Raw genomic sequence first — 115343 nt, 5'->3', positions numbered from 1 at the left:
CGCATTGATTTCATCAATAAAACGACTCGGCTCACAGTTGGTTAGCGTTCCCCATCTGTATCTGGACGTCGCGTAAGTCAGGGTCAGTTTCTTTTCTGCACGTGTTACCGCCACATAAAAGAGCCTGCGTTCCTCTTCCAGATCTGTTCTGGAGTTTAAAGACATTTGAGAAGGGAAGAGGTTTTCCTCTAAGCCTACTACAAATACATTCTTAAATTCCAGACCTTTTGAAGAGTGGATCGTCATTAAAGAGACCGTATCTTTGTTTTTATCGTCTCCCTTATCATCATTCGTCAATAAGGCAATGTCCTGCATAAATACAGCCAGACTACGGTCTTCAATGTCCTCACGCTCACCGAATTCTTTAATACCGTTTAATAATTCCTGGATATTTTCATGTCTGCCACGACCTTCGTCAGTGGTATCAGAATGGAGTTCTTTTAATATTCCCGAATGCTGGGCAATGTATAAAGCGGTCTCGTAAGCATCCAGTTTCTTCGCTTCCGCAGCGAAGCTCTGAATCATTACCGCAAAGTCATTCAGCTGATTGGCAATTCTTCCTGCGATATATTGCTGAGGATCACAGATCACCTGCCACATCGTGATGTCGTGCTGATCTGCTGCAACCAGAATTTTTTCTACTGTCGTATCTCCAAGTCCTCTTTTAGGATAATTGATGACCCTTTTTATCGCTTCCTCATCCGCAGGATTGAAGGTTAAACGGAAATAGGCGATTAGATCCTTGATTTCCTTGCGTTGGTAGAAGGAGAGTCCTCCGTAGATTTTATAAGGTACATTCAGCTTTCTTAAAGCCTCCTCCATTGCTCTGGATTGTGCATTGGTACGGTATAAGATCGCAAAATCATTGTGGTTGTAACCTTTGGAACTGCGTTCCTGTACGATGGCTTCGGCTACAATTTTACCTTCTTCATTGTCGGTAAAAGCACGTTGCACCTTGATGCGGTCGCCGGACTCATTATCGGAAAAAACATTCTTTTCCAATTGATTCTTATTGTTGGCGATAATGCTATTGGCAACTTCTACAATATTTTGGGTAGAGCGGTAATTCTGCTCTAATTTATAGACTTTTAAATCCGGGTAATCGCGTTCAAAATTAAGGATGTTCTGAATGTTTGCTCCCCTGAAGGCATAGATACTTTGTGCGTCATCACCTACTACACATATGTTTTGGTAGGCTGCTGCGAGTTTCTTTACAATTGTATACTGGGAAAAGTTAGTATCCTGGTACTCATCAACCATCAGGTATTTAAATTTCTGCTGGTATTTGTTCAGTACATCGGGATGGTTCTTTAACAAGACATTTGTTTTGAACAACAAATCGTCAAAATCCATTGCTCCGGCTTTAAAACAACGTTTGGTATAGGTTTCATAAATCACGCCGATTAAAGGACGTTTATTGCTGATGTCTTCCGCCTGAATCTCTGCGTTCTCCATATATTCTGTATGGGAAACCAGGTTGTTTTTTGCGGAAGAGATCCTGTTGTATACAAAATTCGCGTTGTACAACTTGTCGTCCAGCTGTAATTCCCTTAATATCGCCCTGATCAGACTTTTGCTATCGTCCGTATCATAAATGGTGAAGTTGGAAGGGTATCCGATCTTTTCTGCTTCCACTCTTAATATCTTGGCAAATACCGAGTGAAAGGTACCCATCCATATATTTTTGGCTTCTGAACCAATTACTTTCGAGATACGCTCACGCATATCCTTTGAGGCCTTATTGGTAAAGGTAAGTACCAGAATGTTAAAGGCATCGACCCCTTTTTCAATCAGGTGAGCTACCCGGTAAGTAATTACACGTGTTTTTCCGGAGCCGGCACCTGCGACAATCATTACGGGTCCCTGGGTATTTTCTACTGCTGCGCGTTGTTGGGGGTTTAATCCTGCTAAATAATCCAAAATACTATCCTGTTCTGCTTTTTAAAGGTATTGTTTAAACCATGTAGCTGATATCGATGTACAAGGGGCACATGAAACTACATTCGCACAAAAATAAGAAAACTATGGCTTTTATTGGAGTTACATCCAATCTTTTTTCCCTGATTCTATATAATACAACCAATAGTTCGCCATACGGTGAATATCGGCATAGTTCCCATATTTAAAATGAATCGTTCCGGCCGCGGTATGCAGGACCAAATGCCCAATGTTGGCCTTTTTATGCCAGAAGTATTGTTTGGTCGTGATCCCCTGAATTTTATGCGGCTCCATTAGCTGATGTTCTACATCCCATATTCCGCTTTTCTTAATGATAAAATCTTCAGACAGGTATAACCGATGATGTGCAAATTCAAAATACAACATTATGACCACCAGGATAGCGTAGGGGATGATCCACCAGAAATAGGGACGCAGATGAGGGAGTACCCATCCGATGAGGAGAAAGAAAGCTATCGGAATGACCACCTTAAGCATTATTGTTAAAAAGAGGAAGCGGTAGTTTGGAATAAAGGTGCTTTCTTTTTGGGGGATACATTCAAAGATCATTTTTAAGAGCTCGTCTCTTTCGTTTTCATCACATCCGGGAATCTCAATGTCATGCTTTTTATTGTCTTTGTCGTCCTCATCAGCAGCATCAAAAGAAGCCTGCTTGAACTTCATGTTCATCAGGTCCAGTTTTTTCTGAAAATAATTCTGACTATAGCTGCTGATCTGTACCCTTGCCGGTTTCAATAAGGTATGTTTCTTTTCAAAAAGCCCTGATGTGATGGCCAGTACCGCCTTCTTTTTGATCACCTCAAAGTCGAAATATTTAATGAAGTTGCGCAGGATATTTGTTCCAAGAACGATGAGCAGGGCAAAGAAAAGAAGTACGCCGATGGAAATCATGTTTAAACCTTCGGTAGAAAGCGCTTTTATTGGGTTTTCTTCCAGTTGAAAAGCTTCTGTATAGTTTTTTAACATCTCCATAATGGCGAAGATAAAACCCATAAGAAGGGCTACGCTTGCGCCATAGTTGGACGTTAAACCCACTTTAAAGAGGGTAGAGGTGCTCAGTTTTAGAAGCGGTTCAGACTTCAGCCTTTGCTCATCTGTTGATTTTTCTGCTGTCGGATCGGGAGTGTCTCTATTTAAGAGCCTTTCCCTTAATATCGTGGCTGTATGGTGGTCAATTGCCTTGATGCTCGCTTCTTTTTTATCGCTCCCCGCAGTGTCAATGTCGAGACTATAGACCCCTATGATCCTTTGAATGAGCGACTGGTTGATGTTTACCTGCTGGATCTTATCCAGCCTGATGCTGATGTGTTCCTTGCTCAATACGCCTTTTTGGATTACAAATTCCTGTTTTTCTTCATCGAGAAAAAAACTGAACCTGAGGTAACTGAGGTAAGAATAGATGATCAGAATGAAAAGGAAGACGAGGAATCCGGCAATCAGGTACCAATGATTCATGCCTTTGGCGCGGACCAGGAGCAGGATAATGGGAAAAACCAATACCCGAATGCTGCGTTGCAGGTGATCGGCAAACATCACGGCTACACCGGCGGCCGACTGTCTTTTGGGTTCAGAAAAATCAGTTCCCATTTTAATCGACTTTAGCCAGTTGTCTGTTCAGCTCTTCTTTGATTGCCTTTGCCATATTAATGTCCAATCCGGGAATAGTGATGCTTCCCGAAATACCTCCGGCAGTAAATACATGAAGGGAGCCCAATTGAAACATTCTGGAGAAAATCCCCTCATTTAAGGTGATGTGTTGTATTCTGGTAAAGGGAATAATGGAAGTGGAGATCGAGATGATTCCGCTCTTATAAATCAGGTCTTTTTCTCTAATCGCATAGCCGATCCTTTTAATACTGGTCCGATAAAGGGCAATTAAAAGTATGCTGAAAAGAAGGTAAATCCCGGTAGTTACATATAAGTAAGGTCTGAATCCTTCTACAAAAAACAAGACCATGCCTATTGCCGCAGCAAGGATGAGCAGGAAAATGGCGATATTTAATAAAGCCACCCTCCAGTATTTCCTGCTTATTGCATTTAATACTACCTCTTCGTACTTCGGCAGCGCGTCTATATCTAATGTTTCATTTGTAAAATCCTGCATTTCATTTTGCTATAATGGCGTTCGAAACGAAGTTAGGGAATTATTTTTTATACGGAATCACTGATTGATGTATGCTCCCTCGTTTCTTCTATCAATAAATCTACAGCGCGCGTTAATTTAATGGGAGGGTCTTGCTGAAAATCGCAACCCTCCGCTAATCATTCATTGAATAAGAGACGGTTGATGTATTAGTGTTGATTAGTAATGTGTAACTTTAATGAGGTTTTGATTTGGGCTGTGGTTAAATGATCCGTTATTTCAAATTAGGTGTTCCTTTTAAATAGATTTCTAAATCTCCAACACTGGCATTGGCAGTTGACCTAAATTTATCAAAATCATAAACCATCAACACACCAAAATCTTCGTATTGTGCAATGAATGATGACAGATCGATCTTTTCATTTAATGCAGTAAACATTGTTACCACATGTTCATAGATCGGCTTAGGTGTGATCAACAGGTTGGTTAGTTTATTATTTGTAACAGCTGATGTTTTACCGATCAGGTGTTCGTAATCCCCAACTAATTGTTGAGCTTCGTTATACGTCATGGTCGTAAATTTAAAATTAATCGTTTAGTTATCCATCTAAATTTTATCAACATGGTTTTTACCACTATAATATTTGGGGAAGAGCATTTATGGAAGCTAAACTGGAAGCATTCGCTAGAAAGGCTAAAGATTATTATCGCCAAAAAAATATTAAGCATAGCTAGAACTGGTATACGGTTTAATTAATCCGTAATTAAACTGTTATTACCATGAAATACGATAATTTACCTAGTTTTGCAGTACAAACTAAAGCTTCTTTTTATAGCAGATATTAATGAAAACAGTCTCTAAGTGTATTTAAATGATGGCTGTTGTTTCTTCATAATATGCTAAAAGTGGATTTGGACTAACTTAAATTATATTTGTAAATAATCATTTGTTATGCAAGAGATCAAAAAATATGTAGAAGAAAACAAACAACGTTTTTTAGACGAGTTGTTTGAGTTATTACGCTTCCCATCGGTAAGTGCAGACCCTAAATATAAAGGTGATGTGCTTAAAACAGCCGATTTCGTTGCCCAGAAACTGAAAGACGCAGGTGCCGATAAAGTAGAGATTTGTGAAACTGCGGGTTATCCGATAGTGTATGGTGAAAAGATCATTGATGAAAAATTACCTACCGTTTTAATCTACGGACATTACGATGTACAACCTGCTGATCCTTTGGAGCTTTGGAAAACACCTCCGTTTGAACCTACGGTGCGTGACGGCAAGATTTATGCACGTGGCGCCTGTGATGATAAGGGGCAGTTTTACATGCATGTAAAAGCTTTTGAGCTGATGATGAAAACCAATACCCTGGCCTGTAACGTTAAGTTTATGATTGAGGGAGAGGAAGAAGTGGGTTCCGCAAACCTTGGGGTTTTTGTGAAAGCAAATACCGGGCGTTTGAAAGCAGATGTGGTCCTGATCTCTGATACTTCAATGATCAGCATGGAAAATCCTTCTATAGAAACAGGTCTACGTGGTCTGGCTTATATGGAAGTGGAAGTTGTTGGTCCAAACCGCGATTTGCACTCCGGAGTTTACGGTGGTGCTGTAGCAAACCCGGCTACCATTTTGTGTAAGATGATTGCTTCATTACACGATGAAAACAACCACATCACGATTCCTGCCTTTTACGATAAGGTGCTGGAATTGTCTGAGGAAGAAAGAACTGCATTAAATTCAGCCCCTTTCGACCTGAATGAATATAAAGAAGACCTGGACATCAGCGCAGAATGGGGAGAGAAAGGTTTTTCTACTTTAGAGCGTACCGGAACCAGACCTACTTTGGAGGTTAATGGAATCTGGAGTGGTTATATCGGCGAAGGAGCCAAAACCGTATTGCCTTCAAAAGCAAATGCAAAGATCTCTATGCGTTTGGTTCCTAACCAGACTTCTGAAGAAATCTCTGCCATTTTTACAAAGCATTTTGAAAGCATCGCTCCTGATTTTGTGAAGGTAAAAGTTACCGCTCATCATGGTGGTGAACCAGTAGTTACGCCTACAGACAGCATTGCTTATCGTGCTGCAGAACAGGCAATCCTGGATTCATTTGGTAAGAAACCAATTCCGACAAGGGGTGGTGGCAGTATTCCTATCGTTGCCTTATTCGAAAGCGCACTGGGTATTAAATCGGTATTGTTCGGATTTGGCTTAGATAGCGATGCTTTGCACTCTCCAAATGAGAAATATGATATCTTTAACTATTATAAAGGAATTGAAACCTTGCCTTTATTCCACAAATATTTTGCGGAGTTGAGTAAATAAGTTCTTGATTTTAAAAGGAATATACAGTTATTGAAAAAAGGGCAGCCAAATCGGTTGCCCTTTTGTATTTTTACGGCATGCCGCCATTAGTTCCACCGAAGCCTCCTGCACCCAGAAAAACAACCAGAACTGCAAAACCAGCGATTCCAGGAAAAAGACCTGTTGCAAAAAGAAAGGTGACGAAGAAGAAAAAGCCCTTGGCGATGGAATGGAAAATAGCTATTGCCGGACTTTTACTCGTTCTGCTTTCTCCATTTTATTATGGATATGTGATTAAAGGCTTTACCTCAACCTGGCGCTGGATCAAAGATTGGGGCCAGGATCCCAATTACAGGACCTATTCCAGCTTTGATATTCGAATTCCCAAGAAATACAGCATTCACGGCATTGACGTTTCTTATTATCAGGGAAAGATCGACTGGAAGAAGGTAAAGGCGATGAAAGAGGATGAGGTGCAGGTGAAATTTGCTTTTATCAAAGCAACCGAGGGGATATTAAGCGTTGATCCCTATTTCCAGCGCAACTGGAGAGAAGCGGCAAAAGCGGGAGTTATTTGCGGTGCCTATCATTTCTTCAGGCCTCAGAAATCGGGCGAATGGCAGGCTAAATTCTTCCTTCAAACGGTGAAGTTCGAAGAGGGGGATTTACCTCCGGTAGTAGATGTTGAGCAGTTGAATGGAGTTGCACCTGCCAATATGCGCAAGGAGCTTCAGGAATTTATCAGCTATGTGGAAAAGAGGACAAAGGTAAAACCAATGATTTATTCCGGCCTAACCTTTTATAAAGACTACCTGAAAGGCCATTTTGATGAATATCCCCTATGGATTGCACATTATCATCAGGCGAAACTGAAAGTGAGCAGTGATACCAATTGGTCATTCTGGCAACATTCTGATAAAGCCCGTATTACCGGAATCAACCATGTGGTCGATTTTAATGCTTTTAATGGAGATAGTACGGCGTTTGAACGCTTAAGGATTCCCAGAATCCTCAGCTATTAGCCTTGCGTTCCTCCCAGGTTATGGCAATGGTTTAATTTTTCATGGAAATGGATCATTTTCTCCATTGTCTCTGTCATCATTTCCAGTTGTTTCTTTCCAATCAGTTTTACATACTTTCTCGCCAGTAAGGCTGATTGTTCGGTTACCTGAAGATAGAAGGCTCTGCCTGCTTCCGTAAGTTCCAGTAGGTTTGCGCGGGCATCTGTTGCACTCTTTTCTACTTTAATCAATCCGGTTTGTTCTAATTCCTTCATGATTTTTCCGGCTGCCTGTCTGCTGACTTTCAGGTTTGCTGCAATGGCACTGCTTGATTTCCCATTCAGGCCGACAGCCATGAAAAAAGGCATAAATGCCATATTGAAATGTGGTTGGTGGAGATTGCAAATGTTTTTGTCGCCCCAATCGTCCGTGAGCTTTTTGAGAACGTATAGCTGTTTGAAGATAACAGCGTGTTTTTGGTGGTCTTCCATCGGGGTTTTTAGGGATGATTAGTTCAATATTGGATCTATAGTAAACTTAGTTTACTAAATTAATGAGTTTGTTTTGGAATAACAAGGGCTGTGGAAAATGTTTGGGTTGATTTTGTTAATATTGTAGAAAGGAGGTAGTATGAATGAGAAAATTATGATCCAGGTCAACATGCTTGACAAGCTGACTGCAGAAGAATATCATTCTTTAGGGGAGACGTTTTATACGATCCACTGCTCGCAGGTTTTCAGGAAAGCCGGATCTGCATCTGCACCGATTCCGGAATTTTCAGGAACATCGAGAAAGAAGCCGTCGTAGGTTAATCCACCAATTACCGGGTCAACTAAATGTCCCAGTAAACAAGTGTCCAGATCAAAGAAGACTACATTCGGACTGGATAAAGCAAAATGAAGGTTTGCAGTCAGGGCAATCCTGCTTTCCAGCATACTTCCAATCATACATTTTGTACCCGTTTGCAAAGCAATCTCATGGATTTTTTGCGCCTCAAGGATGCCACCGGATTTTGAAAACTTGATATTCAGGTACTCGCAGGACTGACTATTGATCAGTTTACGGGCATCATGGTGGTTGTAGCAACTCTCGTCGGCCATGAGTTTGATGGGGGAATTTGCTTTGAGCTCTGGTAACCTATCGTCGAACCAGGTCCGCATGGGCTGCTCACAGAATTCAATATTAAAAGGAGCTAAAGCGCCTAATGCATATAAGGCATCGTCAAAATTCCATCCCTGATTGGCATCCAGACGTATACTCATCTCCGGGCCTACTGCTTTTCGGATCTGTGCAACTCTTTCTATATCTTCATGGACCTTTTTTCCGAGTTTAATCTTCAGGATACGACAGCCTTGCTGTCGGTATTTTAAGGCCGAAAGGGCCATGTTCTCAGGACTGTCAATGCCAATGGTCATGTCTGTTTCTACACTTCTTTTCTGGCCTCCCAGAAAGCGGTACAAAGGAAGGTCGGCGTGTTTGGCTGCAATGTCAAATAAAGCCATATCAAAAGCACTCTTTATGGTCCCATTATGGGCTGCATACCCCAGAAGGTCATTCATTCTTTCAGGAATGTCCAGCGGATCTTTACCAATCAGAATCTTTGCGAAATCTTTAGCCATGGCCAGACAGGTTTCCTGTGTCTCGCCGACAATCATCGGGAAAGCAGAACACTCACCAACACCATGAATGCCGGAATCCGTATAAATACGGATGAGTACATTTTGTGCAAAATGCATGGTACCTGTCGCAATGACAAAAGGCTCCATGGGGATGCTAAAGCGGTAAATTTCGGTATGAGTGATTTTCATGAGCTGATGGCTTTATGTTCCGGGGACTGGTAGAATGCATTGATCTTGTGTAACAATTGATCAGGTGCTTTGTTCTGGTTAAATGTATTGAAAAGTTCATTGTTGGCAGACTGGTCCAGCACTTCTCCGTTGACCACCTTCAGGAGGTAAGGGAAGCCGGTTCGATCGTTAATGCCATAAAGCATTTGGGAAATAAATCTCCGGCTGAAATCTGATTCCGGTGTCTTTCCATTTAGAAAAATGACGTTGACCTCAGGGCTTAAAACCGGCAAAACAATGGCCTCAATAAAAAGCTGACTTCTTGTGTTATTGTTATAGCAAAAAAAGGATTTTCCTTCAATGGATAGCAGGAATTCCTGGTATTCTTGCCTGAAAAGACGGTTTTCCTGGGCGTCAGGGAAAATTCGCCATAACATACAGACGAAAAGGATCATCATTCCCAGAATGACCACTGGCAAATAGATCAGAAAGTAAATCACATACAGGATACCTCTTGCATATCTCATTTTTTCATCGCTTACTTTTTAACTGTAATTGTTCTCCCGGTAACCAGATGAAAGCTGTAAATCTTATATAGCCCATCGTCAGAAGTTTCTATCTCTTCCACAAGACCAGTTTTACTGAAGGTATCCGTCACTAAATCGCCTTTCTTTACTTCTTGTAATACCTCTGATGGCGTGTCTTTATTTAATCTGATCATGTTGTTGGGAATAAATTATCTTTAAAGATATCACCCTCAATCGTGTTTTCTGTCATTTTGTGGAATAAAAAATAATGGAGATTCTTATCTTTTTACCTTTATAGGATGAATATGGAACCTAACAGTCTGATTAAAGCTTCTTCGCCTTATTTATTACAACATGCCCATAATCCGGTGAACTGGTATGAATGGGGAAGGGAAGCTCTGGAGAAAGCAAAGAAGGAAAATAAACTGATTCTGGTGAGTATTGGTTATTCCGCTTGCCATTGGTGTCATGTGATGGAGCGGGAGAGTTTTGAAAACCAAGAGGTTGCTAAAGTAATGAACCGTCATTTTATCTGTATTAAAGTAGACCGGGAAGAACGTCCGGATATCGATCAGATTTATATGCTGGCCATTCAACTGATGACCGGCAGCGGAGGCTGGCCATTGAACTGTTTATGTTTGCCAGATCAAAGACCGATTTATGGAGGAACCTATTTCAAAAAGGACGACTGGATAAATATTTTGGAAAATGTAGCCGATCTTTGGCAACATGAACCAGATAAAGCAATACAATATGCCGATCGCCTGACGGACGGGATCAGGAATGCGGAGAAAATCATTCCAAACCTAAAAAGAGAAAGCTATACACAGGAACACCTTACCGAGGTGGTGGCACCCTGGAAACAATATTTTGATCTGTCTGAAGGTGGATATAACCGTGCTCCTAAATTCCCGATGCCCAATAACTGGCAATTTATGCTTCGTTACAGTTTTCTTGCTGAGGATCAGGACACCTATGCGGCTACACTTTTAACGCTGGAAAAAATGGCCCTGGGAGGGATTTATGATCAGATTGCTGGTGGTTTTGCACGGTATTCCGTAGACGGAAACTGGCATGTTCCTCATTTTGAGAAAATGTTGTATGACAATGCTCAACTGATTAGTCTATATGCGGAAGCCTATCAATATAACCGCCTGCCTTTGTTTAAGGAGGTGGCAGAGGAAACAATAGCCTGGTTGGCGAGGGAGATGACTTCGGCCGAAGGTTTGTTCTATTCGGCACTGGATGCAGATAGTGAAGGTATAGAAGGAAAGTTTTATGTCTGGGATAAGGCAGAACTCGAAACCATGAGTTTGGAGGATCAGGCTTTGCTGATTGCTTATTATCACATTTCTGAAGAAGGAAACTGGGAAGAGGAGCAGACCAATATCCTGCTAAGAAAACAGACCGATGAAGAATTTGCTGTCGATAGGGGAATTGATCCTGAAGAACTGAAACAGAAGATCAGTGAGCTCAAACTGAAACTCCTGATGCAAAGGGGGAAAAGGGTACGACCTGGGTTGGATGATAAATGTCTGACCGCCTGGAATGCGATGGCGATTAAAGCGCTGGCAGAAAGTTCAGAGATCTTTGATCAAAAGGAATACTATCAGATGGCCAAAAGAGCAGCTGATTTTATCCTCGATAAGTTAAAAACTCCTGAAGGGACGCTATTCCGGAATTTCAAAAGTGGAAAAGCAACGATTTCAGGTTTCCTCGATGACTATGCGTTTTTTATCGAAGCCCTGATCGCTTTATATCAGACTGATTTTGATGAAAAATGGTTAAATGAAGCCAAACAGCTGACTGATCAGGTCATCGCAAATTTTGCAGATCCTGAAAGCCCGATGTTTTTTTATACGTCCTCCGGTGGGGAGGCGCTAATTGCCAGGAAACATGAGATTATGGACAATGTAATCCCTGCCTCGAATTCCGTTATGGCGCAAAATTTACATACTTTGGGCCTGCTTTTTGACGAGGAACGTTATGTAAATCAGGCGGCTGCAATGCTGGCTGCAGTTCAGCCACAGATTAAAACTTATGGTTCTGCCTACTCGAATTGGGCCATTCAGTTGTTAAACGAAGTGTTCGGTGTAAATGAGATCGCCATTACAGGGGAAAGTGCAGGAATGCTGAAAAAAGAAATTAATAGTCGTTATATTCCCAATAAAATTATACTGTCAGGAACAAATTCAACACTTCCTTTGTTAAAAGATAAGGGAAGCATTGAAACAAAAATCTATATTTGCCGAAATAAAGTATGCCAGTTGCCAGTAGCTACTGTTGATGAAGCATTAAAATTGATAACTAAATAACATCATAATGAGTATTAAACCCAATACAGTAGTATCATTAACGTACGAATTGCATACGACTAATGAAGAAGGACAACAAGTTTTTGTAGAGAAAGCAGATGAGCAAAATGCACTTGTATTTCTATATGGTACAGGAATGATGTTGCCAAAATTTGAAGAGCATTTGGCAGGATTGAATGTTGGTGATGAGTATGGCTTTGAGCTTACTGCAGCTGATGGTTACGGTGAATTAGATCCGGGAGCTTTTGCTGACTTGCCAATCGACATGTTTAAAGAAGCTGGATTGCCTGCTGTAGGTGATGTTATTCCTTTGCAGGATAACCAAGGCAATCATTTCAGAGCAGGTGTTACTGCGATTCATGAGACTGCCGTTTCTGTAGATTTAAATCACCCTATGGCTGGTAAAAACCTGATTTTTGCAGGTAAAATCCTTACTGTACGTGAGGCGACTCAAGAAGAATTAAGTCATGGCCATGCACACGGTGCTGATGGTCACGAAGGTCACTAGTAGATCTTAGTTTATATTAAAATAGCCTGTATCGTAAACGATACAGGCTATTTTTTTGAGGTTAATCGCCAGATTACCGCTTGACTTATTTAACCTTGAAGTGTAATTCTGGCTTCGTTAAAGGCCGTCAGGCATGACCTCTTTTTTTTTAAATCAATTGATTTCTGTTTGCATATTTTTTGCAAATTTGACGCGTTACTCCTAAATGTTTTTCTTTTTCCAGAATTTTGGACTTTAAATTTGAGGTTCTTCTGCAGAATTGTCTGCAAAATTCCAGCAGTTGAATCCTGCTTTTCTTTTCTTTTTCCTGCTCTAATGTGGTTTTAAGGTGTTTATGTTTTATTTGCAAAATTTTATTGCAAAAAATATGCAATATGAAATAAACAATTCTATATTTGAAGCTAATAAACTGAACCAACCACCTAACCAAAACCAAACATGATTCGAAAACTACATTTATGCTTAATGTTGCTGATACCGTTAATGGTGTTCTCAGGACGGGTTTTTGCAAAAGAGGCCTTCTCAGCATTTAACAATAAAAACTTAAGGGAGATCAAAGGCCGGGTAACTGCTTCCGACGACCAACTTTCTATTCCCGGAGTATCTGTTGTGCTAAAATCAGATCCGAAAATCGGAACGAAGACTGATGAAAACGGAAACTTTGCGTTAAGAATTCCTGATGGCCCTCAGATTCTGATCTTTACCTATGTTGGGTACAAAAGAAAAGAAGTGCCTGTAAACAATGAAACGACGATCGATGTGGTGCTGTCTGTCGCCGAGGAGAATACTTTAAACCAGGTAGTGGTAACAGCTATGGGGATCAAGAAAGACCGGAAGGCTTTGGCTTACGCGCTGACCGAGGTGAAAGGCACGGAATTTACCCAGGCGAGGGAAACAAACCTTGCCAATGCGCTGGTAGGAAAGGTTGCTGGTGTAAATGCAACAAGTACGGCTACAGGACCGAGTGGCTCCAGCAGGGTCATTATTCGTGGTAACGGTTCCCTGAATGGAAATAACCAACCTTTATACGTAGTGAATGATATGCCGATAGACAATACCTTATTGGGGCTTCCACAAACTGAGGGTTATACTTCTGACGGCATTGCCAATGGGTTAAACATCGACAGGGGAGATGGGATTTCAGGAATCAATCCCGACGACATCCAAAGCATTACCGTATTAAAAGGAGGAACGGCTGCGGCCTTGTATGGCTCATTGGCCTCCAATGGAGTAATCCTTATCAAAACTAAGCGAGGTGCTGCACAGAAAGGTGTGGGCATCGATTTTAACTCCGCATTTACAATGGAATCACCCTTAGTGATCCCGGAATGGCAATATGAATATGGATCAGGTAAAAACGGTGTTAAGCCCCTTACTCAGGCAGAAGCAATTGCTGCAGGACGATCTTCCTGGGGTGCCAAAATGGATGGTTCAGATGTGATTCAGTTTGATGGGGTCAAAAGACCTTACAGTCCACAAAAAAACAACATTCAGAATTTCTATCAGACAGGAACTACGACGACCAATACGCTGGCACTTACCGGAGGAAATGAATCCGCCAATGGACGGTTTTCTGCATCTGATATGAACAACAGAGGGATTGTTCCCAATACCAATTTCAATAGAAAGACCTTTAACTTTGCCGGCGAACTGGTGTTAAGCAAATGGTTAAGAATTGATGCGGTAGCACAATACAACCTTGAAAATGCTAAAAACAGAACCGTGGTAAACGATGCTTACGGTAATCCTAACTGGGGAACTTATCTGATTGGAAATACGGTAGACATCCGCAACCTCTCTCCGGGATATGACGCCAATGGAGATGAAGTGGCCTGGAACCCTGTTCCTATTGCCAGTAATCCTTATTTTGTAGTCAACAAGTTTGAAAAGAACGATACCCGGAATCGTTTTTTATCTATGGTAAATGTAAAATTGAATGTATTGCCTGAATTGTTTTTCAATGCGAGAATTGGTCAGGATTATAACAACTTTAAATACTTTGGCGTGGTTCCAAGCAAGTCTTTATATACCCCTTTGGGCGGAGCAAAAGAGGAGCGATCTAACCTGACCACCATCAATACCGAGGCGACGATCAATTATAACAAGCAAAACCTGTTTAAAGATTTCTCTTTGAATGCCTTATTCGGTGTCAATAACAGGTCTTCTACCCGGGACGAAGTGATCATCCAGGGAAAAGATTTCATCACTCCTGGCTTTTATTCTGTATCTAATCTTGGAACAGTAAATCAGACTTATCCTTATGGGAAGACCAGGACTTCTTCCTTATTTGGTTCAGCAGATTTCGACTACAAAAACCTGGTATTTTTAACCGTAACTGGTCGCCAGGATTGGTTTTCAACACTTGCTCCGAAAAACAACACCATTTTCTATCCTTCCATTGGAACGAGTGTGATCCTTTCCCAGATCGTTAAAATGCCTTCATGGGTTCAATTTGCCAAGTTAAGGTCCTCATGGGCACAGGTTGGAGGTGCTACACCAGAACCTTACGCGTTAAATCCTTCCTATACGATGATTCAGAACGGGCACCTGGGGCAGCAATTGCAGCAGGTAACGAGCACCAGAATTCCTAATCCTAATTTAAGCCCTTTAACCTCTACCACCTTTGAAGCAGGATTTGAAGCTTCTTTATTTGATAATAGATTAGGGATAGATTTTGCCTGGTACGACAGGAGCACGACCAAAGATATTGTAGAAACGACTGTTTCCACAAGTTCGGGTTACCGTACAGCCTTATTAAATGTGGGGGAGATCAGCAATAAAGGAGTAGAGCTCTTAATCACTGGAAAAATTATAGACAAACCTGATTTCTCCTGGAGCACAAGTGTAAACACTGCTTACAACAAAAATAAAGTATTAAAGCTTGCTGAAAACCTGAATTCTATTGTCATGGCCAGCGCAGTAAATGGATATGCTTATATCTATAGTCAGGTAGGAAGTCCATATAGTATCATTATGGGACGAAGAGAATTAAAGGATGCCAATGGGAAAACTGTATATAATGTTTCCGGTGGTGTGGCTACACCGGTTCCAGGGCCTCTTGAAGAGCTAGGACAAGGTGTTCATCCATGGTCTGTTGGTTTTTCCAATGATTTTAAATACAAAAGATTTAGCCTGAATGTACTGATTGACGGTAAGTTTGGTGGAAGTCTTTATTCAGGAACCGATCTATATGGTACAAGGATGGGCTTAACGAAAATGACACTTGCAGGCAGAGACACCGGAGTGCCAATTAGTGGAGTAGATGTATCCGGAAAACCGGTGAACATGGTAATCGACCCTTCGTTGCTGGAAAAATACTATGGTGATGGTTTCAGAAATATCTCTTCTTTATTTGTGTATGATGCCAGTTTTATCAAGCTTCGTCAGGTTGTACTGAGTTATCAGTTGCCGGTTAGTAAGGTGAAAATGTTGTCGAAATTGAGCTCAGCAACCCTTTCCCTGGTAGGCCGTAATCTTTTTATTCTGTACAAGAAAACACCAAATGTGGATCCTGAATCTGTATTTAGTGCAGGAAATGCACAGGGGATTGAACAGTTTGGCGTGCCCCGTACCAGAAGCTATGGATTAAACTTAAGTGTTAAATTTTAAAAATTACTCCAATGAAAAGATATATATACTATATAAGTGCAGTATTGATCCTGGCCATATCAGGATGTAAAAAAGATTTTGGTGACCTGAATAAAAACCCAAATTCCCTGTCTACACCGACACCTGCGTTTTTGTTTTCCAAATCGCTCCTCAGCACGATGAGCAACAGTTATTACCTTACCGGTGTTTTAAACCTGGGTGGTTTCATTCAGCATTATGCTACCTATAAAGAAGTTTCCGGAATAGGAGATAAATATTTTGCCAATGATTTCTATCAGGCACCTTACTTCACGGATGGTTATCCTACTGCCGTAAATGAAATTGAGGAAGTGATCAGGGCTGTTAAAGCAACTCCGGCCGAGGTGAATAAATTAAATGTGGCACGCATCTGGCGGGTATACATTTACCACAGGATGACGGACCTTTATGGTGATGTGCCTTACAGTGAAGCCGGAAAAGGGCTGACTGGCCTTAACTTTACCCCTAAATACGATGCTCAAGAGACCATATATAAAGACATGCTGAAAGAGTTGGATGAAGCTGCAGCTGGACTTGATGCCGCAAAAGCCTCGTATGGAGGTAATGATTTTATTTACGGTGGCGATGCCGGGAAATGGAAGAAATTCGCCTATTCGCTGATGCTTCGTTTGGGCTTAAGGTTAACTAAAAAAGATGCTGCACTCTCTGAGACCTGGGTGAAAAAGGCAATCGCCGGTGGTGTTATTCTGAATAAGGAAGATAATGCGATCATGAGATATAGCGATGGTCCGCAGGACCTGAACCGTAATCCTACCGCGAGGGAATCGAGAAGCAGGGATTTTTCTGCGAACTCTTTTGGTAAAAATAACATTGAAGGCGGAAAGCTAAGTACGACCTTTATTAATTATTTGAAAAATAACAATGACCCTAGGTTGAGTGTTTATTCCGGAGTGTGGGTGGGGACCACACAGGATCCTAATCCTGCCATTCAAAAAGGTTTTCCAAATGGAACCGGAACGGCACCTTCGGCCAATGACCTTGGTACCTATTCCGAGCCTAATCAGAATACTGTACTCAGACTTGATGCACCATTACTTGTTCTTGGAAATGCAGAAACGAACCTTTACCTCGCTGAAGCCGCAGCCCGCGGATGGAATAATGTGGGGAGTGCCGGTCAGTTTTATGTTAAAGGAGTGACTGGATCATTTGACAATGCAGCTATGTATGGCAGTGCTTACGCAATTTCCTCAGATAAAATCAATCAGTATCTGACTGCCCATCCATTCGATGTTGCCGGAACGTTTGATAAACAAATGGAACAGATCCATACTCAGATCTGGGCGGCTTTATATATCGATGAATATGAGGTGTTTGCCAATTGGAGAAGAACCGGATATCCGGTGTTGATTCCGGTCAATTATCCTGGCAACGTAACAGGTGGGACCATTCCAAGAAGGTTGATTTACCCGAATGCCGAGGGTGCCAGTAATGCAAAAAATATCCAGGATGCCATTTCGCGTCAGGGCGCAAATACCTTAACCACCCGTGTATGGTGGGACAAACAGTAAACAATTTAATACTCAATTTTTATAACAAATACCATGAATTTATCAGCCCAAGAAGCATTTTTAAAATTAGATTTAGTGTTACCTCCGGCCCCGCAGCCATTAGGGATTTATAAGCCGTTTTTAGTAGACGGTAAATATTTATATTTATCAGGACACGGACCGGTACAAACGGACAAGTCGTTGATCATTGGCCGGATCGGGGAGGATATGGACCTGGAAGCAGGAAAACTGGCAGCCCGTCAGGTTGGACTCACCATGTTGTCTACCATTGTGACTAATTTTGGTAGCCTTGATGTGGTAAAGCGCGTGATCAAAGTGCTGGGGATGGTGAATTGTTCGGCAGACTTTGAAAGACATCCTTACATTATCAATGGATGCAGCGAATTGTTTGCTTCGGTTTGGGGCCATGAGAATGGAATAGGTGTACGTAGTGCGGTAGGGATGGGCTCTTTGCCGGATAATATTCCGGTAGAAGTAGAAGCTGTTTTTGAATTACATCAATAATGTGTTAGACCTATGTTTATAATAGATGCCCACCTGGATCTCAGTATGAATGCCATGGAATGGAACAGGGATTTAAGGTTACCTGTGCAAGCGATTCGTGCCCTGGAAAAGGGAATGACAGATAAGCCTGACCGGGAAAGGTCTACGGTTTCCTTTCCTGAGCTCAGGAAAGGAAATATCGGTATTGTTGTCGCCACTCAGATTGCCCGTTATGTAAAACCCGGAAGTGTGATTCCGGGTTGGAATTCTCCGGAGCAGGCATGGGCCCAGACACAGGCACAGCTTTCCTGGTACCAAACAATGGAAGAAGCCGGGGAAATGGTCCAGATTCGTAATGCCGCCCAACTGAAAGCGCATTATGAATACTGGAATGATGGAACCGCTAATGACAATAAAACGATTGGTTATATCCTGAGCCTTGAAGGTGCAGATTCTATTGTAGACCTCAGCTACCTGGAAAGGGCTCATCAATACGGGTTAAGGGCGATTGGTCCGGCACATTATGGTCCGGGAAGGTATGCCAATGGAACGGATGCAATTGGAGAAATGGGCGCGCAGGGCTTAGCTTTACTTAAAGAGATGGAGCGTTTGAACATTATTCTGGATGCCACACACCTTTGTGATGATGCATTCTGGCAGGCCTTAGCTAATTTCTCAGGGCCTGTCTGGGCAAGCCATAACAATTGCAGGGCTTTTGTAAACCATAACCGTCAATATAGCGATGAGCAGGTCCTTGCATTGATTGAACGCGGAGCTGTGATTGGAGGTGCTTTAGATGCCTGGATGCTCGTGCCGAACTGGGAAAGGGGAGTGTCTACACCACAAAGTATGAACTGTGACCTGGAAAAGGTGGTGGCCAATATGGATCATATTTGTCAGCTTGCAGGAAATGCGCGTCATATCGGAATAGGTTCTGACCTTGATGGGGCTTTCGGAACGGAGCAATCTCCATTAGATCTGGATACCATTTCAGACTTGCAAAAGATGGTTGCCATGCTTTCCGCAAAAGGTTATTCTGCGGAAGATCTGGACCATATCTTTCATCAAAACTGGCTAAATTTCCTTTATAAAGCCTGGGCTTAAAACTAAATTAAGCCGGGGTTTCTAAAAGGGCATTACATTTTTCGCAAGTACCGTAAGCAGTAGTGTTTACGGTTTTTGCCGTAAAGCCCTTTGGCATTTTTATCTTAGGGACCACGACTTCAAGGCAGTAAATCTTTGAACAGGTGGTACAGTTAAAGTGCACATGTTCGTCATGATGGTGATCTTCGGAGCAGGAGGAAGAGCAGATGGCATAGTTTGCCGTTCCGTTCATATCCATGATGCGGTGAAGAATCCCCTTATCTTCATAAGTGTTCAGGATTCTGTATAAAGTTACCCTGTCGATCTCTTTACCCAGCTTTTTCTCGAGTTCCGGCTGAGAGATGGCTACGGTGTCCAAAGCAATTTCTTCCAGTACACGCACCCTTTGTCTGGTGTGTTTAAGGTCGTGCTCTTTTAAAATATTTACGGGATCTAGTCTCATGATTATATCGATTTTGCATTTACCAGGGAAATAGGAGGGTTATCCATCGCATTGCCCGGGTTTAATTTTAGCGTACCTTTTACTACAATGGTCTTATAGGTAAATTTGATCGGCTCCGCCATTTCTACCAATACCATAATGGGAACGCCATTCTTTCCGCAATAGAAACATTGGTTAATAGGTAACGTTGAAAGCATGAATTTGGTCTGTTTCATGCCATCCTTGATGGGAACAATATATCCTTCCAGTTCAAAAGCCTTGTTCGCATGTTTCTTGATCTCAGGAGTATAAACGGCATACATTTCTGAATCCTTTACAATCTTAAAATCAACACCGCCTACCACATCCCAGTTGTCCGACAAGATCTGATCATCAGGATTGTGTTGTGCTTTAACCGCAAATCCGGTAAACAAGAGCACTACAAGAATTATTCGTTTCATCATCATCTATTTATTTATGTTCCCTAAGTTTAACTTATTGATCTTCCTATATTTCTTTTAATTTTTTGACAGTATTCTCGAAATATTTGACCGGTAAGCCTGCACTGCAGGAATGATAGCTGCAAATATACCAATAGCTAGGCCAGCAACAAACAAATAAATTTCATCCTTCAGGAAAACCAGGCCGGTTAATTTCGCCTGACTACTTTCCTGGTAGTTTCCTATAAACTGAAGGGCGAGATGGCCTAATGCAATCCCGATTAACGTACCTGCAAGTGTAAGGATAATCCCCTCTGCAATGACAATCAGGAAGAGTTTTCCCCGGGAGGCACCAAGTGTACGCATGATGGCCAAATCGTATTTACGCTCCTTAAGCGAATTGTACAGGTTTACAAAGACACTGATCGCTGCAATCAGCATGATCAATACGGCAAACCATTGCAAGGTTTCTACACCAACGCCGATTAAAGAAAATAACCGGGTGCTTTCCTGCGCTGGTGAAGCTGCCTGCATATTGGTCGTTTCATTTACCATTCTGGGAAAGATGGCTACAGACATTGGCGAACGATACTGAATCAGCAAAGAGGTCAGTTCTTTTCCTTCATCACCATGTTCCTCTTTATGATGACTTTCGCCGTCTTTATGTTCATGGGCTTCGCCTTCTTCATGGTCGTCGTGCATCTTCCAGACACTGGCAATATTTGTTAGAATCAGGTTATCCGTTACATTACCCTGAGGTGCCAGGATTCCCGATACTGTGTATTGATGACTTTTATGAACATCACTGTTGCTCGTCAGGCCATGCGCGCCATAAAAGGTGTCACCTACTTTTAACTGCTGGCTTTCCGCAACGCTTGCACCGATGGTAGTTTCAAAATCCTTAGTCCATAATTTTCCGGTCTGTACCTTCAGTTTATAAATGGCTACAAAATTACTGTCGGTCCCCACAATTCGGGTTCCGTTATAGTTATCCCCTAAAGCAAGAGGAACAGCCCTTTTTACAAATGGGCTGCGCGACAATTCCTTTGCTTCTTTCAAAGGAATATTTCCTGTCGGAAAATCGATGTAATAAATGCTGCTCAGGATTAACTGCAATGGGCTTCCTTTTGCACCTACTACGAGGTCAATGTCTTTAGAGTTGTTGTCCAGCTTTTGGGCGATCTGATTGGACGCTAATAGTAAAATGGTTAGAATTCCGGTGCCAAAAGCAATTAGCATCATATTTAGTGCGGAAGATAATGGCTTAGACCATAAGCTCTTCCAGCTGATCTTTAATGGGCTCATGATAGTTCGTAAGTATTGATAAATGCATCCTTCACTCTTTTATCGTGCGTAGCGACTACAAGAGTAGCCTGGTTGGCACCAGATTGCTGCATCAGCAATTCCAGTACGATTGCCGCATTTTTGTCGTCCAGACTGGAGGTCGGCTCATCTGCAATCAATAATGCCGGTTTATTAATCACTGCCCTTGCGATAGATACCCGCTGCAATTGCCCCTGACTTAACTCATCGGGGTAGGCACTTTTCTTGCCTTCAATTCCCAGGGAATCCAATACTTCGTTTACGCGTTTCAAATCTGTAGGGAGTTTAGCAAAACTTTGGGCTAAAACAAGGTTTTCTGAAATGCTAAGGCTCTTAATCAGGTGTGGCTGCTGGAAAATGATGCCGATGTTCCTCCCTCTGAACTGATCAAGGTCTTTAGCTGATAGTTCGTAAATTGAGGTATTGTTGATCTGAACTTCTCCCTGTTTCGGTTTTAAAATACCGGTAAGGATATGAAGAAGGGTTGTTTTTCCGCTTCCTGATTCACCGAGAAGGAGCCATTGTTCCCCGTCATTGATTTGCCAGTCGCTAAAGCCGATGTCCTTTTGGCCGGCATAACTATGTGATACAGATTTTAAAGAGATCATAAATGTTTGCTGTTTATCATGCGGCTTTTTACATATTTCAGGTATAGCTGTTTGCTATCCATTTGTGTATGGTTACAACCGGGGTTGATCATGCTTACAAAAAGCAAAAATACGCCAAATAAAAGTTTCTTGTTCATGTGAGGTGTGTAAAGTATTTGCTACTGCATTGATTAAATTATTGATGTGTACAACTGCGGGTATAGCGCCAGTTGATGAGGTGTGCTGCGGCAATGGTAAATCCACCCAGGGGAATTAGTACTGCTTCCAGATCAGTGATGAGGTAATGACCGCAGCCTATTAAAACAAATCCAATGATGAGCACCAAGACAGGAACTGTTTTTTTATGTTTAGGATAGGAACGGGCCAATGACCAGGTACCTATGAACAGTGAGAGGCAGATCATGCTGACTTCCACCCAGCTGTGGGCAAGGAAGCTTAAACCCCATAGGGGCAAGGTGGTGATGAGAAATGGGAGGGCTGCACAGTGGATGGCACAAGCAATGGAGGCGGTCATGCCTACCTGATCTAAACGGCTGGATCTTAATAAAGGTTTCATCTTCGAATTTTTAAACATAAAGCGTGTGAACTATTGAGTTACAAATATAAAAGCAATATTGTTGCATTTGAAATATTGCAATGTATATTTGCAACTTAATTGCAATGATATGAGAAAACTATTACCTGTTACCGTGCTCAGTGGATTTCTGGGGAGCGGTAAAACCACTTTATTGAATCATATTCTCCATAATAAGGAGAATTTGAAAGTCGCATTGATTGTAAACGACATGAGTGAGCTTAACATTGATGCCCGCACGGTTCAAAACACGCATACGTTATCAAGAACGGAAGAGAAGCTGGTAGAAATGAGTAATGGTTGTATTTGTTGCACGCTGAGGGAAGATCTGATTGCGGAAGTAGAGAAACTGGCAAAAGAAGACCGGTTCGATTACCTGATCATTGAAAGCACAGGAATTTCAGAACCCATTCCGGTAGCACAAACTTTTAGTTATGTTGATGAAGCGATGGGAATCGATTTGAGCAGGTTCAGCAGGTTGGATACGATGGTTACGGTGGTCGATTGTTTTAACTTCAAGAAGGACTTTGGAACTAATGAATTGCTGCTCGACCGGGATTGGGTAGATGACCGTGCAGACAGGCGTACGATCGTGAATTTACTTACCGATCAGATCGAGTTTGCCAATGTCATCCTTCTGAATAAAACAGACCTGATTACGGAGGCAGATCTTAAGCTCATCAGGGCGGTGATCAGGAAACTGAACCCTTCGGCAAAACAGGTCGAAACCTCCTTCAGCAAGGTGGCGCTTCCTGAAATATTGAATACCGGCTTATTTGACTTTGAAGAATCATCGCAGGGAGCCGGATGGATCAGGGAGTTGAATAGTGAGCATGAACCCGAGACAGAAGAATATGGAATCAGTAGTACGGTATTCCGCTCTCCCCGGCCTTTCCACCCGGAACGCCTTTGGGATTACCTGAATGTCAATTTTCCAAACAATGTGTTGCGCACCAAAGGTTTGTTCTGGCTGGCACCAATGCCTGATCGTGCCCTGAATTTCTCTCAGGCAGGAGGTTCTTTGAAAGTGGAAAATGCAGGTACATGGTGGGCAAGTATGCCCTTACAGGAAAGGCTTAATTACGTAGATTATGCGGATAACCGGAATGATATTGAGCGAAAATGGGACCGTTATTTTGGTGATCGTCTGAACGAGCTCGTGTTCATCGGTCAGGACCTGGATAAGGTACAGCTTAACCGGGAATTAAATTCCTGTTTACTGAACGATGATGAGCTGATCAGGTATGCACAGCAGGAAGAGTTTAAAAATCCCTTTGAGCGTATGCTTTGATGATTATGGCGTCTTTATTCTGACTGTTAGGTATGGTTCAACCCTAAACAGTCAGAAATAAAAACAACGATTGGCAACAAAGGGTAAATGTAGGATAGTAATAAAGGGCCGCCTGGAAGACAAAGGTTTTCCCGGCGACCAATTATTTGCCTGACTCCAGAAGTATAATTCCAATAATAGATATCAATGTGAAAAAGATGTTTACATAAAAATGTCTTGTCCATCCAAGTTTGCCGAACAGTCCTCCGCATGCACAAGGGCGACGCTGATAGAGGTTAGCAACGGCTCCTCCGACATATAAAGTAAATAATAGCATCAATGTAAACGAAGCATACATTCCAACTAACTGAGTTTTTTGGAAGAGCATAAGGCCTACAATTCCGAGTTCCGAGATGGGTAATACCCAAACCAGAATTTTCCCTATCCATGCCGGAAACACTTGAGTGGCTAACGCCTCTTTGAATTCCGCCAAACTTAGTAATTTTGAAATGGCAGCGTAGGCCCACATGATAACAAGAAGGATGATAATGATGATGATAGATGGATAAATATTCATACGGTTAATTTGATTAGTAAATAATTATAGACTAAAGTTAAGTGGATAGGTTGGGTTCTTGTAGGGCCAAATGTCCCAAAATGAGGTTGTTACTTCTTTGCCCGAATGCGGTTCAAGGTTTTTCTGGAAACGCCAAGGTAAGCGGAGATGAGCTCCACAGGAGCTTTTCTAATGATAAATGGTGATTCTTTTAGCAATAGTGCATAACGTTCTCCAGGATCGATAGAGGTGAGGTGAAAGACCCTCCTTTCGGATGAATATTGGAGGTTTAGCAATAAGCTACACATGAATTGGTTGAACTCTGGAAAGGCTTCTATTAGTTTTTGGATGTTGCTAAAGGAAATGGCCAATAACGTGCTTTTCTCCAGGAGCTGTACGCAGCCATCGGCGGGGAGTTGTTTGAAAAAGCTATTCACCGGTACCATAATTTGATTTTCATTCCAGAACTGATAAGGGATTTTTCTATCTTCTTTTTCAATATAAGCCATAGCAAACCCTTTTATAATGAACCAAATATGATTGCAAATTTGCCCGGAACTTAAGATGGTTGTATGTCTTGGATGGATTTCCTTCTCCACCATTTTATAGAATTGAGCTCTAAGTTCATAACTTGTTTTGTTTGTGCCTGCCAGAGAATTGAAAAAATCTTCATTTTCCATTTAAAAAGGTTATTCGGTTCATTAAAATACTTAGAAATTCCCTTGGATTTCTGCTATCTAAAATAACAAATCCATCTCTCGGAATCGGTTCTCTGGAACAGATTGCACGCTGTTTACAGGTCGATTGTAAATTGGTTTACAATTAGTTGTATAATTCTTTACAGTGCGATTTTTTTTATAAAAAACTTAATCTATTTATATAGCTTAGCGCTCAAAATAGGGGAAGTTTTCTCTGTATAGGGACAGAGATTTTTAATTTTATTGTATGAGGGATCATAAGGTTTACATCGTCTTCTATGGAGATTATGAGCATGTTCATGACATAGAGGCTGTGTTTGACTCAAAGGAAAAAGTAGAAGCTTTTAGGAAAAGGTTTTCAAGAAATGAAAAATTAAAGGTGATGGAAGTTGCGTTTAATCCGGACTTTATTTGTGATAAGGAGCGGGTTCCTTATTTGGTAAACTTTGATGAGGAGAGTAGAAAGCCTGTAGAGGTGATCAGCTTATCCAGCATTGAGGATACGGAGCTTGCTTTTGAGGAGGTGGTGAAAAAAGAAGAGGGGACCATTTCCGTTTATCTGTTTGCCCGCAATAAAAAAGCTGCAATAAATGCAGCTTTAGTAAAAAGGGATGCATTAATTCACTAGTGGATCGTCAGGTAATAGACGGTCCTGGTTTCTTACATAAGTGTTTGTATTAAAGCCTTCTATATAATCATGGGCAATAATTTTTAGCCCTGGTTGTTGTTGGAAATCCTCATTTTCTCCTGTTTTAAGCGCTTTAAACGGATTGTTTTCCCAAATGGATTTCCAATAGACCATCGTTCCGCCGTATAACCATGAGCTTTTTTCTGTCGTCACGGATTTTTGATGAGGCATGGAATAGGTTTGAACGAAGTTCAATCCGGACATGTCTGCACCAGAGGTTGCCAGCGCCGTCACCTGGTGTTTAATCCAATCATGGGCATACCAGTCCTGATCATCCCAATGTAGAATGATGCTTCCATTGGCCAGACTACAAGCCATATTTTTCTTCGCTCCTTCAGTTTCCCTGCCCTCAATGAAAAAATACCTGGTATTGGGACAGTGCAAAATTAACTCCGGGGCAGCCAGAATGCTGTCGTCCATAATGATGAGCTCTACATTTGGATAATCCTGGCAAAGGAAACAATGTAGCATAAATGGAACCAGCATTGTCGAATTTCTGGTGGTCATAATACAAGATACTAAAGGCAATAAAACGTGTTTGCCTGGAATTGGAATGAGATCCGCCTTACCACGATATCCTTTTGAATAGTGATGAGCATATACTTTTCCTCCTGAATTGAAGACGAAGTCTTTGTTTTCATCGTTTTGAGAGGTGTTGAATGGATAAGCTACCCATAGTTTTTTCCGGTAACATAAGGTCGAACCAGCTATCCAGCTAATCGTTTCATCTGGGTTTTCTACTTGTCTTTCCAGTAATTCAGACCATGAATCCAGCTCTGTTGTTTTATTTAGTCCGCAGATGTCTGCTCCGGAAGTGTTAAGGGCATTGACCTGGCAACGTATCCAGTCTTCAGCGTAATAGCTCGCTTCGTTCCAATGAATAATAATCTCTCCGGTTGCTTTTTCACAAGCTCTATTTCGTGATTCGCCTGAAGTTGTTGGATCGGATTGATAGATAAAACGGATCGTCGGACAATACGGAATTAGTAATTCTACGGACTCTCCTCCAGATTGTATCACAATCAATTCCAAATTTGAATAATCCTGGTTCAGAAAATGAGTAATTCCAGCGACAAGGAGTTCAAATTTGCCACCAGTAATCATGACGCAGGAAACAAGAGGTTTAGCTTTAGTATTCATGCATCAGTTCCCTAACTGCCGAACATTCTATAGTTTGTTTTCCTCCACGTAATAAAAACATTCTGCCGTCCCATATAAAATCTCCCTGAATGGTTTCCGGAATGTCTATTTCAGCGTGGATGCCTGTTTTTCCGATCCTTCGGTATTTTACAATGATTGGTCCTTCAGGGTGAGACATCATTCCTTCTATATCCAGTAAAGGACCTAATGCAGGCTGGATTTGAACACGTTCAAAAGCAGGTGCAACGGAGGTGATGCCACAAATGGTAGTCAGAAAGTCATGGCAAGGTTGAGCACTCCATTCATTACGTTCGGAGTATTCGGGTTCGATACGTTCAGTAACGGTTTTAAGTTCCGGGTCTAATGTCCGTTCCCATGGTTTGAGCTGGGAATAATACTGATCCTGAAGTCCGGTTTTCTTTAATGCCTGAGTTAAATAGGATTTATAAAAGAAGGTTGCCTGTGCGAGCGACTTATCATATAAGGTATGGATCATCACCTTTTTCGCTTTTTTGTCTTCAACAGCACCACTCAGAATGGCCCAGATGTTTGCATGCTGGCTATAAGATATTTTTTCCGGCGTATCTGCCATCAGTGCCTTTTCCTCATTAAAGCAGAATCTCATAGCATCATCATTGATTTTTTCTGCCAGATTAGTGTATCTTTTGGCCCGATCCGGATTTCCAAAGGCGCTGAATAGTTTTGCTGCCTGTTTAAGTGTATAGGCAAATTGAAGTGAGACAATCGCAGAGCTTGCACTTTCAGGGGCAGGAGTTACTCCCCAGCTATTGAACCTGTAAAAATCGATTATGTTCCACCATTTTATGGCGCCGATCATGTCCTGATCGCCCTTCATTTGCCGCTCATACCAATCCAGGATTCCCTGTATAGACGGAAGGAACTGAATGATGAAATCATCATCTTTTCTATGCATCCAATAGTCGTAAACCAATGAGATCCAAAAAAGGGAAAAGGTAGGGATGACTTTTAACGGACTACCCAGATTGTAGCCATTTGTGACTTGCCGGGCAGATCTGGAGTTATAGAAATCCAGAATCGCTTTTTTCATCAGTCGGTCTTCTCCCGATAGATATACCGCTGTAATGGCCTGAATACGGGTGTCACCGGTATAATGTAATTGGTCCTGATATGGTGTGTTGTGGCAGATTTGTGCTGCTGCATACTGTATCCGCCGACATCCCAGAGTCCACATTCTTTTTAAGGCCTGGTCATTACACTTAAATGTTGCCGATATTTTTAGGGGATAACCTATTGTCATTCCATTCATATGTTTCAGAATTAAAGGTTCATTTTTGCCGGTTACGTTATATAAGGCCCATGCTGCGGTGAACTTTAATTGAATGAAGAAATTGACTTCTATACACTGGACCTGCAGACCCAAGCGGGCTTGCACATGAATCCGAAAACTCATAGACAATATATTGATTCATTGGATCCAGATTGGTTCTGCTTATGGCGAGAAATGCCTGATTGCCGAACCATGCATAGGTAGAAGTAGGGGGAATTTCGACATGCCGATTAAATAGTCCACCGCATGCTGGACCAATGACTTGTATACGCCCATACTTATACCTGTATATATGTTTAATGATGGTATTTTTCATAATCAGATGATTAAAACCATGGGGGCAGTTGGCATCTGCAAACCCCATGGTTGTTGAGAGCGTATTTAAGTGTTATTTTCTATTTATAAAAATTATAGGCTACCCGAAGACCGGCAAAAGAGTAGGTCCTGGAGGTGCCAACATTTATTCCTTCGTATTTAGCCAAAAGACTGATGCGTTTCGAAGCCATAAAACCAATGCCTTGTGCATAGGTGAAGTAAGTATCCTTTTCACTGCCCTTATTGATATACCATGCTGCTCCTACTTGTCCGGAAAGAAAGACCTTGGGTGTAATGTAAAAATTAACTCCTCCCATAACAGGAAGCATGGATAAGCCATCTTCACCGTCTTTACCAAGGTAATAGACATAGTTAGCACTTAAAGTAATGCCAAGCTCCTTTAATGGGAGATATTCTCCCTGAACTGACGCTCCCATAACAAAAGAGGAATATTTTGAGATATGTCCAACCGGAATACCTTCATCAAGACCAATTGAGATTTTGAATTTGCTTATCATTTTATTTGAAGTGGAATCAGAGAATGACTTGTTATTCTTATTCTGTGCCATTACAGTCATGGAGGCGGCTGTAAACAAGGCTATTGCTAGTAATATTTTTTTCATTTTTTTATTTGGTATAGGATTTAAAATAGTTTTGTAGTGCCTTATTTCCAACCTTGTGGCTTGTTCCAGTTCTTGCGGGCAAATTCTTCCGGAGAATCCGGGATTGGTACTTCAATGATTTTTCTGATGCAATTGCCATCTTGTTCTGAAACAATAAGGTTTCCATCTTTATCAAATGTGACGCCTGTTGGTCTTGCAAATAGTGCAGTCTTGGCCGGACCATCCAGGTGTGGTGCAGGAAATGGCGTTCCAACATTAGGATATTGTTTTCCCGCATAGGTACTTACAAATCCATCGGGAGTGATCTTGCGAATTAGATGGTTATCTGTATCTGCGGCGTAGATGTTTCCTTTCTTGTCAATAGTAAGTGAATAGATGTAAAAAAACTTGGCTATAAGACCGGGGCCATCAATATATCCAAAACCAAGTTGCGGACTGGTATTTCCAGCTAATACACTAACAATTCCATCTGGGGTGATTTTTCTTATAAAACAGTCCTGTGCAACATAAATATTTCCTGATGTCGGATCAATGACTGTCGAAGCTGCATTGTACATTGTCGCTGTTGCAATTGGTCCATTGACAATATTGCTCCCACCGGTTCCTGCAAAGGTGGTCACTACTCCTTCTGGAGTAACTTTCCTGAGCCTATTGTTTGCTAAATCTGAAACCAATAGATTATTGGATGCATCTAATGTAATATCAAACGGATAGTTAAATTTCGCTGCACTTCCAGTACCATCAGCAAAACCTCCACCAGCCCCGCCGGCTAGTGTGCTAACCATTCCGGAAGCTGTGATTTTTCTAATGCTATTGTTACCTGCATCCGCGACATATAAATTACCACTTCCATCTATAGTTATTCCAATGGGTTGCTTAAATTGTGCTGCAGTTCCCTGACCATTTGTATTTCCCTGATTACCATCTCCGGCAATAGTTGTCACGACACCTTCAGGAGTGATTTTTCTGATCCGATTGTTCTTTTGATCAGCGACATAGATATTCCCAGCAGCATCGGTGACTACTTTTTGGGGGTAATTAAACGACGTGTTTCTGGACGTTCCATCCTTAAAGCCTGGATTACCAGCTCCGGCAATAGTTGTTACTATGATTTCTTTGGGTTGTTCCACTTCAACTTTTTCCGTTTTTTTACAGCTGGTTGCGGTTACGAATAGTAATCCCAGTAGGGCTATTTGTACTTTTTTCATAATTTGTTTTAATTTATGGTTTGTTTTATAGTTTGTTTTTCTTCTTTTAACAAGCCTCCATCTATTTCTGTAAATACAAATTTGTCAACAAGGCGTTGTTCTTCTTTTAAGTCAAGGTCATAGGCTTGTAGCGCTTTTTTTATAGAGCTAATGTTAGTCCAGGAGTCAATATCAAGGTCCATATCAACTTTTCCGGTGTAAGCGCTTTCATCGAAAATGTATGGATTTTGTGTTTGTTGATTAAGTTGATATATCAAGGTTGATAGCGGAACAGCGCGAAAATGCCTGATAGTGCCTTTTATCGTCAGCTGATCCTTGTTGTCGGTTAATGTAGTTTTGCTTTCTAATTTGTCCTTGTTGCTAGTACGTATCAGAATAAATACTTTTTCTTTTCTTTTCTCCCAGCGTACATTCAGTCCTAAAAGTGAGTTCAGTCCATCTATGATAGATTTTGAAATGTCTGAAATGGTTTGTCCAGTATCCGGACTGAGAGATTCAAAACAAATTCCATTCGCTCGGACCCATTCTGCCTGATAACTCATCTTGGAATCATATTTATATCTGGAAGGATCCTTCACTTCCCATAAGATCTGATTGGGGGTTATGGATTTGCTCGGCCTGATTAACGTGGAAGGATCGATCAGATTCCTCCAGTTTATATCATAGGAACTAAAAATAGATTGGTTTAGAAAGAATGTTCGGATCGTATTTCCTGTTTTATCTCGCACAGTTCCAGAGCCTCCGGTTAAGCCTTCTGAATTGACATGCTCTTTATAGCCACTTATCGCGGTATACCGGATAACTGAAGAAGGAGATGCCTGAGCTTGATCCAATTTGAAAAGTGGTTCTTTACTTCCGTCAAAGGAATAAAAATCATTTTTTTCCGGCCAGTTTATAGATTCCCCATTTAATACTTTTTGAATATTTGTCTGATTGACATATTGATCTGTAGTAACCGCAATTACCTTTCCTTTATACACCCAAACTTCGTGTGGAATAGTGAGATGTCTGAAATAGGAAACAAAGATTTTATCCTCTACAACAGTAGGCAAGCTTAAATTTTTCGTGTTTCTATTTTTTTTCCAAAAATTGGAAACGAGAGTTTCTGACTCATACGTTACCGGTAGAATTTTAATTTTATTGCCAAATTCTTTTTGGAGTAAATCCATTTTTGGTAAACCAGCCACACAACCACTACAGTAGATAGACCAGAAGTCTATGATTAAAAGCTGATTCTTGAATTCTGAGCTTTTGGTGCTACGTTTAGTTCCATGAATAATTATTGGAATTTCAAAATCAGGCAATTGATTTCCAATCGTTAAAGCAGGAAGATTTGGAATCAATTTCGCTTTTCCTGATACATTTAGGGTCTTATTTTCCTGTGCACACAAATGGCCGGTTAAAAAAAAGATAATTAGGTATATGATGTGAATTTTTCTCATTATTTCTTGTTTTCAGTGATGACGAACATTGATTTTTCTCGGATTTCTTCTTTTACATCCAGATCATATTTTTGCAATGCCTTACGCAGTATTGTAACATCCGTTACTGTACTGATATCAATACCCAGATCGATATTTGCCGCCTTTTTGTAGCCTGTTTCATCCAAAAATGGAACAGGGCTATTAACTCCAATTATGCCTATATTTACATTGCGATAGGTACCTTTTACTTGATCTATAAAAGGATCTCCCCCCGAAGATTTGAATTTTTCAGTCGAAGAAGTCCGCACCAAAATCCAGGTTTTAACCTTACGTTTTTCCCAGCCGGAAGTAACATTAAAAATTTTTCGAATTTCATTATCGAGCGTGTGCATGCCTTTTAATACACCGAGAGGTAAAAGCAGTTCGTAGCAATAGCCATTTTTGCGTAGCCATTCCGTCTCTGTTCCCTGTTTGGGGTCATATCTGTACTTCGAAGGATCCTTTACCTCGAGAAATACCTGATTGGGTTTGACTAATCCATGAGTAAGCATGTCTTGAATAGATAGATTATACATGTAAATTCTGCGAGTTTCTGTCTTTTCATCATTATATCCTTTGAAATTCACATTGAATTGTCCTCTAACCGGAGCTACGCCTTCACGGTATCCGGTGAGTGCTGCATATCGTAATAGTTTGTTTGGATTTGCCAGTTGCTCATCCTGAAATTTGAATAGCGGTTTTTCATCATCGAATGTGACACTATCTTGTGCCTGAATACCGTTCGTTATTAGAATGAGTAACAGGATGGTGGAGAAAAAAAGTATTTTCATGAGTTTTATACAAAAAGTTCTAAATACCTCTCCTGTATCCTGTCAGAGATCAGGAGAGGTAAGTCGTATCTTGATTTTGAGTTTTTATCTTGGATTTTGTACGATGTTACTGTTGTCGATTACATTTTGTGGTATAAGAAGTACATATCTTAGATCATTGGCCGGTAATGAATAAGTAGATGTTACACCGTTTATAGTAAGAGTTCTGCTGAGGTCTTTTTTACGGGAATTGTCTTTATTTAGTCTTCTCAGATCTGACCAGCGTAAACCACGCATGAGCAATTCCTTCCTTCTCTCTTCCAATATTTTCGTGAGTGCTTCATCTGATGTTGTTGCACTTTGGTAAGTATAGGTTCCGGTTGTCCACCGATTTTCCAGTAGCTTATTCAGATCCAACATCGCTTTGTCTTTGTCACCTGTTCTTGCGTAACACTCTGCACGGGTGAGGTACATTTCATCAACTGCAAGTCCGGTAAACAGAACAGCAGTTGCTGCCTGCTCATAGTTCCCGGTGAAACGATATGATCCCGCATGTGCATCTGAATTGGCTTTTACAAAAATTTTACTTCTGATGTCATTTGGAGCATACGATGCAACAAGTGCCGGATCTATTTTAGCCGTATTTGTAGAAGCAACTCCTGGGTTTAAGATTGATGCTCTGAAAGTGACACAGTGAAATATGACCTCTTTATTGTAACGTACAAATGGCGTATTTGTGATTTTATTTACTACACTGCTATTGTAATCCAGGAGTTCGCCTTTAATTTGTATAGCTGCATTGGAATTAACTAATGCGTTTGGATAATCTTCCATCGAAAGATATGTCCTGGCCAGCATGGCATAGGCTGCCGCTTTATTCGGCCTTGTAGCAATACTTGAAGTCGCCGGTAACAGATTTGCCGCTTCTGATAAATCAGAGACAATCCTGTTATAGGTATCCTGAACTGTGCCGCGTGATGATTTTTCATTTATATCCGACGTTAAGCGTATCGGAATACCTGCATCTTGAGCAGCAGTAGCGGCAGTATAGGGCTTGGCATACATTTGTGCTACGGACCATAAGGCGTAAGCACGGTAAAATAAAGCTGCCCCTTTAACTGTATTGATTTTTACAGGATCCTCTGTCCCTGATTTGATCTTTTCAACAGTTTCTAATACAAGGTTCGCATTGTAGACTATAGAATAAGGACCTTGCCAGTTTGCATCTGCTTTAGCACGGATGGCATTTGATTGCCAGGTATGAAGGGCCAATTCTTCAGAAGTAATTACCGGTAGGACATCTTGTTTATAGCTTTCACCAATGGTATAGTAATTATCTGATGATATTTCTGCATCAACAGGGTAACCTGTATTCATCACAGAATAATTGTCCAATAACAATTGGCAATCTTCAGCAGTAGTCATAAAAGCTTGATCACTTGATTTTTTGATATCGACAAACTTTTGACAGGATGTGAGTAACATGCTAAGCATGAATACCAGTATTAATATTTTAATAATTCTCATTTTCTTTCGATTAGAAATTAGCGCTTAAACCAAGGCCATAAGTACGGGGCATTGGATAGTCATTTATATCCGGATCAATTCCTGCTTTGTTCGCTCTCCATACAATTCCAAGATTGTTGACATTGGCATAAATCCTGGGATTCTTGATGAAAAAATTAGTTTTTCTGAAAGCATAGGACAAGTTGATTTCCTGAAAGCGAATATGATCTCCTTTTAATACATTGATTTCAGAAAGGCGGTAGAATTCATCTCTTTCAAGACTTGCGGGGAAAGTTAAAGAAGGCACGTTTGTTCTGGTTTCATCTCCTGGATTTTTCCACCTGTCGGCATATTCTGCAGCTCCTAGAGTATTGTCCGAGAATAGTGTACTATAACGTATCGCATCAGAAGTAGTCTTTCTAAAATAATAACCCAGTTTATATTGGAATGCAGCAGTCAGCGAGAAGTTTCCGTAACTAAAGGTATTACGAAAAGCTCCGTAATATACTGGAACTCCAGAACCAAAATAGCGGAGTGTGCTTATAGGGGCCGACTGTATTTTTGCTATATTAAAGTAATTAGGAGAGCTCGGTGCTTCAGTTTCGGTAACTCTTAATATATTTCCGTCAGCATCATAACCTCTTGGATCCCCTGTTTGAGGGTCCAGTCCTGCCCAGCGATAGGCTGCTATCCGATTAAGTTCATAACCTTCAACGTTATCAAAACCTAGAAGTTGGAGAACTGTTCCTTTCACATTTCCAGAAAGTAGTTTTAATATTTTAACACGGTTGTAGCTGAAATTCAGATGACTGGTCCAGCTAAATTTTCCTCTTTGGAGATTGATTGAATTTAAGATGACATCAGTTCCCCAGGAACGTAAATTAGCCGAATTGTAATTGGCTGAGCTGAAGCCTGTAGTTGGATCGAGTACACCTTCCTTAATTAAATCTTTAGTATTTCTAACAAAATACTCCACACTTCCGGAAAGCCTGTTGTTTTTTAATCCAAAGTTCAATCCTGTATTGAACATCCTTGATTTTTCCGGACGTAATTCTGAATTGGATACAAAAGATGTTGTTGCATAAGGCAATAGGTTACCACCAAAAGTAGGAGCTGCTATTCTCGTGATGATCGGTCTGTAGGTATTTAGAGCGTTGATGTTACCGTTAGAGCCAAAGGTGGCCCGGAATTGTAATAATGGTAACCATGTTAATCCATAAAATTTTTCATTATTAATACTCCAGAGTACCCCATATGAGGTATACGGTTTAGCCCCCTTATTCGTTGATGGTCCTGAGGTACTATTTAAGTCTTTTCGAATACTCGCTGAAATGGTATATCGTCGGTCGTAGGTATAAGCTGCATTTGAAGAAAAACTCAGTGCACGGGTTTTAAAGTCACTAATACCCGCTGGTGTAAAAGGGAGAAATCCGCTGGAAAGTCCAGTGATCTGATCGTTGATTAAGCGTCTAAACTCTATGCCAAATGGTAAACTGTTATTGACCTTTAGTGTTTTTTCATCATATCCATAGAATTGTTGTAAGTAGCTGTTTTCATAATATTGATTGATATCTATAGCTGCGAAGGCATTTAACTGATGTTTCTCATTCCATGTTTTATTTGCATCCAGTTGCCCTCTCAAACTTTGAATGTTATATCTCGTTCTTGCAGGAGTATAAATACCACCTAATGGAATTAATTTTTTCAAGGGAGTCACGGCAGTTGTAAAGGGGTCTCTATAGTCTTCTCTAGTCGTGAAAATGTTGATTATTTCACGTGTATAATAAGAATTGACACCCCTTAACTCTATTTGTTCATTTTGTCCGTAACTATATCCATAAGTGAGTCTTGCCGTAAAAATTGAATTTATATTGTAATTCGCGTTTAGATTAATGTTAATGTTCTTACTTGTGTTTTTGGAATAGCCATAATTCATATCTTCCAAAGGTTTAAAACTCATATCAAGGATTTTATCGCCATAACGATTCGCCAAAAGTTGAAGATATTTCGGTCTGTAGGTACGTGGAACCACCAGAGGATTTCCCTGAGCATCTGCCAGCTCTGCATAGGGGTTAAATCCTGTATTAAGGCTACTGCCAACCAGTCTGTTTCCTCCGGCCTGATCCATGGTTTTAGAATCATTATAGGCTAAAATTGCCTCAATTGACAATTTTTTAAGGGGTTTAACAGATGTACTGTAATTCAAATTATATCTTTCACCACTGCTGGGAACAGTATTGTTTCTGGTGTTGGTAAATCCGCCGGACAAACGATAAGCATATTTTTCTGATCCGCCATCAATTGACAGAGAATAGTTTTGAACAACGGTTTTGCGAAGGAAATATTTATCAAGATCGTTTCGAACATCTTTATCACGTAAATAGTCCAACTTTGCTTTTGCTTGGTCATCTGTTAGCTTGCCTAGGCGTTGATCATTGATAATCTCTTCCACCGGAGAAAGAAAGGGTTGTGGTTGAAAAAGATCTGTAGGATCATCTACAGGTCTACTATATTTATTATTGTACTTTTGGATTTGTGCGTCTACAAAATCAGAAGTAGTCATAAACTTTTTATAGAATAAGTCGATTTTATCCGTCAGGTTTATATTGGTGTTGAAGGAAATATTAGCTGGTTTGTTATAGCTACCCTTTTTTGTTTTGATCACAATTACTCCGTTTGATGCTCTTGAGCCCCAAATAGAAGCGGCAGCGGCATCCTTTAAAATATTGATGCTTTCTACGTCATCGGGATTGATTTCATCGATTGTGTAGGGCGAGGGTATTCCATCAACAACAACGAGAATCTGCCCACTGTTTGAGCTTCTGTCAACTCCAACACCTGGTGCTACGAGCGTATTTTTACCCCTGATGGTTAAAGTGATAAGTGGTGATCTCTTAACGTTATTACTGGAAAGATTGGCATTGCCACTTAGTGGATTGCCAAAATCCATACTTGCAGTAATACCTTCCAGTCGTTTAACCAGGTTTGGACTATTACTATGTTGCAGTTGTTCTTTGCTTATGATTTCAAAGGAGCCTGTAGCTCTTTCCTTAGGAATATCCTGGTAGCCTGTACTCACTACGTTTACTTCCCCAAGCTGGTTCTGACCTGGTTGTAATGCGACTGAAATACTGTTTCCAGCATTCAAGCCAATAAGGCTGATTTCTTTTGTAACATAACCAATAAATGAAATCTCAATGGCTCCTTTTTTGTAAGCCATGATAGAAAAATTACCATCGTTTCCTGTTTTTGTAACCTTTTTGCTGCCTTTTACCCTCACAGTCGCACCAAGCATTGGAACGCCATTTTCATCTATTACCTTCCCTTTGAAAACCAGAGAGTCCTGAGGTAAAAAGCGGGTGTCTTTTGAAACGGCTTTTTTTTCTTTGAAGACGACTATTTTATCATTAATGGTATAGGTTAAGTTCTGATCAGCGAAGCAAATGGCTAAAACATCCTCTATTCTTGCGTCTCTGATATTTATGGTTACGGTTTTGGCTTTTTGGAGCAGTTCCAGATCTCCAAAAAAATCATAACTGCTTTGTATCTTGATATCTTTAAATATCTTGACCAAAGAGGCATTTTTTTCTGATAGAGTAATTTTTTGTGCCTCAGCAGCAAAACCGATCTGGAGGAACGCTGTTGTCATTAAAACAATAATCAGTTTCATAACGCACAGAAATTTAACCATACAGGCATTTGGCCTGTATGAAGATTCAGTGAAAAATTTCATACATTTGTTTAGTTTGGATTTTTAGCAGGGTCCATCTTTGTCTATGAGCTTTTCGTACCCTGCAATGGTTGTTAAGTTTTTTACTTGATAATTCGATCCTTATTTTTGCCGAAGGTGTTCCTGCACTTTCGGCTTTTTTTGGACATTGTATGATGTATAAGTTAATTCATAGCTATAATCCTCCTTCCTTCTATGTGAAATTTAATTTTCCCTGTAGATTCCAACATCCTTAATACGGCCGAGATATTTTTCGAACGGGAAACTGTTCCCCAGTATTTGGTGTCATCTGAGTAATTCTTATAAATAATATCAACGTCGTACCATCTTGCTATCGATCGCATAATGCTTCTCAGGTTTTCACCGTTAAATATGAACTCATTGTTTTTCCAGGCCATGTTTTTTTCTATGTCAGCCTGGGTAATTAAAATATCGTTGTCACCTTCTGTGATGAGAGCCCCTTGTCCGGGATTTAGGGTTTTGTTGATATTATGTTTACGGATTTTAATTTTCCCCTCTAATAATGTTGTTAGTGTTTGACGTTCTTCCGGATACGCTGATATGTTAAAATGAGTTCCCAATACTTCCACCACCTGATCTTTACTCTGCACTTTAAAAGGCCTGTTAGAATCCTTCGATACCTCAAAAAACGCTTCACCAATTAATTTAACTAGTCGCTCTTTACTTGTAAAAGCAGTAGGGTAAGTCAATGTACTGGAAGCGTTCAGCCATACTTTAGTCCCATCTGGTAAGATTAGTTGATATTGGCCGCCACGTGGAGTTTCCAGGCTGTTTAGAAGTTGAGTTCCTTTAGATTCTTCGCTTTGGTAGACAATTTTCTGCCCTGATTCTATGCGGATATTCACATTTTTTTCCCGGATGATTCCTTCGTTGATCTTGCTGTTGAGTCTGACTTTATTTCCATTATAAAGTGTTAGAATAGCTTTATAACCACCCGGTAGAATGTCATGAAGTGTTGATTTTCTTTGGACACTTACCGAAGTGGATTCCGGGTTCCCTGTATATAAGAAAGCAACGGAGGAAACAATCAAAAGGATAGAAGCTGTAAGTGCAACACGTTGCCATAGTCTGATTGTCTGTTGCGTTTTATTCCCAGCTTGCACATAAGTGGTAAGTTTATGTGCCATTCTGGTACTTACAATAGCTATGTTTTCTTTTGAGGGAAGATAAGTGCTTTTCGATAGGTCATGGATATGCCAGCTCTCTACTATAGCAAGCTCCTCCTCGGAACAGGATTCTTGTAGATATTTATGAATGAGCTCTTCAGGAAGGTCTTTCTTGGTCATCTTTTAGTTTAAAACTTCAATACAAATACATGTAAGTTGTAAAGTGTTTTAGGCCCAGATGAAAATGAAAAAATTATTTATTAATTAGTAGCAACAGGAAAGGAAAGAAGCCCAGCTTTCCCCTAAGTATCTTTAAAGCATTGTTGATTTGGTTTTTAACGGTCTTTTCAGAAACGTTTAACTTTTCAGAGATCTCTTTTCGAGACAAATTTTGTTTCCTGCTCAATTCAAATATCTCTCGCATTTTATCCGGCAATGCTGCGATTTCTTTTTCTATGAGCTGGCTAAACTCTTTTTCTCTGATGTAATTGTCCGTGATGTATTCTCCCTGATCAAGAAAGTTTTGAAAAGACAGCCTGTAATCTTTTCTTACTTTTTGGTGATCAAGCAGGTTAAAGAACTTATATCTAACTGCACTGTATAAGTAAGAAGATAGGCTTGATCTTAAAATTACGGTTGTTCTTTTGTCCCATAAGTAAATAAAAACTTCCTGGACAATATCCTCCGCTTCTTCTTTATCCATCGTTATTTTACATGCATATACATACATTAGCGCTTGAAAACGATTATAGATTTCGATGAATGCATCACTGTCTCCTGAGATTAGCAATTTAGTCAATTCAAAATCAGTCAATGAATGATAAGCAAACCTGTCTGAATACATGGTAGTATTATATTTATATGTTTGATGAAGTTACGTATTATCATCATTATTGTGGTTGTTTTTTCAAAAGATGGTATGCCAAAACATATTACTAAAGGATTATATTTTGGGAATGAATTGAAATTAGCGCTATAATAATTGAATAAAGAAACCCAACTCCTTTGTTATTGTGGTTATGATGAGTTGGGTTGCTTTACTGTGAATGTTAAACACTTGTTGTGTTCTACTAAATAAGTCCCTTTAAATAAACAAAGCGTATCACCCTCCCCTGGAAGGTTGGGGTGTTTGGGGAACAAGTGTATTCACCATGTAAGATTGTTATCCCATCAAACTGGGAAGGGGGGAACAACTGCGAAAACTTTCATTTACACTTACTTTATTCATGATTTTCGATGTTTCCTTTACTCCTTATTTGTACTGTTGTTTATTTAAAATTTTGTTACTTTTTTTTGTTCAAAATCTGCCAGGTTTAAATGTCGATAGAGTGAGCGTAATTTTTTTTGCTATTTCCCTGTAAAGTTTGTCGATCGGAAACTTCAAATTAAATCTGTTTAGGAAACAGGATCTCTTAAGTAAACAAAACGTTTCACACCAACACCAGTTGGTTGAGGTATTTGTGTTGCAAGAGCATGGGCAATATAAGTAACCATATTATCTGTTCCATTAAATTGGGGTGGAATGACATCATTTGAATTAAGATAGATACAACAAATTTCTGAACCTGAAGTACAAGTAGGCTTTATCAGAATCAATCTGTAATTCGGCGAGAGAAACGGATCTCCCCAACCCGAGTATACGTACCAATTTGCCATAAGGTAAGGTGCTTTTATGAATCAAAAAACAACAAAAACTTTCATTTATGCTTACTCTGTTCAGGGTTTTCAGCTTTCCCCTCAATCTCGGTTTTTAAAAGCACCAACTTTAAGCGCAGATACAATTTTTTTATGCAATTTCCCAGTAGAATTCGTCGATCAGAACGCACAATAAATCTGTTTAGGAAACAGGACCTCTCAAATAAACAAATCGTTTCACACCAACACCAGTTGGTTGAGGTACCTGTGTTAAAAGTGCATTGGCAATATAAGTAACCATATTATCAGTTCCATTAAATTGGGGTGGAATGACATCATTTGAATTAAGATAGATACAGCAAATTTGTGAACCTACAGTACAAGCAGGTTTTGTCGTAACTAATCTGTAATTCGGTGAGAGAAATGGATCTCCCCAACCCGAATATACGTACCAATTGGCCATAGTGCAGGGTGTTTTTATAAATCAAAAAACAACAAAAACTTTCATTTATGCTTACTCTGTTTAAGGTTTTCAGCTATCCCCTCAATCTCTTTTTTTAAGAATCATCAACTTTAAATGCTGAGACAGTCAATGTTATTTTTATAAAACTCCAGGGCGATATGAATTGCCCTGGAGTTTCATATTGAACTTATTTAAGAAATAGGAGCTCTTAAATAAACAAAGCGTCTCACACCCACGCCTGTTGGTTGAGGGACTAGTGTTACAAGTGCATTCGCAATGTAGGTGGTCATTCCATCAAACTGAGATGGGATTTCATCATTGTCTGCAAGATAGATTGCACAGATTTCTTCACCTGTAGTACAAACAGGTTTTACTGTAGTCGCTCTGTAGTTCGGGGAGAGAAATGGATCTCCGTTGCCTGAATAGGCATACCATTTAGCCATAATATAGGATGCTTTTATGAATCAAAAAACAACAAAAACTTTCATTTATGCTTACTCTGTTCAGGGTTTTCAGCTTTCCCCTCAATCTCTTTTTTTAAGAATCATCAACTTTAAATGCTGAGACAGTCAATGTGATTTTTTATAAAACTCCAGGGCGATATGAATTGCCCTGGAGTTTCATATTGAACTTATTTAAGAAATAGGAGCTCTTAAATAAACAAAGCGTCTCACACCCACGCCTGTTGGTTGAGGGACTAGTGTTACAAGTGCATTCGCAATGTAGGTAGTCATCCCATCAAACTGAGCTGGGATTTCATCATTGTCAGAAAGATAGATCGCACAGATTTCCTCACCGGTAGTACAAACAGGCTTTACTGTAGTCGCTCTGTAGTTTGGTGAGAGAAATGGATCTCCGTTGCCTGAATAGGCATACCATTTAGCCATAATATAGGATGCTTTTATGAATCAAAAAACAACAAAAACTTTCATTTGTGCTTACTCTGTTCAGGGTTTTCAGCTTGCCCCTCAATTTCTGTTTCAAAAGCTACCAACTTTAAATGCTGAGACAGTCAGTGTGATTTTTATAGAACGCCAGGGCGATATGAATTGCCCCGGAATTTTATATTGAACTTATTTAAGAAATAGGAGCTCTTAAATAAACAAAGCGTCTCACACCCACGCCTGTTGGTTGAGGGACTAGTGTTACAAGTGCATTCGCAATGTAGGTGGTCATTCCATCAAACTGAGCTGGGATTTCATCATTGTCAGAAAGATAGATTGCACAGATTTCCTCACCTGTAGTACAAATAGGTTTTACTGTGGTCGCTCTGTAGTTCGGTGAGAGAAATGGATCTCCGTTGCCTGAATAGGCATACCATTTAGCCATAATATAAGATGCTTTTATGAATCAAAAAACAACAAAAACTTTCATTTATGCTTACTCTGTTCAGGGTTTTCAGCTTGCCCCTTGGTACCTGTATTGAGCAGGTTGTACTATAAACTCAACCTTAATTTGCTTTATTCAGGTTTTTATTTTATCTATTACGTTTATAATTACTAGTACTAAATTACTAATGAATTTCTTTTTTTTTTTTATAGGGTCATATGGCTCAATTTCAATTGATTATATGAATGGTGAATTAAGATTTCCTAATTTCAACAATTGCATTTTAGATAGACCAGGCGCTGTACACCTAGTCCCGTAGGCTGTGGTATTAGGGTCATTAGTCCGTTGGAAATATGAGGAAGTAGTGGATCAAGATTGACTTGAGCTGGAACAGTCGTACTGGTGTCATCTAAAAGAACTGCACATACTTTTACACCTGTTGTACAAACAGGCTTTGCTACTGAGTAAAAATAACTACCTGCTTTTTGTGGATCGCCATAAACATATGTATACCAATTTGCCATAATATCTCATGCTTTTATAAATCAAAAAGCAATAAAAACTTTTATTTATGCTTACTCTTTTTAGGGTTTTCAGCACTCCCCGGAAGAATTGTTTCCAATAATCTATATTCCTAAATTACGGATAAGTCTTTATGTTTTTGAGGGTCAAATGTCTCATATTGAGATTTATATATCTTGTGGGCGAATGAAAATGAAAACCGAAAAAAACTAATTTAAATACTCCAGTAGCCCAAGGATATGTTCACTGTCTGCTCCTGTAATCAATTCGCTCTTTGAGAGAAAGGCTTCGAAATGTTTATAGTTCCAGGTGTTATTCCCATGGTAGATGTATACATAAAGGAAAGGAACATGCTCAATTTTAAATAATAGGTTTCTGGAGGAAAGAAAACGAACCACGTGCGAATCTTCGGCAATGTTGCTGTTTTTATATTGGTTCTGCAATAAAATCACCTTTCTGCAAAGGATGGTTCCTTCCCATGGATATGGGAAGGAGAGGTATACTTGTTTTGTCGTGGTATCATAGAGTAAGATACGGGTTAATATACTTGCCTGGTAGCCCTGACCTTTTTCTTGCGTACTGTTAAATTGAAAAGATAGTCGGCTTGAGTGGTACCAGTCATCGTCATCCCAAGTACATACGTATTCGCCTTTGCATTTTACAATAGCTTGATTTCTGGCGTTTCCAAGAGATTCTGTATCTTCTCTTTCTATCGGTAAAATTCTCAAATTAGAATTTTGATGACTTTCGATTACTTTTTTTGTTAAAGTGTCTTTTTTCGGATAAGAAATCACCAGTTCTTTATTCGGGTAATTTTGAGATTCAAAACAATCTATCGCATTTTGCAATAGCTGAGGCCTATTGTTAGTTACACAAATACAAGAGATCAAAGGATAATTAATTGTCATAATTACGATTTTAAAAGTGTAATTCTTCAGCTGTCTGGAATACCTGCTTTATAAATTCATCCAGTTGATTTATTATCTGAGGTATACATATTTCTTTGAGCCAAAGGGTCTTTCAGGTTGAATCCTACCAGTAGCTAAAGCTTTTTTAATGTACTGCTGCATATTTTCTGAGAATGGTTCTGTTGGTCTGAAACCTTCTCCTGCGGCATATATAGCGCATATTTTTTCACCACAGATGCAATTGTGTTTAACGGTAACTTTTACATAACCTGAGCATAATAGAGGGTCTCCTAACCCCATATATGCATACCATGATCTACTCATAATGTTTTTATTTTAAAATTTAAGAAACAAATCCTCTGATTTTATTCTGTAGCTAAACCGACTGGTTAGCCGAATAATCTTCTATGCTTCCTGATGCGGGGGATGTAGACATCCTTACCTCCAGGGGGACAGGGGGGAAAATTGAAACAGGTTGTCCTTTGCCCTTTGCGAGAGAACGGATAATATAAAAAAGCAACCCGGGGGTACCTTCCAGATCTGGTTTTCGTTCCGGATCATTGGGAATTTCATCTGCAAAGATTGCACATAAGTAAGGACCGTCCACGGAAGCAGGTGCTTGTTCCAATATTCTGTAACTGTTAGGGTTGCAGATGTCTAGTTCGTTATTAATAAATTGATACCATGGCATATAATAAGTATTAGTTTTCAGGCCTACTCTGTTTTGGGTTTTCGGCTTTCCCCTCATAGCGTACATTCATCCATTGTATGGCGTGTTTCTTATGTCTAGGATCTTCAAAAGGCTTGAGTGTGGTATTCGTTGCATGCAGCGTGGCAATAAAACCATCTGTATAATCATGAGCAAAAATAGTGGCTCCGGTATTCCAGATATAATCATAATCTTCTCCAATTTGAAGATCTTTAAATGGATGTTCCTGCCAGAAATTTTTACGATATACCATCGTTGCTCCGGACAGCCAGGGATGTTCTCCTTCAGTGTCTGTATACTTCCAGAATTTTCCAACAAGTGGGGAAAAGAAAACAATGGAGTTTAACCCGCATATGTCTGCTTTTGATTCTTCAATAGCTTTGAGTTGATGTACTATCCAATCTGGTGCATACCAGTCATCATCATCCCAGTGCATAATAATTTCGCCTTTTGCAAGTTCACAAGCATAATTTCTCTTGACACCAATACTTCCGATGGGCTCGCTGTAGAAGTAGCGGATGCGGTGATGATCAGGTATGAGATTTTTTACAGATTGTCTTCCGTCGTCTACTATTACCAGTTCAGCATCCTTGTAACTCTGACTTAGAAAGCATTCAATAGCAATGGGGATGAACTTTGATCTGTTCGCTGTTGGCATAATGCAGGATACATAGGGATTACTCATGGTGCTGGATTTTGGGAAGGTGTTTTCCAGGTGGTTCCGGTTTTTTTATGCCGGATTTCTTCAACGGGTTTAATACTCGTATTATGGGCATGAAGAATGGCTACAAAACCTTCGGTGTAATCTAAAGCAAATGTTTTTGCACCTGTATTCCAGACAAAGTCATAATCTTCGCCAACCTGAATATCAATAAACGGATGTTGTTCCCAGAATGACTTCCTGAAGGCCATTGTCGCCCCACATATCCAGGGTTGCTCGTTATCAGTATCTTCATAAAGCCAACGCTTTTCAACCGAAGGAGAGTAGAACAGAACTTTGTTTAGACCGGTGATATCTGCTCCGGAAGTTAATAAAGCATTCACTTGTCTACTGATCCAGTCTGGTGCATACCAGTCGTCGTCGTCCCAGTGCATTATGATTTCTCCTTTTGCTTTTTCACAGGCATTGTTGCGTTTTACACCAACGCTTCCCAGAGGTTCTGAATAAAAATAGCGGATTTTAGAATCATCAGGGATGAGATCTGCAACAGATCTTAGGCCGTCATCGATAATAATCAATTCCGCATTTGAGTAATCCTGCCCAAGGAAATACTGGATAGCAAGCGGGACATATTTTTGCCGGTTTGCTGTGGGCATAATACAAGATACAAGAGGTTGTTCCATCATCTGGGGATAATTTAATGTGTTTTTACCTTTAGTTATGACCTTACGATCAACGATAAAATTATACAAAATATATCCTTGACAATAGGGTCAAATGTCCCATAATTATCTAATTTAAATAGTTTTCAAGATGAATTACTTCCTGTACGGTTTGATTGATATCGTCTATCATATCAGCCTCCTGACAGTAGGAATGAAAGCGTTTCTGCTCCAGGCCATTGGCTGCATAACCTATATAGATGTAAAGATGTGGGGTTTCTGTAATATGATATAAAACATTCTTAGAAGAAAGAAAATGAATGATGGGACCATCATCATCTCTTTCTATATCCATGTAAGTAGCTTCCAGTAATATTTTTTTTTCGCAGAAGAGTGTTTCCTGCCAGTTCCAATAGGCCGAATAATATGTTTTCTGACTGTTGAAATCATATAATAAAATATGCATAAGTATACTGGCTTTGAAAGGACCGTCTTTAATAACGATGTATTGATCAGACAGCCTGTTGATATGATGCCAGTGCTCCTCATTCCAAAAACAGATATAATCACCGCTACAATGTTCAATGACGCTATTTTTTGTCAGGCATAAGCTTTCGTATCGTGGCCTGACGATACTGATGATTTTTATCGTAGAAACAGAAATCATTTGTTCTATGATGGTTTTGCTAAGTAGATCTCCTTCCGGATAAGAAATAATCAATTCTGTATTGGGGTAATCCTGTCTGGCGAAACAGATGATCGAACGCTGTAATACTAAGGGCCGATTGTCGGTAATGCAGATACAAGAGATTAATGGATGCTTATAATTCATAGCTGGGCTTTTTGTCAATAGGGGATTTACTACCTAATTTACCGCTAAACCCATATTCATTATAGGGTCAAATGACCCATAATTGTCTGAAGATTTTAATTGGATAATCGTTTTGTTAATTTGGTTATATGACGTTGATTCCAAATGTTTTTTGTGTTTAGATTTAAATTATTAATAATGAGATTGATAGAAATGGTTAGTAGACATGAGATGCTTCGGTTATGGGCTATAGGGGAGGTTTATGTGGAATTGTTGAATCCTGAAAATAAAGCGACTGCAAACAAGGCCTTGGATTTACTTAACTCTAAGGCTCCTCTTTTAGAAAAGGAAGGGATCGAGCAGGTTTTGAAAAGCCATCATTGGTCTTTGATTGATTTTATTCCTAAAGATACGGTATGGTATAGAGCGGTTCTGGAGGTAAATAAATTTGAATTTAATAAGCTGAATACTTTACCGGTGGCAGATCTGGCCAGAATTACCAATAATACTTTTCGTTTGGCTTATGCTGCAACTATTGTAGTAAAAAGACCAGATTTGAATCCCAGAATTAATGGGATTATCAATGCAATGAAGAAGAGGAGGCAGGAGGTACAGTTTTCAGGAATTACTTTGCTAGCGAAAGGAATAGATGGTCCTTATACCATTTTAGAAGGAAATGGGCGACTGATTAGTCTATACCATCTGGAATTCATTGAAAAACTGAAGATCAGTGATAATGGAGAGATCGAAGTATTGATTGGATTATCTGAATTTGGAATTGTGTGATGGTTTTTTGTTTTTTAAATTGACCTGATTAATAAAGAGGCTAAAGAACATAGTTATCGAGGCTTGTCAATTCCTCTATATCTTTTTGAGTACTTTCTTCAAGGGCAAGACTATTGTAGAGATGGATGTTGAAATAATTTTCTTCTAAACAGTTTTCTCCATGAAAAATATGTACGTAGAGATAGGGGTCATTGATGATCGGAAAAAGATTATTGTTAGCTGCTAACTGATAAATAAGGGTCTCAGCTTCTCCTTTTTCTTTATCCAGATAAGGATATCTGATTAAAACTGCTCTGTCACAGAACAAAGTCCCTTCCCAAAGTTTTGAGCCTGAATAACAGATTTTTTTATCTTTGAAGTGTAGAATGATAATATTTGTGCAAACACTTGCTTTAAAAGGACTGTTTTTAATTACTTGGTATTGATGACTAATTCTGTTGTTACTATACCAATCATCATCATCCCAGACGCAGATAAAATCACCGTTGGCGGCCACAACAGCTTTATTTCTGGCAGTACCCAGTTTTTCAGTCGCCGCACGTTCTAACCGAACAATATTTATATCTGAAATGGTACTGATCTGGTTAATGAGAATTCTGGAAACTGAATCATTTTCCGGGTATGAAATGACCAATTCTTTATTTGGATACTCTTGGGTTTCAAAGCAAGCAAGAGCTCTTTGGAGCAATAAGGGGCGGTTGTTCGTAATACAAATGCAGGAAACCAGTGGGAGTTGTTTGTTCATAACAAAATAGCAAACTGATGAGGGCAATAAACTTTTATTCTTTTAGTTTTAAAGATCTGTTTTTAGATATTGATCGAGACTGATCGACTTTTGAATGCTCTTGTTATCGTTTTCTTCAATCGGTATACTTTGCAATAAAAAATGTTCAAATAAACTGCTTGCCATTGTATTATCGCTATGATATACATATACATAAAGATGTGGCATTTCAGTAATGTAGTATAGCACATTTCCTGACGATAGGAAGAAAAGAAGTGCATTCCATTCATTCTTGTTGGAATCGAGGTATTTTTTTTTCAATAGAATTTCTTTCTCACAGAGTAAGGAACCCTCCCAGCCCCGTTGACAAGAGTAATAAGTTTCTTTACCTTCCGCATCATAAATTAATACATTTGCCAAAATACTGGCTTTAAACGGCCCGTCCTTGATGACATTGTATTGGTGAGATAACCGGTGTGAATTATGAAAATCATCGTCATCCCAAATGCAGATAAATTCTCCTTTGGCCAGCTCAATGGCCTTATTTCTTGCCATTCCTAGGGTCTCGAAGACCGGGCGCTCTATTCTAAGGAATTTGTTTGCGAATATTTTTTCCATATGATCTAGCAGATTTTTTGTAGGCAAATCATTGTCGGGGTAAGAAATGACCAGTTCTCTGTTCTGGTACTCTTGTCGCATGAAGCAGGCAATAGTCCGCTGTAAAAAAAGTGGTCGTTCTCTGGTAATACAAATGCACGAAATTAACGGGTTCTGCTTGTTCATTTAATTTAATGTTAGGTATTGTCTTAACTCTATGTTTCTAAGCTAACTGTAAATTCAACTTTCTAATAGGGCCAAATGACTCAAAATGAATTTTTACGGTCGCAGAAGAAGATAGTAAACCCAGTCTGATGAAATGGATTTTAACCGCCAAAAAAAGAAGTATGTGCACTTAGGTCAATGGCTTTTAGTACCTCTGAATTTACGGCTTCATTCATGCGTTTTCCTTCGGAAAAATAAGATCTGAAATGGTTTTCTCCCCAGGTATTATTTCCGTGGTAGATATAGACATAGAGGTTTGGCTTTTCAATAATCCGGAATAAGACATTTGTAAACAATAAATAATGAAGAACAAAAGTATCTTCTCCTTTTTCGAGATCAAGGTAGCCAGTTTTAAGAATCGTTTGTTTTTTACATAGTAATGTTCCTTCCCAATCCCGGTAACCAGAATAATAAGTTTCTTTGTTTTTAACATCATGCATGAGGACATTCATGAGTATACTTGCTTTGAAAGGGCCATTTTCAATTACCGAAAACTGCTGTGATAGTCTATTGGGATGGTGCCAATCGTCATCATCCCATATGCAGATATATCTACCGTTTGCAGCAAGTATTGCACTATTCCTGGCCAAACCTAATGTTTCTTCTCTTTTGCGTTCTATTTTAACAATTTGTATTGCGGAAAGTAAGCTTATTTGATCAATCAGATTCTCTGTTAGAAAATCACCTTCAGGATAGGAAATGACAAGTTCTTTTCTTGGATAATCCTGTGTTCCAAAACAGGAAAGTGCTCTTTGAAGCAGTTGAGGTCTGTTGTTGGTGATGCAGATACATGATATTAGGGGGAGGTCGTTGTTGCTCATGATAAAAAACATTTATGGAAATTTCTGCCGAATTTTACGTTATTAAAAATGATATGACTATAACGTAGGTCTTATGGTATAATAATTTAGATTAGTCATTTCCTGAATCTGCTGGTTAATGTCTTCTTCCAGCAGCTTGCTTTGGAGAAAGTAAGAGTTAAAATGGCCTTCTCCCCATGTATTACTGCCGTGGTAGATATAGACATAAAGATGGGCCATTTCTATAATTCGAAATAGTACATTTCTGGACGAGAGGAAATAAACAACCGAAGTGTCTTCTCCTCTTTCCAGCTCCAGATAACGGGTCTTGAGCATTGTTTCCTTCTCACATAATAGGGTTCCTTCCCAATCCCGGTAACCGGAATAGTAAGTTTCTTTATCAACGGAATCATACATCAGTATATTCATTAGAATGCTGGCTTTGAAAGGGCCATTTTCAATTACCGAATACTGTTGTGACAATCTATTAGGATGATGCCAATCGTCATCGTCCCATACACAGACAAATTCCCCGTTTGCAGCTGAAATGGCATAATTCCTTGCTACTCCTAATTTTTCGTTCTCAGACCGTTCAATTCTAACCATTTTTATATTTGAAAGATCTTGTATCTGATCAAGAACGCCTTTGGTAAGTAAGTCATTTTCCGGGTAAGAGATCACAAGCTCTTTCATTGGATAATCTTGGCTGTCAAAACAGGCAATAGCTCTTTGCATGAGGAGGGGTCTGTTGCTTGTGATACAAATGCAGGAGATCAGGGGATTTTCTCTTTTCATAATATTGTGATTTTTCAGGTGATTGTACGGTCTAAATTACTTGTAAATCTCCCTCTTTGACAGGGTCAAATGTCCCAAAATAGAGTAGGATTTCATACTGTTGAGAACTCCTCTTTATCTTAGGTCATCACTTAAAAGTATTAGGTATGAAAATTAAATTCTTTGCAAATTATGACAGATCAGAGAATCTTTTAAAAAGGTTTATGGCAAATTATGATGTGTACGATCAGGTCTTGCAATTTACCATTGGGGAGGATTATGATATCGCCGTGGTTTTTAATAGAACCAATCAGGAAATAAACAATACGGCAAAAGTAATTGCTGTTATTCAGGAACCATCTTGGAGTCCTATCCATCGTAATAATCAGTTTTTAACAAACAGTGATTATCTGATTGTTCATGATCATGAGTTGTTTGAGAATTTATACGAGATGGAACTGGGGAGAAAAATTTTTGAAGCTCCTTCTTATATGTTCTACCATGATCACGTTGACCGGTCTTTCTTTTTTGCGAATGAAGAGGTTGAAAAAACGAAAAAGTTGTCGATGATTGTGTCTTCTCTGGCAATGGACGTCGGCAATTATGCAAAACGGTTACGCCTGGTCCGTAGAATACTAGCCTCTGATCTGGATATTGATATTTACGGAAAGGGCTTTAATATTTCTGATGAGAGGTATAAGGGGATGGTGGAATTTAAACATACGGCACTATTGCCCTACGAATATTCCATTGCCATAGAAAATTCTAACGAGAAGAATTATATCACTGAAAAATTTGTCGATTGTGCACTGTGTAATACCATTCCTATTTACAGTGGCGCTCCTAATGTCGCCGAGGTTTATAATAAAAATTATTTTCGGATTATCAATCTCGATAGCCCTACAATTGTTGATGACATCAAAGAAATTATTAAGGTTCCTGCTCCAAAACAAGATTTGGATAGTAATAAAAACCGTTACTTTCAACAAAGAAACCTGTATAGTTTAATCAAAGAGATTGTGAAGACTATCCGTAGTTAGATCACGATCCTGATGTTATTTTCGATCCATTTGGTTTTAACTTATTGCCTGTTATTTTATAAATCCTATGAAAATAAACGACCGTTTTTTTAAAAAAATAATATTTGAAATTGATACTTGTAGCCCTCAGGCTATAGATCGGAAATTAGAAAATGAAACATTCAAACTATGGCCTGATCCAATTTTATTATCAGAGATATCTGGAAATATTGGAGCATTCCTGGTTAGGGCTATTCTGAACAAACTAAAGGTTAATGAGCATCATGTGTTCAGATGGAGGCTGGAACATAAATACTGGCAATATCAGATTTTAAACCACTATGCTCCTAATTGCATGGCTAAAACTTTTAGCGTTTCTCAAGTTCTATCCGAAAATAACGGAGTTAAAAAGATTAGAGAATTATGCGAAAATGGTTTTTTTATTAAATCAACTTTAGGGGATGGATCAGGCAGAGCAAATAATTTTGATAGGACAGCAGAATTGAATGATATTATCGATCTCTGTCAAAAAGAATATGATCCTCAGGAAAAATGGATCTTGCAAAAGAGATTGAATCTTATCGAAGAATTTAGGATACATACCTTTAACAGAGATATCATACATGGTCTGACCTTTATAATAGAAGGTTCGAGTTTTTCGAACAGTATTTCCGCTGAGATGTTTGTTAAAGGTGTATTAGAAAAAATGCCTGATACAATTTTGCAGGGTACTTTGGTTGGATGGGACATTGGAATAACGAATACTTGTGAATATTATGTGATTGAGGCAAATATTACCGGATTCCATCCAGAATTTAATCGTGGATTTCAAACAAGCGGGTATTTTGGGGAACCTGACTATAGCTCAATAATGTGTGCCTGGCTTAATAACTATTTTAGAAGTAAGCATCATATTTCAATAGGTTCAATAGAAGACGATTTGTTCTCAAGTGATCCATTTTACAAAGAATTTATGTTTTACTCATCAATATTAAAGAGTGAACACTTTGAAATTCTTAAAAATAAAACAAAAGATACTCAGCTCTCAGCTATCTTATATTTAGCAGACAGTATTGCGCCGCTTTTAGTAAAGTTAGTGAGCTATATGCAAATAGCTAATTTTGTTAAAAGATACTATTTGGTTGTAAGCGAAAAAAAATATCCTGGAATAGAAAGATTTTTTATAGGTAATGACCGTGTTAAGGTTCTAGCCGAGAATATGTTGTTTACGCCCGACGAGTATTTGTTAGTCAGTCAGTTGGGAGATGAAAGAAGGAAGCAGATGTGCTTTTCTCATGCAGCTCGTATAATTAAGGAAGAGCTCTATTTTACAATTTAATGTTGTAGATGTTCAGAAAAGAGATTTTAGCACCAGTAAAAAAGGCTAGAATTAGCGAAGTACTAAAAACTCATTTGAACCAAAATGGGTTTTTAGTACTAATATAGCCGCTTTTTTTACTCAATAAAACTTAATTTTATTTATACATTTCTGCTCTTAATTGAGCAACATCATCACTTGTAATGTACTCATCATAGCTCATCATCTTATCAATTACTCCTTTAGGAGTCAACTCAATCACTCTCGTTGCCACAGACTCCGTTAACGCATGATCTCGTGAAGTAAACAATGCTGTCCCTTTGAAATCCTTCAATCCATTATTTAACGCCGTGATGGACTCTAAATCCAGGTGATTCGTTGGCTCGTCAAATAACAACAAGTTCGCATGTCTCAACATCATCTGAGAGAACATACAACGCATTTTCTCACCACCTGATAAAACCTTCACATTTTTCAATACTTCTTCACCAGAGAACAACATTCTTCCTAAGAAACTTCTTACAAACTGTTCATCCTGATCCGTACCTGAATATTCACGCAACCAATCTACCAGATTCTCATCTTTTCCTTCAAAATAAGGCGTGTTGTCATTCGGGATATCGGCCACATTAATCGTTACCCCAAATTTAAACTCTCCTGTATAATTCTTCTCACGACCGGTTAATACATTATAGAATGCGGTAGTGGCAAGGCTATTCTGAGAAAGAACAGCAATCTTATCACCTTTATTTACCATGAAGCTGACGTTCTTAAACATCACTTCTCCATTTAAACTATTCGATAAATTCTCGATCTGTAAGATCTGATCTCCCGCTTCTCTGCCCAGATTGTTGAACAAGATCGCAGGGTATTTTCTGCTGGAAGCTTTAATCTCAGAAATATCGATTTTATCTAAAGCTTTCTTACGTGAAGTTGCCTGTTTAGATTTCGATGCATTCGCACTAAAGCGCTGAATAAATTCCTGAAGCTCTTTAACTTTCTCTTCCAGTTTTTTATTCTGATCACTGCGTTGTTTCAAAGCAAGCTGACTTGACTCATACCAGAAGGTATAGTTACCAGAGTAAGTGCTCATTTTGCTAAAGTCAATATCAACGATATGCGTACATACTGCATCTAAAAAGTGCCTATCGTGAGATACCACCAATACGATGCTTTGATAGTCTGCAAGGAAGTTTTCTAACCAGGCAATGGTATCAATGTCCAAATCGTTGGTAGGCTCATCCAGTAAAAGGATATCCGGGTTACCAAATAAAGCCTGTGCCAATAACACACGTACTTTCTGGTTACCGTCTAACTCTTTCAGTTGTTTATAGTGGTGTTCTTCTTTGATACCTAAGTTGCTCAACATGGTTGCTGCATTGCTTTCCATGTTCCAACCGTCCATTTCTGCAAACCTGTTTTCCAGCTCACCCGCACGTTCACCATCTTTATCTGTGAAATCTTCTTTCAAATAAATGGCATCTTTCTCCTTCATGATGTCGTACAATTCCTTGTGACCCATCATTACTGTTTCAATCACCGTAAATTCATCAAACTCATAGTGGTTTTGTTTTAAAACCGCCATACGTTCGCCGGGAGTAAAAGCCACACTACCAGAAGTCTGGTTTACTTCACCTGAAAGAATTTTAAGGAACGTTGATTTACCTGCGCCGTTAGCCCCAATTACCCCATAGCAGTTGCCATGAGTGAATTTTAGGTTCACATCTTCAAATAAAGTACGTTTTCCGTAACGGAGGGATAAGTTTGAAACTGAAATCATATTGCTGAAAAATAAGCCGCAAAGGTAGTTATAATTTATAAAATGATTTGACTCGGGATTTATTAGTTTTGATCTTTAAATTTCAATGACTTGACACGCGACGAATTAACAGCAAGATTGAATGCTTCTATGGAAGCGAGAATGGTGCAAATCCTGACCGGAATTGCCGATCGTAAATTAGAAAGCCCGGAACAGTATGATCAGATAAAAGACCTGATCGACCTCACTTTTCATCCAAAGAAAGAAGTGGGATTCAGGGCAGCATGGACGCTCGAATATATCTTTATGAACCACCATTGCGCCGGAGATCACCTCGACGACCTGCTCAGCCGTTTTCCGGAACAGAAAAATCAGAGCTGTATGCGCCACTACGGTAAAATCCTTGCCTACCTAACGGGCAAGAAGTCAACAGGATTACACCCCGGACAGCTGGAGAAAATTGATTTTGATCCAATTATTGATGTGCTCTTCGGCTGGTTGATTGATGAAAAAGTACTTGTGGCGACAAAAGTTCATGCCATGCAGACTTTGGCTAATCTGACTCCGCGTTATACCTGGATCAAAGATGAATTGCTGCAAACCATAACTCATTTGGAAGATCTGGAAAGTATTGCCTTTTTCGGAAGGGCAAAACAGATCAGAAAGGCCCTCAAAAAAATAAAGGTCGAAAACAATGACCTTTAGCAAACAAAAGAGCAGGCGATAATGCTAATTTTGCCAATGACAATAATTACATCAAGCGTAAGAAAGATCCATGGAAAAAGAAATAGATATATTAAGTCGCATTATTAAACGTCGCCGCAGCATTTTCCCTGTCAGCTATACCAAACAGGAGATTCCTGTGGAACTGATCAGGCAGATCCTGGAAAGTGCCAATTATGCGCCTACACATAAATTAACTGAGCCCTGGCGTTTCACGGTCTTCAGAAATGAAGGTAAAATGAAACTGGGAGCAGAGCTGGCCAGATTGTATAAGGCAACGATGCCGGAGCACCAGTTCCTGCAAAAGAAATACGACAGCATTTTGGAGAAAGCAGCGCAGGCCAATTGTATCATTACCTTAAACGCCGCATTACACACGGATAAAGTTCCTGAATGGGAAGAATTGGCTGCATTAGCCTGTGCAGTACAGAACATGGCGCTTACTACTGAAGCTTTAAACATTGGTGCTTACTGGAGTTCCCCGGGAATGATCGAAGATTTGAAGGGTTTCTTAAACCTTAGTGATCAGGAGAAATGTTTCGGACTTTTCTACATGGGATACCACAATGAGGCACCAAGAGAAGCGAAAAGAACACCCATTGAAGATAAAGTTAAATGGGTAGAATCATAATTTATGCAGGACATTAAAGAAAAACTATACCTCCTTTGTTTGAGCTTTGTCGAACAAAGAATCCAGACGGCCGAAACGGCCTTGGAGCAGTCGCGGGAAGCAAGTAATGACGATACAAAGAGCAGTGCCGGAGATAAGTTTGAAACCACACGTGAGATGATGGCGCAGGACATTTCCAGGAGCAAAAGTCTGTTGATGGATGCACAGCAAAACCTGCAGCTTTTAAACGCGATTAAAGACACACCGGAAAATGACAGGGTAAGGAACGGAAACCTGGCTTATACTTCGCAGGGCGCTTTTTACATCAGCATTAGCGCCGGACAACTACATCTGGATGGAGAAAGTATTTTCGCCATTTCTGCGGCCTCGCCGATTGGTAAGCTACTTATAGGAAAGCAAAAAGGAGATACCTTTGCTTTCAATGGCAAAGATTATCTCCTCAATAATATTATTTAAAACTTTTGTTGATGCTGTTATATAGATTTCGGGCTGTATAGGTTCCGGGATCTATAATACGGCGGATCGTAAACAAAGGATAGTTCGGATCCCGTTTTGTAGACAAGATAAAAGCAGCCTTAAAGCCATGTTCTTTAAGCTTGTGAAGGTTCTCCGCTTTTGAAACTCCATAAGGATAAGCGAAATATTCCACTTTTTTACCGGTAATGGTTTCCAGAGTTTTCGTCGGTTTATCAATCTGAATTTCCCAGTCTTCATCTGTAAACTGAGCAAAATTCTTATGATTCCAGGTATGACTGGCGATCACATGTCCCTCATCAGAAAGCTCTTTAATCTGAGCCTTGTTCATGTAACGTGGCCTGCCGATAGAAACGGTCATGATGAAAAAAACGCCTTTAAAACCATGTTTCTTTAACTCTTTGGCACCTACAGTATACTGATCCAGGTCCGTATCATCAAAGGTGATCATAATTGGTTTTTCAGGAAGTTTCTTTCCATAATTCAGGTAATCATACAACTCATCCGGCAAAATGGTATGGTAACCGCTATCCGCCAGCATTTTTATATGCTGACTGAAATTTGCCGGTGGAATGATGTCATCATGGGCACGTTTGGAATCGCTGGCTTTCCAATCCCTGATCTGGTGGTAGCAAAGCACAGGAACTTCCTTTTTTGCGATTACCTCTGCTGCGGTAGCAGCCTTGCTACTTAAACTATCTTTAACAACATTTGTACTGGCTGATGCAGAAACATCGGTGGCGATAGTATTTTCTTTACCTGCCTGGCTACTGCCAATACAAGCGGAAAGGCTCAATGCCGAGAAAGCGGCCACTTTTAATAAGGTACTTTTCATAGGAATATCTTCTGTAGATAGATGCTCAACTTAGAAGCTGTTTTTAATGCTGTTGCTTAATGTTTTTGAACTCCAGTAACCGCTGGCAATGATTCTTCTGATGGTAAATAAAGGATTATTTTCATCACGCTTGGTCGCCAGGATAAAGGCCGATTTCATCCCTCTTTTTTTAAGCTCAGGAATGGCTTCCGGATTCCACAATCCAAAAGGGTAGGCGAAATGGTGGATATTCTTTCCGGTGATCTCTTCTAAAGTCTTTGTTGGTTTTTCAATTTGTGTTACCCAATCCTGTCCCTGGTATTTTTTAACATTATGGTGATCCCAGGTATGAGAACCGATTACATGGCCCATATCAGAAAGCGCTTTTACCTGATCTCTGCTCATGTAGTTTGGCCTGCCCAGAGAAACGGTCATCACAAAGAATACTCCTTTGAATCCATATTTTTTCATTTCCGGAGCGGCAATGGTAAACTGATCCAGGTCGGTGTCGTCAAAAGTCAGCATGATCGGCTTGCTCGGCAATTTTGCACCATTGTTCAAATAATCATATAGCTGATCAGGAAGAATCGTATGGTAACCACTATCGGCCAGCATTTTCATGTGATCTTTGAATGTCGCAATAGGAATGATATAATCTTTGGCTCCTTTGGAGTCTTTAGCCCTCCAGTCGCGTACCTGATGATAACATAATATAGGGACCTGCTTGCGGGCAAGTATGGTTTTCGCATCAGCAACTTTCATTTTCGAGATGTCGCCGGTAGATGCCTGACCTTCCTCAGCAGCAGAAGTATTTGTGCCATCTGTCGTTGTAGTCAGCGTATCTTTCGTATTTTTGTCGGTGCCATTGCTTTGTGATTTTGACTGGCATCCTGCAGTAAAAATTACCGCCGCAGCGAAAAGTGGTAAGAAGGAGTATTTCATAAATAAGTATTTGATACAAAACTAAAAAATCAATCCTGATTTACTCATTAAATTTGTAAAGGATAATCTGCCTTGTCTTTCCAATGTGTTTTGGATGTTTGCGTATTCCTATAACCTTCACCTGACGTTCTGTTGACTTAAGAAAGGCCTTTGAAAGGACCGTCAGACCAATCATGAACCTATCAACCTCCTATCGAAGATCAAAGGAAGGTCAATTATACGATAACGCATCTTTAGCACATTTGAAGAGGGCCTGAACAACATAACAGCGGAAACTATCGCATTTATTACAAAGAAGGATTTACTATTCCGTCGTTAATCGATAATTTAGACGGTTTATTAAAAGGCACAAATGAAGAAACTTTACACACCACTATTATTGTCGCTTTGTATGGGGTATAGTGCGATGGCACAAACTAAAACCTTCACCATTACAGAGTCAACAGTAGCTGCACCGAAAGCCAATTACCAGTTGGCATCGAGATTTTCACCAGCAAAGCTTAAGAAAATGGTTTACTCCACCGCAGTAGATCCACACTGGCTGAAACTGAGCAATCGTTTTTGGTATGAATATGAAACGCCATCAGGAAAAGAATGGTATCTTGTAGATCCATCTGCGAAAACCAAAAAGAAAATTTTTGATAATGCAAAACTTGCAGCAGAAATCACCACGATTATTCGCGATCCTTTTGATGCGCAACACCTGCCTTTAGAAAACCTGAAATTCTCCGCTGATGAAAAAGCGGTAACCTTCGAAGTAAAAAGCTCCATTGATGAGCTTAAAAAAGATAGAAAAGATAAAAAAGCTGCTGATTCTATGCAGAAAAAGGTCTATTTCTTCAATTATGTATTGGCTAGTGCCAAGCTAACTGAAGTGTCTAACTACGAAAAGCCTAAAGCAAAACCTAGCTGGGGTTCCGTAGCACCAGATTCTTCAGCCATCATCTTTACCAGGAACTATAACCTGTATTGGATGGATAAGGCAAATTATAAAAAAGCCGTTAAGAACGAAGAAGACAGTACAATTGTAGAAAATCAATTGACTAAAGACGGATTGAAATTCTATTCTTATGGAAGCAATGGCGATGGCGAAAACAACGAAGAGAACGAAAAGAACAATAAAAAGAGAAGACGGGCCTATGTATTATGGTCGCCGAATTCTAAGTATTTTGTATTAAACAGATCGGATAGCCGAAAGGTGAAAGACCTTTGGGTAATCAATAACATCAGCGCTGGAAGACCAACACTGGAAACTTATAAATACCAGATGCCTGGTGAGCCGGAAGCACCAATCGATGAAATGTTGCTGTTCGACTTCAGCGCTAAAACGTACAAAAAGCTAAACACCGCGGCTTTTAAAGACCAGAGTGTTTCTGCATGGGGAGCTCCATCACTAAATAAAGACAGAGATAACGAATTCAGACCTTCCATCTGGCTGGGAAATAATAGCAAGATCTATTTCTCAAGAACGAGCAGAGATTTGAAAAGAGTAGACGTTTGTACGGTAGATATCCATACCGGAACAGTGACTCCGCTAATTGATGAACGCTTTAACACTTATGTGGAAGTGAACCGGCCGGGATTGGTAAATGATGGCAAAGAAATTATCCACTGGTCGGAACGCGACGGATGGGGACATTTTTACCTGTTCGATGCTGCGGGAAAACTGAAAAATCAAATTACCAAAGGTGCTTTCCATTGTGAAGATATCGTCAATGTAGATGAGAAAAACAGGGTGCTTTATTTTACTGCCAATGGCAGAGAAAGTAAAGAAGACCCTTACTATGTGCATTTATACCGCATCAACTTTGATGGTTCCGGAATCAAATTGCTAAACGCCGGCGACTTTGACCATGCAATTAGCATGAATGACGAAGCGAAATTCTTTGTAGACAACTTCTCCAGAGTAAATACAACACCTAAAGCAGTGGTGATGGACAACAATGGAAGAGTGGTAATGAACCTGGAAACGACAGATCTTTCCCTGTTAATGGCGACAGGTTATAAATTCCCTGAACCGTTTAAGGTGAAAGCTGATGATGGCATCACGGATATTTATGGCGTAATGTACAAACCATTTGATTTTGATCCCAAAAAGAAATACCCGATCATCGAGTACGTTTATCCAGGTCCTCAAACGGAAGCGGTAAATAAAGCTTTCAGCAAAAGCATGGACAGAACAGAACGTCTGGCGCAGTTTGGTTACATTGTGATCACAGTAGGTAACCGTGGTGGTAATCCTGCCAGGTCCAAATGGTACCATACCTTTGGTTATGGAAACCTGCGTGATTATGGATTGGCAGATAAAAAAGCTGCGGTTGAGCAATTGGCCGATAGAAATTCTTTTATCGATGCAAGCAGGGTAGGGATTACAGGACATTCTGGTGGTGGCTTTATGTCGACTGCCGCGATGCTGGTTTATCCTGATTTCTTTAAAGCAGCAGTATCCAATGCAGGCAACCATGACAATAGCATTTATAACCGTTGGTGGAGTGAGAAACACCACGGGGTGAAAGAAATCATTTCCGCAAAGGGCGATACGACCTTTAAATATAGCATTGACAAAAATCCTGACCTGGCTAAAAACCTGAAAGGACACTTGATGCTAATGACAGGTGATATCGACAATAACGTACACCCTGCTAATACCATCAGAGTGGCAAATGCCCTGATGAAAGCAGGAAAAAGATTTGAATTTGTAATCGTTCCTGGTCAACGTCATGGTTTCGGCGATTTAACCGAATATACGTTCTGGAAATTGGCAGACCATTTCAATAAATACCTGATTGGAGATTTCTCGCAAACAGATCAGATAGATGTAGTGGAGATGGAAAGAGAAATAGAACAGAAAAAATAATTTTACTTTAAAATAGCCTATGTGCTTTGCGTCCTCAAATCTTTTGAAAGAAAGATTTGCATGTCCTTAAAGCACATAGGCTATTTTATTTCAAATGATGCATTTATATTGTCGGCAATACGCTGCGTGAATTCTGGATTTAACTTTGGGCCATTTCTGGTGAAATATCTGAAATGAATGGCGTCTAAAGAATTTCTTCCATGATTTACGTAAATATAGAGGTCATAAATGTCTTCAATATGATGAAGGTAATTTTTTGACTCCAGAAATTTAATAAGGAGGATATCCTCTAGCCGGTTCGTGGCTAAGTACGGATGTTCTTTTATGAGCATTTTGTCGCATAAAAGGGTCCCGCTCCAATTGTAAGAGGCAGATAGGTAAGCGATATTTGCAGTTTTATTGTACAATACAACTCTCCTGATCATGCTGGCCTTGTATGGTATATTGTGGTGTTGAATTGCTGCCATCTGGTAAGTAAGCCGCTCCCGATGATGCCAGTCGTCATCGTCCCAGGTACAGATATAGTCTCCTTTTGCTTCTATGATGGCCAGATTTCTTGCCGCTCCTAAGCTCATCTCTTCCTTACGTTCTACCTGTATAATATTCAATTGAGAAAGCTTGATGACTTTTTCTACCAAATTTTTGGTGAGGTGATCTGTCTTGGGATAAGAAATTACCAATTCTTTATGAGGATAATCCTGATGTTCAAAATTGATGATGGCATTGAGTAGCTGTTGTGGTCGGTTATGTGTAATACAGATACAGGAAATTAAAGGATGCTGAGGTTTTGCGTTCATGGAAGAAGTTTAATAATGTAATTTAATGAAGATTTTAGACCTCTGATAGGGACATTTGTCCCAAAAGCAACAGAGTAAAACCATAGATTCAAATTCTTTGTAACTTGAGTAAATTCACTTATTAACGCTAGTTATGAAGATACATTTGATCAGCTATGGAGACATGAGATATGAAGTGCAACGGGAATTCTTTAAGGAGTCTGCATTATTCTCTTCCTTCTTTGATGAAGTAACGATGTTTACCAATGAAGATCTTGAGGTAACATTTACAGAGAGATTTTATGAAATTTTGCAATTTTCCAAAGGTGGGGGATACATGATTTGGAAACCTTACTTTATAAAAAGAGTACTTGATCTTCTTGAAGAAGGAGATATTCTGATCTATTGCGATGCGGGCTGTATGATTAATGACTGGGGTAAGGAAAGATTCAAAGAATATATTGAAAAGTTAATTTCATCAGAAACCGGGATCATCACATTTGAGATGGAACTCAAAGAATACCAGTATACTAAAAGAGAGGTATTCGAATATTTTAATGTTTCTAAAGAGATCATCAATTCGAAACAAATCATTTCCGGAATTATCCTGATTAGAAAGTGTACACATACTTGCATGATGATAGACAAATGGAATCAAACTTTATATGATAATCCTTGGCTTTTTACCGATAAATTAGATCCCGAATCCCAACATCCTGATTTTATTGCTCATCGTCATGATCAAAGCATCTTTAGTGTAATACTGAAAATGTATGGTGCAGAAGTGTTGCCAGATGAAACTTACTTTGACGATTTTATGAGAGAAGGACAGTTCTTTCCGTTTTGGGCTACCCGGATGGGATATTTTTAACCTATACTTTTAATATATTAAAAATTCAGTACCCTCATTAAGCATTTTTTGAATAATCTCATTAAAACTGTTATTGAATCTGAAACTTTTTCTTGTAAAGTATCTAAAGTGTTGGTGATCAATTGTATTTGTTCCATGATAAACGTAAATGTATAACAGAAACGTATCATCAATGCGCTTTAGTAATTTTTTAGATTCCAAAAACCTGATCAGGTCGATATCTTCCAAGAGATGAACAGACGGATACGGATTTTGTAAGAGAATAGATCTGCGACATAAAAGTGTCCCCCCCCAATTGTATAACCGCGTTAAGTAGGCCCTTTTCATTAGGTTATCATACAATGTGATTCTTGATAATATACAAGCCTGGTAATTTGTTCCAGCTGTTTCTAAAGTATTTACCTGGTATTTCAGTCTGTCTGGTGCATGATAATCATCATCATCCCAAATGCAAACATATTCACCTTTTGCGGTGCTAATCGCAATATTCCTTGCTGTTCCCAGTGGATCTTTTACACTACGCTCAACTGCTGTTATTTTTAGTAAATCATGTTTTGATACTTTTTCAATAAGATCTTTAGTGGATATGTCGTCGTCTGTGTGCGAAATAATTAATTCTCTATTGATATAAGTCTGATCCCTAAAATTAGCGATTGCTTGTAGAAGCTGCTGTGGCCGTTTATACGTGATACATATACAAGAAATTAAAGGTTGGTGGCGATTATTTTGAGTTTCATTTTTCATGACTGATTTCTATTTGTCAGAAAGCTTTGTCTGCACCCTGATGGAATAGCAATTTAATTAGGATTATTAAATTGAAATAGGGTCAAATGTCTCATAATTATTGCTCACAGTATTTTTGGAAAACTTGTTCCTATTTTCATTAAAAATAGATTTTTATGCAAATAAAACTAATTAGTTATGGTGATTTCCGCTATGAAACACAGCGGGAGTTTTTTAGAGAAACAGCGGTTTCATCTTCTTTCTTTGACGACGTGACTATTTTTTCCAACGAAGACATGACGTCTGAGTTTCTCACAGAATTTTATGATATACTCAATCATACGGATAGAGGAAGCTTTGCCTGGAAACCTTATTTCGTGAAAAGAACGCTTGACGAAATCGAAGAGAATGATATCCTGGTTTATTGCGATGCAGGATGTATGATTAATAGTTGGGGGAAAGAGCGCTTCAACCAGTATATAGAGAAACTAATTGCCTCCGAAACCGGAATTCTTGCTTTTGAAATAAATCATAAAGAGTATGAGTACACTAAAAAAGAAGTATTTGAATATTTTAACTCAACGGAAGTGGTTACTCATTCTAAACAGGTCATTGGAACCATTTTTTTAGTAAGAAAATGTACGCATTCTGTCAGCTTAGTAAATAGATGGTATCATGTTTTACAAGACAATCCTAAACTATTTACTGATGAGCTAAATCAGGAGCTTCAGGATCCTGGCTTTATAAATCACAGGCATGACCAAAGCATATGGAGTATAATCCTTAAAACTTATGGAGCTGATATTCTTTCTGATGAGACCCATTTTAAAGATCTTATCAGAGATGGGCACTCTTTTCCATTGTGGGCTGCAAGATTAGGACGTTTTGATCCTTTTTACATCGCTGTATCCGGAGCGCATTCCGTCTATGAGATCAAGGTGGTGACAGATCCTTAAAATCCGTGCTTGATCATAAAAAAAACAATGTGCTTTAAGGACATACAAATCTTTCCTTCAAAAGATTTGAGGACGCAAAGCACATCGTTTTTTTAAAATAAGCGCAAACTTACAACCCTAATTTCTTTTTCAATTCCTTAGACAAAGCTGCCTTAGGTACCACTAAACTAACCGTATTGATGGCAAAGTAAGGTTCTGAAACTTCGATATATCCTTTGAACGGACCTACATCACCCCATGAATTCTTCACTTTAAAGAAGTACTTACCATCACTGCTTTGATCCAGGCCGGTAAGGTGCATTAAATGATCATCCTGAGTGGTTAGATCTTCATACAATTGCTGACGTAATTCTGCAGTATAGGCAGTTTCTTTTGCATTCGGATTTAAAGTAGCTGCTTTTACATCTGCATCATCTGCAAACATCATCGCATATCCTTTCTTTTGCTGGAAGTTTTTGCTGCTCACATCGGCATCCCACATAATGGTATACCCATCTTTAAGCGCTGTTTTTGTCAGACTCACCATTTCGTTCAATGGAAGATTGTAAAACGATCCGTTCGCAAAATTATCAGGTGCTTCAAGGATGAATGAAGAATAATAAGGATGGTGAGTAAAAGAAGAGATGTTTACATAGTCGTTTGCATCAAACTTTAACACCTCTTTAGCAAAAGTTTTTGCCGTATAATTTTTTCCTTTGTAGTCGAATGTTGCGGGCGGAGTTCCGATTTTCTGATTCAGGATTTCTTCATAACCTTTCAGCCAGTTGGCATCAAGCGGGCGTTTTTTCAGTACCTGGTCAAGGTAGGTTTTTAAGGCTTCTTCTAATCCGCTATGGTTGGGGATTTCTCCGCTTACTCCTTGGAAAGCTTCCTGAGGCATGGCGCCATATAAAGAGATTGCGCGGATCAGGTCATGTCCCAGTCCGCCTTCGCCAAATTGAGCTTTCCCCTGACGAAGAATATAGTTTTTAGCTTTTTCAAGATAAATGTTACGTGCGGTATACATCTCAGAAAGGTTGAATTCTCCCAATCCTTTACGCAGTTCTTCCGATTCTATTAATGAAGTAGTGGAGTAGTTCCAGCAGGTTCCTGACTGTCCCTGGTTCTTAACTGCAGTTGCAGCGTTGTCCTTAATGGTTTTTAAAGGGCTTTCCTGAGCATTTACAGAAAGTGCAAGCCCAATACCACAGGCAATTAAAAGTATTTGTTTCATAAGAATATATAAGTTAGCCGCAGCGGTAAACTGCTTTCATTGCTAAAATTAGAAAAAAATCCCTAAAAATAACAGGCCCGGACAAATTGCCCCGGCCTGTTGATCTAACCAAATCTATTTAAGTAGAAATGCTTAAAAATGTAACTGTATACCGATTTTTGGAGAGAAGAAATTCGCGCCAAAGCTGAACTCATCATAACCAGCACCTTTTAATTTGTTGCCATTTCCATCTTCTTTACGAAGGTTGTTATAGTTCAATCCGTTTAATGCAAACTCGATACCGATTTTCTTAGTAGGGTAGAATGCGAAACCTGGAGATAAAGCAACACCTATTTCTGTTGTAGAAGCTGTTTTAGCACCAACTTTACCATCTGCGTTTACTTCTTTGTCTTTACCGAATGCCATTGGAACTGATAATTGTCCGAAGAATTTGAAAGATTCAGAAAGGTTAGCATAATAACGACCAAAAGGACTTACTACGAATGCTGTGTTTTGGTTACCCATGTTAGTTACAGCTCCTGAAACGGTACCGCTGGTTTTGCTGTAACCATAACCAATACCTGTACCTACTGCGAAATTATCTGCTACAAAATAACCAACACTTGGAACGATCTGGAAGTTTGTATTTGATTTAGCGCCTGAAGCATCGCTTTTCTGCGTATCGAATGCAACATTACCACCAACCATAATCTTTCCTTTTTCAGTTTGTGCCTGAGTACTAAATGCGAATGCAGAAACTGCAACTAATGATAATAATAATTTTTTCATCTTCTTATTTTTTAATTGATTAATCAGGTCATTTATTGTTTTATATATTCTGACCATTGATGTTATATAGTCAACTGCTATGCCAAACGAAATATCAGCTCATGACTTAAAAATGAACGTTTTGTGTAACTCGTTAATTGATAAGTGAATAAGATTACTAATGAAATATCTTTATTATTTTGCAATGACAATCACTTGATATTTGTCATTTTATCGTCTTGAGATCACACCGTCAGTCTGACTTATTTTGTAATATTGTCAGCTTGTTTTGTACGCTTTTTGACACAGATTCTGACAAAAAGGATGTGCTAAAAAGCAAACATTAGAATTCAGGGTTGTTGTTATTTGAAAATAATTCTAAATTCATAAAACCTTTTTACCCTTCTGAAACGTTAATAACACATGAGATTATTAGTAGAACGAAAACCGGTTAAAGTATATCCTGATCCAAAACGAGTGATCGCACGTTTCTTTTTTAATGGAGACGAAAGAGCAATAGAAGTTGTTAAACATGTGATGGCACTTTCCGACCAGGAGGTCTTTGGAATCATTTCCCCTTTATTGCAGGAATATTCCAAACGACATAGAAACATTACCAAAATCTTAACAAGACATTGTAAGAAGGTTGTCAATGCCATTAATGATGCCGGTTTTGATCCCGAATCTCTGGACAAATACCAGCGTTTACTCATTGGTTCGTATTTTACACATGAATATTCCATAGAATCGGCTGCTTTCTTTAATCCATCTATTATAGAAGATCCTGACCAGTCTGAACTGGTAGAAGGAGAGAAAAGAGTCATCATCAGCTTTAGGGCGGTAGGTGAGGGACATATTTCCTCTGTAGTCTTCCGCAGGGCCCTTATAGACAGAGATAATAACATTACGGTAATTCCTGCCGGAAACTATATTGACGAAGCGGAGGTGATTAAAAATGCAGTCTATAATAAGAAGTTGTTCCTGAAAAAGGCTGCAGATTCCAAGATTGATATTGAGATCCTTGATGAGCTTGGCAAAAAATTGGAAGAAAAGTTTGATTATGCGACTTTAAGAAGGATCATTCTGGATACCAAAAGTCTTCAGGAAGAAGACCTCAGGAAATTGGAATATGATAAAATTCTATGGCTGTCTGATACCTATCATGAGATCAGTTTCTCCAGAGATACCGATATTTCCGATCGCGTCATCTTTCCGATCTCAGAATTTGAACGTAAGGGAATTGAAGACGCACGCTTTGTTCGTTTTGTGAAAAGCGATGGTTCCGTGATTTATTACGCCACCTATACTGCTTTTGACGGGGCGATGATCATGCCTAAACTTCTTCAGACCACAGATTTCTATGATTTTAAAATCAGTCCCTTGCATGGGATTGGTGCTCAAAATAAAAACCTTGCCCTTTTCCCGCGCAAAATAAACGGAAAGTACGCGATGATGTCCAGAATTGATGGCTGGAACAATTACCTCATGTATTCAGATAAATTAACCGTCTGGGACAATCCTGTAAAGCTGCAGGCGCCAATGTTCCCCTGGGAATTTATCCAGATTGGGAATTGTGGTTCCCCGATTGAAACAAAAGATGGATGGCTGGTGATTACCCATGGGGTAGGCCCGATGCGCCGCTATTGTTTAGGTGCCAGCTTGTTTAATCTGGATGATCCCTCAATTGAGATTGGCAGGCTCGATGAGCCGTTGGTTGTTCCTAACAACGATGAAAGGGAAGGTTACGTGCCCAATGTGTTGTATTCCTGTGGTTCTATCATTCATAACGATGAGCTGATCATTCCTTATGGCTTGTCGGATTATTGTTCCTCTTTTGCTTCGGTAAAGATTGAACTGGTGCTCGACAAATTGAAAAGTTCTGCCTGTGCCCTTGCAGCCAGAGAAAAAGCAGCGCTAAAAGAAGAAACTAAGAAGTAACAGATAAGATTTGATGGTAGAGGCTAATATAGTCCTTTACCATCCTTTCCTGAGAAAAACGGCTCATTGCCCATTCCCGGCACCCTGCTCTCTCAATACTATCCAGTTGCGCAACCGCAGCTGCAGCCTCTTCCACCTCTTTTACCAGAAATCCTGTTTTCCCATGTTTGATCAACTCCGGCATGGAGCCCCTGCGGTAAGCGATGACAGGCGTTCCGCAAAGCATGGCCTCGGCAACACTCAATCCGAAAGGTTCTTCAAAGCTGATGGGGTGTAATAAAGCGCTGGCACCCCTTAACAGATCGTTCCGTTGTTCCGGGCCGGCTGCGCCCATAAATTCAATGTCGGCGCTTAAAAATGGCGCTATACGCGTATTGAAATAGTCCTGGTCCTGGATGATCCCTGCGATGAGCAGTTTGCGCCCGCTTTGAATGGCAATTTGAATCGCTTCAGCAGTCCCTTTATCAGGATGTATCCGTCCAAAGAACAAAAGATAGTCGTCAGGATGCTCATTAAAGACAAAGGCAGAAGTGTCAATTCCGTTGTAGACTGTTTTCAGATATTTAAGTGAAGGATGCCGGTCCGAATCACTGATCGAAACATAATAACTCCGATCATTGTATTTTTGATAAACAGGGATGATCTTTTCCGAAGAAAATCCATGAATAGTCGTGATCATCGGCGTTTTGATTAAGCCAGCGTAAGTCAGGGGAAGAAAATCATAATGGTTATGGATCAGGTCGAAATCGCCGGCCTGATCCATCAGGTTGCTGATGTGTAAACATTCTACCACTTTCGCGTCCTGATCCCGGTTTTCCTCATAACCCTCGTCGATTACCGCATCCAACTTTCCCGAGGTCATAGAATCGCCTGTGGCAAAAAGTGTGACTTCAATTCCTGCTTTTGATAATCCTTCCGTTAAGTTGGAAGCCATTTGTTCCCATGGCCCGTAATGCCTCGGAGGAGTTCTCCAGGCAACGGGCGCCAATACAGCGATCTTCATGCTTATATCGATGGATTATTGATTTCCTTTTGAAGGGAAAGTAAATCTCCGCTTTGAATATATTCGTACTCAGATTCTAAAGCCTGAAGCACCATCAGATGTGAAATCCAATAAGCAAGGGTGCTTTCTGCACCCTGGTTGCGGTTTACACCATGTGGTTGTAAACCATCACCACAACCTTTTGTTTCGTGATCATATAGCGGAAGGTGTAAGCTGTTTTCTCCCAGAAACCATTGGTAGCATAAATACATTTCTTTGATGTAAAGGAGGTTCTGGGTAATCTCATAAGCCTTGAAGTACATCAATACCATCGCCATAGTTTCTATTGCCTGTTGGTCATATAAGGCCATTTCCGGGCCTTCTTTAAAGAGCCAGCCGTCATTGCCTACCGGATTTAAATAGCCATCGGCAAGTGTTTTTTGAGACAGAAATTCCATGCTTTCCAAGCCGATATCCAGAGATTCCTGATCTTTACTGACCTCATAATAGGAGAACAACGCAAGTGGAAGAATGCCATTGTCGTAAGTCATTTTTTCCTCAAACCAATGCCATTCACTGGTTTTATGGACCTTATAGGAAGCCTTTAACGGAGCCACCAAAAAGTCCATTTGTTCCCGGATGTACTCGTCGTAAGGGTGTGCCTCCATATATTTTGCCAATCCGATAATGGTATTGGCAATTCCCCTCAGGTGCGTTAAGTTCTTAAAATGACCTGCAGATTTTAAGAAAAGATCTTTGGCAAATTCCCGGTAAGAATTGTTAGGTGGATTGCTGATGAGGTAGCCCAATGCCCAGACGGTTCGTCCAAAAGAGTCTTCAGAGCCAACCTCATCCAGGTATTCTCTTTTGAAGCTCAGGAAGTTCCTGAAGTTGCCATCTTCACATTGCATGTATTGAATGAAACTGAGGTAAATGGGAAGAAGCTCCAATGCTCCCTTACTTTTGTTTTGCTGATAAGCGAGGATGGCAAGGATCAATGCACGGGAATTGTCGTCCACACAATAACCTTCTTTCAGGTTCGGAATGCCATATTTAGCATGCTGAACAATTCCTGTATCGTCCGTCAAACGTTGTACATGAGCCAGGCTAAATGCAGGCATCATATCCGGCTCTATGATTTGTTTTCCAGCTTTCTCCATTTCCGACAGGTACTTGGACACGGCTTCTTCCAGCACATCGATAAAGACTTGTCCGGTGCTTGGCCAGCGTAAATGTAAACCGTATTCGTAGGCATTGGATTTTAACAAACTCAGCTTTGCTTTATCAGCAAGCAAGTCATTAACGATAAGGCTAAGGCCTGCGGAATCTCTGAAGTCAAATAACCTTCCTCTGTCGTCCGCAAGTAATTCCTGTGCATGCCAATAAGGAGTGGAAACTACTGCTGCACCTGAACCTACGGCATAAGACAAGGTTCCACTTGTGATCTGCGCCTCATTGAGGTAAGGTGTGATGTATATATCTGCCGCGGTAAGGTAGTCGAACAATTCTTCCTCAGAAACAAATTTATTGATAAAAGTAAGGTTGGCTTCTACGTTGAGCTTTTTTGCCAGCCGTTTTAAGCTGTCCCGATATTCTTCACCGGAGTTTTTGACTACTCCTGGATGGGTGGTCCCCAGAATCACATACATGACATCCGGATGTTGCGCGACTATGGCAGGTAAAGCTTGGATAACCGTTTCCAGACCTTTATTCCTGCTGATCAGGCCAAAGGTAAACAGCACTTTTTTATTCTTGAAGGCCAGCGATTGTTTCACCGGATTTTCAATTTTGGCTTCCAGGTCCGGAACGCCATGTTCTATCAGCTGTATTTTTGAAAAAGGAATTCCGTAAATACTGGTTAGAAATCCTACCGCCCGATGGCTCATCACTACAATTCTGGAGGAATGTTTTGCAATTTCCCTGATGATGGTCAGCTGCATGTAGTTGGGATCTTTTAAAATCGTATGGAAAATGGTGATCAGCGGTTTTTTCAACCGTGCAATCAGTGGAAGGATATAAACGCCACTTTCGCCGCCGTAAATTCCGAACTCATGTTCCAGAATACAGGCATCTGCAAGACTGGTATTGATATAGTCGGCTGCACGGATATAGTCTTTTTGGTTTTCCTGACGGATGATGTATTTTACTTCTTTGGGGTATTCGTATTCATCTAAACCCTCAGCATCATTCATCGCCACTACAAAGCTATCGTCAGATACAGCAACTTTATCATGGCCTATTGCCCGAAGGAGGTTATGATTAAACGTAGCAATCCCACATTCGCGTGGTGGATAAGAAGAAATATAAGCAATTTTCATGTATTTAATGATTTGATGAACTATCCTTAATAACAATTCCAAATAGAGAATGTTTGTTGTTCTTGAGGTTTTATCTAATAAAACAAGGTAAAACTTAAACAAAACATTTTATATCTTTGTAATTAACACTAATTTTGACATGAATACTGCCCCTTCCACAGGGAAAATGGTTGAAAATACTGTCTTCCCGATCCTCTTTGCCATTAGTTTTTCGCACTTATTAAACGATACCATTCAATCTTTGATTCCTGCCATTTATCCGGTGATTAAAGAAAGTTATCACCTTAGTTTCTCTCAAATCGGACTGATTACACTAACCTTCCAGATGGCGGCTTCCCTGTTCCAGCCTTTTGTGGGGATGTATACTGATAAAAAACCACAACCTTATTCCCTGGCTATAGGCATGGGTTTTACCTTGCTTGGTCTGGTAATTCTATCGCTTTCCACCGGATTTTATATGATGCTGGCTTCCGTTGCTTTAATCGGAACTGGCTCCTCGATTTTTCATCCTGAAGCCTCCAGAATGGCACATGCTGCTTCAGGCGGACGACGTGGATTGGCGCAATCCATCTTTCAGTTGGGCGGAAATGCCGGAAGTTCCCTTGGACCCTTGCTGGCGGCCTGGATCATTGTTCCCTATGGACAATTTAGCGTGATCTGGTTTTCATTGATCGCCTTACTGGCCATTCTGATTTTAAGCAGGGTAGGGAACTGGTACAAAGGTTATATGCTGAAAAAAGCCAAACAAGGGGCTAAAGTTGAAACAGTAGTGAATACTTTCTCAAGAAAGAAAGTGATTTTTGCGGTAGCGATCTTATTGGTGCTGATCTTCTCGAAGTATTTTTATATGGCCAGTCTGACAAGTTATTTCACCTTTTATGTGATCGATAAGTTTCAGGTATCGGTTCAGAGCTCACAGGTTTATCTTTTTGTATTCCTGTTCTCCGTAGCGGCAGGAACCTTGGTTGGCGGCCCGGTTGGCGACCGTTTCGGCCGTAAATATGTAATCTGGTTTTCCATCCTGGGGACAGCTCCTTTTGCGTTAATGCTTCCCTATGCAAATTTATTCTGGACAGGCGTACTGATTGTTCCGATAGGAATGATTTTGGCCTCGGCCTTCTCGGCAATTCTCGTATATGCGCAGGAGTTGATACCAGGGAAGGTTGGCCTGGTAGCCGGTCTGTTCTTTGGCTTTGCCTTTGGAATGGGAGGGATAGGTTCTGCGTTATTGGGAAAACTGGCAGATAGCACCAGTATTGAATATGTATTCCATGTTTGTTCTTTCCTTCCGCTAATCGGATTGCTGACAGGTTTCCTTCCTAATATTGAAGCAAAAAAATAAATCAAGAACGGATTTGTTGATTGTATGCTCGATTTAAACAATATAATCCGGAAAAAAAATACCACAAAAAAGCCGGTCAGAAACGAAATCTCTGATCGGCTCTTTTTTTAATGCAATTACTAAAAATGGTAATTAAAGCCAAGTTTTGGATTAAATGTATTCAATCCGAAGTCAAACGAATTCGTATTGCTTTTGAAATTTGCTTCCGGCAGCTCCGAATAAGTTCTTCTTTCGAAACTTATCAGTGGGAAAGAAAATTCAATTGCCCATTTTTTCGAAGGGAAAAATACCAGGCCAGGACTGAGTGCAGGACGATAAGCATTGAATTTGTAGGGGGAGCTCGAAGGGCTCCCATTGTCGTAGATCCGTTTCGATTTTCCTTTTTCAAATAACATTTCCAGCTCCCCATAAAATTTTAGTGCTTCCGTTAGACTGATATAATAACGGGCAAAGGGGCTAATCCCATAGCGATGGGTTTTTTCAGAGGAACTAAAGACATCTGAACCGTTCGCGTAATCACTACTACGGTACATATTTTTGGATGTTGTGTAATCTAATTTTGTTCCTATTGCAAAATTATTGCCGACGAAATAACCTATTTTAGGAGATATTGTAATAAAATCTGACTTTGTACTTGTTGATTGGGATGAGCTTTTGTGTTTGTTGGATGAGTAGCCGACGCTGCCTCCCAATAAAAATGTTCCTTTTTCTGTTTGTGCAGTTGTAGTAAGGGTAAATGCACTAATGGCTATGGTGATAATTGATTTGATTTTCATATAATGGTTTTATTGTTGTGTAATAAGAGTAAGTGCCTTTTCGTACGTTGCGGGCAACGTTAGATCAAGCCAATGAATTTATGAGTTAGCTGTTAAAAATGATAGTTTAAACCAATTGCTGGCTGGATTGTGGTTAAGCCAAAGTATACCTGGTCGTTGCTGAATTCATTTGTAACCATCTGTCCTGAAGCAGATCTCGAATAATTGGACCATTTGAGTCGATTGTAGCTGAACAGGTTCGTGGAAAATTCAATGGCCAGCTTTTTTGTTGGAAAGAAAGCAAAACCAGGTGCCAAAGCTAGCCCGTAAGATTTCATTGTAGCTCCGTTGGGGTTGCTATTTTTGTTTTCTCGTATATATTTGTCCCTTTGGTCTCTTACATTCGCGGAAAACGCGCCGAAAAATTTAAACTTAGTGCCTAGGGGTACATAGTAGCGGATAAAGGGACTAATGGTAATACCGTGGCTTTGATATCCGTCGACAGCGTTTCGAATAGACTGTCCTTCATATTGAGTGTATTCGACAAAAGGCTTTCGTTTGGCATAAAAGTACCCCAGTCCAAGGCCTATGGCAAAATTGTTGCCGATGAAATAGCCAAATTGTGGTCCTGCTCCAAAGGAATTGGTTCTGGGCTGGCCTTCGTTTTTCTTTTGACTTGTAAAGCTGAAACTTCCTCCTAACAGGAAGTTCCCCTTTTCTGTTTGCGCGTGGGAACCGAGCGCGAGACCGCATAGCGCGGCCGCGATGATTAATTTTTTGTTCATACTGTTGATTTCATTTGTGTATAGCAATATTAATTAAAATCCATTGAATTAAATATGCTATAATGAAAAATATATAAACAAATCATAAAAAAAGTCAGGATAGTTAAGCTTTTGTAGTAATCTTAACTATCTTGACTAAAAATTATGTTTTTTAACCTTATTTGTTGTTTAAAAAGACAAATTTGTGATCAAATGTATCGAGTTTGATTTTACTGTCTTTATCTATCTTTCCGGACAATATTTCCTTAGATAATTCGTTTAGAATTCTTTTCTGAATCACACGTTTTAGCGGCCTTGCACCAAACTGAGGGTCATAACCCAATTCTGCCAGCCAATCCAGCGCTTCTACAGAAGCTTCGATCTCGACACCCATCTCTGCCAATGTTTCCTGCACATGTTTAAACTGTAAGTCAACAATGTTTCTGATTTCGCTGCGGTTCAATGGCGTAAACATGATCAGCTCGTCAATCCGGTTTAAAAACTCTGGTCTGATCGTTTGTTTCAACACTTCAAACAGTTCATTTTTTGTCTTTGCAATCACTTCATCACGGTTTTCATCGCTCAGGTTTTTAAAGTTATCCTGGATCAAATGAGAACCTATATTGGAAGTCATGATGATGATCGTGTTTTTAAAGTTCACCACACGACCTTTATTGTCTGTTAAACGTCCGTCATCCAATACCTGTAAGAGAATGTTGAACACATCCGGATGGGCTTTTTCAATCTCATCCAGCAATACCACTGAATAAGGCTTTCTGCGAACCGCTTCCGTTAATTGTCCACCTTCATCATAACCTACATATCCCGGAGGCGCTCCGATCAATCTGGACACCGCATGACGTTCCTGGTATTCACTCATGTCTATCCGCGTCATGGCATTCTCATCATTAAACAAGAATTCTGCCAGTGCTTTTGCCAGCTCTGTCTTACCGACTCCGGTTGTTCCCAGGAAGATGAAAGATCCGATAGGCTTACGCTTATCCTGTAATCCAGCCCTGGACCTGCGGATGGCATCCGAGATGGCTTCGATGGCTTCATCCTGACCTGCCACACGTTTGTGAAGCTCGTCTTCCAGGTGTAACAGCTTTTCCCTTTCACTGGAAACCAGTTTCGTTACCGGAATACCCGTCCAGCGGGCTACTACACCAGCAATATCATCTGCTGTCACCTCTTCCTTCAACATCCTGCTTTCTGTCTGATGACCTTCCAGCTCTGCTTTCAGCTTTTCTACTTTATCCTGCGCTTCCTTTACTTTTCCATAACGGAGCTCTGCCACCTTTCCATAATCACCCGCACGTTCCGCTTGTTCGGCTTCCAGCTTATAGTTTTCTATCTGCTCAATTTCTGCATTTATCCCATCTACCAGGTCTTTCTCACTTTGCCATTTGGCTTTCAGTTCATCACGTTCGGCAGAGAGGTTTGCAATTTCCTCCCCAAGGGATTTTACTTTTTTATCATCATTTTCTCTCTTGATCGCTTCACGTTCAATCTCCAGCTGCATAATCTTGCGGTCCAGTTCATCCACGTTCTCAGGGACACTGTCCATTTCCAGTCGTAATTTAGAAGCGGCCTCATCCATCAAATCGATGGCTTTATCCGGTAAAAAACGATCTGCAATATAGCGTTGCGACAATTCTACCGCAGCAATGATCGCCTCATCTTTAATCCGCACTTTATGGTGGGTCTCATAACGTTCTTTCAGTCCGCGGAGAATGGAAATTGCATCCTGAGTATCCGGTTCATTTACCATTACCTTCTGGAAACGACGCTCTAAGGCCTTATCTTTTTCCAGATATTTTTGATACTCATCTAAGGTAGTTGCCCCGATTGCGCGCAATTCCCCACGTGCCAAAGCAGGTTTTAAGATATTCGCGGCATCCATGGCACCTTCGCCACCGCCGGCACCTACAAGGGTATGGATCTCATCGATAAAAAGGATGATGTCCCCATCGCTTTGCGTCACCTCTTTTACCACGGCTTTCAGACGTTCTTCAAATTCTCCTTTGTATTTGGCCCCTGCAATTAAGGCGCCCATATCTAATGAGAAAACCGTTTTCGTTTTCAGGTTCGAAGGAACATCTCCTTTGATGATCCGGAAAGCAATCCCCTCAGCGATGGCTGTTTTACCTACTCCGGGTTCACCAATCAGAATGGGGTTGTTCTTGGTCCGCCTCGAAAGGATCTGGATCACCCTGCGGATCTCCTCATCACGGCCGATTACCGGATCCAGCTTACCTGATTCTGCATATTCATTCAGGTTTCTGGCATATTTGTTCAAAGCGTTATAAGTCGCTTCTGCATTTTGGTCTGTCACATGACTGGAGCCTCTTAAAGAAACAATTGCCTTTTTCAGGTCTTTCTCTGTGACGCCCTGATCTTTTAATAATTTTGAAGTCTGGTCATTCACCGAGAGTAAACCCAGTAATAAATGCTCTACGGAAACAAACTCATCCTTAAACTCTTTAAGGTAAGATTGTGCCTTTTGTAAAGCAGAGTTACTTCCCGAAGTTAAATACGGACTACTGCCGGTCACTTTTGGAAACTTGGCAATCTGACTGTCTAAATGCTGACTTAGGACATTTAGGTTTACATTTAGTTTCTTTAAAACATAAGAAACTACATTTTCATCAACAGTAAGCAACCCTTTTAGGATGTGTGCTGTTTCAATAGCCTGTTGCTGATTGCCCTGAGCTATTTCAGAAGCCTGTTGAATCGCCTCCTGTGCTTTTATAGTAAAGTTGTTGAAGTTCATATCAGCAGATTAACAAAGCAAATGCCATATTGTTCTTTGAGGAAATATCGGAAAATATGTCTGCCGAAATTAGAAAGAGATGACTAATTGTCTGATAAATAGCGTTTTATGCTGAAATATTGTCTGGTAATTCCTTTGTGATCAGCGTCTTATCTGTTTTTTAATGCAGATTGACTTTTGGAGAGAAGCCAGGAGTAACCTGATTTCTTTCCTGATTATTCTCCTAATTTTATCCGTATTTCTAATAGTGATTAAATTCCAGGCACGAAAGGCGATATTTTCTTCTTAAATTTGCGCCTTCAGAAAGATATTTCAATCGATCGATATGCTAACTCCCCTGGACAACTTTTATTTTAATAAAGATGAACCGGTAAGAGGATGTTTACTGACTTTAAGAGACCTGATCTTGAAGCAGGATTCCCGGTTGACCACCGAATGGAAATATGGAATGCCCTTTTTCTATTTCAAAGGTAAAATGTACTGTTACCTCTGGATTCATAAGAAATACGGACAGCCTTATATCGGAATGGCCAACGGAAATCAGCTTGATCACCCTGCACTGTTAACAGAGAAAAGGGCAAGAATGAAAATCCTTTTGATAGACCCAAACCAAGACCTGGAAGTAGAAATGATTGAAGGCATTTTACAACAGGCATTGAATTTATAGCCGAGACGAGATGAAGGAGTTTTTACGTTTATATTTAGATGCTTATCGTGGCCTGTCAGCACCTGCATGGATGCTGGCATTGGTCATGTTGATCAACAGGAGCGGAGCCATGGTGATCCCTTTTCTGGGGGTATATATGATCAATCATTTGAGTTTTTCACTGGAAGATACCGGAACGGTCCTGAGCTGTTTTGGAATCGGTGCCGTAGCAGGTTCTTTTGCCGGAGGGTGGCTGACAGATAAAGTAGGACATTTTAAAGTTCAGCTTTTTAGCCTGATCCTTACCGTTCCGATGTTTTTCCTGCTTCCGGAGCTCAATACCGTAATGAAACTGGCTATTGGCGTGTTTATGTTAAGTCTGATCTCTGAAACATTCAGACCGGCGAATTCTGTTTCTATCGCTTACTATTCCAAACCTGATAACATCATCCGTTCATTCTCTCTGAACCGGATGGCGATGAACCTTGGCTTTTCTATCGGACCTGCATTGGGAGGTTTCCTGGCCGCGATTTCTTATACCTTTTTGTTTTATGGAAATGCCATTGCTGCATTTTTATCGGCCATTTTGTTCTTCATTTATTTTAGAAACAAAAAAGGAAATGAAAAGAAGGCATCCGAAGTAATTATGGAAGAAACAGCGGTAAAAGAACGTTCTCCTTATAAAGATGTGCTTTTTATGCTCTTTAGTATCCTCTGTTCCATCTTTACCGTTTGCTTTTTCCAGCTTTTAAGTACACTTCCACTATATTATAGAGCGGTCTATCAGATGACGGAAGCGAATATCGGCGTGATCCTTGCCTTTAGCGGAGTGGTGGTCTTTCTGCTGGAAATGTTGCTGGTGCACATCGCTGAGAAACGCTTGTCGCCAAGAGACATCATTGTGCTGGGAACCTTACTTTGTGGCTTTTCTTTCCTGATCCTTAACCTGGCGCATGGAATGTGGGTCTTATATACGGCGATGTTTGTGCTTTGCCTGGCGGAAATTCTGGCAATGCCTTTTATGGCAACGATCACCCTGCAGCGCTCTACCCTAAAAACCAGAGGTGCTTATATGGGCATTAATGCCCTTTCTGTTTCCGTAGCGCATGTGTTTTCTCCATTTGTAGGAACACGTGTTGCCGCAGTATATGGTTTTCCGGTATTGTGGTGGGGAACAGCAATTGTGCTCTTGCTAACCTCCATCGGATTCTTCTTTGTCATGAAGAGAATGAAACTCAATACCATTAAATAATCCTTCAATAACCTTAAATTTTAATCTCCTGATGCAGTCTTTTTCCCGCATGGTCAAACATGCTATGCTTTTCCTGTTCGTTTTATGTTTTTTTCAAGCCCCTGCACAAAAGATCCGGGTCTGTTCCTGGAACCTGAAAGATTTTGGTCAGTCCAAGAGCGAGGAGGAAATCAGTTTTATTGCCAATTTAGTGAACAGCTTTGATGTGCTGGCCATCCAGGAAGTAGTGGCAGGTTACGGTGGGCCAAAGGCGGTGATCAGACTCACAGAAGCGCTGAACCGCAGCGGAACCCAATGGGAATATACTTTTAGCCATGGAACTTCCAGCGACCGCTACAGTAAGGAAAGGTATGCCTTTATCTGGAAGAGCCGTAAATTACAAAAGGTAGGAGAGGCCTGGCTGGAGAAAGATTATAATCTGCTGATCGACAGAGAGCCTTATTTTGCAAGGTTCAAAGCAGGGAAGAAAACTTTTACGTTAAGCTCCTTCCACGCACGCCCAAAATCCAAACAACCGGAAATGGAAATCAAATATTTCAAATTCCTTCCCGACCTGTATCCAAATGATGTCCTGATCTTTTGTGGTGACTTTAACCTTCCTCAATCACATACGGTGTTTAATCCTTTGAGAAAGATGGGCTATACCTCAGCGCTGGTCAAACAGAAAACTTCTCTGAAACAACGCTGCATCAACGACAACTGCCTGGCTTCTGAATATGATAACTTCTATTATCCCGAAGATAAACTGAAGGTCAGTGATACCGGTATTATCCATTTTTATACCGATTTCCCGGAGCTGAAAGAAGCACGAAAGATCTCTGACCATGTGCCGGTTTATCTGGAGTTCTCCTTGAATTAGCCGGTAGGGGTAACAATTTCTGTTCCTGGTTGATATGAAAGTACAAACCAAGAACCAAAATCATGAAGAAGTTGATCTCCTCTCTCGCCGGCATTCCTTTTTCCGTCCTGGCCCAGCAGTTTCCTGAAGCGCCAATGTGCTTTTATGCGCTCAAAACGCTGATTTCTGTCCTCCTGTCGGATAAAGGTTACCGCAGTATCGTAGCCATGGACCTGAAGACCCATGCCTGTCAGTTTAATGCAGAACAACCCATCTTAATTACCAAAGTGGGATATCAGGCCTGGAAGCCGGGAATTACTTACCGCATCTCGTTATGGCAGGTAGGCAGGACGAAAGCATTGAGTACCTGCCTGGTAAAGCCGGAACATACTTCTTCCATTCAGTTCTTTACGCTCAAAAATCCGGTGGAAATTTATCCGGAGCAAACCTATTACATCAGCCGCACTTATGTAGCTGGCGGGCCCTATCATAATATGACCGATTACGTCGGCTGGTTAAGCAATAAAGAAGGGGCTGCGGTATATCCCTTAAAGCAGGATGTGGTTACTTTTTCTAACGGTTTCTTTAGCAATGAGCATAATCCGGTGCTGAGTGATGGGATATCTGATATCAGTACCCGCAGCTTATTGCCTTTAATTGACTTTGAATATCATTATGGATAAAACCATCATGATCTTACAGATCACGCAATGAAATGAACAACAAGATCATGACCGCTTCATGACCGCTGAAAAAGAATTATGTTCCAATGAAAAATAATAATTTCTTAATATGCTTTTTGTCAGTGTATTAAGAAGTTTTGTATATTAGAGTAATTATCCATTTACCTTGAAATTTTAAACCTATGGCTTTCAAAGCGAGATTAAATTTTACGGGAAAGGAGTACGAGGTACTCTATCATTCCTATTTTCCCTTTTCGGGACCCCAGCACCTTAACATTTCTCTTCGGTTTTACTCCCGAAAGACCATGTTACCTAACGCTCAAAATTTTAACGATTGCCCTAAAGCTTAGTTTTTTCTAAAATTAAATCTTATGGCAAACATCGATTACGCAAAATTATTGCGGGACCGTCGGCTGGATATTGCTATCGGTATTGGTTATGAATTTGCAGGCGAGATACCCGGTTTTTCCAATGAACTGAATGTGATTGTGGCGATCCTGAAAGCCAATCGTTTTGTTAAAAAGACGATTGCTGCCGCAGATCCATACTATGACACTTATTTTCTGCGGAAAAAATTTACCGGTGCAAACCTGCAACCTATAGATATTGATATCTATATATATCTGACCAGTTCCCATAAAAAAGCCCCTGCCCAGGTCTTTGCTTCTTTCCTTGCGACCTCAGAAATTGTGATCTATAGCGGTCATGCACGTGTTGGAATAGGCCCGGATTTCGATGATGAAAAAAGCAGTGCGCAGAATTTTATCATCGGGCTCAACAGTGCAGCACACCTGAAAGGTCAGATCAGTACGCAACAATCGCCCCACGACCTTTCCTCCCTGACGAAATACCGGAAGGCAGTATCCGACAGGAAGGACAATGACCTGGAGAACATCTCTAAAAAGAACCTTTTTCGGGAAGACCTCTATCAGGTCTGGTTTTTTAATGCCTGCACTTCCATTGATTACGTAGAAGAAATCAGAGGGAAATGGTCTGTAAAAGACAAAGCAAGGAAACACGGACTGGTAACGACTGCTGATGGTAAAATGAAAAGCAAGGAAAACCTCGTGCTTTTTGGAACTAAATATTCAGTCGTAGCAGACGCCTCCAGGATTCTAACAAAACTATTGGAAGGGAAGACCATGGACGACATCATTAAGGCGATGAATGAGTACGAAAAGACCCTCTCCCCCGAACACAAAAACAGAAAAAGTATTTACTTCTCAGATTAGAACTATGAAAATATACCTATCCCTATGGCTGTTATGCGTATTGATCGCTTGTCAGTCGAAAAGCCCGGCCCCGGCCACAAAGGCAACCGCAGATCAAACTACCGCCGCAAATGAAAATATACCGGCAATCACAGCAATAAAAGACACCCTAGCCCAAACACCAGATAGCACAACCATGAACGCAAACGAAGCAACAAGAACATTAGACTGGACGGAAATCAATATCAACTTTATGGCCAAATGCCTGAACCCTTTCCTGGCCTCGAAACGGATTAAGTCGGACTGTACCGGTTGTGATAAAATCATGTACAGTTTCTCTTTAGTGATAGATGCACATGGAAAAATCCAGACCATCCACAAAGAAGCAGAAAATCTGAGCTGCACTGCAATGAGCGAAACAGATAAAAAGAAGCTGGAAGAAGAAATTTTGGTCTATCTGAAAAAGCAAACCTTACCTGCTTCATTCTATAATACGACCTACAAAGGAAGCTTAGGTTTTATACTTAAATGTTAATTGAATCGTCATGTCTACAGTAAATAAAGTAAAAGCAGAAGTGTTTATAGAAGGTGAAGCGATTTCGCATTTCACTTATCTGAAATTGGTGCAATCTTTTAATAACCACCATGAATTTGAGCTTCACCTGAGTCTGTTCGATTTGGGCCAGGCGGGAAACTTTGATGTTTATCAGTCCCGGTCCTGGGTAGGAAAAGACATCACGATAGAATTGTTTACCGTGTTGGGCGAATCGGCCAATAAGTTTAAGGGGCTGGTCACTAAAATGAGCATGATTAAAGTTCATGGTCAAAGCGGTGGTTTTGTGCTCAGTGGGTATAGCCCTACGATAAAGCTGGATGGAGGAGCCATCATGCGCTCTTTTAATCAAAAGGGAATAAAAGAGATCATCAATGATGTGGCTGGTCCGGCGGGAATTCCTATGGAAATTAATGTGAGCAGGGAAGTACAGCTGGGTTATTTTACCCAGTATAAGGAAAGTAGTTTCGATTTTATCAACCGCATCTCTGCCTTATATGGAGAGTGGTTTTATTATAACGGACAGTCTTTATGTTTTGGAATGCCCGATAAACAGACCGAAACGCAGTTGATCTATGGCAGGGATCTCGACCAGATGGATTTCTCTATCCGAGTTGCCCATTTAAATTTCTCTAATTTTTCCTATAATTCTGAGGATGATCAGGTATATAACGGAACGCCTAAATCGGATGCTGCTGGACTCTCGGAGCATAGCCGCTTTGCGATAGAACAATCCGATGAAATCTTTAGCATTAGTAACGATACGCCGCTCCGCAACCGGATCACTTCACAAAAGGAATTGGATGAGATCCTGAAGGTTAAAAAATCGGCTGTGTCTAATGACCTGATCGGACTTAACGGAGTGGGGGATAATCCAATGGTGAACCTTGGAGGAATCGTCAAAATCATCAACTCACAGCGTGATGGACTGGAGTTTAAAGAACAGGACGAAGGAAGTTACCTGGTGCTGTCGGTAACCCATGAGATTAAAAACAACCATGAATATCAAAACCATTTTTATGGGATAGATGCAGGAGCAGAAGTGATTCCGGTTTACAACATCAAAAGCCCTATTGCTGAAACACAAGTGGCTAAAGTGGTCGATAATAACGACCCTAAAGGTATTGGAAGAGTGAAAGTTCAGATGCTCTGGCAAAAAGGGGCGCAAAAGACGGAATGGATCAGGGTGTTAACGCCCGATGCCGGGAGTAGCGACAAGGTGAATAAAAACCGTGGCTTTGCCTTTGTTCCCGAAGTTGGAGATCAGATTCTGGTTGGCTTTAGGTACAATGACCCCAACCGCCCTTTCGTCATGGGAAGTATGTACCATGGCAAGATCGGCGCAGGCGGCGGACAAACGAATAAAACCAAAGCTTTAAGTACACGAAGTGGAAATACGATCATTCTGGACGACAGCAATGGCAGCATCAACGTAAAAGATCCCAGCGGAAACGTGATTACCATGCATGGAAATGGACAGGTTACGCTTACGGCGCCCAATTCATTTACGATCAATACCAAGGATTTTGTGGTAAATGCGAGTAATAGCATCGCGATCAACGCACAGCCAGGAGAGCAAGGTGGAGGAGAAGGTACAATCGCCATCAGTGCGAAGAAAACAATTGCTGCCACCGCAGATACTGAAGGGATTACTTTGGATGCGACAACTTTGGGCGTAGCGATAACCGGTAAGACTGAAGTGAGTATGTTGAGTACAAGTTCGTCTGCCAGTGTGACTGGAACTACGGAAACATTCATCGACGGAGCAGATGTAAAAATGACTGCAGGATCAACGATTCGGATCAATTCAAGCGATACTGATATTACTTAAGGAGATAGCGCTATGGAAGAATTGGAATATATCACTAAAGAGGCGATGATTCAGTGTTCTGAAGGAAGTGCTCCTGGCTTGTTTAGTCCCACTTACAATCAGACTACGAAGATCAATAGTTGTTTGGTATCTACCAAAGTGGATAAGATATCTATGGCCAACGTCCCCTCTTTTATCATTTGTAAAAAGACCCAAAAACCTTGTATACCGGTTAGTACGGAGTGGCAGAATACTTATCCTGTCAAAATAAAGGGACAGCAAACGCTGATCGGGAAAAGCTGTATGAATTGTGGAATAGGTGGAAAGATCGAATTCTTATCAAGCGGTCAGGTGCCTTTAAGTGCAGAAGAGAAAGAAGCGCTAAAGGGAATGAGGGATGATGCTCAGAAAGCATTCGATGCAGAACAGAAGGAGAAAAACAAACCCTGGTGGCAAAAAGCAGGAGAGTTTGTGGTGGATTGTGTTCCCATTGTTGGGCCTATAGTTAGTCTGGTAAAGAATGTATCCGAAGGCAACTGGGCAATGGCAGCATTAGACGTGGGCTTTCTGGCGCTCGATGTAGTGGGAGTTGCTGCTGCGCCATTTACAGGTGGTGGATCTTTAGCTGCCTCAACGGTAGCTAAGGTTGGAATAAAACAAGCCATTAAGGCTGGTGCAAAACAGGTAGCGAAGAAAGTTTCAAAAGAAGCTTTGGAAGCAGGCGTAAAACAAACCGCTGAAATGCTGAGTAAGCTATCTGTTCGGAGTCTTACTAAAGGTAAACTATGTGTCTTCGCCTGTTTTCCTGCCGGCACTCCTGTGCATGTAGAAGGAGGAATTAAGCATATTGAAACTTTGAAAGTTGGCGATAAGGTCTGGTCATTTGATGAAAGTACGGGAATACCGATACTGAAATCAATATCGAATATTTTCGAAAGATCAGCTCAGTTATTGGTAGACATCACAGTTGAGGATGAAGTGATTCAAACGACTCCTGAACACCCTTTTTTTGTAAATGGAGACTGGAAAGAAGCTGGTCTGATTGAAGTGGGAGACAAGATTTTACAGATCGATGGTGTAAGTCGAAAGGTGTTAAAATTCCGTTATACAGGTGCACATGCCCCTGTAGAATCATTGGCTGCTGAGTTTTCCGAAGAAATTGAGCCGCCGGAAGAAGATGCCGTCAAAGTTTATAACTTTGAAGTAGAGGAATGTCATACCTATTTTGTAGGGCACCAGGGAGTTCTGGTTCACAATGCTTCTAAAAAAGGAATCTGTTTAAAAGAGGGGGTAGATAAGTTTAGAAGGAGTATGGCTGAAAGGCGTAAGACTTTGTTAAGGGATGCGAAAGATCCGAAGAGCGAATTAAGCGATAAGGCAAGAGATTTTATTAAGAAAAATGACGGTAATAAAGTCCCTAAAGGTCATGAAGTTTCGCATGAAAAACCGCTGTATACCAGAACAACTCCTGCCGGTAAACGAAAATTGGATAAGGCAAGTAATATGAAGACTCAGCAAAAAGCCGTTCATAGAAAACGTCACAAAGAATGTGGAGACCAATACCATAAATATGGGCCAGCGAATAAACCTAAAAACCCAAGAGATTAAATATGATGACAAAAGTAGAATCACTGCAAAAACAGTATAAAGAATTAATATTTCTGGAAGATTCAGATGATGGAATCTTTGAGTTTAAAGATGAATTATTGTCATCCGATGATGATGATGTCCTGGAGTTTCATTTTAAGATCTTGGAAGACAAAAACGACGAATATCTTAAGAGGGATCTATTTGCCTTTTTTTCTGATAGAAAAGATAAGGTTAAAGTAGACGAGTTTTTATACGAAAAATATAAAAAGGGTATTGATAACATTGAACTTAGAGCGGATGTCATTCAAATACTGGGGCATCTTCGTGGAAAGCATGCCAAAGAAGTGGCGCTGGAAAACATTGCCATCCGCAAAGGAGATCTGCGATATAGAAGTATTATTGTTTTGGGTTGGGTCGGAAGTAAAACTGATTTGAAGGTGTTAAACGAACGTCTGTTAACTGATCCCGATCCGCAATTAAGAGGTTATGCAGCGACAGCTATGCGACAAATTTGGTTTAACCATCCCAAAACCAAAGAGGATATCCTCAAGTATATTAAGGAAGCGATAGAAAAAGAAACAGCGCCAGAAGCGCTTGAAGGAATGATTATCACTGCTCAGGATCTTTTGAAAAAGAAATTAGGTTTGAAAGAATCAAAATATGGAGATGTAACGGGGGATATGGAAGAAGCAAAGATCAAAACAATTGAGGCCCTTAAATCTTATTGATAATGGTAAAGATATTCTATTATGATTATGAATCAGAAAATCTTTTAGAAGAAGCTGATGCAGAAGAAGCGCCGTTAGAAGAGTTCATTGAAGAGGTTTATGAACTCGATGACGACAATATCTCATACATAGGACTTATCACCGAACAAGAGCGATATAAAATCAAATCAGATGATTATGACAGTTATGTCATCTATAAGTTTGATGACGAGTCGGCTGACTATCTGATGGTGGATTTAGGAGATTTTGAGAAATGTAAATCTTTTATTATTTCGCAGTTCCCTGTGAAACCTCTTGCCTCGTATGATAAAGTAGAATCTGCTAGTGAAAACAAGTGGCTGCCGCCGAATTGGAATAAGAATTAAAGTAAAAAAGAAGCGGCTACCTGTGAAAAGTAGCCGCTTCTTTATATGTTAAAAAATTGATTTTACTTCAATACTTCTGCAAGTCTTTCTGTCTGATGGTTCGCCAGTTTCTGCAATGGACCTGCCGCCAGCATTTTCATCATCATATTCAGATCTGCAGTAATAATATGTTTAGCGGTAGTACCACCATTGCCATTGTCTGCAACCGTCCATTTCAACTCCAGATCAAAGGGGGCTTTCTCCGTAGGGATAGCCGTTAATTCCTCATTCTCTACGCGGTTAGAAATTTTAATCGCTAATTTGGCCATATTCTGAATGGTAAAGCTCGCTTCATCATTGGTGGATGACCAGTTGTAAATATTCTCAGGCATCAATTGCTGATGGTTATTTAAATCAGCTAAAAATGCATAAACTGTGGCTACAGGCTGGTTGATCTCAGTAGTACTCTCGATAACTGTCATTATATGATCTTAGGTTAGTTGTTCTAATTCTTTTCCCCAATCTGCAGGGTTTCTACGCCATTTGGCCAATAGATCTACATCGTTTTGAGCAATGAAGCTATGTTCAGCAGCATATTCAATCAATGTATTGTAATTAGATAAGGTAGCGAAGCGACATTTGGCAGCTTTAAAGTTTTCTTCTGCCTGGTCAAGACCATAGGTGAAGATAGACACCAAACCAGCTACAGAAAGTCCCGCACTTCTCAATGCTTCTACAGCTTGTAAGCTGCTTTTTCCGGTAGAGATCAGATCTTCAACCACTACTACGCGCTGTCCTTCCACAATTTCTCCTTCAATCAGACTTCCGGTGCCGTGTTCTTTTGCTTTAGCTCTTACATAAGCAAAAGGCAATCCCAGCTCCTGAGCAACAAGAACCCCCTGAGGGATACCTGCAGTAGCTACACCAGCAATCAGATCTACGGAACCAAATTCTTCCTGGATCAATTGCGTCAGCTTCTGTCTGATGTATGTTCTTACTGAGGGATGGGAAAGTGTAACTCTATTATCGCAATAAATAGGAGATTTCCAACCCGAAGCCCATGTAAATGGATTGTTAGGCTGTAACTTTATTGCTTTTATTTGTAATAAAAATTCAGCTACCTTTAATTCAATATCACTTTTATTATACATGCTCCAAAATTACAGAATTTCATACGTTTGTCCTAGCACTACTTTCAGTAATGTGAGAAATAACGCTTAAAAATCCTCGTTTAAATATTTCTTATTTAGCGTCAAATGTCGGCATTTATTGTTGGGAACAAAAGCTGTTTTTTGCCATCCTTTGAGAATCAGCACCATAAGAACTAAAATAGCGGTTTATGGGGAGGCCGATAGAATAGTAATTGCCTTTAATGGAAAATTGAATAAATATTTATAGTTTTAAAAACTCAAATATCCAGGCGATTTTGTAGAATTTCCCATTGAAAACCCCTTTAGAATACTATTCAAAGGGGTCTGTTGTTTCTATGGGAATTTTAAAGGCCTGTTATTAAAACCATTTTGAGCGTTTATCATGAAGAATTATAGAATTTATATCAACGACAACACCCTGTTTATCGCCGATTCCGCACCTAAACAGGAGAAAGAAATTCAGCAAATCGACGTTCAGAATTTTGATTTCAAACAACTTTATAAAAGCATTCCCGCAGATGGTAAGAAAGACTATTTATTATTAGATGCAGATCCACAGGCGGTGTTCAAAAAGATTAAAAATAGCCTGACCCTCATTAAAGCTGCAGGTGGCCTGGTGAAGAGTGCCAAAGGAAATTACCTGTTTATCTTCAGAAACAAGAAATGGGACCTGCCTAAGGGAAAGGTCGAGAAAGACGAAAAGATGAAGGAAGCCGCACTGAGGGAAGTAGAAGAGGAATGTGGCGTGAAAATTTATACCAATGATGAAAAGCTGTGTAAAACCTATCATGTATATACGATCGGCAGCAAAGTGGTCTTAAAGAAAACCAACTGGTACAGCATGACGGTAAAAGGAGAACCCAAATTGATTCCCCAAAAGGAAGAAGGCATTACCAAAGCCAGCTGGTTGAGCACATCGGAGCTTGCACCAGTCCTCGGTAATACTTATCCCTCCATCATCCAGGTGCTGGAAGCTGGCGCTTTATTAAAGGAAAGCGATAGCGTCCTGGGGTAGAAAAGGACTTACATCTCCGTTGTTTCGCAGGATATCTCTGACAATTGTTGAACTGATTGCAGAGTATTCCGGTTTGCTCAGAATAAAAATGGTTTCCATTTCAGGCATCATGGTCTGGTTGATTTGTGCAATGGCACGTTCATACTCAAAATCACCTACAGACCGGATGCCACGAACCATATATTGCGCATTGATCTTTCTGCAAAAATCAACCGTTAGCCCTTCATAAAGCTGTACCTCAACTTTGGGCTCATGAATAAAGACTTTTCTGACAATCTCTTCACGTTTTTCTGCAGAGAGAAAACCCTGTTTGGAACTGTTTAATCCAATACCAACCACCACCTTGTCAAAAAGTGGCAAAGAACGCTTCAGAATGTCAACATGGGCAATGGTAATGGGATCAAATGATCCCGGAAACAAGGCAATCTTCATATTATGTTGTTTTTTCAAAGAAACTGAATGAGGAATTACCATACCTTCTGGTTTCTTTAAAACCGGGCTGGTCTTTTAGTTTTAATAAGGATGGATGTTCTACGATGAGCAATCCATTATCCGATAGCAAATTGTTTTTCATCACAAGCTGAGGAATCAATGGGATCGTCGGCAGATCGTATGGAGGATCAGCAAAGATGATCTGATAAGATTTGGTATGTGATTCCAGAAATTTGAATACATCAGCCTTCTGCACATCTATCGCATCAAGCCCGTGTTTGGCAATGACCGACTTTACCCAATAAATACAACCCGAATGTTTATCTACTGCGGTTACTTGTCTGATGCCGCGCGAGGCAAATTCAAAACTGATGTTCCCTGTGCCGCAAAAAAGATCGAGCACATCGCAACTGTCAAAATCGTAAGTATTATAAAGAATATTAAAAAGTGCTTCTTTGGCCATATCTGTTGTAGGCCTTACCGGTAAGCTTTCCGGGGCATTGAAACGAATGCCTTTCAATGTACCGCCAATTATTCGCATAGGTCAAGGGCTAGCAGGCTGCTGTAATAATGAGCAGGCATGTCGTCTAAAATTTTGTGATCTACCTGATCACTTAAAGGGCTAATGAAGCTGATGTTTTTGAAGTATTTCTCAATACACTGATAATAATGGTCGTTTTCATGGATGATGCCACTCAGCTGAACATTGCTCTCTTTGGTGTTGAGTTGAAGCTGGTTAATGATAAACAGCAGGTAATAGTTAAATTCTTCCGCGTTGGCTACTTCATAATAATTACGGAAGATCAGTTTTTCGCCCTCCGTAACCACAGCATTAAAAGAAGAAGCGGTAAAATCAAGAATCAGTGATTTCTGCTGTTGATCCCTGGTCATTGCCAGTACCGGAGCAAGCTGATCAAAAAGCTTGCAGCTAAGCAGTGAATCTGCCAGCGTCTCATCTATAAAGCGGTGTAAAGTAAAGATCGAAGTGAAACCATAACTGCTGAATGGCCGGATATAGAGGTTGTCTGACTGCTCTTCTGTGAAAAATTTAGCATATTGATCCAGGTTATTGGCGTCAAACAGGTCGTTCGGAATGGAAATGGAATTCTCTGTATAGACCGCTACCTTAATCTCCTTGAATGCAAGGTTTAAATAGCTGTCGTTTTTTAATTTTGCAGAAAGGGCCTGAGGAATATTGTGGCATTCCTGCTGGTCATATACTGCTTTTAACTGATTGCTGGTTTTATCGATAATTGCATAGGAAAAGCTATCTGCTGTAATCTTTAACAATAAATTGCAGTCTGGCGCAGTACTAGGATCAAATTCCGGATCGACTAATAATATGCTGTTTTTATGGCTCATCTAGATCAAATTATTTAAGATCAAAATTAATCCTTTTTTCTATAACATCACCATTGCATCTTTGTTAAATGGATAAAGCATCAATTATTGCGCAATCTTATGCATTTACACCGACAGCCGAACAGCTTGTTTTTTGCAGAGAGATGGCTTCCTTTCTGACCCAAAGACTAGATGATCAATGTTTTATATTGAGAGGGTACGCGGGAACAGGAAAAACAACTTCTGTAGCTGCTTTGGTAAAGGCGCTGCCTAAATTCGGACTGAAAGCAGTTCTGCTGGCACCAACAGGTCGCGCGGCAAAGGTGATGAGCAATTATACCGGACGAAAAGCACTCACCATCCATAAGAAAATCTATAGAAAACGATCTGCGGTATCCACGGATATGTCTTTTCAAATCGCGCCGAATATTGCGGAACATACCTTGTTTATTATCGACGAGGCTTCCATGATTGCAGACGAATGGAATACGCAAACGGGCTCTTCCTTTCTGAAGGACCTGATGGAATATGTATATAATGCTAAAAACTGTGCGGCTGTATTTGTCGGGGATACGGCGCAGCTGCCTCCGGTAGGGAGCATCGACAGTCCGGCCTTAAATAAAGACTATGTGGCTTCCAATTTCGGAATGGAAGTAAAGGCGGTGGAGCTGAGAGAAGTCGTCCGCCAGGAAAAAGAATCCGGAATTCTGGCCAATGCCACCATGCTGCGCAAATTAATTAATGAAGATCAGGAGGAGGAAAGCACGGTGGAGCTCCCTCAGTTTATCACCAAAGATTACAAAGACATCTTCAGGATGACGGGTGTAAAATTGGTGGAAGGACTGGAATATGCCTATCACAAATTCGGAATTGAAAACTCCCTGGTGGTTTGCAGGTCCAATAAATCTGCAAATGTATACAACCAGCAAATCCGCGCCCGTTTGCTTTACCGGGAGGAGGAGCTGACGGGAGGAGACCAGATCATGGTGGTTAGAAACAACTATTTCTGGCTTCCTGATAATGAATCTGCAGCTTTCATCGCCAATGGCGATATGGCAAAAGTTGTGCGGGTAAGGGGGGAAGAAGAGCGGTATGGCTTCCGCTTTTCAGAGGTACAGCTGGAGTTTATGGATTTCCCTGATGCAGGACAGATTACCTGTAAGGTAATGCTGGATACCCTGACGGCCGAAACTCCAAACCTTTCTTATGAACAAAGCAATAAACTTTTTGAAGGACTTAACCTGGATTATGAGCACATCACGAATAAAAGAGAACGATTTAAAGCCATCAAGGAAGATCCTTATTACAATGCGCTGCAGATCAAGTTCGCTTATGCCGTAACCTGTCATAAGGCACAGGGTGGGCAATGGGATGCGGTCTTTGTTGATCAGGGTTATTTAACGGAGGATATGATCGATCTTGATTTTCTCCGTTGGTTATATACTGGGGTAACAAGAGCGAAAAGAGAATTATTTTTAGTAAATTTTGCCCCTAACCTTTTTTCTTCGCCTTTAGAGGAATAACCGGTAACTAACCTAGTATTTAAATGATATGAAATTTGCTTATTCTATAAAACAGAAAATGAAAATCGCCACGCTCCTGTTTGCAATTATGGCGTGTATGATCTTGATCAGAATTTTAGAGGATAAGAGTGTGAAAAGTATGAACGAATCGTTCGTATCCATGTATAACGACCGTCTGGTACCGGCTACAGACCTGTTTTATATTGCAGAGAATATTTTTGCTAAAAAATATGCACTGGATAGCTTCCTTTATTCCGGTCAGCTTTCCAAATCCAACGCGGCAGGATTAAAAGAACAGCTTACCTCCTTCAACACTACGATAGACGCGCTGTTGAAAAAATATGAAAAGACTTTCCTGGTGAAAAAGGAAAAACAGCAGCTCGCAGAATTAAAGAATCGCTTAGTGGGATTAATCGCTGCAGAACAGCATGTGATGGCATTGAGCCTTAGTCATACCCTGGAAGATGGACGGAAATTGTACGAAACGATAGGAAGGGAAAATGGTTTGAAAACTATGGAAAAACTAACCGACCTGATGAATATCCAGACGCAGGTAGGGCAGGAGCTGATTCAAAATTCCGCATCAATGGTTTCCAGAAGTAAATTGTATTCTACCTTACAGATTGCGTTGGCGGTCCTGATCGGCGTACTGATCGTGGGGATTATCTCCGCTTCAAACGTAGTGCAGGTCAGAAATGATAAGTTCAATTTGAATTAATTATCAACTTCTTGGGAGAAAAGATATTTAATTTCATTATTTTAAGGTAACATATATTTTACTTAGCTTTGGTGTAAGCACAATCAAAAGAAGGGGGATCTTTTAAATGGAAAATAAAGCAGTGCAGACGCTCGGGGGGGAACGTTTGCTGCTTCAACAGACTGCCGAAGGTAGCCCTGAAGCTTTTTCGGCAATTTATAAGTTTTACCTGCCCCGCTTATATAAATATATCTATCCTTTTGTCCGTTCTTCCAAAGAAGATACTGAAGAAATCCTTCATGACCTGTTTATGAAAATATGGGAACGAAGAGAAGAGCTCGCTGGCATTCGTTCTTTTAAGAGCTACCTGTACAGCATGGCAAGAAACAGACTGGTTAACCTTCATGAACACAGTAAGGTGAAACAAAAGGCCATTGATTACATTGCCAATCATGCCGATACCAGTGATAAAGCAGCTGATGAAGCCTTTATCTATTCTCAATACCATGTTATCGTTCAGCATGCCATCGATATGCTGCCCCCAAAACGGCGACAAGTATTCGAAATGAGTGTTTACCAGGAGTTGTCTCACGACGAGATTGCAGTTCAAATGCAAATTTCCAAATCAATGGTGAAAAAACAGCTTTATACTGCAGTAAGGCATATGAAAGAATACCTGAGAGTACATGCTGACCTGACAGCCGTTGTGGTTTGTTGCTCAGCACTGACCATCATCAAATAAATATTTTTTTTCCTGTAGAGGTATCCGATTGCCAGGTCTTCCTGTCTTACTCTTAAACGGACCTTCTCAAATGAATTCACAAGAGCTCAAAAGACTACTGGAACAACTGGCAACAGGTACTCTAACTGCGGAACAGGATCTTACTTTTCAGGAATTGCTGAAAGATGCAGGTCGGGAAGAGTATTTGTCTATTCTTGCCGCCTGGGAAGAAACACTGGAACAATATCCTGCTGCTGAACTCCCGGATGATGTATTGATTCATCGCTTAGAAAATAGCCTGAATAAAGAAAATACCCCGGTTATTCCACTTTACAAAAAGGAAGTGGGGCGGGCTAAGCCTGCGATAGTACGTTATCTGAGCGTTGCCGCTGCAATATTGGTGCTGCTTTCTGTAGCCATGTTGTTCTATACTAAAAAAGAAAAACTAACCGAAAAGAAATTGCCGGCATTAGGCCTAAATGATGTGCTTCCCGGAGGAAATAAAGCAACACTTACCTTGGCCGATGGCAGAATGATCAATCTGGATTCTGCCGGAACAGGAGCCATAGCCAGCCAGTCGGGAATTACGATTGAAAAAACGACTGATGGTCAGCTGATTTATAACGTTGCAGGAGGAGTAGCCCTCTCAGACAATGAGACAACACGGACATTGGGTCATAATACCATTTCCACGCCAAAGGGTGGGCAATACAGAGTCAATCTGCCGGATGGCAGTACAGTCTGGTTAAACGCCGCTTCTTCTTTGCGTTACCCTGTTTTATTTGCTGCGGATGAACGTAGTGTGGAATTAACAGGGGAGGCTTATTTTGAAATCGCCAAAGACAAAAATAAACCTTTCCTGGTGCATAGTAAACAGCAAATCGTGGAAGTCCTTGGAACGCATTTTAACATTAGCAGTTATCCGGACGAGGAAAGCACGCTGACTACATTGTTAGAAGGAAGCGTAAAAGTAGTCAACACGATACATAAAAACATGTTGATACTGAAACCAGGACAACAATCACAGGTCAATGCGGAAACGACGATGGCAACAAAAGTTGATACGGAAGAAAGCATCGCCTGGAAAAACGGTCTTTTTGTCTTCAATGAAGAAAGTATTCCTTCCGTAATGAGGAAGATATCTCGCTGGTATGACCTGGAAGTGGTATATGAAGGAAATGTAAACGATAAGGACCTTAAAGGTACTGTTCCACGCTTTAAAAATTTATCCGAAGTACTGGAAACACTGGAATTAACAGGATTGGTTCACTTTAAAATAGAAGGAAGGAGAATCACCGTTATCGCCAGATAATGAATACTGCCGCATAAATTATGAACTAACCACTCATAAAAGCAATCATCTGTGAAAAAAGCAAACGATCAACTCACCTAAACCAAACTGTATGAAAAAATAGATACACCTAACCTACATGGCGACCTAAAAAAAGCCGGGAAGTGCTTCGAACCACCTCCCGACAAATGTCTGGGATCTGCCAAATGAATTTCTGAAGACCATTTAATTTCAACCCAAACTATACAAAAGTATGAATAAAAATATTCATTGCCAGCCGGCTGATGAAAACAGGTGGCTGTGCATAAAAAAACGAATCATCATGCGCATGAAAATAATAGCCGTATTAATGATTGCTGCTTTTTTGCAGGTAAGCGCAAGCGGATTTGCTCAAAAAATAACCCTTTCTGAAAAGAATGCTTCGCTGGAGCAGCTCTTTATTAAAATTAAAAAACAAAGTGGATTTAATTTCCTATACAGTACCAAATTACTTAAAGAAGCTAAAACGGTTTCATTACAGGTAACGGAGGAATCTCTTCGGGAGGTCCTGGACAAATGTTTCGAAGGACAACCCCTCACTTATGCGATCAATAAGAATACGGTAGTCGTAAGAAAGAGAGAAGAACCGCTCTTGTCTGGCGATGTTCAGCTGAAACCGATCAAGGGAGTTGTGCTCGATAATAAAGGAATGCCCATTCCGGGAGTAACGGTGAAAATTAAAGGAAGCAGCACGACCAGGTCGACTGCCCAAAATGGAGAATTTACCATCGATGCAGAGGATGATGATGTATTGGTTTTTACTTACATAGGCTACAAAAGAAAAGAAGTCAGCCTAAAAGGATTGCAGTCGATCAAAGTCGTATTGGACGAGGATCAGGCGCAGTTAGAGGATGTCGTGGTGATCGGTTATGGTACCCAGAGTAAAAGAGAAACTTCAGGTTCCATTTCGACAGTAAAAGGAACACAGCTTCAAAACAAACCAAGTGGTTCTATTGAAGGTCTGTTACAGGGATTGGTTCCGGGATTGGTGGTCATGAACAATTCAGGTTTGCCGGGAGGAAGATCTAATATTCAGCTCAGAGGACTGGCCTCTTTCTCTAGTTCAGCAAATTCAAATGTGGTCAGTACACCTTTATTTATCATTGATGGGGTTCCCCTGGAGCAGGATGCTTTCAATCCTTCCGATCCCCGTCAGGCGATTACGAGTGTGCTTTCCGGTTTTAGTGCTTTTGATATCGAATCGCTGGATGTTTTAAAGGATGCTGCGTCTACGGCCATTTACGGATCAAGGGGAGCGAATGGTGTGATCGTGATCAATACCAAAAGAGGAAAAATAGGGAAACCGATTGTGAGCATAAATACACAGTATGGAAGGTCGTTTTTTCCTGAACTCCGCAAAACTTTAGGTGGAATGGCGGAACGTAATTTTAAGCTGGACCTCTACAATCAATATAAATCTTCCAAGTTTGGCGGTGGATTTACAGATGTTCCGATCGAATTAACGGACAGCTTAAACAGCTTCTATAACAATTCAACAGACTGGCAAAAGTTATATTTCAAAAATACAAACCTGAAAAATATCAACCTGGGTATCAGTGGGGCAAACGAAAACTCGAGCTACAGGATCGGTGCAGATTATTACGATGAGGAAGGTATTGTGCTGGGCTCCGGTTTCAGCAGGTATTCCCTCACTTATTCAGGTGTTTTCAATCCAACCTCTAAATTAACGATCACCGGCCGTGCAAATTTAAGCCAGACGGATGCGAGTCAGCGAAGAGGAGATAACTTCAATGCGGCGGTAGTAGGAAATGACTTTTCTTCTTCCTTCCGTCCCGGACCGAATAGCGGTTTCTTTGATGCTTACCTGGATTCTTATAATAAAGGCGTAAATATCGACCTGACGAGAAGAATACTTGGGCAATTGGAAGCTTCATATGATGTGTTTAAATGGATGAACATCACTTCCAGAGCATCGGCTAACTATGAGTTTTACCGGACACGCTCTTTCTCTCCATCTGCGACAAGATCTGATTTTAAATCCGCAGCTTCCTATTATGCGAAAGAAAACGTAAATCTCTTAAGTGAAACTTTCCTGAGGCTTCACCATACTTTCGATGATAAACATAACCTTGACTTTTTGCTGGGAAATACGATCAACGTAAGTAAAAATGACAATATCTTCGGTGCTGCTTATGGAGGCCCAAGTGATGCACAACAGGTAATTCAGGGTTATCCGCAATCCAACCTGACTTTGTCTACACATAACATTGGATATGGATTACTATCTTATTATAGCAGGGTATCCTATAATTACGATAAGAAATACCTTTTCCAGGCCGTATTAAGAGCGGATGCCTCTTCTAAATTTGGAAAGGACAAACAATGGGGTTATTTCCCTTCTACTTCTGTAGGATGGGTGTTTAGCAAGGAAGGATTCTTTAGTAAAAATGTAGGCAACTGGTTTAACTTCGGTAAGGTTAGAGCGAGCATCGGTAAGGCCGGAGAGCAATATCAGGATAATTACCTGGCATTGGGCGCCTATAATTCCGGAGCGGGAAATGTGAATCCAAACAAACCGGCATATTCCGATAACGGAACGTATAATGGTGTGCCATTGCTTTATCCAAATTACGACGGTGGAAATGGAATCGCGTTGCCGGATCTGACCTGGCAAACCTCCAAAGAATATGGTGTAGGGTTAGATCTGGAGCTTTTTAATAGCCGCCTGACCATGACACTGGATTATTACAATAAAAATAAAGATGGTTTCCTATTCCGGGACGCCCTCAACGGAACGAGTGGATATTCTATCCGTTACGTCAATAGTGGTGCAGTCCGTAACACCGGTTTTGAAGCGGCAATTACAGGATATATCACAGAACCGGGCAAGAATTTCCAGTATTCCGTGACCTTTATCGGAGGGACAAATAAAAATGTCCTGTCTAAACTTCCTGATTTTGGAAGAAGTATCAGCAGGGACGGATATGGTGCAGGATCGCCTTATCTGGAAATCGGCCGCCCTTTAAATGGATTTTACCTGTTGAAATACCTAGGGGTTTATGCCAATGATGATGCTGTTCCGGTGAATAAATATACAGGCCAGAAGTTGTATCCTAACGGTAGCGGCTTTACTTCACAGGATCCTTATCGCGGTGGTGATATTCGTTTGCTTGACGTTAACGGAGATGGGGTAATCGATGTAAGAGGAAGTGCTGATAAAGTGTACAGAGGGGATCCAAACCCTAAATTCAGCGGTAGTTTATCTCACTCGTTCAGCTATAGAATGAAGAATAATTCTACCATTCAGCTGGACCTGTTCTTTAATTATTCTGTCGGCGCAAAAGTGTATAATAAAGTGCTTGCGGACCGGATCAGCGCGGTAAGCTGGACTGCGAGTAGAAATGTAAACTATCCGGGCGGACAAAGGAATCTGCTCGATGTTTCAGACCTGGATGTCTGGACGCCAACACATACCGATGCAAAATTCCCGGTATTAAACCCATGGAGATATTATGGAACTTCCAGTTATGACTTTATCGGGAATTATGATACCAACACCGACCTCTTCCTGGAAAACGGAAGCTTTGTGCGCTTAAACAACATCAACCTGAGCTATGACTTTTCTGCAAATTTTTTAAAACGAATGAACATCAGAAGGTTAAGGGTTTATGGCGGACTTAATAACGTGTTTATCATTAAGGCATATACTGGTGTAGATCCGGAAAATGTAGACAATTATGGCTATGATCTGGGGAATGGATATCCGATCCCAAAGAAATTTAATTTAGGTTTTAACTTCGAATTTTAATTGATATGAATATGTTAATCAATAGAAAATCAAAAATACTTTGCATCGCCCTGATGACGTTTGCAATGCTGTTCTCCTGTAAAAAGATTCTGGATACGGAAGTAGTGGAGATTCCAACAGATACAAATGCAATTACCTCTGCTGCTGACGTAGATAAGGCGATTGCAGCTGCATATTCCTTTTTACGTTTTGTAGTGCCTGATAAAGTCTTTTTAATGGGTGATATGAGGGCCAACGTTTTCTCCAGTTATTCGCAATCGTCAAATACGAGGACAGAAACCTTAATTGCAACCAATTCTTCGGCGTCCTTGCTGAACAATGGGGGAGGAGACTGGAATGGATTTTATCGGGTAGTTTCACAGTGTAACCTGGTTTTGGAGAAAATTCAGGGAATTCCTGTGTATGATGAAGTGACGAAAAAGAGGCATATCGGAGAGGCGAGCTTCCTGAGGGCATTGAGTTATTTCTACCTGGCCCGATTCTGGGGTGATGTACCGTTGAACCTGAAGGCTGTAGATCTGGCAAATTTGCCAAAAGCACCACAGGCGGATGTATTTAAACAGATCCAACAGGATCTTGATGTCGCGATTGCAAACCTGCAAATGTCTTATGGCGCGAACGAAATGGCGGTAAGGGCAACAAAAGGAGCGGCATGGGCCATTAAAGCACATGTGATGGGCTGGCTACAGGATTATTCGAGTTGTGAGAAATTATGTGATAGTGTCATTACCAGAGGTCCTTATGTCATGGTAAAAGATACCACTAACCTGCTGAGTATTTTTGTAGGCAAATCAACGGAGGGTATTTTTGAACTGAACTTTGATGCCAACCTGAAAGAAGTTCAGAAAAACAGAGTGTTCAACAGAACACTGGGCAGGCCGTGGTACACGGACTACTCCGATGGTGGTGGTGGAACGGAAACTTTCCTGCTTTCTCCTTCTCCTGAGCAAATGACGCAAATGTTTGTTCCGGGATCAAAGGACGCAAGGAGGTTTACCTGGTTTGTCCGGGAAACTTATACCGGAAGGACCAACAACAGGGTTTACCTGGGTAAATACAGAAGTCTTCAGCTAAAAGGAGACACATCTTCACAGAACATCAACGAATCAAATATCATTGTCACCCGTTTGCCGGATATCATTTTGCTTCGTGCGGAAGCCCTGGCCAGTACCGGTATCGGAAGGGTAGCCGAAGCTGCAGAATTATTGAATAGTGTAAGAAGAAGGGCATTCGCTAAAGAATATGCCGGAAACGGAAGCATTCAGGATACCATTCTGCTGGAACGAAAGAAGGAACTTATCGGAGAAGGACAATATTTCTTTGACCTGGTAAGGACCAGAAAAATGACCAAGGATTCTAAAATAACAAATGGCGACTGGTTTGCAAGGGGCACATGGCTCCTGCCAATAAGCCAGGCCATCATCGCGCAAAGTAATTTCGTGATCACGCAAAATGAATATTGGAAATAATTTAACAGATGTAATGATGAAAAATACGACCTATAAAACGATCGCCCTTCTGGGGGTGATTTTCATACTGATCGCATCAGCATGTAAAAAGAAAGACTACTTCGTAGATGGTGGCCTTGCTCAGCAATCTGAAGCTGAAAAGAGCATGTCTACCTATGATTTTCTGGCCGGAAGGTCAAACCATATGTTTGATTCCCTGGTGAAAATTATTAACCTGACGAATACCAAAGCACTGGTAAATACGAATAATATTACCTTTTATGCCGCTTCGAATGAGGCAGTCATCCGTTTCCAGCAACGATTGAATGCTTCAGATAAGTTAGCGCCAAGACCACTGAGTAAAATCGGACTGGATACGCTTAAATTACTCTTAAACAGGTTCATTATCCCAGGTAACCGCATCACCCTGGAGCAGGCGGTAGCTGATAAACTGAAGACGTATAAAGACAACAATACGGATAGCATTAATATTGCCAGCGCCGGAGGAGGAATAAATGCCGGGAGCTCAATCCAAACTTCTGCCTTCAGGATGTATTACGAACACCGGAAAATAAAAAAAGTGGATTCTGTGAATTATGGATCTGATATCCAGACCCACAATTTAATCACTGCAAATGCCAGAGTCCATGTGCTGGCGAACGGCGCTAACTTCGCCTGCGGATTGAAGCTTAAATACTACAGATAATTTTAATTGATTTTTTAATACCCATAAAAATGAAAATTTCAAGACAAACTTCCGGCGCCTTATTTTTACTCTTTGCCTGCTTTTTTATGTCCTGCAAAAAAAGTACAAATAAGGAAGGCTTTTTAAGCCCTGCCATCAAATACCCGAATACTTCGATCAATGCTTCCGTGGGCTCTGCGCTAATCCAGTCAGGGGCAATGATCACGGATGAATCTACCAAACCACTGGAGTTTAGCATCGATGCCATCCGAAATGAAGATGGTAGCGCGGCAACAGCAGTGATGGATTATAAGGTAGATACCTATTTCTGGAGCGCGGAATACACGGGGAAAGAACCGACAAATAAAGAGCTGGACGCGAAACGCACCAAGGTAAACCGCCCGGCCATTGACATCAATCCTGCCAATGGTAATGTGATCATTTATCCGGAGGCCACGGATACCCTGAAGCTAAAAAAAGGAAAGTACATCATTGATGTAAAAGTAAAAAACAGCGCTGAAGAACGGGTGATTAAAGGCGCATTAACGGTCAACGTATCTTACTCAGCTCCTTTTTATTACCGGTTTTCAGGGGTCGACGGGAAGTTGAAAGACTTTACAGTGGATTTTGTCAGAAAGCAAAATACGGGGAACAAAATCACAGTGTACACGCTTAAGAAAGATGGAACGCCAATCGATCCTAAGAAGTTAATCGGCTATGATTATGGAACGGCTGCAGCTCCGGATTTGAAAGACTGGCACAACCTCGGACTAAGTAATCCAACAAAGTATACAGAATTTCCGGACCGTCTGGAACTGGAAATTGCCGGATTCCCTTTGCCTTTCGTAGCAGGAAAAGTATTGAGAATAGATATGTATAATGACGGGGATGCCAATGGCGCCTACTTTAATTACTGGTTTGATATGGCCATTCTTAAAGAAGGTGTCTGGGAAGTCACGATCAAATTGAATTATTAGTCCCCCTCTCTCTTGTTTTAATGAACCGCCTGGAAAGAAATTCTTTTCGGGCGGTTTTTTTATATTCTTACAATTTACAGGCTTTTTTTGAATTCAGAGTCGCATCAGCCATCAATCCAGTTGTTGGCTACCAGATGAAAAAGAACCTTCCTGTAACAAAGGATAATTAAAAAGCCCCAATTACGGGGCTTTAAATGAGACTACTCAGAATTTTATCCTGTCCTTTTCAAGACCACTCAGACGTATATCCTGTCTCTAATGCTACGACAAATATAATAAGTTATATTTTATGTAAATATTTTTTTTATTTAAATCCCATTAAAAGAGCTTGTTTTTTTGACCTTATTCATTTCTTTTTTATTTAGATTTGAGGTGTCATCTTCTTGTAATTCTATTTGATATGAGCCGTCATTAAAGTAGAAATCATTTTTCCTTAGTGCTGTAATTACCGTGACTTCATATTTATGCATTGATAGGTAATGATACTCGACTACAATATTTAGATCATCACTGTCATCATTGAAATGTTGTGTTAATATCATTCTTTGTTTAAAACCTTCTTCAAAATTGATAAAAGTGAAGGATTTAATTTTTAAAGCATAATAAATTAAATGTTTTGTAGCTTTCATCAAGGTTGATTCTACAAAATCATATCCTATTCCATCTCTTTTGCCATTTTGATCACCTACTTGATTTCTGAGATAATAATGCTTGTCAAAATAAATATCAATCTCAATTTCCTCTTTTACTGACTGAACTTTCTTAACGTTTTCAGAGCTTTTGTTTTTTATAAAAGATTCAATGTCTATGATTATTTCACCTTGTTTTTCTGCGAAATTTATTCTTTTCCGCTTTCTCTTATTTTCCACTTAATTAATTATAGTGATAAAAGATAGTTATGTTGTTTTTCATTTGATGCAGGTTTAAAGTGACATCTACCTCATATTACGTCTTGAAAAAGGAGCCAATTACGATGGTTTCCTCTTTTAAAGAAGAACAGAAGATGAAAATTATTAAAAATTAAAAATCGAATTGGCTAAAAGCTCGTTGCTTTCTATTGTCTTTCCACTAGTGATTTTCGCATATTTATTAAGCGTTTTATCTACCGTAATTTTAACACCCAATGATATGCCAATTGCTTTTAGTTTTTTTCTTGAGACAGCCTTCATAATAAAATATCTTTTATAGTGTACTGCAAATGTATCGATATTTTACTTTAAATTAAACTAGTTCGCTATTTAATTATCTTTAAAATAAAAAAAAAAATAGTATTTTTAGATAATTCACCTCTTATATGAACGACCTTGTCCCGGAAAAGCTATCCCGGAATTCTTTAGGTGTACAATTCTTTTTCTTCTTAAAAATCCGGTTAAAGTTTGAAATGTTATTGAACCCGCATTTATAAGCAATCTCGGCGACCGTCTGCGTGCTGGAGATGAGCAGTTTCGTCGCATGTCCCAACCGGATCTCATTCAGACTGTCGATAAAAGTACTCCCTGTCCGTTTCTTGATAAACCTGCTGAAGGATACTTCCGGCATACTGGCCACCTTTGCCACCTCTTCCAGGGATATTCCACGGTTATAATTCGCATTCATATAATCAAATGCCTTCTCTATTCTTCTGCTGTTGTAATTGAACTGCTCGTTGTTAAAACTGGAATTGGACAAGGTTCTCATGTTCCTGGAAATAGAGAGGTCGTGGAGAATAGAAAAAAGCTCCAGAACTGAATCAAAACCTTTCTTCTGGTTTAAAGAAAGCAATCTTGGGCTCAGCCTTTCAATGGTCTCGGCAGAAAAGAGAATTCCTTTTTGAGAACGTTCAAACATGTTGGAGATGAAATTCAGCTGATTTCTTTTGAGCAAACGTTCATCAAACAAATCTTTGTGAAACTGTATCGTAATCTCCAGGATCTCTTCGCTTTTACACTGGTGTGTAAACCAGGCATGGTACAGGTTTGGCCCAATAAAAACAAGCTCTGCATCTTCGATCGTATCAATATGATCCCCGACAATCCGTTTGGCTCCTTTCGCATGAAGAATCAGGTTCAGTTCATACTCTTCATGGTAATGAAGCGGAAAGTCAAAATCCTTCTTCGTCCTCGAAAAAATAGTAAAGCAATCGCTTTGGGTTAAAGGGGTAATCTCCCTGACTATATTATTGCCCATCATATAAATATAATGATTTTGATATGAATTGATTATAATTCTGTTAAAATAGTACTATGGTAAATTAGGATTAATAATATGATAGTGAGTCTTTTTGATTTGTGAATACAATTAATTGTTAAAATAGTATTAAAGCTGCGTGCGAAAATAGTATAGTTTTGAGTCCATGAAGTTCCAACCTGTCGACATCATTATTATTGTAACGTATCTTATCAGCACCATCATTATTGGCTTTTGGTATCGTAAGAAAGCAAAGGAAAACAAAGAGAGTTATATCATGGGAGGGAAGTCTCTTCCATGGTATAAGCTGGGTCTGAGCGATGCTTCTGATATGTTTGATATCAGCGGAACGATGTGGATGGTGAGCCTTTGTTTTGTTTATGGAATGAAAAGCATCTGGATCCCCTGGTTATGGCCGGTCTTCAATCAGGTATTTCTGATGATGTACCTTTCCAAATGGCTGAGAAGGTCTAATGCCACAACAGGAGCCGAATGGTTGTCTACCCGCTTTGGAACGAGAGGTAGAGGGGTTGGGGCCTCCCATAAAGTGGTCGTTACTTTTGCTTTATTAAGCTGCCTGGGCTTCCTTGCCTATGGCTTTATTGGTCTCGGTAAATTTGTCGAGATTTTCATCCCATGGGATTTGGTGAAAGATTATGTTCCTTTTACCGTAGCACCACATTATGTGGCCCATTTCTATGGCATCATTTTCACCCTTTTTGCCATGTTCTATTCCATTTTGGGAGGCATGCATGGCATCGTATTCGGCGATATGATCAAATATGCGATCATGACGGTAGTTTGTATTTCCATCGCGGTGATTGCTGTGGTTAACCTGAACGGCCAGAAACTGCATGTGCCGGAAGGTTGGGACAGCCCCTTCTTTGGAACTCACCTGGATCTGGACTGGACGGATATCATTACCGATGTCAATAAAAAGATAGAAAGCGATGGATATTCCCTGTTCAGCATTTTCTTCATGATGATGTTGTTTAAAGGTGCTTTTGCCTCACTGGCCGGACCGCCGCCAAACTATGATATGCAAAAAATTCTGTCCACACGCTCCCCAAAGGAAGCCAGTAAAATGAGTGGATTTGTGTCGATCGTATTGTTGCCGATCCGTTATTCCCTCATCGTAGGACTCACCGTTCTGGGGATTCTTTATTACGACCAGATGAACCTCCGCGGCTTAGATGGGGCAATTGATTATGAACGTATTTTGCCGGCAAGTATCAATAGTTTTGTCCCTGCCGGATTGTTTGGTCTGGTGCTCACCGGACTGCTTGGCGCATTTATGGGTACTTTCAGCGGAACCTTAAATGCGGCACAGGCTTACATTGTGAACGATGTATACCTGAAATACATCAACCCCAATGCTTCCAATAAAAAGATCATCTCCATGAATTACTGTTCCGGCGTATTGGTCGTAGCAGTGGGGATTACACTAGGCTTTTTTGCAAAAGATGTGAACAGCGTATTGCAGTGGATCGTCTCTGCATTATATGGGGGATACATCGCTGCCAACGTATTGAAATGGCATTGGTGGAGGTTCAATTCCAACGGCTTTTTCTGGGGCATGTTTACCGGAATTGTCTCTGCACTGGTCTTTACGAGGTTCTTTGCAGGTGTAGAGTTTTTATATTATTTCCCCTTGTTGTTTATCCTTTCTTTGGCGGGGTCCATTATTGGTACTTATATGGCGCCGCCAACAGAGGAGGAAACGCTCAAAAGCTTTTATAAAACGGTTCGCCCATGGGGATTCTGGGGACCGGTCCAGAAGCTGGTCATTGCTGATGATCCATCCTTTGTGGCGAACAAAAATTTCGGCAGGGACATGTTCAATGTGGTCCTTGGGATCATCGCCCAGCTCTGCCTCACCCTATTGCCAATGTACCTGATCTTGATGATGAAACTTCCATTGCTGATGACCATTGCAATCCTGGCCGTCATCATTTTCATCCTCAAAAGAACCTGGTGGAATAAACTCGAAGATTAAACACACAAACAGAACGAAAGATATATGATGGATTACGACAAGAGGTTGGCGCAGCTTATGGCTGCCCATCAATCTCTGATTATGCGCGAAAACGAAGCAGAAAGCTTAGGAAATGGCATTTTTAGCCGATACAAATATCCGGTATTAACCGCTGCACATACCCCCTTATACTGGCGCTATCACCTGAACAGGGACAGTAACCCCTTCCTGATGGAGCGCATTGGGATCAATGCGGTATTTAATCCGGGAGCAATCAAATGGAACAACAAATACCTGCTCATCGCAAGGGTGGAAGGAAACGATAGAAAGTCCTTTTTCGCCATTGCGGAAAGTACCAACGGAATCGATCAGTTTAAGTTCCGCGAATGCCCGGTGATCATTCCTGAGACGGAAATTCCGGATACGAACATCTACGATATGCGGATCACAACACATGAGGATGGATGGATCTATGGGCTGTTTTGCACGGAAAGAAGAGATCCTGATGCCCCGGAAGGAGATCAGACAGCAGCATTGGCACAATGTGGCATTGTAAGGACCAAAGACCTGATTACCTGGGAAAGGCTCGCCGACCTGAAAACAACCTCATTACAGCAGCGGAACGTGGTCCTTCATCCGGAATTTGTGGAGGGAAAATATGCCTTTTATACCCGCCCACAGGATTCTTTTATTGAGGCGGGAAAAGGAGGCGGGATTGCTTTCGGCCTTTCTGAATCTATGGAAAATGCAATGGTTCCGGAAGAGGTAATCGTTGATAGAAAACAATACCATACGGTTTACGAAGCTAAAAACGGACAAGGGCCGGCACCGATAAAAACGAAATATGGCTGGTTACACCTGGCACATGGTGTAAGGAATACTGCAGCGGGCCTGCGCTATGTCCTCTATGTATTTATGACCGATTTAAAAGAGCTCAGCCGGGTGATTCATAAGCCTGCAGGATACTTTCTTGCGCCTGAAGGGGCAGAAAGAGTGGGCGATGTCTCTAATGTAGTGTTCAGTAATGGCTGGATCAGTGATGAGGACGGAAAGGTCTTTATCTATTATGCTTCTTCAGATTCCCGCATTCATGTAGCTACAAGTACAATAGACCAGTTACTGGATTACGTACTCCATACTCCTGAGGATGAATGGAGGTCGGCGGCCACGGTACAACGGATATATCAATTGATTGATCAGAACAAAAAAGACAAGTTGCCTATGGGATAAGAAACAGAACCAACCCAGAAAACATCCCTCAAATGGCGATTGGCCATTGAAAAAATTGAACCACCAAAATATAACCAAATATGAAAACTTTATTTACGATGTTGAGGATCAGCGCTATTCAGCTGTTCCTCCTCTTATTGCTGTTTGATCCTACCTTTGCCAGGAGTAAAAGCAGTCTGGAAATGCGTCTGCAGGTCCAGGACACCCGGATAACGGGAACCGTTACCGATGCTCAGGGAAACAAATTGCCAGGGGTATCCGTCCTGGTCAAAAATCAGCAAGGGAAAGGAACGACCTCCAATCAGGAGGGTAAATTCAACCTGGACGCGCCTTCAGATGCCGTCCTGATCTTCCGTTTTATAGGCTTCAAAGAAATGCAGGTCGCTGTAAATGGCAGAAAAGAAATTAATGTCTCTTTAGCAGAGGACGATGTGGCATTGAAAGAAGTCGTGGTCACCTCTCTGGGGATCAAAAGAGAAAAAAAGGCCCTGGGTTATGCCGTAACGGAAGTGAAGGGCGAGGAGTTTACCAAGGCGAGAGAAACGAATGTTGCCAATTCCCTGGTGGGAAGGGTTGCGGGTGTCAACGTGACCAAACCTGCTTCAGGATCTATGGGCTCCAGCAGGGTGGTGATTCGTGGAAATGGCTCCATCTCCGGAAATAACCAACCTTTATATGTGATTGACGGAATCCCGTTGGTCAACACCAATTTCGGTCAGAGCTCGGTGTTTTATGGCGGTGGAGATGGTGGAGATGGTATTTCCAGCATCAATCCGGACGATATTGAAAGTATGAGTGTCTTGAAAGGCGGACCGGCGGCGGCACTTTATGGAGCGAGAGCTTCCAATGGTGCGATTCTCATTACCACCAAATCCGGAAAAGCCCAAAAAGGAATAGGAGTGGAGTATAATGGTTCTTACACACTGGACCAGCCTATTTTTAACAATGAAAAAGATTTTCAATATGTGTACGGACAGGGAACAAACGGGATGGCCCCGAAAGATAAGGCTGCTGCCCTTCAGGCAGGAACTTCCAACTGGGGTGCAAAACTGGACGGCTCGCCGGTGATGCAGTTTGATGGCGTTCTTCGTCCGTACAGCGCGGTGAAGAACAACAGCCGCAATTTTTATAATGACGGGAATACCTTTGCCAATACGATTTCCCTATATGGTGGATCGGAAAAAGCAACACTTCGCTTTTCTGCGTCAGATCTGAATAACCACGACCTGATGCCCAATTCCAGTTTGAAAAGGAATAATTTTTCTTTGAATGGAAACCTGAAAGCAACAGATAAGCTGACGGCACAAATGAGCATTCAGTACATCAGAGAGCGCGTAGAAAACAGGCCAAGTTCGGGCGACTTTTCCTGGAACCCCAATGTAGGCGTTCAATTGCTCCCTACCAATTATGATGTCAGAAACCTGAGTAAAAGAGTAGATGAAAATGGGAATGAATACCTCGTCTCCTCAAATATCTACCTGGCGAATCCTTACTTTATTGCTTATGATATGCAAAACAGGGATAGAAAAGACCGCATCATCGCTTCTGCAGATTTAAAATATGATTTCACTTCATATCTCTATGCACGTTTGCTGGCGGGAACAGATTTCGCTTACCGTCTTTCGGAAAATGTAACCCCGGAGGGAAGCGCGATTGCCAATGGAAGTATGAGCGAAAATCAACGTTATGTGGGGGAGTTCAATTCTCAGTTGATGCTGGGCTTCAAGAAAAATATTGCGAGTGATTTTTCTGTTGATGCCTTTGTAGGTGGGAATATCATGAAGAGCAAGGAGTCAAATTTAAATGTTTCGGGAAGCCAGTTTATCGTTCCTTTCTTTTATTCTGTGAACAATACCGTTACGCAGGGAAGAAGCTATAACCTGTACAAAAAACAATTCAACTCTCTTTTTGCTTCTGCAGAATTGGGTTACAAAGGATATTTGTACGCCACTTTTACGGGACGTAACGATTGGTTCTCTACCTTGAGCAGAGCCTCTAACAGCATCTTTTATCCTTCCGCAAGTTTGAGTTTTGTCGCCTCACAAGCCATAACGATGCCATCCTGGATCAGCTTTGCGAAATTGCGTACCGCCTGGTCGAAAACCGGAAGTGATTCGGATATTTCTGCCTATGCACAATCGCTCACTTATTACTTCGGTCAGCAGCACCTGGGACAGTCTTTAGCTTATGTGAATGAAGGAACGATTCCGAATACGCGTTTAAAACCAGCAACCTCTAAATCTTATGAATTGGGATTAGATACCAGATTGTTCAACGACCGCATCGGTCTGGAACTGACCTGGTATAACCGGAAAACGGTAAATGACATTCTGAGCAGCCAGATTTCCATTGGTTCGGGTTTCAGCAATGTACGTTTGAACAGCGGAGAAATGGTCAATAAAGGATTGGAAATGATGATTTCCGGTACCGTCTTTAAGCAAAACTCGATGAGCTGGGACATGTCTTTCAATATGGGCTATAACAAGAACAACATCATTTCTTTAGCCGATGGACAGCAGTCAATGACGATACAGCAGAGCCGTCCCGGATTATATGGAGATGGAGGTACCCCTGTATTCATCAGAGCAGAAGTAGGAAAGCCTTTTGGCATTATTCAGGGCTCTGGCTATAAGCGCGATGGCAGCGGAAAGATTGTCTTTAACGCAAAAGGTCTTCCTGTGGAAGGGGAGTTGAGAAATATTGGAAATAGTGTTTCTCCATATACATTGGGTTACAATAACAATTTCAGGTATAAAAACTTTAACCTCAGCATTTTGCTGGATGCGAAATTAGGAGGAAAAATCTCCTCAGGAACAAATAATCTGGCTTATCTGGCTGGTTTGAGTAAGGAAACCTTGCCTGGTCGTGAGGAAGGTGTTGTTGGTGCCGGTGTTAATGAACAGGGGCAACCGAACACAGTCAATGTTCCTGCTCAGGAATATTACAGCTGGGTGGCCAATCACATTGCGGAAGAATTTGTATACGATGCCAGTTTTGTCAAATTACGACAGGTTGTGCTGGGGGTCAATCTGCCGAAAACCTGGGTAAACAAAATCAAAATGAGCGATATCAGTCTTTCATTTGTGGCCAGAAACCTGTTTACCCTTTATAAAAAAGTGCCATTGGTGGATCCGGAATCGACCTTCCTTACCGGAAATGTACAAGGTATCGAAATGCTTTCTGTACCGGCAACACGTTCCTTTGGCTTAAACCTGAATTGTAAGTTTTAAAAATCAAGACGATGAAGCAGAAAACTTTATATATAGCAGCATTATGGGTATTGCTGGGTACTTCTTGTACCAAAGATCTGGAAGAGATGAACATCAATCCAAATCAACCCACAAAAGTAGAACCGGGACCGTTGTTTACTGCTTTGGAGTTGCGCCAGGCCGGAACTTCTGTTGCCAGAAGAAGCAATGTCGGTTTCGGAATGATGATGGTTCAGCAGACAGCAACCACAAAAATCGACGATCTGGAAGGTGATAAATACCTGCAGTCGGAGAGTGCCGCTCTTTTATTCAATGAAGAGTATGCCGTTCCTGCCATCAACATGGCTATGCTGATCGATATGTTAAAGCAGGCTCCTGAAAAAGTAAACCTTTATGCCGCTGCAAGAATCTGGAAAGTGATGCAGATGCACCGGCTGACAGATGCTTATGGCGATGTTCCTTATTCACAAGCGGGACAAGGATTTCTGCAGCAGATTTATAAGCCGGCCTACGATAAGCAGTCGGACATCTATGCGGATATGCTGAAGGAACTGGAACAGGCCACAAAAGCACTTGATCCTGCGAAAACCACTTTTGGTGCTGCAGATATCATCTATCAGGGGAAAACAGAACAATGGAAACGTCTGGGGAATTCCCTAATGCTGCGTTTGGCATTGCGTCTGATCAAGGTTGATCCGGCAATGGCGAAACAATGGGCGTTAAAAGCAATTCAGGGTGGTGTAATGCAAAACAATGCCGATATCTGTTACATGAGACATACCGGTCCTCAGCAGGAGCTGGCTAACCCGATTGCTTTTGATTTTCAAAAGTTCGACCTCATCAGGGCCGGAGACATTAAGATGGGGAAAACATTTATGGATTACCTGAAAGCAACAAATGATCCGCGGCTAGAGGTTTACAGTTCTCTGCCTGACGGAAACAGCGATCCTGCGCTACAAAAAGGATTGCCAAATGGTTACAATGCAAGTACCATTTCTGCAACTCCGGGTGGAGGAGACCTGAGTACTTATTCGATCTTCAATGTGAAGACCATTCTGCCGCTAACGGCGCCTACTTTTTTTATCACTTATGCGGAAACTGAACTCATGCTGGCCGAGGCTGCAGCAAGGGGATGGACAACGGACCAGGCGGCAACACATTACCGCGCTGCGGTTGAAGCGTCTATGGATCAGCAAAAACTGTATGGTAAAACCATTTCTACAACGGCAACCAGTGATTATCTGACCACAGGAAACCCGTTCCCGACGGGAGGAAGTCTGGATTTGCAACTGAAATCTATCAATGAGCAATACTGGGTGGTTACCTTTTTAAACGGTTGGGAAAGTTATGCCAACTGGAGAAGAACAGGTATCCCTCAGCTAATCCCGGTTAACTATCCTGGAAATGTAACTGGCGGAACGATCCCGAGAAGGTTCACTTTCCCCAGAAATGAATACAGCACCAACGGAGAACATGTTAAACAGGCCATTGCACAACAAGGGCCGGATACTTATACCACCAGGGTATGGTGGGATAAATAAGAAAAAATAGTAAAATGGCCGGATACCTGATTTACAAAGCAAATCAGGTATCCGGCCATTTGCTTTTATCAGTACCACTCCTGCTTCAGGACGCTCTTAATCTGCATCTGATTTGCTTCAACAGGTATCCCGGGGGAATCCCGTCAATAGCAAAGCATTCCGGAACCTGGAAACGGAGTATGAGGTACTAAAAAACAAAATGGAACACCTCCCCGGGAAGCCTGGTTAAATTTGATTTGCTTTCTTAAACACAGGGTATCCTGATGTTATGGATACCCTGCATGAAAAATTATTTTAATGCAATAGTAGCGCTTGGGCTAAGAATCGTTCCGGTAGACTTTCCATCGGCTGCTTTAACGCCATCTATCCATATTTCAACTACAAGTGTAGAATTAGCATCAACACCGGTTCCGGATACACCAAAACTTACGGCATGGGCCGAGGAAGAAATGGTATATTCATTACTTGTCCAGTTTTGCGTATTTAGACTTGTAAAGGTTTCGGCTTTGCCAGAACCGTCTGTGTAAACAGCGTTGCTGATTTTTGTGCCTGTAGAACCAATGGCTTTGAATACTACTTTATGCATGTTGTTTGAAGGTGCATCTTTCTTGTCTTTTTTACACGCAAATAATAGGGTTAAGCTTAAAATTAATGATAGTGATAGGATTTTTGTAATTCTGTTCATAGATTTTTTAAATAGTTATTGGTTATATATTTTAAAATGCCGAAAAACAAATGTTGTGCCAATAACTGCGAAAACTTGATCCTGAGACAGGATTTTCAGATCTGTAGTTTGCGTGTGTTTTAATTTTATTTTCGTAAAATATTGATTTAAATGTATTTAAAATATGATATTTGCCAGGTGAATATGAATTGTTAAAAAGATGTTACACTTGTCTCCATAGAGAGACTTGTCTGTTTCTATAGCTTATTCTATACAGTTGTCTTAGTTTTTATTATCGTTATTAAATAATTAATACTCACGTTTAATAAGGAAGCGTAAATTACAGGGAGAGGTATTTCTCGAGCTTCGATGGATGGTTTTGAGGAAGGGAATTGAAATTTATATGTACTTTTGCGGGAAAGTATCTTTTTCTATGATGACCCTTGCTGCAATTGAATTAAATAACACTTTTCTTTTTAAGTTTTTGAAATTCGGTGTCGTAGGTTTTTCAGGGCTGATCGTAGATTTTGGAGTTACTTATCTCTGCAAAGAGAAGTTGAAAATTCATAAATACATTTCCAGTTCATTGGGCTTTATTGTGGCCACCACGACAAATTATACCTTAAACCGTTACTGGACTTTTAACAATCACGATGCGGCGAGTATTACCCAGTTTGGCAAATTCTTTGTCATCTCTCTGGTGGGATTATTCTTAAGCAATACCCTGATTTACCTGCTCAACGATAAGTTGAAATGGAATTTCTATGTAGCGAAGGCCTGTGCCATTGTGATCATTTCTTTGTGGAACTTCTTTGCCAATTACCTGTATACCTTCTCCAGTTAAAACCTGATCTTTAAATGCTGCAAACGAAAAAGAGTGCTGAACAGATATTGCTTATTTTTTTAGGGGTATGGACCCTTTTGAATATTATTCAGGCAACCTTTGTAGAGGTGCATGCCGATGAGGCTTATTATTGGGTGTACTCCCGTTTTTTAGACTGGGGATACTTTGATCATCCGCCAATGGTGGCGCTATTTATCAAAATCGGAGATGCTTTATTACCGGGGACACTGGGATTGAGGTTGTTTACAGTCATCACCAGTACACTTTCTGTTTTCCTGCTTTGGAAGATCGTAAAGCCTTATGCCGAAAATATAAAGCTCTTTATCCTTTTATTTGCGTCGGTGGTTCTTTTTCATGTGTATGGTTTTATTACGACCCCCGACTCGCCATTGTTCTTTTTTACAGTACTGTTTTTTTATATCTACCAGAAATATGTGGCATCTGATCAGCTTAAATGGGCTTTTCTTCTGGCATTGGTGATTGCTTGTTTATTGTATAGCAAATACCATGGAATCCTGGTTTTATTTTTTACGATCCTTTCTAACCTAAAGTTGTTAAAACGGCCTTCTTTCTGGCTGATTGTTGGCATTGCTGTTCTTGCTTTTCTTCCCCACATCTGGTGGCAGGTGCAAAATAATTATCCTTCATTTTATTACCATGTCATTGACCGTTCCGCAGCTTTCTATAAATCGAAGTTTACAACAGAATATCTGCTCGCTCAGCTGGCACTTGCCGGACCGCTTGTAGGCTGGTTTCTGTATCAGGCGGCTGTGAGATTGAAAACGGAAGACGCATTCATCAGGGCGATCAAAGTTAACTTTTATGGCATTTTCATTTTCTTTCTTTTTAGTACGCTCAAAGGAAGGGTAGAGGCACACTGGACTTTGCCGGGAATGCTTTGTTTATTTATCCTTGCCTATCTTTTTATGGCAAAGAAGGAAACTCCGAAATGGTTGGAGAAGCTGGCCATCGTCAATATAGTCCTGATCATTTTGACCAGGTTAATCCTCATCATTCCGGTCGGTTCTTTAATGAAAATTAAAGTGGTTGCTTATTACTTTGGTAATCAGGTTTGGGCAAAGCAGATTCATGAAAAGGCAGGAGATGCCCCGGTCATCTTTACGGATTCTTTTCAAGTCCCTTCGCGATATAATTATTACAATCGGAGCATCAAAGGTTTCGGCTACGATTCACGGTATTACCGGAAGAATCAATATGACATCTGGTCGCTGGAAGATAGCCTCAGAAACAAAAAGGCCTATTATGTTTTACCATCCAGTCATGGGGAAGGAATGAAGCAAGATACCATTTCCACTTCAAAAGGGCCGTATTATGGCCGTTGGATAGCGTCGGTAAGGATGTATCAAAAAGTTGCGGTTAACCCGGTAGAAAAGCTTGCAACTTTAAAAAAAGGAACAGAGATTTCCTTGAAACTGAAAATTACAAATCCATATGATGAGGAAATCTCTCTGGGCAATAGCGGCGAAAAATGGAAATGTTTTCTCGAATACAGTTTCAGGAATGGAGAAGACCTGGCCGAATTTAAGCAGGTCATTGCTGATCTGGAGCACATCCGGATTCCTGCAAAGCAATCTGTGGAACTGCCTGCCAAGTTTATCGCCCCTTCATCCGCCGGAAAATATAAACTCATCTTTTCCTTAAGAACAGAACCTTT

At 40.5% G+C, this 115343-nt stretch carries 105 protein-coding genes (2 of these 105 cut by a window edge); 46 read left to right on the top strand and 59 right to left on the bottom strand.

What is annotated here, in order from left to right; translation table 11 throughout:
- From BLQ87_RS10285 to BLQ87_RS10270, 4 genes are all read right to left on the bottom strand, one after another.
- Nucleotides 1–1920 carry the 5' portion of an ATP-dependent helicase gene (locus tag BLQ87_RS10285; RefSeq protein ID WP_074606138.1) on the bottom strand. The gene continues 390 nt to the left of window position 1, outside the view, so only the first 1920 of its 2310 coding nucleotides appear in the window; its start codon is at nt 1918–1920; its stop codon lies beyond the left edge, outside the window.
- Nucleotides 1921–2040: 120 nt separating this feature from the next.
- On the bottom strand, nt 2041–3546 hold the full coding sequence (locus BLQ87_RS10280) for a PH domain-containing protein (protein WP_074606136.1): 1506 nt from the start codon (nt 3544–3546) through the stop codon (nt 2041–2043).
- A 1-nt stretch (nt 3547) separates the two neighbouring features.
- Nucleotides 3548–4063 carry a PH domain-containing protein gene (locus BLQ87_RS10275; RefSeq protein ID WP_074606134.1) on the bottom strand — a complete coding sequence of 172 codons (516 nt, stop codon included), beginning with the start codon at nt 4061–4063 and terminating at the stop codon, nt 3548–3550.
- Nucleotides 4064–4316: 253 nt separating this feature from the next.
- Nucleotides 4317–4613, bottom strand: coding sequence for a hypothetical protein (locus tag BLQ87_RS10270; RefSeq protein ID WP_074606132.1), 297 nt, complete (start codon nt 4611–4613; stop codon nt 4317–4319).
- 381 nt (nt 4614–4994) lie between these two features.
- On the opposite strand from BLQ87_RS10270, the gene BLQ87_RS10265 reads away from it, so the two are divergent.
- Nucleotides 4995–6365 carry a dipeptidase gene (locus BLQ87_RS10265; protein ID WP_074606130.1) on the top strand — a complete coding sequence of 457 codons (1371 nt, stop codon included), beginning with the start codon at nt 4995–4997 and terminating at the stop codon, nt 6363–6365.
- Between the two features lie 77 nt (nt 6366–6442).
- Nucleotides 6443–7366, top strand: coding sequence for a glycoside hydrolase family 25 protein (locus BLQ87_RS10260; protein ID WP_074606128.1), 924 nt, complete (start codon nt 6443–6445; stop codon nt 7364–7366).
- Here the strand turns inward: BLQ87_RS10260 and BLQ87_RS10255 are convergent.
- The 4 genes from BLQ87_RS10255 to BLQ87_RS10240 form a co-directional block, all read right to left on the bottom strand.
- Entirely contained in the window at nt 7363–7836 is a 474-nt protein-coding gene (locus tag BLQ87_RS10255; RefSeq protein ID WP_083361787.1) for a MarR family winged helix-turn-helix transcriptional regulator, read from the bottom strand. The two genes, BLQ87_RS10260 and BLQ87_RS10255, sit on opposite strands and share 4 nt — an antisense overlap.
- Before the next feature lie 219 nt (nt 7837–8055).
- Nucleotides 8056–9153: a mandelate racemase/muconate lactonizing enzyme family protein gene (locus BLQ87_RS10250; protein ID WP_074606123.1), complete on the bottom strand. Its 1098-nt coding sequence runs from the start codon at nt 9151–9153 to the stop codon at nt 8056–8058.
- Complete coding sequence (locus tag BLQ87_RS10245) at nt 9150–9659, bottom strand: hypothetical protein (RefSeq protein WP_083361786.1); 510 nt, start codon at nt 9657–9659, stop codon at nt 9150–9152. The genes BLQ87_RS10250 and BLQ87_RS10245 overlap by 4 nt, the downstream gene beginning before the upstream one ends.
- 11 nt (nt 9660–9670) lie before the next feature.
- Nucleotides 9671–9853 carry a hypothetical protein gene (locus BLQ87_RS10240; RefSeq protein ID WP_074606122.1) on the bottom strand — a complete coding sequence of 61 codons (183 nt, stop codon included), beginning with the start codon at nt 9851–9853 and terminating at the stop codon, nt 9671–9673.
- A gap of 105 nt (nt 9854–9958) precedes the next feature.
- Between BLQ87_RS10240 and BLQ87_RS10235 the strand changes: the two genes are divergently transcribed.
- The 6 genes from BLQ87_RS10235 (at nt 9959) to BLQ87_RS10205 (ending at nt 19225) form a co-directional block, all read left to right on the top strand.
- Entirely contained in the window at nt 9959–11974 is a 2016-nt protein-coding gene (locus BLQ87_RS10235) for a thioredoxin domain-containing protein (RefSeq protein WP_074606119.1), read from the top strand.
- 7 nt (nt 11975–11981) lie between these two features.
- Nucleotides 11982–12482: an FKBP-type peptidyl-prolyl cis-trans isomerase gene (locus BLQ87_RS10230; RefSeq protein WP_069377787.1), complete on the top strand. Its 501-nt coding sequence runs from the start codon at nt 11982–11984 to the stop codon at nt 12480–12482.
- Between the two features lie 438 nt (nt 12483–12920).
- The gene (locus BLQ87_RS10220; protein ID WP_083361785.1) at nt 12921–16091 is read left to right on the top strand and encodes a SusC/RagA family TonB-linked outer membrane protein; all 3171 of its coding nucleotides are present in this window, start codon (nt 12921–12923) and stop codon (nt 16089–16091) included.
- Between the two features lie 11 nt (nt 16092–16102).
- On the top strand, nt 16103–17638 hold the full coding sequence (locus tag BLQ87_RS10215; protein WP_074606112.1) for a SusD/RagB family nutrient-binding outer membrane lipoprotein: 1536 nt from the start codon (nt 16103–16105) through the stop codon (nt 17636–17638).
- A gap of 33 nt (nt 17639–17671) precedes the next feature.
- Complete coding sequence (locus tag BLQ87_RS10210) at nt 17672–18142, top strand: RidA family protein (RefSeq protein WP_074606110.1); 471 nt, start codon at nt 17672–17674, stop codon at nt 18140–18142.
- Nucleotides 18143–18154: 12 nt separating this feature from the next.
- Nucleotides 18155–19225 (top strand): dipeptidase, encoded by a 1071-nt coding sequence (locus tag BLQ87_RS10205; RefSeq protein ID WP_074606108.1) that lies wholly within the window; start codon nt 18155–18157, stop codon nt 19223–19225.
- Nucleotides 19226–19232: 7 nt separating this feature from the next.
- Here the strand turns inward: BLQ87_RS10205 and BLQ87_RS10200 are convergent, their stop codons facing one another.
- The 5 genes from BLQ87_RS10200 to BLQ87_RS10180 form a co-directional block, all read right to left on the bottom strand.
- Nucleotides 19233–19667, bottom strand: a complete 435-nt coding sequence (locus tag BLQ87_RS10200) for a Fur family transcriptional regulator (RefSeq protein WP_074606106.1) — start codon at nt 19665–19667, stop codon at nt 19233–19235.
- Between the two features lie 2 nt (nt 19668–19669).
- Nucleotides 19670–20107, bottom strand: coding sequence for a hypothetical protein (locus BLQ87_RS10195; protein WP_245723831.1), 438 nt, complete (start codon nt 20105–20107; stop codon nt 19670–19672).
- Between the two features lie 57 nt (nt 20108–20164).
- A complete protein-coding gene (locus tag BLQ87_RS10190) occupies nt 20165–21391 on the bottom strand; it encodes an ABC transporter permease (protein WP_074606102.1) in 1227 nt (408 codons plus the stop codon).
- Nucleotides 21388–22017 carry an ABC transporter ATP-binding protein gene (locus BLQ87_RS10185; RefSeq protein WP_074606097.1) on the bottom strand — a complete coding sequence of 210 codons (630 nt, stop codon included), beginning with the start codon at nt 22015–22017 and terminating at the stop codon, nt 21388–21390. The genes BLQ87_RS10190 and BLQ87_RS10185 overlap by 4 nt, the downstream gene beginning before the upstream one ends.
- A gap of 175 nt (nt 22018–22192) precedes the next feature.
- On the bottom strand, nt 22193–22573 hold the full coding sequence (locus BLQ87_RS10180; protein WP_074606919.1) for a MerC domain-containing protein: 381 nt from the start codon (nt 22571–22573) through the stop codon (nt 22193–22195).
- Nucleotides 22574–22682: 109 nt separating this feature from the next.
- On the opposite strand from BLQ87_RS10180, the gene BLQ87_RS10175 reads away from it, so the two are divergent.
- Entirely contained in the window at nt 22683–23882 is a 1200-nt protein-coding gene (locus BLQ87_RS10175; protein WP_074606095.1) for a GTP-binding protein, read from the top strand.
- A gap of 142 nt (nt 23883–24024) precedes the next feature.
- Here BLQ87_RS10175 and BLQ87_RS10170 read toward each other — a convergent pair whose 3' ends face one another.
- Complete coding sequence (locus BLQ87_RS10170; protein WP_074606093.1) at nt 24025–24438, bottom strand: MauE/DoxX family redox-associated membrane protein; 414 nt, start codon at nt 24436–24438, stop codon at nt 24025–24027.
- Nucleotides 24439–24527: 89 nt separating this feature from the next.
- The gene (locus BLQ87_RS10165; protein ID WP_074606090.1) at nt 24528–25097 is read right to left on the bottom strand and encodes a Crp/Fnr family transcriptional regulator; all 570 of its coding nucleotides are present in this window, start codon (nt 25095–25097) and stop codon (nt 24528–24530) included.
- A 265-nt stretch (nt 25098–25362) separates the two neighbouring features.
- Here BLQ87_RS10165 and BLQ87_RS10160 point away from each other — a divergent pair, with 265 nt between their 5' ends.
- Nucleotides 25363–25743, top strand: coding sequence for a hypothetical protein (locus BLQ87_RS10160; RefSeq protein ID WP_074606088.1), 381 nt, complete (start codon nt 25363–25365; stop codon nt 25741–25743).
- Here BLQ87_RS10160 and BLQ87_RS10155 read toward each other — a convergent pair.
- The 19 genes from BLQ87_RS10155 to BLQ87_RS10060 form a co-directional block, all read right to left on the bottom strand.
- The gene (locus tag BLQ87_RS10155; RefSeq protein WP_074606086.1) at nt 25732–26943 is read right to left on the bottom strand and encodes a glycosyltransferase family A protein; all 1212 of its coding nucleotides are present in this window, start codon (nt 26941–26943) and stop codon (nt 25732–25734) included. The two genes, BLQ87_RS10160 and BLQ87_RS10155, sit on opposite strands and share 12 nt — an antisense overlap.
- Nucleotides 26933–28375, bottom strand: a complete 1443-nt coding sequence (locus BLQ87_RS10150) for an alpha-L-rhamnosidase-related protein (RefSeq protein WP_074606083.1) — start codon at nt 28373–28375, stop codon at nt 26933–26935. The genes BLQ87_RS10155 and BLQ87_RS10150 overlap by 11 nt, the downstream gene beginning before the upstream one ends.
- 272 nt (nt 28376–28647) lie before the next feature.
- Nucleotides 28648–29190, bottom strand: coding sequence for a hypothetical protein (locus BLQ87_RS10145; protein WP_074606080.1), 543 nt, complete (start codon nt 29188–29190; stop codon nt 28648–28650).
- Between the two features lie 41 nt (nt 29191–29231).
- Nucleotides 29232–30398: an NHL repeat-containing protein gene (locus BLQ87_RS10140; protein ID WP_074606079.1), complete on the bottom strand. Its 1167-nt coding sequence runs from the start codon at nt 30396–30398 to the stop codon at nt 29232–29234.
- Between the two features lie 8 nt (nt 30399–30406).
- Nucleotides 30407–31840 (bottom strand): TlpA family protein disulfide reductase, encoded by a 1434-nt coding sequence (locus BLQ87_RS10135; RefSeq protein ID WP_074606077.1) that lies wholly within the window; start codon nt 31838–31840, stop codon nt 30407–30409.
- Complete coding sequence (locus BLQ87_RS10130; protein ID WP_074606075.1) at nt 31840–32652, bottom strand: hypothetical protein; 813 nt, start codon at nt 32650–32652, stop codon at nt 31840–31842. Before BLQ87_RS10130 ends, BLQ87_RS10135 begins: the two co-directional genes overlap by 1 nt.
- An 84-nt stretch (nt 32653–32736) precedes the next feature.
- Entirely contained in the window at nt 32737–34158 is a 1422-nt protein-coding gene (locus BLQ87_RS10125) for a RagB/SusD family nutrient uptake outer membrane protein (protein WP_074606074.1), read from the bottom strand.
- 10 nt (nt 34159–34168) lie between these two features.
- Nucleotides 34169–37807, bottom strand: a complete 3639-nt coding sequence (locus tag BLQ87_RS10120; RefSeq protein WP_245723830.1) for a SusC/RagA family TonB-linked outer membrane protein — start codon at nt 37805–37807, stop codon at nt 34169–34171.
- Between the two features lie 224 nt (nt 37808–38031).
- Entirely contained in the window at nt 38032–39174 is a 1143-nt protein-coding gene (locus BLQ87_RS10115; protein ID WP_074606070.1) for a FecR family protein, read from the bottom strand.
- Nucleotides 39175–39247: 73 nt separating this feature from the next.
- Nucleotides 39248–39838, bottom strand: a complete 591-nt coding sequence (locus BLQ87_RS10110; RefSeq protein ID WP_074606068.1) for an RNA polymerase sigma-70 factor — start codon at nt 39836–39838, stop codon at nt 39248–39250.
- 551 nt (nt 39839–40389) lie between these two features.
- Nucleotides 40390–40650 (bottom strand): hypothetical protein, encoded by a 261-nt coding sequence (locus tag BLQ87_RS33490; protein WP_143010403.1) that lies wholly within the window; start codon nt 40648–40650, stop codon nt 40390–40392.
- A gap of 633 nt (nt 40651–41283) precedes the next feature.
- Entirely contained in the window at nt 41284–41535 is a 252-nt protein-coding gene (locus tag BLQ87_RS10105; protein ID WP_074606066.1) for a hypothetical protein, read from the bottom strand.
- Nucleotides 41536–42169: 634 nt separating this feature from the next.
- Nucleotides 42170–42421, bottom strand: a complete 252-nt coding sequence (locus BLQ87_RS10095) for a hypothetical protein (RefSeq protein ID WP_074606062.1) — start codon at nt 42419–42421, stop codon at nt 42170–42172.
- Between the two features lie 731 nt (nt 42422–43152).
- Nucleotides 43153–43851, bottom strand: coding sequence for a glycosyltransferase family 2 protein (locus BLQ87_RS10085; protein ID WP_074606058.1), 699 nt, complete (start codon nt 43849–43851; stop codon nt 43153–43155).
- 72 nt (nt 43852–43923) lie between these two features.
- Nucleotides 43924–44175 (bottom strand): hypothetical protein, encoded by a 252-nt coding sequence (locus BLQ87_RS10080; protein ID WP_074606056.1) that lies wholly within the window; start codon nt 44173–44175, stop codon nt 43924–43926.
- Nucleotides 44176–44227: 52 nt separating this feature from the next.
- Complete coding sequence (locus BLQ87_RS10075; RefSeq protein ID WP_074606054.1) at nt 44228–44542, bottom strand: hypothetical protein; 315 nt, start codon at nt 44540–44542, stop codon at nt 44228–44230.
- 10 nt (nt 44543–44552) lie between these two features.
- On the bottom strand, nt 44553–45245 hold the full coding sequence (locus BLQ87_RS10070) for a glycosyltransferase family 2 protein (protein WP_083361784.1): 693 nt from the start codon (nt 45243–45245) through the stop codon (nt 44553–44555).
- Nucleotides 45242–45907, bottom strand: coding sequence for a glycosyltransferase family 2 protein (locus tag BLQ87_RS10065; protein ID WP_143010402.1), 666 nt, complete (start codon nt 45905–45907; stop codon nt 45242–45244). The genes BLQ87_RS10070 and BLQ87_RS10065 overlap by 4 nt, the downstream gene beginning before the upstream one ends.
- 106 nt (nt 45908–46013) lie before the next feature.
- The gene (locus tag BLQ87_RS10060; protein ID WP_074606048.1) at nt 46014–46715 is read right to left on the bottom strand and encodes a glycosyltransferase family A protein; all 702 of its coding nucleotides are present in this window, start codon (nt 46713–46715) and stop codon (nt 46014–46016) included.
- Between the two features lie 177 nt (nt 46716–46892).
- Here BLQ87_RS10060 and BLQ87_RS10055 point away from each other — a divergent pair, with 177 nt between their 5' ends.
- Complete coding sequence (locus BLQ87_RS10055) at nt 46893–47480, top strand: hypothetical protein (protein ID WP_143010401.1); 588 nt, start codon at nt 46893–46895, stop codon at nt 47478–47480.
- A gap of 40 nt (nt 47481–47520) precedes the next feature.
- Here BLQ87_RS10055 and BLQ87_RS10050 read toward each other — a convergent pair whose 3' ends face one another.
- The 4 genes from BLQ87_RS10050 to BLQ87_RS10035 form a co-directional block, all read right to left on the bottom strand.
- Nucleotides 47521–48225, bottom strand: coding sequence for a glycosyltransferase family 2 protein (locus BLQ87_RS10050; RefSeq protein ID WP_074606045.1), 705 nt, complete (start codon nt 48223–48225; stop codon nt 47521–47523).
- A gap of 48 nt (nt 48226–48273) precedes the next feature.
- Complete coding sequence (locus tag BLQ87_RS10045) at nt 48274–48987, bottom strand: glycosyltransferase family 2 protein (protein WP_074606042.1); 714 nt, start codon at nt 48985–48987, stop codon at nt 48274–48276.
- 140 nt (nt 48988–49127) lie between these two features.
- Nucleotides 49128–49847 carry a glycosyltransferase family 2 protein gene (locus BLQ87_RS10040; protein ID WP_172664759.1) on the bottom strand — a complete coding sequence of 240 codons (720 nt, stop codon included), beginning with the start codon at nt 49845–49847 and terminating at the stop codon, nt 49128–49130.
- 57 nt (nt 49848–49904) lie between these two features.
- Nucleotides 49905–50621, bottom strand: a complete 717-nt coding sequence (locus BLQ87_RS10035; protein WP_074606038.1) for a glycosyltransferase family 2 protein — start codon at nt 50619–50621, stop codon at nt 49905–49907.
- Between the two features lie 146 nt (nt 50622–50767).
- On the opposite strand from BLQ87_RS10035, the gene BLQ87_RS10030 reads away from it, so the two are divergent.
- Together BLQ87_RS10030 and BLQ87_RS10025 are read left to right on the top strand one after the other, a co-directional pair.
- Entirely contained in the window at nt 50768–51640 is an 873-nt protein-coding gene (locus BLQ87_RS10030) for a glycosyltransferase family 10 domain-containing protein (RefSeq protein ID WP_074606036.1), read from the top strand.
- Between the two features lie 67 nt (nt 51641–51707).
- Entirely contained in the window at nt 51708–52958 is a 1251-nt protein-coding gene (locus tag BLQ87_RS10025; RefSeq protein WP_074606034.1) for a hypothetical protein, read from the top strand.
- 136 nt (nt 52959–53094) lie between these two features.
- Here BLQ87_RS10025 and BLQ87_RS10020 read toward each other — a convergent pair whose 3' ends face one another.
- The gene (locus BLQ87_RS10020) at nt 53095–54717 is read right to left on the bottom strand and encodes an ABC-F family ATP-binding cassette domain-containing protein (RefSeq protein ID WP_074606031.1); all 1623 of its coding nucleotides are present in this window, start codon (nt 54715–54717) and stop codon (nt 53095–53097) included.
- Between the two features lie 90 nt (nt 54718–54807).
- Here BLQ87_RS10020 and BLQ87_RS10015 point away from each other — a divergent pair, with 90 nt between their 5' ends.
- From BLQ87_RS10015 to BLQ87_RS10005, 3 genes are all read left to right on the top strand, one after another.
- Nucleotides 54808–55401, top strand: a complete 594-nt coding sequence (locus tag BLQ87_RS10015; RefSeq protein WP_143010400.1) for a hypothetical protein — start codon at nt 54808–54810, stop codon at nt 55399–55401.
- A gap of 70 nt (nt 55402–55471) precedes the next feature.
- Complete coding sequence (locus tag BLQ87_RS10010; protein ID WP_074606026.1) at nt 55472–56050, top strand: nitroreductase family protein; 579 nt, start codon at nt 55472–55474, stop codon at nt 56048–56050.
- A gap of 3 nt (nt 56051–56053) precedes the next feature.
- Nucleotides 56054–56506, top strand: coding sequence for a 3-oxoacyl-ACP synthase (locus tag BLQ87_RS10005; RefSeq protein ID WP_074606024.1), 453 nt, complete (start codon nt 56054–56056; stop codon nt 56504–56506).
- Here the strand turns inward: BLQ87_RS10005 and BLQ87_RS10000 are convergent.
- A complete protein-coding gene (locus tag BLQ87_RS10000) occupies nt 56499–57359 on the bottom strand; it encodes a polysaccharide deacetylase family protein (protein ID WP_074606022.1) in 861 nt (286 codons plus the stop codon). The genes BLQ87_RS10005 and BLQ87_RS10000 overlap by 8 nt on opposite strands.
- A gap of 30 nt (nt 57360–57389) precedes the next feature.
- The gene (locus tag BLQ87_RS09995; RefSeq protein ID WP_074606020.1) at nt 57390–58280 is read right to left on the bottom strand and encodes a polysaccharide deacetylase family protein; all 891 of its coding nucleotides are present in this window, start codon (nt 58278–58280) and stop codon (nt 57390–57392) included.
- Between the two features lie 352 nt (nt 58281–58632).
- Here BLQ87_RS09995 and BLQ87_RS09990 point away from each other — a divergent pair, with 352 nt between their 5' ends.
- Entirely contained in the window at nt 58633–61137 is a 2505-nt protein-coding gene (locus BLQ87_RS09990; protein ID WP_083361783.1) for a S9 family peptidase, read from the top strand.
- 80 nt (nt 61138–61217) lie between these two features.
- Here the strand turns inward: BLQ87_RS09990 and BLQ87_RS09985 are convergent, their stop codons facing one another.
- Complete coding sequence (locus tag BLQ87_RS09985) at nt 61218–61934, bottom strand: glycosyltransferase family 2 protein (protein WP_074606016.1); 717 nt, start codon at nt 61932–61934, stop codon at nt 61218–61220.
- Nucleotides 61935–62067: 133 nt separating this feature from the next.
- Here BLQ87_RS09985 and BLQ87_RS09980 point away from each other — a divergent pair, with 133 nt between their 5' ends.
- Nucleotides 62068–62784: a hypothetical protein gene (locus BLQ87_RS09980; protein ID WP_074606013.1), complete on the top strand. Its 717-nt coding sequence runs from the start codon at nt 62068–62070 to the stop codon at nt 62782–62784.
- 9 nt (nt 62785–62793) lie between these two features.
- On the opposite strand, the gene BLQ87_RS09975 is transcribed toward BLQ87_RS09980, so the two are convergent.
- The gene (locus BLQ87_RS09975) at nt 62794–63528 is read right to left on the bottom strand and encodes a glycosyltransferase family 2 protein (protein ID WP_074606011.1); all 735 of its coding nucleotides are present in this window, start codon (nt 63526–63528) and stop codon (nt 62794–62796) included.
- Between the two features lie 155 nt (nt 63529–63683).
- Between BLQ87_RS09975 and BLQ87_RS09970 the strand changes: the two genes are divergently transcribed.
- On the top strand, nt 63684–64463 hold the full coding sequence (locus tag BLQ87_RS09970) for a hypothetical protein (protein WP_074606009.1): 780 nt from the start codon (nt 63684–63686) through the stop codon (nt 64461–64463).
- Nucleotides 64464–64572: 109 nt separating this feature from the next.
- On the opposite strand, the gene BLQ87_RS09965 is transcribed toward BLQ87_RS09970, so the two are convergent.
- Nucleotides 64573–65676, bottom strand: coding sequence for a C1 family peptidase (locus BLQ87_RS09965; RefSeq protein ID WP_074606006.1), 1104 nt, complete (start codon nt 65674–65676; stop codon nt 64573–64575).
- Between the two features lie 132 nt (nt 65677–65808).
- Nucleotides 65809–66444 carry an outer membrane beta-barrel protein gene (locus tag BLQ87_RS09960; protein WP_074606917.1) on the bottom strand — a complete coding sequence of 212 codons (636 nt, stop codon included), beginning with the start codon at nt 66442–66444 and terminating at the stop codon, nt 65809–65811.
- 402 nt (nt 66445–66846) lie between these two features.
- Here BLQ87_RS09960 and BLQ87_RS09955 point away from each other — a divergent pair, with 402 nt between their 5' ends.
- The gene (locus tag BLQ87_RS09955) at nt 66847–68361 is read left to right on the top strand and encodes a glycoside hydrolase family 130 protein (protein ID WP_074606005.1); all 1515 of its coding nucleotides are present in this window, start codon (nt 66847–66849) and stop codon (nt 68359–68361) included.
- Here the strand turns inward: BLQ87_RS09955 and BLQ87_RS09950 are convergent.
- A complete protein-coding gene (locus tag BLQ87_RS09950; RefSeq protein ID WP_074606004.1) occupies nt 68351–69364 on the bottom strand; it encodes a glycosyltransferase family 4 protein in 1014 nt (337 codons plus the stop codon). The genes BLQ87_RS09955 and BLQ87_RS09950 overlap by 11 nt on opposite strands.
- A gap of 2 nt (nt 69365–69366) precedes the next feature.
- The gene (locus BLQ87_RS09945; protein WP_074606003.1) at nt 69367–71661 is read right to left on the bottom strand and encodes a glycosyltransferase family 4 protein; all 2295 of its coding nucleotides are present in this window, start codon (nt 71659–71661) and stop codon (nt 69367–69369) included.
- 139 nt (nt 71662–71800) lie between these two features.
- Here BLQ87_RS09945 and BLQ87_RS09940 point away from each other — a divergent pair, with 139 nt between their 5' ends.
- A complete protein-coding gene (locus BLQ87_RS09940; RefSeq protein WP_074606002.1) occupies nt 71801–73003 on the top strand; it encodes an MFS transporter in 1203 nt (400 codons plus the stop codon).
- A gap of 119 nt (nt 73004–73122) precedes the next feature.
- Here the strand turns inward: BLQ87_RS09940 and BLQ87_RS09935 are convergent, their stop codons facing one another.
- From BLQ87_RS09935 to clpB, 3 genes are all read right to left on the bottom strand, one after another.
- The gene (locus BLQ87_RS09935) at nt 73123–73779 is read right to left on the bottom strand and encodes an outer membrane beta-barrel protein (RefSeq protein ID WP_074606001.1); all 657 of its coding nucleotides are present in this window, start codon (nt 73777–73779) and stop codon (nt 73123–73125) included.
- A gap of 92 nt (nt 73780–73871) precedes the next feature.
- The gene (locus tag BLQ87_RS09930; RefSeq protein WP_074606000.1) at nt 73872–74543 is read right to left on the bottom strand and encodes an outer membrane beta-barrel protein; all 672 of its coding nucleotides are present in this window, start codon (nt 74541–74543) and stop codon (nt 73872–73874) included.
- 157 nt (nt 74544–74700) lie between these two features.
- Nucleotides 74701–77295: an ATP-dependent chaperone ClpB gene (gene clpB, locus BLQ87_RS09925; RefSeq protein WP_074605999.1), complete on the bottom strand. Its 2595-nt coding sequence runs from the start codon at nt 77293–77295 to the stop codon at nt 74701–74703.
- A 325-nt stretch (nt 77296–77620) separates the two neighbouring features.
- Here clpB and BLQ87_RS09920 point away from each other — a divergent pair, with 325 nt between their 5' ends.
- The 10 genes from BLQ87_RS09920 (at nt 77621) to BLQ87_RS09875 (ending at nt 86971) form a co-directional block, all read left to right on the top strand.
- Nucleotides 77621–77962, top strand: coding sequence for a DUF1801 domain-containing protein (locus BLQ87_RS09920; protein WP_074605998.1), 342 nt, complete (start codon nt 77621–77623; stop codon nt 77960–77962).
- A gap of 10 nt (nt 77963–77972) precedes the next feature.
- Nucleotides 77973–79193: an MFS transporter gene (locus BLQ87_RS09915; RefSeq protein WP_074605997.1), complete on the top strand. Its 1221-nt coding sequence runs from the start codon at nt 77973–77975 to the stop codon at nt 79191–79193.
- Nucleotides 79194–79224: 31 nt separating this feature from the next.
- A complete protein-coding gene (locus tag BLQ87_RS09910) occupies nt 79225–80052 on the top strand; it encodes an endonuclease/exonuclease/phosphatase family protein (RefSeq protein WP_216857750.1) in 828 nt (275 codons plus the stop codon).
- Between the two features lie 62 nt (nt 80053–80114).
- Complete coding sequence (locus tag BLQ87_RS09905) at nt 80115–80714, top strand: DUF4082 domain-containing protein (protein WP_074605996.1); 600 nt, start codon at nt 80115–80117, stop codon at nt 80712–80714.
- 371 nt (nt 80715–81085) lie between these two features.
- The gene (locus BLQ87_RS09900) at nt 81086–81946 is read left to right on the top strand and encodes a hypothetical protein (RefSeq protein WP_074605995.1); all 861 of its coding nucleotides are present in this window, start codon (nt 81086–81088) and stop codon (nt 81944–81946) included.
- A gap of 4 nt (nt 81947–81950) precedes the next feature.
- A complete protein-coding gene (locus BLQ87_RS09895) occupies nt 81951–82460 on the top strand; it encodes a hypothetical protein (protein ID WP_074605994.1) in 510 nt (169 codons plus the stop codon).
- 10 nt (nt 82461–82470) lie between these two features.
- On the top strand, nt 82471–84309 hold the full coding sequence (locus tag BLQ87_RS09890; RefSeq protein WP_074605993.1) for a type VI secretion system Vgr family protein: 1839 nt from the start codon (nt 82471–82473) through the stop codon (nt 84307–84309).
- Nucleotides 84310–84321: 12 nt separating this feature from the next.
- Nucleotides 84322–85896 carry a polymorphic toxin-type HINT domain-containing protein gene (locus BLQ87_RS09885; protein ID WP_074605992.1) on the top strand — a complete coding sequence of 525 codons (1575 nt, stop codon included), beginning with the start codon at nt 84322–84324 and terminating at the stop codon, nt 85894–85896.
- Between the two features lie 2 nt (nt 85897–85898).
- Nucleotides 85899–86606, top strand: a complete 708-nt coding sequence (locus BLQ87_RS09880; RefSeq protein ID WP_074605991.1) for a HEAT repeat domain-containing protein — start codon at nt 85899–85901, stop codon at nt 86604–86606.
- 2 nt (nt 86607–86608) lie between these two features.
- Nucleotides 86609–86971, top strand: a complete 363-nt coding sequence (locus BLQ87_RS09875) for a hypothetical protein (RefSeq protein ID WP_074605990.1) — start codon at nt 86609–86611, stop codon at nt 86969–86971.
- Between the two features lie 62 nt (nt 86972–87033).
- Here BLQ87_RS09875 and BLQ87_RS09870 read toward each other — a convergent pair whose 3' ends face one another.
- Both BLQ87_RS09870 and pyrE read right to left on the bottom strand, forming a co-directional pair.
- Complete coding sequence (locus BLQ87_RS09870; protein WP_074605989.1) at nt 87034–87432, bottom strand: SRPBCC family protein; 399 nt, start codon at nt 87430–87432, stop codon at nt 87034–87036.
- Nucleotides 87433–87441: 9 nt separating this feature from the next.
- On the bottom strand, nt 87442–88101 hold the full coding sequence (pyrE, locus tag BLQ87_RS09865; RefSeq protein WP_074605988.1) for an orotate phosphoribosyltransferase: 660 nt from the start codon (nt 88099–88101) through the stop codon (nt 87442–87444).
- 382 nt (nt 88102–88483) lie between these two features.
- On the opposite strand from pyrE, the gene BLQ87_RS09860 reads away from it, so the two are divergent.
- Nucleotides 88484–89116, top strand: coding sequence for an NUDIX hydrolase (locus BLQ87_RS09860; RefSeq protein WP_083361782.1), 633 nt, complete (start codon nt 88484–88486; stop codon nt 89114–89116).
- On the opposite strand, the gene coaD is transcribed toward BLQ87_RS09860, so the two are convergent.
- The 3 genes from coaD to BLQ87_RS09845 are packed head-to-tail and all read right to left on the bottom strand — an operon-like array spanning nt 89087 to nt 90910.
- The gene (coaD, locus tag BLQ87_RS09855) at nt 89087–89548 is read right to left on the bottom strand and encodes a pantetheine-phosphate adenylyltransferase (RefSeq protein ID WP_074605986.1); all 462 of its coding nucleotides are present in this window, start codon (nt 89546–89548) and stop codon (nt 89087–89089) included. The genes BLQ87_RS09860 and coaD overlap by 30 nt on opposite strands.
- A gap of 1 nt (nt 89549) precedes the next feature.
- The gene (locus BLQ87_RS09850; RefSeq protein ID WP_074605985.1) at nt 89550–90089 is read right to left on the bottom strand and encodes an RsmD family RNA methyltransferase; all 540 of its coding nucleotides are present in this window, start codon (nt 90087–90089) and stop codon (nt 89550–89552) included.
- The gene (locus tag BLQ87_RS09845) at nt 90080–90910 is read right to left on the bottom strand and encodes a DUF3822 family protein (protein WP_074605984.1); all 831 of its coding nucleotides are present in this window, start codon (nt 90908–90910) and stop codon (nt 90080–90082) included. The genes BLQ87_RS09850 and BLQ87_RS09845 overlap by 10 nt, the downstream gene beginning before the upstream one ends.
- Before the next feature lie 68 nt (nt 90911–90978).
- Here BLQ87_RS09845 and BLQ87_RS09840 point away from each other — a divergent pair, with 68 nt between their 5' ends.
- The 8 genes from BLQ87_RS09840 (at nt 90979) to BLQ87_RS09805 (ending at nt 102039) form a co-directional block, all read left to right on the top strand.
- On the top strand, nt 90979–92412 hold the full coding sequence (locus BLQ87_RS09840) for an ATP-dependent DNA helicase (RefSeq protein ID WP_074605983.1): 1434 nt from the start codon (nt 90979–90981) through the stop codon (nt 92410–92412).
- Nucleotides 92413–92440: 28 nt separating this feature from the next.
- Nucleotides 92441–93130 carry an MCP four helix bundle domain-containing protein gene (locus tag BLQ87_RS09835; protein ID WP_074605982.1) on the top strand — a complete coding sequence of 230 codons (690 nt, stop codon included), beginning with the start codon at nt 92441–92443 and terminating at the stop codon, nt 93128–93130.
- Between the two features lie 106 nt (nt 93131–93236).
- The gene (locus tag BLQ87_RS09830) at nt 93237–93851 is read left to right on the top strand and encodes an RNA polymerase sigma factor (protein WP_074605981.1); all 615 of its coding nucleotides are present in this window, start codon (nt 93237–93239) and stop codon (nt 93849–93851) included.
- A gap of 70 nt (nt 93852–93921) precedes the next feature.
- The gene (locus BLQ87_RS09825) at nt 93922–95142 is read left to right on the top strand and encodes a FecR family protein (RefSeq protein WP_074605980.1); all 1221 of its coding nucleotides are present in this window, start codon (nt 93922–93924) and stop codon (nt 95140–95142) included.
- 307 nt (nt 95143–95449) lie between these two features.
- Nucleotides 95450–98929: a SusC/RagA family TonB-linked outer membrane protein gene (locus BLQ87_RS09820; RefSeq protein WP_172664760.1), complete on the top strand. Its 3480-nt coding sequence runs from the start codon at nt 95450–95452 to the stop codon at nt 98927–98929.
- Between the two features lie 11 nt (nt 98930–98940).
- Complete coding sequence (locus tag BLQ87_RS09815) at nt 98941–100398, top strand: RagB/SusD family nutrient uptake outer membrane protein (RefSeq protein ID WP_172664761.1); 1458 nt, start codon at nt 98941–98943, stop codon at nt 100396–100398.
- 13 nt (nt 100399–100411) lie between these two features.
- Entirely contained in the window at nt 100412–101083 is a 672-nt protein-coding gene (locus BLQ87_RS09810; protein ID WP_143010399.1) for a hypothetical protein, read from the top strand.
- A gap of 29 nt (nt 101084–101112) precedes the next feature.
- Nucleotides 101113–102039: a DUF5007 domain-containing protein gene (locus BLQ87_RS09805; protein WP_074605976.1), complete on the top strand. Its 927-nt coding sequence runs from the start codon at nt 101113–101115 to the stop codon at nt 102037–102039.
- 308 nt (nt 102040–102347) lie between these two features.
- On the opposite strand, the gene BLQ87_RS09800 is transcribed toward BLQ87_RS09805, so the two are convergent.
- From BLQ87_RS09800 to BLQ87_RS09795, 3 genes are all read right to left on the bottom strand, one after another.
- Nucleotides 102348–102908, bottom strand: a complete 561-nt coding sequence (locus BLQ87_RS09800) for a hypothetical protein (RefSeq protein WP_074605975.1) — start codon at nt 102906–102908, stop codon at nt 102348–102350.
- Between the two features lie 144 nt (nt 102909–103052).
- Nucleotides 103053–103208 carry a hypothetical protein gene (locus BLQ87_RS33735; protein ID WP_172664762.1) on the bottom strand — a complete coding sequence of 52 codons (156 nt, stop codon included), beginning with the start codon at nt 103206–103208 and terminating at the stop codon, nt 103053–103055.
- Between the two features lie 121 nt (nt 103209–103329).
- Nucleotides 103330–104208 carry an AraC family transcriptional regulator gene (locus tag BLQ87_RS09795; protein ID WP_245723829.1) on the bottom strand — a complete coding sequence of 293 codons (879 nt, stop codon included), beginning with the start codon at nt 104206–104208 and terminating at the stop codon, nt 103330–103332.
- 163 nt (nt 104209–104371) lie between these two features.
- Between BLQ87_RS09795 and BLQ87_RS09790 the strand changes: the two genes are divergently transcribed.
- The 4 genes from BLQ87_RS09790 (at nt 104372) to BLQ87_RS09775 (ending at nt 112160) form a co-directional block, all read left to right on the top strand.
- Nucleotides 104372–106201: a sodium:solute symporter family protein gene (locus tag BLQ87_RS09790; protein ID WP_074605973.1), complete on the top strand. Its 1830-nt coding sequence runs from the start codon at nt 104372–104374 to the stop codon at nt 106199–106201.
- An 81-nt stretch (nt 106202–106282) separates the two neighbouring features.
- Nucleotides 106283–107410 carry a glycoside hydrolase family 130 protein gene (locus tag BLQ87_RS09785; RefSeq protein WP_317048269.1) on the top strand — a complete coding sequence of 376 codons (1128 nt, stop codon included), beginning with the start codon at nt 106283–106285 and terminating at the stop codon, nt 107408–107410.
- An 80-nt stretch (nt 107411–107490) separates the two neighbouring features.
- Nucleotides 107491–110640: a SusC/RagA family TonB-linked outer membrane protein gene (locus BLQ87_RS09780; protein WP_083361780.1), complete on the top strand. Its 3150-nt coding sequence runs from the start codon at nt 107491–107493 to the stop codon at nt 110638–110640.
- A gap of 11 nt (nt 110641–110651) precedes the next feature.
- Complete coding sequence (locus tag BLQ87_RS09775) at nt 110652–112160, top strand: SusD/RagB family nutrient-binding outer membrane lipoprotein (protein ID WP_074605971.1); 1509 nt, start codon at nt 110652–110654, stop codon at nt 112158–112160.
- 289 nt (nt 112161–112449) lie between these two features.
- Here the strand turns inward: BLQ87_RS09775 and BLQ87_RS09770 are convergent, their stop codons facing one another.
- Entirely contained in the window at nt 112450–112746 is a 297-nt protein-coding gene (locus tag BLQ87_RS09770; protein ID WP_143010398.1) for a hypothetical protein, read from the bottom strand.
- A 511-nt stretch (nt 112747–113257) separates the two neighbouring features.
- Here BLQ87_RS09770 and BLQ87_RS09765 point away from each other — a divergent pair.
- Both BLQ87_RS09765 and BLQ87_RS09760 read left to right on the top strand, forming a co-directional pair.
- On the top strand, nt 113258–113668 hold the full coding sequence (locus BLQ87_RS09765; protein ID WP_074605969.1) for a GtrA family protein: 411 nt from the start codon (nt 113258–113260) through the stop codon (nt 113666–113668).
- 14 nt (nt 113669–113682) lie between these two features.
- On the top strand, nt 113683–115343 hold the 5' portion of the coding sequence (locus tag BLQ87_RS09760; protein ID WP_074605968.1) for an ArnT family glycosyltransferase. 46 nt of this gene lie beyond the right edge of the window; the window shows 1661 of its 1707 coding nt (coding positions 1–1661); the start codon lies at nt 113683–113685; its stop codon lies off the right edge, out of view.

The organism is Pedobacter steynii, from assembly GCF_900103665.1.
GTDB classification, from domain to species: Bacteria; Bacteroidota; Bacteroidia; order Sphingobacteriales; family Sphingobacteriaceae; genus Pedobacter; species Pedobacter steynii.
This window is presented reverse-complemented; position numbering and strand designations above follow the sequence as displayed.

Excerpts from the sequence above, each read along its gene's own strand:
- BLQ87_RS09930 (WP_074606000.1), bottom strand. The coding sequence starts at position 74,543 with ATGAACAAAAAATTAATCATCGCGGCCGCGCTATGCGGTCTCGCGCTC.
- BLQ87_RS10060 (WP_074606048.1), bottom strand. The coding sequence starts at position 46,715 with ATGAATTATAAGCATCCATTAATCTCTTGTATCTGCATTACCGACAAT.
- BLQ87_RS10030 (WP_074606036.1), top strand. The coding sequence starts at position 50,768 with ATGAAAATTAAATTCTTTGCAAATTATGACAGATCAGAGAATCTTTTA.
- BLQ87_RS10115 (WP_074606070.1), bottom strand. The coding sequence starts at position 39,174 with ATGACCAAGAAAGACCTTCCTGAAGAGCTCATTCATAAATATCTACAA.
- BLQ87_RS09825 (WP_074605980.1), top strand. The coding sequence starts at position 93,922 with ATGAATTCACAAGAGCTCAAAAGACTACTGGAACAACTGGCAACAGGT.
- BLQ87_RS10120 (WP_245723830.1), bottom strand. The coding sequence starts at position 37,807 with ATGAAACTGATTATTGTTTTAATGACAACAGCGTTCCTCCAGATCGGT.
- BLQ87_RS10040 (WP_172664759.1), bottom strand. The coding sequence starts at position 49,847 with ATGAGCAACAACGACCTCCCCCTAATATCATGTATCTGCATCACCAAC.
- BLQ87_RS09965 (WP_074606006.1), bottom strand. The coding sequence starts at position 65,676 with ATGAAACAAATACTTTTAATTGCCTGTGGTATTGGGCTTGCACTTTCT.
- BLQ87_RS10240 (WP_074606122.1), bottom strand. The coding sequence starts at position 9,853 with ATGATCAGATTAAATAAAGACACGCCATCAGAGGTATTACAAGAAGTA.
- BLQ87_RS10195 (WP_245723831.1), bottom strand. The coding sequence starts at position 20,107 with ATGAAACGAATAATTCTTGTAGTGCTCTTGTTTACCGGATTTGCGGTT.
- BLQ87_RS10220 (WP_083361785.1), top strand. The coding sequence starts at position 12,921 with ATGATTCGAAAACTACATTTATGCTTAATGTTGCTGATACCGTTAATG.
- BLQ87_RS09920 (WP_074605998.1), top strand. The coding sequence starts at position 77,621 with ATGCTAACTCCCCTGGACAACTTTTATTTTAATAAAGATGAACCGGTA.
- BLQ87_RS09775 (WP_074605971.1), top strand. The coding sequence starts at position 110,652 with ATGAAGCAGAAAACTTTATATATAGCAGCATTATGGGTATTGCTGGGT.
- BLQ87_RS09940 (WP_074606002.1), top strand. The coding sequence starts at position 71,801 with ATGAATACTGCCCCTTCCACAGGGAAAATGGTTGAAAATACTGTCTTC.
- BLQ87_RS09995 (WP_074606020.1), bottom strand. The coding sequence starts at position 58,280 with ATGAAATACTCCTTCTTACCACTTTTCGCTGCGGCGGTAATTTTTACT.
- BLQ87_RS10215 (WP_074606112.1), top strand. The coding sequence starts at position 16,103 with ATGAAAAGATATATATACTATATAAGTGCAGTATTGATCCTGGCCATA.
- BLQ87_RS09915 (WP_074605997.1), top strand. The coding sequence starts at position 77,973 with ATGAAGGAGTTTTTACGTTTATATTTAGATGCTTATCGTGGCCTGTCA.
- BLQ87_RS10010 (WP_074606026.1), top strand. The coding sequence starts at position 55,472 with ATGGAAAAAGAAATAGATATATTAAGTCGCATTATTAAACGTCGCCGC.
- BLQ87_RS10130 (WP_074606075.1), bottom strand. The coding sequence starts at position 32,652 with ATGAAAATACTTTTTTTCTCCACCATCCTGTTACTCATTCTAATAACG.
- BLQ87_RS10230 (WP_069377787.1), top strand. The coding sequence starts at position 11,982 with ATGAGTATTAAACCCAATACAGTAGTATCATTAACGTACGAATTGCAT.
- BLQ87_RS10085 (WP_074606058.1), bottom strand. The coding sequence starts at position 43,851 with ATGACAATTAATTATCCTTTGATCTCTTGTATTTGTGTAACTAACAAT.
- BLQ87_RS10080 (WP_074606056.1), bottom strand. The coding sequence starts at position 44,175 with ATGAGTAGATCATGGTATGCATATATGGGGTTAGGAGACCCTCTATTA.
- BLQ87_RS09845 (WP_074605984.1), bottom strand. The coding sequence starts at position 90,910 with ATGAGCCATAAAAACAGCATATTATTAGTCGATCCGGAATTTGATCCT.
- BLQ87_RS10260 (WP_074606128.1), top strand. The coding sequence starts at position 6,443 with ATGCCGCCATTAGTTCCACCGAAGCCTCCTGCACCCAGAAAAACAACC.
- BLQ87_RS10045 (WP_074606042.1), bottom strand. The coding sequence starts at position 48,987 with ATGAACAAGCAGAACCCGTTAATTTCGTGCATTTGTATTACCAGAGAA.
- BLQ87_RS10070 (WP_083361784.1), bottom strand. The coding sequence starts at position 45,245 with ATGAGTAATCCCTATGTATCCTGCATTATGCCAACAGCGAACAGATCA.
- BLQ87_RS10250 (WP_074606123.1), bottom strand. The coding sequence starts at position 9,153 with ATGAAAATCACTCATACCGAAATTTACCGCTTTAGCATCCCCATGGAG.
- BLQ87_RS10235 (WP_074606119.1), top strand. The coding sequence starts at position 9,959 with ATGAATATGGAACCTAACAGTCTGATTAAAGCTTCTTCGCCTTATTTA.
- BLQ87_RS10065 (WP_143010402.1), bottom strand. The coding sequence starts at position 45,907 with ATGATGGAACAACCTCTTGTATCTTGTATTATGCCCACAGCAAACCGG.
- BLQ87_RS09980 (WP_074606013.1), top strand. The coding sequence starts at position 62,068 with ATGAAGATACATTTGATCAGCTATGGAGACATGAGATATGAAGTGCAA.
- BLQ87_RS10155 (WP_074606086.1), bottom strand. The coding sequence starts at position 26,943 with ATGAATACTAAAGCTAAACCTCTTGTTTCCTGCGTCATGATTACTGGT.
- BLQ87_RS10020 (WP_074606031.1), bottom strand. The coding sequence starts at position 54,717 with ATGATTTCAGTTTCAAACTTATCCCTCCGTTACGGAAAACGTACTTTA.
- BLQ87_RS10175 (WP_074606095.1), top strand. The coding sequence starts at position 22,683 with ATGAGAAAACTATTACCTGTTACCGTGCTCAGTGGATTTCTGGGGAGC.
- BLQ87_RS10265 (WP_074606130.1), top strand. The coding sequence starts at position 4,995 with ATGCAAGAGATCAAAAAATATGTAGAAGAAAACAAACAACGTTTTTTA.
- BLQ87_RS09960 (WP_074606917.1), bottom strand. The coding sequence starts at position 66,444 with ATGAAAAAATTATTATTATCATTAGTTGCAGTTTCTGCATTCGCATTT.
- BLQ87_RS33735 (WP_172664762.1), bottom strand. The coding sequence starts at position 103,208 with ATGAAGGCTGTCTCAAGAAAAAAACTAAAAGCAATTGGCATATCATTG.
- BLQ87_RS10025 (WP_074606034.1), top strand. The coding sequence starts at position 51,708 with ATGAAAATAAACGACCGTTTTTTTAAAAAAATAATATTTGAAATTGAT.
- BLQ87_RS09820 (WP_172664760.1), top strand. The coding sequence starts at position 95,450 with ATGAAAATAATAGCCGTATTAATGATTGCTGCTTTTTTGCAGGTAAGC.
- BLQ87_RS33490 (WP_143010403.1), bottom strand. The coding sequence starts at position 40,650 with ATGGCAAATTGGTACGTATACTCGGGTTGGGGAGATCCGTTTCTCTCG.
- BLQ87_RS09900 (WP_074605995.1), top strand. The coding sequence starts at position 81,086 with ATGGCAAACATCGATTACGCAAAATTATTGCGGGACCGTCGGCTGGAT.
- BLQ87_RS10185 (WP_074606097.1), bottom strand. The coding sequence starts at position 22,017 with ATGATCTCTTTAAAATCTGTATCACATAGTTATGCCGGCCAAAAGGAC.
- BLQ87_RS10255 (WP_083361787.1), bottom strand. The coding sequence starts at position 7,836 with ATGGAAGACCACCAAAAACACGCTGTTATCTTCAAACAGCTATACGTT.
- BLQ87_RS10270 (WP_074606132.1), bottom strand. The coding sequence starts at position 4,613 with ATGACGTATAACGAAGCTCAACAATTAGTTGGGGATTACGAACACCTG.
- BLQ87_RS10135 (WP_074606077.1), bottom strand. The coding sequence starts at position 31,840 with ATGAGAAAAATTCACATCATATACCTAATTATCTTTTTTTTAACCGGC.
- clpB (WP_074605999.1), bottom strand. The coding sequence starts at position 77,295 with ATGAACTTCAACAACTTTACTATAAAAGCACAGGAGGCGATTCAACAG.
- BLQ87_RS10095 (WP_074606062.1), bottom strand. The coding sequence starts at position 42,421 with ATGGCTAAATGGTATGCCTATTCAGGCAACGGAGATCCATTTCTCTCA.
- BLQ87_RS09830 (WP_074605981.1), top strand. The coding sequence starts at position 93,237 with ATGGAAAATAAAGCAGTGCAGACGCTCGGGGGGGAACGTTTGCTGCTT.
- BLQ87_RS10275 (WP_074606134.1), bottom strand. The coding sequence starts at position 4,063 with ATGCAGGATTTTACAAATGAAACATTAGATATAGACGCGCTGCCGAAG.
- BLQ87_RS09795 (WP_245723829.1), bottom strand. The coding sequence starts at position 104,208 with ATGATGGGCAATAATATAGTCAGGGAGATTACCCCTTTAACCCAAAGC.
- BLQ87_RS09945 (WP_074606003.1), bottom strand. The coding sequence starts at position 71,661 with ATGAAAATTGCTTATATTTCTTCTTATCCACCACGCGAATGTGGGATT.
- BLQ87_RS09840 (WP_074605983.1), top strand. The coding sequence starts at position 90,979 with ATGGATAAAGCATCAATTATTGCGCAATCTTATGCATTTACACCGACA.
- BLQ87_RS09785 (WP_317048269.1), top strand. The coding sequence starts at position 106,283 with ATGCGCGAAAACGAAGCAGAAAGCTTAGGAAATGGCATTTTTAGCCGA.
- BLQ87_RS10160 (WP_074606088.1), top strand. The coding sequence starts at position 25,363 with ATGAGGGATCATAAGGTTTACATCGTCTTCTATGGAGATTATGAGCAT.
- BLQ87_RS10150 (WP_074606083.1), bottom strand. The coding sequence starts at position 28,375 with ATGAGTTTTCGGATTCATGTGCAAGCCCGCTTGGGTCTGCAGGTCCAG.
- BLQ87_RS09805 (WP_074605976.1), top strand. The coding sequence starts at position 101,113 with ATGAAAATTTCAAGACAAACTTCCGGCGCCTTATTTTTACTCTTTGCC.
- BLQ87_RS09895 (WP_074605994.1), top strand. The coding sequence starts at position 81,951 with ATGAAAATATACCTATCCCTATGGCTGTTATGCGTATTGATCGCTTGT.
- BLQ87_RS09815 (WP_172664761.1), top strand. The coding sequence starts at position 98,941 with ATGTTAATCAATAGAAAATCAAAAATACTTTGCATCGCCCTGATGACG.
- BLQ87_RS10140 (WP_074606079.1), bottom strand. The coding sequence starts at position 30,398 with ATGAAAAAAGTACAAATAGCCCTACTGGGATTACTATTCGTAACCGCA.
- BLQ87_RS09790 (WP_074605973.1), top strand. The coding sequence starts at position 104,372 with ATGAAGTTCCAACCTGTCGACATCATTATTATTGTAACGTATCTTATC.
- BLQ87_RS10180 (WP_074606919.1), bottom strand. The coding sequence starts at position 22,573 with ATGAAACCTTTATTAAGATCCAGCCGTTTAGATCAGGTAGGCATGACC.
- BLQ87_RS10035 (WP_074606038.1), bottom strand. The coding sequence starts at position 50,621 with ATGAAAAGAGAAAATCCCCTGATCTCCTGCATTTGTATCACAAGCAAC.
- BLQ87_RS09910 (WP_216857750.1), top strand. The coding sequence starts at position 79,225 with ATGCAGTCTTTTTCCCGCATGGTCAAACATGCTATGCTTTTCCTGTTC.
- BLQ87_RS09835 (WP_074605982.1), top strand. The coding sequence starts at position 92,441 with ATGAAATTTGCTTATTCTATAAAACAGAAAATGAAAATCGCCACGCTC.
- BLQ87_RS10055 (WP_143010401.1), top strand. The coding sequence starts at position 46,893 with ATGAGATTGATAGAAATGGTTAGTAGACATGAGATGCTTCGGTTATGG.
- BLQ87_RS10280 (WP_074606136.1), bottom strand. The coding sequence starts at position 3,546 with ATGGGAACTGATTTTTCTGAACCCAAAAGACAGTCGGCCGCCGGTGTA.
- BLQ87_RS09950 (WP_074606004.1), bottom strand. The coding sequence starts at position 69,364 with ATGAAGATCGCTGTATTGGCGCCCGTTGCCTGGAGAACTCCTCCGAGG.
- BLQ87_RS10125 (WP_074606074.1), bottom strand. The coding sequence starts at position 34,158 with ATGAGAATTATTAAAATATTAATACTGGTATTCATGCTTAGCATGTTA.
- pyrE (WP_074605988.1), bottom strand. The coding sequence starts at position 88,101 with ATGTATAATAAAAGTGATATTGAATTAAAGGTAGCTGAATTTTTATTA.
- BLQ87_RS09970 (WP_074606009.1), top strand. The coding sequence starts at position 63,684 with ATGCAAATAAAACTAATTAGTTATGGTGATTTCCGCTATGAAACACAG.
- BLQ87_RS10110 (WP_074606068.1), bottom strand. The coding sequence starts at position 39,838 with ATGTATTCAGACAGGTTTGCTTATCATTCATTGACTGATTTTGAATTG.
- BLQ87_RS09905 (WP_074605996.1), top strand. The coding sequence starts at position 80,115 with ATGAAGAAGTTGATCTCCTCTCTCGCCGGCATTCCTTTTTCCGTCCTG.
- BLQ87_RS09765 (WP_074605969.1), top strand. The coding sequence starts at position 113,258 with ATGATGACCCTTGCTGCAATTGAATTAAATAACACTTTTCTTTTTAAG.
- coaD (WP_074605986.1), bottom strand. The coding sequence starts at position 89,548 with ATGAAGATTGCCTTGTTTCCGGGATCATTTGATCCCATTACCATTGCC.
- BLQ87_RS10000 (WP_074606022.1), bottom strand. The coding sequence starts at position 57,359 with ATGAAAAGTACCTTATTAAAAGTGGCCGCTTTCTCGGCATTGAGCCTT.
- BLQ87_RS09810 (WP_143010399.1), top strand. The coding sequence starts at position 100,412 with ATGATGAAAAATACGACCTATAAAACGATCGCCCTTCTGGGGGTGATT.
- BLQ87_RS10210 (WP_074606110.1), top strand. The coding sequence starts at position 17,672 with ATGAATTTATCAGCCCAAGAAGCATTTTTAAAATTAGATTTAGTGTTA.
- BLQ87_RS09780 (WP_083361780.1), top strand. The coding sequence starts at position 107,491 with ATGAAAACTTTATTTACGATGTTGAGGATCAGCGCTATTCAGCTGTTC.
- BLQ87_RS10145 (WP_074606080.1), bottom strand. The coding sequence starts at position 29,190 with ATGAAAAAAATATTACTAGCAATAGCCTTGTTTACAGCCGCCTCCATG.
- BLQ87_RS09885 (WP_074605992.1), top strand. The coding sequence starts at position 84,322 with ATGGAAGAATTGGAATATATCACTAAAGAGGCGATGATTCAGTGTTCT.
- BLQ87_RS09975 (WP_074606011.1), bottom strand. The coding sequence starts at position 63,528 with ATGAAAAATGAAACTCAAAATAATCGCCACCAACCTTTAATTTCTTGT.
- BLQ87_RS09985 (WP_074606016.1), bottom strand. The coding sequence starts at position 61,934 with ATGAACGCAAAACCTCAGCATCCTTTAATTTCCTGTATCTGTATTACA.
- BLQ87_RS09850 (WP_074605985.1), bottom strand. The coding sequence starts at position 90,089 with ATGCGAATAATTGGCGGTACATTGAAAGGCATTCGTTTCAATGCCCCG.
- BLQ87_RS09875 (WP_074605990.1), top strand. The coding sequence starts at position 86,609 with ATGGTAAAGATATTCTATTATGATTATGAATCAGAAAATCTTTTAGAA.
- BLQ87_RS09870 (WP_074605989.1), bottom strand. The coding sequence starts at position 87,432 with ATGACAGTTATCGAGAGTACTACTGAGATCAACCAGCCTGTAGCCACA.
- BLQ87_RS09860 (WP_083361782.1), top strand. The coding sequence starts at position 88,484 with ATGAAGAATTATAGAATTTATATCAACGACAACACCCTGTTTATCGCC.
- BLQ87_RS10245 (WP_083361786.1), bottom strand. The coding sequence starts at position 9,659 with ATGAGATATGCAAGAGGTATCCTGTATGTGATTTACTTTCTGATCTAT.
- BLQ87_RS10050 (WP_074606045.1), bottom strand. The coding sequence starts at position 48,225 with ATGAACAAACAACTCCCACTGGTTTCCTGCATTTGTATTACGAACAAC.
- BLQ87_RS09935 (WP_074606001.1), bottom strand. The coding sequence starts at position 73,779 with ATGAAAATCAAATCAATTATCACCATAGCCATTAGTGCATTTACCCTT.
- BLQ87_RS09955 (WP_074606005.1), top strand. The coding sequence starts at position 66,847 with ATGAGATTATTAGTAGAACGAAAACCGGTTAAAGTATATCCTGATCCA.
- BLQ87_RS10075 (WP_074606054.1), bottom strand. The coding sequence starts at position 44,542 with ATGCCATGGTATCAATTTATTAATAACGAACTAGACATCTGCAACCCT.
- BLQ87_RS10105 (WP_074606066.1), bottom strand. The coding sequence starts at position 41,535 with ATGGCTAAATGGTATGCCTATTCAGGCAACGGAGATCCATTTCTCTCC.
- BLQ87_RS09990 (WP_083361783.1), top strand. The coding sequence starts at position 58,633 with ATGAAGAAACTTTACACACCACTATTATTGTCGCTTTGTATGGGGTAT.
- BLQ87_RS10170 (WP_074606093.1), bottom strand. The coding sequence starts at position 24,438 with ATGAATATTTATCCATCTATCATCATCATTATCATCCTTCTTGTTATC.
- BLQ87_RS09880 (WP_074605991.1), top strand. The coding sequence starts at position 85,899 with ATGATGACAAAAGTAGAATCACTGCAAAAACAGTATAAAGAATTAATA.
- BLQ87_RS10205 (WP_074606108.1), top strand. The coding sequence starts at position 18,155 with ATGTTTATAATAGATGCCCACCTGGATCTCAGTATGAATGCCATGGAA.
- BLQ87_RS10005 (WP_074606024.1), top strand. The coding sequence starts at position 56,054 with ATGCAGGACATTAAAGAAAAACTATACCTCCTTTGTTTGAGCTTTGTC.
- BLQ87_RS10165 (WP_074606090.1), bottom strand. The coding sequence starts at position 25,097 with ATGGAAAATGAAGATTTTTTCAATTCTCTGGCAGGCACAAACAAAACA.
- BLQ87_RS10200 (WP_074606106.1), bottom strand. The coding sequence starts at position 19,667 with ATGAGACTAGATCCCGTAAATATTTTAAAAGAGCACGACCTTAAACAC.
- BLQ87_RS09770 (WP_143010398.1), bottom strand. The coding sequence starts at position 112,746 with ATGCATAAAGTAGTATTCAAAGCCATTGGTTCTACAGGCACAAAAATC.
- BLQ87_RS10190 (WP_074606102.1), bottom strand. The coding sequence starts at position 21,391 with ATGAGCCCATTAAAGATCAGCTGGAAGAGCTTATGGTCTAAGCCATTA.
- BLQ87_RS09890 (WP_074605993.1), top strand. The coding sequence starts at position 82,471 with ATGTCTACAGTAAATAAAGTAAAAGCAGAAGTGTTTATAGAAGGTGAA.